A 115,343-nucleotide genomic window follows, 5' to 3' on the forward strand; every position below is an offset into this window, starting at 1 on the left:
AGGTACAGGGTTGGCGATCGATGGGAAAGAGCACGCGATCAGAGAGAATGATTTCCGGTCGGTTGTGGGGGTTTTCCTGGTCCCAAAGAGGGGGGTGGGGCGGCACCTCGGGAGGGGCCCCCCCCCCGCCTGCGGGGTACTACGCGGTGACGGCGAGCTAGCGGCCGGCCGTCTCGGAGCCCTTGCCCAGGGCCTGCTGGCGCAGCAGCCCGATCACCGCCAGCACCGCTCCGAAGCCGCCGGTGAACAGCAGCTGGATGCGCTGGTTCTCATCGCGCAGCATCAGCAGCAGCACCGCGACGATGCCCGCCAGCGCCACCCACGTCAGCACCGGGAAGGCCCACATCTTCACCACGAGCTTCTCCGGCGCCTCGCGCTCCAGCTGCCGCCGCATCCGCAGCTGGGCGACCGCGATGAAGCCCCACACCACCAGGACCGCCGCGCCGACCATGTTCAGCAGCCACTGGAAGACCGTGGTCGGCCACCAGAAGCTGAAGAGCACCGCGAGGAAGCCGAAGGCGGAGCACAGCAGCACGGTGCGGCGCGGGACGCCGCCGCTGACCTTGCCCAGGAACGCCGGGCCCTGGCCGCGGGAGATCAGCGAGTACGCCATCCGCGAGGAGCCGTAGATGTTGGCGTTCACCGCGGAGAGCAGGGCGATCAGGATGACGACGTTCATGACCTGGCCGGCCGCGGGGATCTTGAGGTAGTCCAGGACCGCCACGTACGGGCCGCTCTTGGCGATCGAGGGGGCGCTCCAGGGGATGACCGTGACGATGACCGCCATCGAACCGACGTAGAACAGGGCGATCCGCCACATCGCGGTGCGCACCGCGCGCGCGACACCGCGCACCGGGTCCTTGGACTCGGCGGCCGCGATGGTCACCGTCTCCAGGCCGCCGTAGGCGAACACCGACGCCAGCAGACCCACCATCAGTCCGTCGACGCCCTTGGGCAGGAAGCCGCCGTCACCGGTGAGGTGCGTGGCGCCCGGCGCCTGGGTGCCGGGGAGCACACCGCATATCGCGAGCACGCCCAGGATGAGGAACGCGGCGATCGCGGCGACCTTCAGCGCGGCGAACCAGAACTCGAACTCGCCGAAGTTGGAGACCGCGGCCAGGTTCGTACCGGTGAAGATCACCATGAACAGCAGGACCCACATCCAGGGTTCGGTGCTCGGGAACCACTGGTGCATCACATCCGCGGCGCCCAGCGCCTCGGCGGCCACCGCCACACACAGCAGCGCGGTGAACATCCAGCCCACCGCGAAGCCGGCCCAGGAGCCGATGGAGCGCTCGGCGTGCACGGAGAAGGAGCCGGAGGCCGGATTGGCCGCGGCCATCTCGCCGAGCATCCGCATGACCAGCATGACCAGGGCGCCGGAGACCGCGTAGGCCAGCACGATCGAGGGGCCGGCCGCCGCGATGCCCTCGCGGGAGCCGACGAACAGGCCCGCGCCGATCACGCCGCCCAGGGCGATCATCGACAGATGGCGCTGCTTGAGGCCGTTGGACAGCGCGGAGCCACTATCGGGGCCGGCGCCCTCCAGCGCGCTGGACTGCGCGGGGGTGGCGGACGAGGGTGTCCGATTCATGTCGTACCTGTCCCAGTAGGTGAGAGCGGAGCAAGGCGAACCGCGGTCTCCCGAAGCCGCGACCGGTGCGACGGTGCCGCCGGGGCAACGGGTCGCGCAAGGCTGCCGACGGCGCAACTCCGGGATCCTCGGCAAAGCGGGCTCAGTCTGAGTGCCGGTGTCCGCTCAGGGCAACAGTCGTGCAGCGAATGTTCGGTATTCAGACGCGATCGTCACCGTGCGTGCCTGACAGGTCGTCGATTACCACGCCCTGTGAGGTCCGTCGCGGGGCGGCGCGCCCCCGCCCGGCGCGATTCAGCGCCCCGCGCGACGCTCCCGCAGCTCCCGTACGCCCGCCACCAGCAGCACCGCGGCGCTCGCCCCGGCCGACCACAGCAGCTGCGGACGGGCCGAGTCGTCGGTCAGCATCAGCACGATCACACCGGCCATCGCCACCAGCGCCGCCCACGTCAGATACGGGAACGCCCACATCCGCAGGGTCAGCTTCTGGGGCGCCTCCCGTTCGATACGCGGACGCAGCCGCAGCTGGGAGACGGCGATCAGACCCCAGACGAACAGCAGCACCGCGCCGACCGCGTTGAGCATGTAGAGGAAGACCGAGTCCGGCCACTTCAGGTTCAGCAGCACCGAGACGAACCCGAAGGCCACCGAGGCCAGCACGGCCCGGCGCGGCACTCCTCCGCCCGACACCTTCAGCAGCGCCCGCGGCGCCTCGCCCCGCTCGGCCAGCGAGAACACCATCCGCGACGAGCCGTAGAGATTGGCGTTCAGCGCCGAGAGCAGCGCCACGAACACCACGATGTTCATGATCTGGCCCGCGCCCGGCACCCCGACGCGCTCCAGCACCGCGACGTACGGGCTCTGGCCCGGCAGGATCGACGACCACGGCAGCAGGGCCACGATGACCAGCATCGAGCCGACGTAGAAGAACAGGATCCGCCACACCGCGCTGCGCACCGCCCGGCCCACCGCCCGCGCCGGATCGTCCGACTCGGCCGCCGCGATGGTGACGACCTCCAGCCCGCCGAAGGCGAACACCACGGCCAGCACCCCGGAGACCACCCCGGCCCAGCCATGGGGCAGGAACCCGCCGTGCCCGGTGAGGTTCGCCGTCCCGACCGGCTCGGTGTCCGGCAGCACTCCGAAGACCGCCAGCAGCCCCAGCACCAGGAACAGCACGATCGCGGTGACCTTGAGCGTCGCGAACCAGAACTCGAACTCCCCGAAGTTCTTCACCGCCGCCAGGTTGGCCACCGTGAAGACCACCATGAAGACCAGCACCCAGCCCCACTGCGGCACCGCCGGCGCCCAGCCATGGGCGATCCGCGCCGCGCCGGTGGCCTCCACGGCCAGCACCACCACCAGCAGGAACCAGTACAGCCAGCCGACGCTGAAGCCGGCCCAGCGGCCCAGCGCCCGCTCGGCGTGCACGGAGAACGCGCCGGAGGCCGGCATCGCCGCCGACATCTCGCCGAGCATCCGCATGACCAGCATCGCCAGCGCGCCCGCGATCAGGTACGACAGCACGATCCCCGGCCCGGCCACCGCGATCCCCGCGCCGGAGCCCACGAACAGGCCCGCTCCGATCACTCCGCCCAGGCCCAGCATCGTCAGATGGCGCTGCTTGAGCCCCGTGGACAGCGGCTCCTTCTCGCCGGCGCCCTCGACGAGCGGGGACTGCCCGGCGGTGGTCGGTGTGTCGTGCATCGGCTCGTCACTCTCACAGGAGGCGGGGCGGCGGGGCCGCCGGAGGTTTGGGGGAACTCCACAGGTCACCGCGGGGCGGGCCCCAGTCTCCCCGCACCTCGCGCGCTACCACAAAACCGGCGTCCCGCGGCGGCCGGCATCGTGATGAGCATCACGTGACCTGCAAAGACGCCACACGCCCGGGCAGAGCCGGGCATTGTGGCGGTTGATCGGAACTCTCCAAGCGGGCCGGTACGGCTTTGTCACCGCCACACGATGATCGCCACCGGCCGCCTGGACTAACGTCATCGCGTCCCGTCCCGTCCCGACCCCTCACACCCCGCGGAGCCCCGATGAGCACTGCCGCCCTCGTTCGCCCTGGCACGGTCCTCGCCGACCTGCTGCCGGCCGCCACCGCCTCCCGCGCCCGCGTCCGCGACGCCGCGCTGGTGGTCGGCGGTGCCGCGCTCACCGGCATCGCGGCGCAGATCGCCGTCCCGGTCCCCGGCTCCCCGGTCCCGGTCACCGGCCAGACCTTCGCCGCCCTCCTGGTCGGCGCCTCGCTCGGCGCGGGCCGCGGTCTGCTCTCGCTCGCGCTCTACGCCCTGGCGGGCATCGCGGGCCTGCCGTGGTTCGCCGGCGGTGCCTCCGGCGTCGGCGGCGCCACCTTCGGCTACATCGTCGGCATGCTGCTGGCCGCCGGCCTCGTGGGCGCGCTGGCCCGCCGCGGCGGCGACCGCGGGGTGCTGCGCACCGCCGCCACCATGGCCGCCGGCACCGCCGTGATCTACGCCGTCGGCGTCCCCTACCTCGCGATCAGCACCGGCATGTCCCTCGGCCAGGCCGCCGCGGCCGGCCTGGTGCCGTTCCTGATCGGCGACGCCCTCAAGGCGGCGCTGGCGATGGGCGCGCTGCCGACCGCCTGGAAGCTGGCTGGCCGCCGCGGCTGAGCGCCGCACACCGCACCAACGGGCCGGGCCCCGCACTCACCGAACGGTGACTGCGGGGCCCGGCCCGTTCGCGTCGCCTACTTCCCGGCGGGAGTCCGCGGCCGCCTGCGCTCCAGCACCAGCCCAATCGCCAGCACCACCACCGCCGCGACCACCGACAGCACCATCTGCTCCCGGCCGTCCGGGTCGTAGAACATGTAGCCGACGACGAAGACGATCAGCGCGATCGTGGCGTACGTCAGCCACGGGTACAGCCACATCCGCACCGTCAGCCGCTCCGGCGTCTCCCGCTCGATGATCCGGCGCATCCGCAGCTGCGAGAGGCAGATGACCAGCCACACGAAGAGCGCCACCGCGCCCGAGGAGTTCAGCAGGAACTGGAAGACGGTGTCCTTCGACGTGTAGCTGAAGATCGTCGCGATGAAGCCGAAGGCGACCGACGCCCAGATCGCGACCGCCGGCACCCCGCCCTTGTTGACCTTCTTGAACGACTTCGGCGCGTCGCCGCGCTCACCGAGCGAGAACGCCATCCGGGAGGCCGTGTAGAGCCCGGAGTTCAGGCAGGACAGCACCGCGGTGAGCACCACGATGTCCATCACCGTGCCCGCGTACGGAATGTCCAGCGACTTCAGCACCGCCACATACGGGCTCTTGAGCACCGCCGGGTCGTTCCACGGCAGCAGCGTCACGATCACCGTGATCGAGCCGATGTAGAAGAGCGCGATCCGCCAGATGACGCTGTTGACGGCCTTGCGGACGGCCAGCACCGGGTTCGGCGACTCGCTGGCCGCCAGCGTGACGATCTCGCTGCCCATGAAGGAGAAGACCACCAGCAGCATGCCGGAGAGGATCGCGCCGGGACCGTTCGGCAGGAAGCCGCCGTGCCCGGTCAGATTCGACATGCCCACCGCGTGGTCGCCCGGCGGCAGCCCGAATATCGCCAGCGCGCCGACCACGATGAAGACCACGATCGCGACGACCTTGATCCCGGCGAACCAGAACTCGAACTCGCCGAACGAGCCCACCGAGATCAGATTGGTGCCGGTCAGCACGACCATCACGATCAGCGCCCAGGCCCATTGCGGGACGGCCGGGACCCATCCGGTGAGGATCGCGGCGGCGGCGGTCGCCTCGACGGCCAGCACCACCGACCAGAAGAACCAGTAGAGCCAGCCGATCGTGAAGCCGGCCCAGCGGCCCAGCGCCCGGTCCGCGTAGGCGGAGAACGACCCGGATGTGGGGGAGGCCGCGGCCATCTCGCCCAGCATCCGCATCACCAGCACGACCAGCAGCCCGGTCAGCGCGTACGACAGCAGGATGCCCGGGCCGGCGGCGGCGATGCCCGCGCCGGAGCCCACGAACAGCCCGGCGCCGATGACCCCGCCGATCGCGATCATCGACAGATGGCGGTTCTTGAGCCCTGCCTGCAGCCCGTCCTGCGATCCCCCGGCCGGTCCGCTGCCGGGTTCGCCGGCGGTGGGGACTCCTGCGGTGGGGGTACGAGGGTGCGCGCCCATGTGCACCGTCCTTGTGTGGTTCACGGATTGGAACCACTGCATTAGATCTTCGCTAACCGTGGATTGGAAGGCCTGGCGCGGGATCGTTGCATGAAACACTGGAGGGTTGCGTGCAATGCATACGTACACAAGGTCCACTGGCGATTCCGTCCGGCCCGCCGCACAAAGACCCGGCGGCGCCTACCCGTCGAGCCCCGTGTCACACTCATGCCATGCGCGTGTATCTCGGCTCCGACCATGCAGGTTTTGAACTCAAGAACCACCTCGTCGAGTGGCTCAAGGCCCACGGCCACGAGCCCGTCGACTGCGGTCCCCACATCTACGACGCCCAGGACGACTACCCGCCGTTCTGCCTCCGCGCCGCGGAGAAGACCGCCGCCGACGAGGACAGCCTCGGCATCGTGATCGGCGGCTCCGGCAATGGCGAGCAGATCGCCGCCAACAAGGTCAAGGGCGTACGGGCCGCACTGGCCTGGAGCGAGGAGACCGCCAGGCTCGGCCGCGAGCACAACAACGCCAACGTCATCTCCGTGGGCGGCCGGATGCACACCGAGGAAGAGGCGACCAAGTTCATCGAGGTCTTCCTGAGCACCCCCTACTCGGGTGAGGAGCGGCACACCCGCCGCATCGACATGCTCTCGGCCTACGAGACCACCGGCGAGCTCCCCGCCATCCCGGCCCACCACCCGCAGGGCTGACCACCGCACACCGCCGTCGCCCGCCCACCCCGAGTGCCGGGGCGGGCGGGCGCGCCCACTGGAGACCACGCATGCCCGAGGGCCACACCATCCACCGCCTGGCAGCGGACTACGCCGAGCGCTTCATGGGGCGGACGGTCCGGGCGACCAGCCCGCAGGGCAAGTTCGCAGGTGGCGCGGCTCTCGTCGACAACCAGGTGCTGGAGCGCACCGAGGCCCACGGCAAGCACCTCTTCCTCGGTTTCGGCCCCGACCGCTGGATCCACGTCCACCTCGGCCTGTTCGGCAAACTCGGCTTCGGCGGCACCCCCGCCCCGCCGCCCACCGACACCGTGCGACTGCGCCTGGCGAACCCCACCGCACACGCGGACCTGCGCGGCCCCACGACCTGCGCACTGATCACCGACGCCGAGAAGCAGGCGATACACGACCGCCTCGGCCCCGACCCGCTGCGCCCCGGCGACGACGGCACCCGCGCCTGGCAGCGGATCTCCCGCAGTCGTACGACCATCGCGGCGCTGCTGCTCGACCAGAAGATCATCGCGGGGGTCGGCAACGTCTACCGCGCCGAGGTCCTCTTCCGGCACGGCATCGACCCCTACCTCCCGGGCCGCGGCCTCAGCCGCACCGCATGGGACACCATCTGGGCCGACCTGGTGTTCCTGATGGCCGAGGGCGTCCGCCACAACCGGATCGACACCGTGCGCCCCGAGCACCTGCCCGAGGCCATGGGCCGCCCGCCACGGGTCGACGACCACGGCGGCGAGGTCTACGTCTACCGCCGCGCCAACCAGGACTGCCACATCTGCGGCACCGAGATCCGCACCGCCGACCTCGCCGCCCGCAACCTCTTCTGGTGCCCGGGGTGCCAGCCGGGCCGAGGCGGCGACTGACGCCGGGCCGGGGCGGGTGCCGACGCCGGGCCGGGGCGGGTGTCCCCCCGGAATACCGTCCCCCACCACCGCGTTGTGGCCCCGCAGGGGGCCCTTGTATCCCCTACGGGATCTGTTCGCCCTCCCCCCAAGGGCCGCCCCCGACCCACCCCCTAGGGAAGCCCCCGGCAGACCCTAGAACGTGTACGGCAACCAGGGCGCCACATCCGACCCGAACGCCACCGAGGCCGCAGCCAGTGCACCCGGCCGCAGCTCGCGCACCCGCCCCGCAGCGGCCAGCGACGAGAGCGTGAACCCGCCCAGATAGGCGGAGCCCAGCTCCCGCACGGACAGTGCCAGATCGGCCGCGTCCGCCGTCCGCGCACAACTCGCGCCCTTCTCGTCGCCGGACAGCCGCCACCGCCCCTCGTTCCACGGGCAGAACGGGTCCGCGACCTCCAGCACCACGTCCACCGGCGTCCGGTACGTCCGCGCCGCCAGCGCCGCGCCCACCTCCACCGGCCGGACGAACAGCGACTCGCGCAGCCCGATCCCGCAGCGTCGCTGGTCAGGCACCAGATGCAGCAGCGCGTCGTCCACCGGACGGGTGGCCACCCGCACCGACGACGACAGATCGATCCCGAACAGATGGCGCCACAGCGCCGCGTACACCACCGGGTCCAGCGCCTCGACGTGCCGCACGAGCACTGTCCCAGACGGTCCCGCGTCGTCCCACTGCGGCTTGAGGGCATAGCGCGTATAGCCCCGCACCTCGCCGTCCACCTCGGCCAGCACACACTGCTGCGCCCCGGCTCCCGGCTGCTTGCCGGGCACGTCGAGCACGGTGGTCTTCTCCCAGCCCGGCGGGCGGGTCAGCATCCCGGGGCGGGTCGGCACCAGTTCGGCGTAGACCCGCTCGCAGTCGACCAGCGCGGCCACCGGGTCCACCAGCCGCAGCCGGACGCCGTCCACCCCGGGCAGCTCGGGCGCCGGCAGCCGTACCGTGTCGACCGCCAGCCGCATGTCCTGGGCCGCCGCGCCGTAGCCGAAGCGCCCGTAGATCGCCGGCTCCGAGGCGGTCAGCACCGCCAGCGGCTCACCGCGCTCGCGGACGTCCGCCAGCTGCCGGCGCATCATCGAGCGCAGCACCCCGCGCCGGCGGTGCGTCGGCTGCACACTGACCATCGTGACCCCGGCCGCCGGCACCACGGCCCCGCCCGGCACCGTGAGCCCGAACGAGATCGCCCCGGCCGTGCCGACGCACCGCTGCCCGTCCCAGACGCCGAGCGCGCGCCCGACCTCGGTCAGTTCGCGCCGCAGGGCGAGCTCCTCCGGTGCCGGCCGCTCACCGAACGCCGCGTTCAGCGCGTCGGACCAGACGTCCCACTCGGCATTCCGCAGTACCCGTAGATCCGTCGTCATGCACCATCACTAGCAGGACGCTCTCCGGTCGCGCGACCGCATTTCGAACGCCGTTTCCCTGCAATTGGCCGGGGTGACGTGCGGCGAATCGACGCGCCGCCGAACGGGTGGATAAGGTCCCAGAGCGATGACAAGCGGCCCGGGAACGGAAACCCTGACGGCCCGGGTGCACAAAGGCCTGCACCGGGCCCGCGTCGGCGTACGCAAAGCCGGGGTCGACTACTTCCGCGGCGAGGGCTCCGACCGGTTCGCTCTGGTCGCCCTGCTGATCGCCATCCCCGCCATCGCCGCGGGCACGCTCTGGCACCCCGAATGGATCGCCCCGACCGCCCTGGTCCTGCCGGTGATCGCCGGCGGTCTGCTGCTGCGGCCGGCCAACCTCCTCGTCCTGTACGGCGCCTCCGCGGCCGCCCTGGTCGTCGAGTCCGCGCTGTTCGGCCCGTATGACGACGGGCCGGACCGGATCACCCCGGGCACGGTCCTGGTCGTCGCCGCGGTCGGGTTCTTCGGACTGCTGATCGCGCAGTTCCGCAGCCGGGTCGGGGTGCCCTGGCGGCGCGGCGGCACCATGCTCTTCGACCTGCGTGAACGCATCCGCGTGCAGAGCAAGCTCCCCCGGCTGCCCAAGGGCTGGCACCACGAAATGGCGCTGCGCCCGGCCGGCGGCCAGTCCTTCTCCGGGGACTTCGTCGTCGCCTCCCGTACGCACGGCGGCAGCATCCTCGAAGTGGTGCTCACCGATGTCTCCGGCAAGGGCATGGACGCCGCCTCCCGCGCCCTGCTGCTGTCCGGCGCCTTCGGCGGCCTGCTGGGCTCCCTCCCGCCGCACGGCTTCCTGCCCGCCGCCAACGGCTACCTGCTGCGCCAGGACTGGGACGAGGGCTTCGCCACCTCCATCCACCTCGTCCTCGACCTGGAGTCCGGCGACTACGAACTCCTCTCCGCGGGCCATCTGCCGGCCCTCCAGCTCAGCGCGGGCAGCGGCCGCTGGGAGGAGAAGCCCGGCGAGGGGCCACTGCTCGGTGTCTACGACGGCGCCCAGTTCGACCCGGTCAAGGGGACGCTGCGGCCCGGCGATGTACTGATGCTGTTCACCGACGGCCTGGTGGAGGCCGCCGACCGCGATATCGCCGAGGGCATCGACCGCCTGACCGGCGAGGCCGACCGCTACGTGGCCAGCGGCTTCGCGGGCGCCGCCTGGCATCTGATCGAGGCCGTCGCCAAGGACGTCAACGACGACCGGGCGCTGCTGCTGATCTGCCGGGACGCGTAGGCGAACGGCGCCTGCGGCCGGAGGGGCGGGCGGGCGAACAGGCCCGGGCCGGGCGGTCCAACCGGCCAACTGGCCGAGGGGCAGGGCTGGCCGGGGTGGGGTTTTCCCCCGTCTTTTTGTGCGGTAGTCCTCATGGTCGCGGCGGGGTCCGGATCCGTACGTTGAAGGAGCAGAGACCGGCCGCGACGAGGCCGGGCCGGACGAGACGGGGGGCGCGGGACATGGCGTTGCGCGGCGGACGACAAGCGGCACGGGGTGCCGGGGCGGCGGGCGGGCACGCCGTCGAACTGCGGGGGGTGCGCCGCCAGTACGGCCGAGGATCCGGTGCCGTCCAGGCCCTGCGCGGTATCGATCTGTCGCTTCCGGACGGGTCCTTCACCGCCGTCATGGGGCCCTCGGGCTCCGGAAAGTCGACCCTCCTGCAGTGCGCGGCGGGCCTCGATCGCCCCACCGCCGGCTCCGTTCGGCTCGCGGGCACAGAGATCAGCCGTATGAGTGAGAACCGCCTCACGGCCTTGCGCCGCAGCCGTCTGGGCTTCGTCTTCCAGTCGTTCAATCTGCTGCCGGCCCTGACCGTCGAGCAGAACGTCCTGCTGCCCATGCGGCTGGCCGGCCGGCGCCCGGACCGCAAGCGGGCGGCGGAGGTGCTGGCCGGCGTCGGACTGGGCGAGCATGCGCGCCGCCGCCCCGGCCAGCTCTCCGGAGGCCAGCAGCAGCGGGTCGCGATAGCCCGCGCCCTGGTCACGAACCCGGATGTGATCTTCGCCGACGAGCCGACCGGCGCCCTGGACACCGGCACCGCCGCCGAGGTGCTCGCCCTGCTGCGGCATGCCGTCGACGCGCTCGGTACGACGGTGGTGATGGTCACCCACGACCCGGTCGCCGCATCCTGGGCCGATGACGTCCTGATCCTCGCCTCGGGCACCCTCGCCGATCGGCTGCGGGGCGCCGCCCCCGAGGACATAGCCGCCCGCATGGCCGGCCTGACGGCCGGCGGCCGCCGCCAGCCGCGGCCCCGCCAGGGTGAGCCGCCGGCTCCGGCCGTGCCGCCCGCTCCGGCCGTGCCGCCGGTCCCGGCCGCCCCGCCGGGCTCGGCGGCGGCCATGGCGGACGCCCTCAGGCGCTGACGCGTTCCCGGGCCCGGGCCGTGTCCGCCGGGTCCTTGCGGAACGCCCAGGCCATCGTCGGCTCCATCGCGAAGCGGAAGACCCTGCGGACGGGGGGTGTGCACAGTGCCGTGACGATGGCCGCCGCGATCAGCGTGACCGCGATCTCGCCGGGCGGCGTGTGCAGCCAGGCGTAGTCGTCGAACCAGCCCCAGAAGCGCGAGCCCTTGGCCAGGAAGCCGTGCAGCAGATAGCCGTACAGCGTGCCGGCGCCCAGCACCGTGAACCACGTCCGGCGCGTCGGCACCCAGGAGAAGAAGCAGGCCGTGAGCACGATCGAGCAGCCGAAGAGAGCGAGTGTCATCACCGCGCCGATCCACCAGGTGGTGCCCAGTTCCTGTGCGCTGTCGCGGTGGTAGAACCACGCCGAGGACATCCTGGGCGCCGCCCAGTAGGCCATCACCAGCGCGGCGGCGAAGATCGGCACGGACGCGATCCGCACCGCCCGCCGCTGCACCAGCGCGAAGTGCTCGGCCCGCAGCGACAGCCCCAGGACGAAGAAGGGGAGGAACTGCAGCACCCGCTGGAGGTCCAGATCATCACCGATGTCGGGCGACACGGACGCGAGTACGGCGATGGCCACCGCCAGCGGGATCGGCCAGCGCACGATCTTCCACAGCGGAGTGGTCAGCCGCCAGACGAACAGCGCCACCAGGAACCACGTCAGAAACCACGGGTCGAGCAGGCTGATGGGGTGCCCCGGATCGTCGTCCGCCCAGCGCTTGAAGAAGGCGTAGGCGGTCTCGAAGAGGACGTAGGGCACGGCCACCCCGGTGACCAGGCGCTGCAGCCGGTCCTTGCGCATATCGAAGCTGCGCGAGAAGTAGCCGGAGATGATGATGAAGGCGGGCATGTGGAAGGTGTAGACGGTCATATAGAGCGCCTCGGCGGCCCGGCTGCCGTCGGTCAGCGGTTCCCACGCATGGCCCATCGCCACCAGCACGATGGCCAGGTACTTGGCGTTGTCGAAGAACGCGGTGCGGCCACCGCTCTTCGGCACGGACGCCGCTGTGTCCTCCGGCACACCGGGTGCCTGTGACGAGGGCTCCGTACGGTCCGTACCCGACGCCTCGCGGGCAGCGGGCAGTTCGCGTCGAGGTGTCGGGGCAGCGGGAAACATTTGAGGCACGATAGCGGCGCCCGGCGAATGCGTAAAACCGCATGCGAGCCATTCCTTAATTGCACTGGGTGCCATGACGGATAGCGCGGGGATAAATCCAGCAATCCAAGGGGTGAAGTCTCCGGTTTTTCGACCGATTTGCCGCGCTTCATACCCCCAAAAGGGGTGATATCCCCTGCGAACGACGCAGAAGGAATGTCCGCTTCTATGCCGCTATGTTCCCGTGGTGTCGGTCACTCACTTCCGTGTCCCCCTGTGGCCGTGACGGACGCCACGAATAAGTGAATTAGCCGGTCCGGGCGCGAAGAAAACGATCAGAATGGGGTGGGTGAATTAGCGTGGCGGTCTCGTGCGGGCGAATTCCGGGAGTCCTCCACCGCGCCGCGGCCGGCGTCCGTCGGCCACGCCGCCGCCACCCGCCGGACACCCACTCGCCGCCGCGCGGCCACCGGTGGCAGGAACCGGGCAAAGCGTTGGCCGATGATTCGTCACCGGCCTGCAGTGGGCATGGAGTTGGTGGCACGATGGGTGCCGGGGGGTGTGCGCGGCATGCTCCCGGGCGGGTGAGGCGTTCCGACCAAGGGTGTGATCAGTTGTGGCTCTTTCGCTGTCAGTTGTGCTGCTGTTGGGGATCATCCTGATCGTGCTGATCAGAGGAAAGTCGATCAAGGCGGGTCCGGCGATCGTCGCCGTGCTCTTCGGCTTCTTCCTCGCCTCCACCGGCATGGCGCCGTCCATCAACCGGTTCTTCAACTCCCTGGCGGACACCATCAACCACATCACGTTCTAGGTCCGGGACACGTTCCCGGGTCCGGACCGATCCGGGTGCCCGCCGGCCCCTGAGCCGGCCGCCGCACGAGGCCCGGCTCCGCACACCGCGTCAGGCCGAGCCGTACGGGGCTATGCGTCGCCGGTCCGCGCCACCACTTCGCGTACGGCCTCCTCGGTGCGTCCGACGAGCGCCGAGCCGTCGTCCGCCGTGATGATCGGCCGCTGGATCAGCCGGGGATGCGCCGCCAGAGCCGCGATCCACCGCTCCCGCGCGGCGTCGGTGCGCTCCCAGTCCTTGAGCCCCAGCTCCTTCGCCTCGGCCTCCTGGATCCGGGTGATGTCCCAGGGCTCCAGGCCCAGCCGCGCCAGCACCGCGCGCAGCTCGCCCGCGTCCGGCGGGTCCTCCAGGTACTTGCGCACGGTGTACTGAGCGCCCTCGTCGTCCAGGATCTGCACGGCGGAACGGCACTTGGAACACGCGGGATTGAGCCAGATCTCCATGCCCGCCACTCTATTGATCCGCGCGCCGCCAGCGAAGAGGGGCGCACGCGGGCGGGGAAGCGGGACGGGAAGGCGCGGGCTGGGAAGTCCGCCGCGCGACATGCAACGCGGCGGAGAAGGCGAGCGCGGAGCCCCGAGCGCGCAGAGCGCCGAACGGGAGGAGCCGGCCTGCCGGAAAGCGGAAAACCCCGAACCGTCCGGCCCGGGGTTTTCCCTTACGAGAGCGGGCGACGGGAATCGAACCCGCGTAGCTAGTTTGGAAGACTAGGGCTCTACCATTGAGCTACGCCCGCATGCGCCGTCGGTCACAAGACCTCGGCACGCAGTGCATCCTAGCGGGTCGCGGCGGTGCGCCGCACACCCTCCCCGCATGCCCCGCCCGCGTGTACGCCGCCCCACCGGTCACGGCGATAACTGTGCAGCCGTTCTGTCCGCGGCCATGTACCCTACGTGTCGCACCGACGGGGTGTGGCGCAGCTTGGTAGCGCGTCCGCTTTGGGAGCGGAAGGTCGTCGGTTCGAATCCGGCCACCCCGACCAGCAGGTCAGCCCGGCAGCAGCGGCCGGGCACAGCCCCGGGCCCACCGGGGCACCCGCGAGATCGGCGGGGCGTGCAAGATCACGTTGTGGGCGTCATCCTCCTAGCGGTTACTATGCAAGCTGCGTGCCCGTGTGTCTGTGTACCGGGCGTGATCGGCCGGGCCCGGGCAGCCGGTATCCGGTAGATCTCAAGCAGAACCCCAGAAGTCAGCCCCAAGGAGACCGAACCGTGAAGAGCGCCGTGGAGACCCTGAACCCGACTCGGGTTCGGCTCACTGTCGAGGTGCCCTTCGAGGAGCTCAAGCCCAGCCTCGACGCGGCGTACAAGAAGATCAACCAGCAGGTCACGGTGAAGGGCTTCCGCCAGGGCAAGATCCCGGCCCGCGTCATCGACCAGCGGTTCGGTCGTGGCGCCGTGCTGGAGGAGGCCGTCAACGACGCGCTCCCGAAGTTCTACACCGAGGCGGTCAACGAGGGTGAGCTGAACGTCCTCGGCCAGCCCGAGGTCGACATCACCGAGCTGAAGGACGGCGAGCTGCTGGCCTTCACCGCCGAGGTCGACATCCGCCCGGCCCTGGAGATCCCGGACTACTCCGGTATCGAGGTCGAGGTCGACGCCGTCGAGGTGTCGGACGAGGACGTCGACAAGTCCGTCGAGCAGCTGCGTGAGCGCTTCGCCACGACCGCCCCGGTCGAGCGTGCCGCCCAGGACGGCGACGTGCTGACGGTCAACCTGGAGGCCAAGGTCGACGGCGAGGTCCTGGAGGACGGTGTCGCCGAGGGCGTCACGTACACCGTCGGCTCCGGTGAGCTGCTCGACGGCATCGACGACGCGGTCACCGGCGTGGAGGCCGGCGGCAGCGCCACCTTCACCTCCGAGCTCAAGGGCGGCTCCGCCCAGGGCAAGGAGGCCGAGGTCAAGGTCGAGGTCACCGAGGTCAAGTCCCGCGAACTGCCCGAGCTGGACGACGACTTCGCGCAGCTGGCCAGCGAGTTCGACACCCTTGAGGACCTCAAGGCGGACAGCCGCAAGCGCCTTGAGCAGATGAAGAAGTACGACCAGGCCACCCAGGCCCAGGAGAAGGTGCTCGACGAGCTCCTGAAGCTGGTCGAGGTCCCGATGCCCGAGAAGCTTCTCGAGGACGAGATCAACACCCGCAAGCACAACCTGGTCAACCACCAGCTCGCCCAGATGGGCCTCGACCTCGCGAAGTACCTGGAGATCCAGGGCAAGACCGAGGAGGAGTTCGACGCCGAGACCAAGGAGCAGGCGGAGAAGGGCATCAAGACCCAGTTCATCCTCGACGAGCTGGTCAACAAGGAGAAGCTGAACGTCAGCCAGGAGGAGCTCACCGAGCACCTCATGCGCCGCGCGCAGTCCTCCGGCATGTCCCCCGACCAGTTCGCCCAGGCCGTCGTCGAGGGCGGCCAGGTGCCGATGCTCGTCGGTGAGGTCGCCCGCGGCAAGGCCCTCGCGGTCGTCGTCGAGGCCGCCACGGTCAAGGACACCAACGGTGAGGTCATCGACCTGGAGGACGAGGACGAGGCCGAGGTCGCCGAGGCCGTCGTCGCCGAGGCCGAGGGCACCGACGAGAAGTCCGAGGTCTGAGCCCCGGCCGCCTCGCGGCTTGGTTGAACGACTGAAATGTACGGGCCCGAACACGCACGTCCGCGTGTTCGGGCCCGTACGTCATACCGGCCGGTCAGCCTGCGCTCACAGCGAACAGTTATCGATGCGGGATGGCGTTGTCCGACCTGCGCGTTAGGGTCCGTAGATACGAGGGCAGGGGAGTCTCCGAAACAGCGCCGGGGGCACACACGGCGCCGATCCCCGCGCCCCAGAAGACGACGCTGTGACGGCCTCGGCCGTCCGACAACGAGCAGGTGGACACGTGACGATCCCGATGCCTTCCGCCGCCGCTGAGCCGACCTTCGGTGGCCTCGGCGACCAGGTCTACAACCGGCTGCTCGGCGAGCGGATCATCTTCCTCGGCCAGCCGGTCGACGACGACATCGCCAACAAGATCACCGCGCAGCTGCTTCTCCTCGCCGCGGACCCGGAAAAGGACATCTTCCTCTACATCAACTCCCCGGGCGGCTCGATCTCGGCCGGCTTGGCCATCTACGACACCATGCAGTACATCAAGAACGACGTGGTGACGATCGCGATGGGCCTTGCTGCTTCCATGGGGCAGTTCCTGCTGAGCGCCGGCACCCCGGGCAAGCGCTTCGCGCTGCCGAACGCCGAGATCCTCATCCACCAGCCCTCCGCCGGTCTGGCCGGCTCCGCGTCGGACATCAAGATCCACGCCGAGCGGCTGCTGCACACCAAGAAGCGGATGGCGGAGCTGACGGCCTTCCACACGGGCCAGACCGTCGAGCGGATCACCCAGGACTCGGACCGCGACCGCTGGTTCTCCGCCGACGAGGCCAAGGAGTACGGCCTGATCGACGATGTGATGACCTCCGCCGCCGGCGTTCCGGGCGGGGGCGGCACCGGGGCCTGAGCCCCGAAGCACTCGCCCCAGCCACCCCAGCCCACTTGATCGCCACCAGGATGGTGAACACCACGATGAACAACTTCCCCGGCAGCGGCCTCTACCAGCGCCCGGAGGCCGAGTTCTCCGGCCCGACGGCCGAGGCTCGCTACATCGTCCCGCGCTTCGTCGAGCGCACGTCGCAGGGCGTGCGCGAGTACGACCCGTACGCCAAGCTGTTCGAGGAGCGCGTGATCTTCCTCGGCGTGCAGATCGACGACGCCTCGGCCAACGACGTCATGGCGCAGCTGCTGTGCCTGGAGTCGATGGACCCCGACCGCGACATCTCGATCTACATCAACAGCCCCGGCGGCTCCTTCACGGCGCTCACGGCCATCTACGACACGATGCAGTTCGTGAAGCCGGACATCCAGACGGTCTGCATGGGCCAGGCGGCCTCCGCCGCGGCCGTGCTGCTCGCGGCCGGCACCCCCGGCAAGCGGATGGCGCTGCCGAACGCCCGGGTGCTGATCCACCAGCCCTACAGCGAGACCGGCCGCGGTCAGGTCTCCGACCTGGAGATCGCCGCCAACGAGATCCTGCGGATGCGCTCGCAGCTGGAGGACCTGCTCGCCAAGCACTCCTCCACGCCGATCGAGAAGATCCGTGATGACATCGAGCGTGACAAGATTCTGACCGCCGAGGAGTCCCTGGCGTACGGTCTGGTCGACCAGATCGTCTCGACGCGCAAGTCGTCGGTCTCGATCGGTTAGGGATCTGCTCGCGATCTTCGCGAAGTGAGCCGGAGCGTTGCCCCCTTGGACCGGTACGGGATCGAGTGAACCGAGTCGGTCCAAGGGGGGCCCGTACGGGGGGCCCGGCAAGGTACCGTCGATAGGCAAGCACCCGGGTCCGTGGAGCAATGCGGATCCCAGGCGAAGGGGAAGCACCTCGTGGCACGCATCGGTGACGGCGGCGACCTGCTCAAGTGCTCATTCTGTGGAAAGAGCCAGAAGCAGGTGAAGAAGCTCATCGCGGGACCTGGTGTGTACATCTGCGACGAGTGCATCGACCTCTGCAACGAAATCATCGAGGAGGAGCTCGCCGAGACCTCCGAGGTGCGGTGGGAGGAGCTCCCCAAGCCCCGGGAGATCTACGAGTTCCTGAACGGCTACGTCGTCGGCCAGGAGCCCGCGAAGAAGGCGCTCTCGGTCGCCGTCTACAACCACTACAAGCGGGTGCAGGCGGGCGAGAACGGCCCCGGCCGCGGCGACGAGGGCATCGAGCTGGCCAAGTCCAACATCCTGCTGCTCGGCCCGACCGGCTCCGGCAAGACCCTGCTCGCGCAGACCCTCGCCCGGATGCTGAACGTCCCCTTCGCGTTCGCCGACGCCACGGCCCTGACGGAGGCCGGCTACGTCGGTGAGGACGTCGAGAACATCCTCCTCAAGCTGATCCAGGCCGCGGACTTCGACATCAAGAAGGCCGAGACCGGCATCATCTACATCGACGAGATCGACAAGGTCGCCCGGAAGAGCGAAAACCCGTCGATCACGCGGGACGTCTCCGGCGAGGGCGTCCAGCAGGCGCTGCTGAAGATCCTGGAGGGCACCACCGCCTCCGTTCCGCCCCAGGGCGGCCGCAAGCACCCCCACCAGGAATTCATCCAGATCGACACCACGAACGTCCTCTTCATCGTCGGCGGTGCCTTCGCCGGCCTGGAGAAGATCATCGAGGCCCGGTCCGGCGCCAAGGGCATCGGCTTCGGGGCCACGATCCGCTCCAAGCGCGAGATCGAGTCCAAGGACCAGCTCCAGGACGTCATGCCGGAGGACCTGGTGAAGTTCGGGATGATCCCGGAGTTCATCGGCCGCCTCCCCGTCCTGACCTCGGTGCACAACCTGGACCGCGAGGCCCTGCTCCAGATCCTCGTCGAGCCGCGCAACGCGCTGGTCAAGCAGTACAAGCGCCTCTTCGAACTCGACGGCGTCGAGCTCGACTTCGACCGCCCGGCGCTGGAGGCGATCGCCGACCAGGCGATCCTCCGCGGCACCGGCGCCCGCGGCCTGCGCGCCATCATGGAGGAGGTCCTCCAGGCGGTGATGTACGAGATCCCGTCCCGCAAGGATGTCGCCCGCGTCGTCATCACCGAGGACGTCGTTCACTCGAACGTGAACCCGACCCTGGTCCCGCGTACCCGCGGCGACTCGGGCGAGCCCCAGGAGAAGAGCGCGTAGCGCGCGCCCGGTAGACGTACGAAAGCCGCCCGGCAGCTGGAGAAGCTGCCGGGCGGCTCTGTTGTCTCGGGGGAATCGCCCGCCGCGCCCGTGTCGCCGCCCCCACAACGGCGCACGAGGCGGCACGGCTACTTCTCCTTGCGGACCTCGTTGCGGATCTTGGCGGTCTTGTCGGCCAGGTCCTCAAGGCCGGGGGCGTGCGCGGTGACCTGTCCGTCGGGGCTGATGGAGTCGGCCATCGTGACCGTGCCGATCGCACTGTTGTCGCCCCAGACGCACATGTTGGCGTTGAAGGACACGGTCATGTTGCTCTGGGAGAAGGAGAACTTCAGCGACTTGCACTTCATCACGGCACCGTCGAAGTCGTCCGGTGAGTAGTTCTCCGGCCCCTCGACGGTTTCGACCTTGCCCCCTTCGGACTTCATGTTCTTCTTGAACATCTCGTCCTGCTTGGCGAACGCCGCGTCGATGGCGCCCTCCGGGTCGGCGACCTTTCCGTAGGTCGCCCTCAGGGACATGGGAATTTTGCTGGTATTGACGTAATCACCGTTGACGATCTTGGCCTCGGTGATCCCCATGGCCTTGGCGTCCTTGTCGTTGGACACGTCCTTGGGAGCGGTCGCGCCACCGGCACCGGGGATGTTGCCGGTCTTCTTGCTGAACTCCCCGTTCAGCAGCTTCTCCGGCATCGAGATCGTGTAGGGCTTCACATCCCCGCCCGAGCCGAAGACGAAGTACGCGCCCACGCCGATCGCGGCGACGACCGCGACCGCGCCGGCGATCAGGGCGATCTTCTTGCCGTTGCCGCCGCCGGACTCCTCGGGGCCCTGGGGGATCAGGCCGTAAGGGGTCTGCTGGCCGCCGTACGGGGCCTGCTGGCCGTAGCCGGGGGCGGGCTGCTGGGGGTAGCCGTAGCCCTGTTGCGGGGGCACCTGGCCGCCTTGCTGGGGGTAGCCGTAGCCCTGTTGCGGGGGCACCTGGCCGCCTTGCTGGGGGTAACCGTAGCCCTGCTGCGGGGGCACCTGGCCGCCCTGCTGCGGGTAGCCGTAACCGGGCTGCGGGACCGGCGGCTGCTGCGGCTGGCCGTACGGGCCGGGCTGCTGGGGCTGCTGCCCGTACGGACCGGGAGGCGGCTGGTTGTAGCTCATGGAGCGTTCCCCTCGTGACAACTGAAGGCAGTTGAGTTCTGCGTGTGAAGTCCTGCGATGTTTATGCGCTGCCGACATCCTGTACGACGCCGCTGACAAGCGTTGCCCCGGGGGCGAAACCGATTCGAAGCTGCTACATCCGCGCCCGTACACTGTCGGTCGTGACCGAGAACACTCAGCAGAGCAACCACAGCGCCCCCGAACTGCCGACTCAGTACACGCCGGCCGATGTAGAGGGGCCGCTGTACGAGCGCTGGGTAGAGCGGGGTTACTTCGAGGCGGACGAGAAGAGCGACAAGCCCCCGTACACCATCGTCATTCCGCCCCCGAACGTCACCGGCAGCCTCCACCTGGGGCACGCCTTCGAGCACACGCTCATCGACGCCCTCACGCGCCGCAAGCGGATGCAGGGGTACGAGACGCTCTGGCAGCCGGGCATGGACCACGCCGGTATCGCTACCCAGAACGTCGTCGAGCGGGAACTCGCCAAGGAGGGCGTGTCGCGGCACGACCTGGGGCGCGAGGCGTTCGTCGAGCGCGTCTGGCAGTGGAAGAACGAGTCCGGTGGCCAGATCTCGGGCCAGATGCGGCGCCTGGGCGACGGCGTCGCCTGGTCGCGCGAGCGGTTCACGATGGACGAGGGCCTGTCCAAGGCCGTCCAGACGATCTTCAAGCGCCTCTACGAGGACGAGCTGATCTACCGCGCCGAGCGGATCATCAACTGGTGCCCGCGCTGTCTGACCGCCATCTCGGACATCGAGGTGGAGTACCAGGACGACGACGGCGAGCTGGTGTCGATCCGCTACGGCGAGGGCGACGCCTCGATCGTCGTCGCCACGACGCGGGCCGAGACGATGCTGGGCGACACCGCCGTCGCCGTCCACCCGGAGGACGAGCGGTACGCCCATCTCGTCGGTACCGAGATCGAGTTGCCGCTGACCGGCCGCCGGATCCCGGTCGTCGCCGACGAGCACGTCGACCCGGAGTTCGGCACGGGCGCGGTCAAGGTCACACCGGCGCACGACCCCAACGACTTCGAGATCGGCCAGCGGCACGGCCTGCCGAGCCTGGCCGTCATGGACGAGCACGCGGTCATCACCGCGCACGGCCCGTTCCAGGGCCTGGACCGCCTGGAGGCCCGCAGCACCATCGTCGGCGCGCTGCGCGCCGAGGGCCGGATCGTCGCCGAGAAGCGTCCCTACACGCACTCCGTCGGGCACTGCTCGCGCTGCAAGACCACCATCGAGCCGCGGCTGTCGATGCAGTGGTGGGTCAAGGTCGGCCCGCTGGCCAAGGCCGCGGGCGACGCGGTGCGGGACGGCAAGGTCGCGATCCACCCCAAGGAGATGGAGTCGCGCTACTTCGGCTGGGTGGACAACCTCCACGACTGGTGCATCTCGCGTCAGCTGTGGTGGGGCCACCGGATCCCGGTCTGGTACGGGCCGCAGGGCGAGGTCGTCTGCGTCGGACCGGACGAGGAGCCGCCGAGCGGTGAGGGGTGGCATCAGGACACCGACGTCCTGGACACCTGGTTCTCGTCGGGCCTGTGGCCGTTCTCCACGCTGGGCTGGCCCGAGCAGACCCCGAGCGTCGAGAAGTTCTACCCGAACTCCGTGCTGGTCACCGGCTACGACATCCTGTTCTTCTGGGTCGCGCGAATGATGATGTTCGGGCTGTACGCGATGGACGGCACCCCGCCCTTCCACACCATCGCGCTGCACGGCATGGTCCGCGACCAGTTCGGCAAGAAGATGTCCAAGTCCTTCGGGAACGCGGTCAACCCCCTGGACTGGATGGACAAGTACGGGTCGGACGCCGTCCGGTTCACGCTCGCCCGCGGGGCCAACCCCGGTGTCGACGTGCCGATCGGCGAGGACTGGGTCCAGGGCTCCCGCAACTTCGCCAACAAGATCTGGAACGCCACGCGCTTCGCGCTGATGAACGGCGCGACGGTCGAGGGCGAACTGCCGCCCGCCGAGCAGCTGTCGGCGACCGACCGGTGGATCCTGTCCCGGCTGAACGAGGTCATCGCCGAGGTCGACGCCTACTACGAGGACTACCAGTTCGCGAAGCTGTCGGACGCCCTCTTCCACTTCGCGTGGGACGAGGTCTTCGACTGGTACGTCGAGCTGTCCAAGACCACGTTCATGGCGGGCGGACCGGCCGCCGACGCCTCGCGCCGGGTCCTGGGCGAGGTCCTGGACGTCACGCTGCGCCTGCTGCACCCGATCGTCCCGTTCGTCACCGAGACCCTGTGGACGACGCTGACCGGCCGGGAGTCGGTCGTCATCGCCGAGTGGCCGGCGGACTCCGGCTTCCGGGACGCGGCCGCCGAGCGGGAGATCGGGCTGGTCCAGCAGGTCGTGACCGAGGTCCGGCGGTTCCGCTCCGACCAGGGCCTGCAGCCCGGTCAGAAGGTCCCCGCGCAGCTGGACCTGTCCGGTACGGCGCTGGCGGCGCACGAGGCCGCGATGCGCTCGCTGCTGCGGCTGCAGCCGGCCGGTGCGGACTTCAGCGCCACCGCCTCGCTGCCGGTCGCGGGCGCGACGGTCGCGCTGGACCTGTCCGGTGCCATCGACGTCGAGGCCGAGCGCAAGCGGCTGACGAAGGACCTGGCCGCCGCCGAGAAGGAGAAGGCGCAGGCCACCGGCAAGCTCGGCAACGAGGCGTTCCTCGCCAAGGCGCCGGAGAAGGTCGTGGACAAGATCCGCGGCCGGCTGGAGGCCGCGGAGGCGGACATCGTCCGGATCACCGCCCAGCTGGCGGCTCTGCCGAAGGCGTAGCGCCGGTCCCCAGGCTCGTCGCAGGCCCCTCGTCCCCACGGGCGGGGGGCCTGCGCCGTCCCCGCCCCCGGCGCCCGCGCTCGCGTACCGGCCACAGCAGCACATACGCCGTCGAGACGGCCACGAACGCCAGCCGGATCAGCCCGCGGGCGGAGTCGTCGGGCACGGCGAAGACGCTGCCGTAGAGGGTGAGCAGGCCCAGCCAGCTCCACCAGGGGACCAGGCGGCGCTGGCCGATGACGTCCCAGAGCAGGGTGCCCAGCAGCACGGACGCGGTGTAGTACGTGTAGACGCTGGGATCGAGGACGATGCGGGCGTTGGCGCCCAGCAGGACCACCGCCGCCCAGCGGCCGCGCCAGACCGCGATCGCGCCCAGCGCCAGGCCCAGGGCGGCCTGGGCGGGGCGGTCCCAGCCGGGGGTCTCGGGGTCGCCGACCCCCAGCCAGCGCAGGGCGGACGCCGGATGGTTGGGGATGGCGAACTTCGCCGCGGCGAACGACTGCGGATCGCCGACGAAGAACGGCAGCCAGGCCAGGGCGACCAGCCCGGCGCACCACAGGCCGGCCCGCAGCCACTGGTGCCTGGGCAGGGCGAGCAGGAGCGGGAGGAAGGCCAGCGCGGTGGGCTTGGAGTCCATCGCCAGGGCCAGGAAGGCGCCGGTCAGGGCGGGGCTGCCGCGGGTGACGGCGCGTACGGCGAGGGCGGTGAAGAACAGCGCGAGCACGTCGTCGAGGTGCCCGAAGCGGACCGCGACCTCGATCCACATGGGGATGAAGGCCAGCCCGGCTATCAGTACGCGCTGCCGCAGCCGCTGGTGGTTGGTGCCGGTGCCCAGGAAGTGGTGGGCGGCGCTGCGGCCCGCCAGCACCACGATCACCAGGCCGAGCAGCGACATCAGGGCCGCGGCGAGGAACTGGCCGGTGGCCTCGGGGAAGGGGTTGAACAGCCCGGCGGTCAGAAAGCTGAGCGGGCCCATCTGGAGCTCGGGGTGGTGCGCGTAGAGGTTGAGCCCGCCGGTGCCGTCGCCCGCGGTGCCCTGGTAGATCAGTTCACCGCCGGTGCGCAGGTAGTGCCAGGAGAATCCGCCGTGCGGCTCGACGACGGCGAACCAGAGCACCGTCCAGGCGCCGAGCAGCACCAGATGCATCCGCTGACTGATTGCCGGCACTCGAATCTCAGCTCCCGCTTTCCCGTCCGCCGTCTGCTGCTGGCCACCAAGGACGCGCCGGCCGGTGCGCACCGGTGGCCGCAGCCCGCCGTGGAAGAGGGGCAAACGCGGCGGAAAGTTGTCCCGCCGGCTGATCCGGAACGGGTGCGGTGGCTCTCATGGGGCTCTCATGGCGCTCTCATGAAGCCGGGGCACGGTGGACCGAGCGGCCCGGGGTCCGGGCCGCACCGCACGTCCAGCACGAGGAGCCGCGCCCCATGAACAAGCCCCTGCGACGGGTCTCGGTCTTCTGCCTCGCCCTGATACTCGCGCTGATGGGCTGGGCCACCTGGATACAGGGCGCGAAGGCCAGCGACTACAAGGACGACCCGCACAATCCGCGGATGGCGATCGGCAAGTACGCGGCGCCGCTGGGCAACATCCTCGTCGGCGGGGAACCGGTCACCGGCTCCGCCGCCACCTCCTCCACGCTGAAGTACAAGCGGACCTACAAGGACGGCCCGCTGTACGCCCCGGTCACCGGCTTCACCTCGCAGATCTTCGGCAGCAACCAGCTGGAGAGCCTCTACGGCGACCTCCTCGACGGCTCCGACAGCCGGCTGCAGAGCCCCGCCGACGCGCTGACGCGCACGCGGGCCAAGGGCGGCGACGTGGCCACCACCATCGACGCCGAGGTGCAGAAGGCCGGCTACCGGGCGCTGGGCGACAAGAAGGGCGCCGCCGTCGCCCTGGACCCGGCCACGGGGCGGATCCTGGGCATGGTCTCCACCCCGTCCTACGACCCGGGGAAGTTCGCCGGGTCCTCCGCCGCCGACCAGAGGGCCTGGCAGCGCATGTCGGCCGACACCGACGACCCCGAGGTCAACCGGGCGCTGCGGCAGGCGCTGCCGCCCGGCTCCACCTTCAAGCTGGTGGTCGCCGCGGCCGCGCTGGAGAACGGCCTGTACTCCTCGGTGGACGTGCCCACCGACAGCCCCGACCCGTACACGCTCCCGCACACCCGCACCACGCTGAAGAACGAGAGCGCCTCGGCGCCCTGCAAGAACGCCACCATCCGCACCGCGCTCCAGTACTCCTGCAACACCGTCTTCGCGAAGATGGCCGTCGACCTGGGCAAGGACAAGGTGAAGGCGCAGGCCGAGAAGTTCGGCTTCAACGACGGCAAGGTGGACACCCCGGTGCGAGCCGGCAAGAGCAGCTACCCCTCGGACATGGACGAGGCGCAGACCGCGCTGTCCGGCATCGGCCAGTTCGACGACCAGGCGACCCCGCTGCAGATGGCGATGGTCGTCTCGGCCCTCGCCAACGGCGGCGAGCTGAAGACCCCGCAGCTGGTCGACGAGCTGACCGACGGCGGCGGCAACACCCTCCAGCGCAGCGTCCCGAAGACGTACGGCACGGCCACCTCGGCGCGGACGGCCGCGCAGCTGCGGTCGGCGATGCAGACGGTCGTGGACGAGGGCACCGGGTCGAACGCGAAGATCGGCGGACTGACCGTCGGCGGCAAGACCGGCACCGCCCAGCACGGCGTCGACAACAGCGGTACGCCCTACGCCTGGTTCGTCTCGTACGCCCAGGACGCGCGCGGGCGCCAGGTCGCGGTCGCCGTGATGGTCGAGGACGGCCACGCCGCCCGCAACGAGGTCTCCGGCAACGGGCTGGCGGCCCCGATCGCGCGGGCGATGATGAAGGCGGCGCTGGCGTAGCGGGGCGCACGGGGGCGGCGGCCGGGGCCCGGATGCGGCGCGGGGGCGCTCGCCCGGCAGCGCAGCGCACCACTGTCAGCGGTGCCTCGTAGACTTGTCGTCGTGAGCGAGCGCCCCCAGAACGACGACCCCGACCCGACCGACCCCTTCGACGAGCTGGTCGAAGCCGAGACGGACCGTGACCCCGACCTCGCGGTGATCGAGGCCGGCAGCCGGACCCTGCGCGCCCAGGCAGGACCGCCGCAGGGGGACCCGATTCCCGCCCGGCCGGCCGACCCCGAGGTCGACCGCGCGCTGCGCGCCGTGGAGGACGAGCTGGCCGGCCGCTGGGGCGAGACCAAGCTCGACCCGTCGGTGCAGCGCATCGTGGCGCTGCTGGACATCCTCGGCTCCCCGCAGCGGGCCTACCCCTCCATCCACATCACGGGCACGAACGGCAAGACCAGCACCGCCCGCATGATCGAGGCCCTGCTGTCCGCCTTCGACCTGCGCACCGGCCGCTATACGAGCCCGCACGTCCAGTCCGTCACCGAGCGGATCAGCCTGGACGGCGCTCCGATCTCCGCCGAGCGCTTCATCGAGACCTACCGGGACATCGCCCCGTATGTGGAGATGGTCGACGCCCAGCAGGAGTACCGCCTGTCGTTCTTCGAGGTGCTGACGGCGATGGCGTTCGCCGCCTTCGCGGACACCCCGGTGGACGTGGCGGTCGTCGAGGTCGGCATGGGCGGCACCTGGGACGCGACGAACGTCATCGACGCGAACGTTGCCGTGATCACCCCGATCTCGCTGGATCACACCGATCGGCTGGGGGAGACGCACGAGCAGATCGCCGTCGAGAAGTCCGGGATCATCAAGAAGGCCGCTACGACAGCGGCCGGCGCCGCGGGCACGGTCGTGATCATGGCCCAGCAGCCGGTGGACGCGGCGTCGGTGATGCTCAAGCGCGCGGTCGAGGTGGATGCCACGGTCGCCCGTGAGGGCATGGAGTTCGGGGTCATCTCCCGTGAGGTGGCGGTCGGCGGCCAGATGCTGACGCTGCGCGGTCTGGGCGGCGAGTACCCCGAGATCTTCCTCCCGCTCTACGGCGCCCACCAGGCGCACAACGCCGCGGTGGCGCTCGCCGCGGTCGAGGCGTTCTTCGGCGTCGGCTCGGACCACGCCCGCACGCTCGACATCGACACCATCCGCTCCGCGTTCGCCGCGGTCTCCTCGCCCGGCCGGATGGAGGTCGTCCGCCGCAGCCCCACGGTGGTGCTGGACGCCGCGCACAATCCCGCGGGCGGGCGGGCCGCGGCCGAGGCGGTCACCGAGGCGTTCGGGTTCAGCCGGCTGGTGGGCGTCGTCGGCACCAGCGACGACAAGGACGTCCGGGGTCTGCTGGAGGCGTTCGAGCCGATCTTCGCCGAGATCGTGGTGACGCGTAATTCCAGCCATCGTGCGATGGATCCGGATGAGCTGGCGGCGATCGCGGTCGAGGTCTTCGGCGCCGAGCGGGTCCAGGTCGAGCCGCGGCTCGACGACGCCCTGGAGGCGGCGATCACGCTCGCGGAGGAAGAGGGCGAGTTCTCCGGAGCGGGTGTGCTGGTGACCGGCTCGGTGATCACGGTCGGCGAGGCCCGGCTGCTGCTGGGAAGGAGCTGACCATGCGCACGCTGTGTGCCAGCACCCTGATAGGCGAGTTCTTCGTGATCGGCTTCGCCGGCCTGGTCGCGATGCAGCTGACCGATCTGCCGACGGCCACGATCTGGACGGTCAGCGGGGTCGCGATGGGCTTGAGCCTCCTGCTGTGCGGGATGCTGACCCGCCCCGGCGGCGTCCAGCTCGGCTGGGTGCTGCAGATCGCCCTGATCGCCAGCGGCTTCGTCGTCCCGACGATGTTCTTCCTCGGCGCGGTCTTCGCGGCCCTGTGGTGGGCGTCGGTCCACTTCGGCCGCAAGATCGACGAGGCGAAGGCCCGTTGGGCCGCCCAGGCCGAGGCCGCGGGCGACTCGGCGGGGGAGCCGGTGGGCGGGGCGGCCTGACCAGGCCGGGCGGGTGTCCCGGCGCCGGCCGGGGACAGCCCCTCGGCGCCTCGTCAGGGGCCGGGGGCTGGGCCGCGAAGCGCCATGTCACCCATGTAGCCTCAAGTCACCCGCTGACCGCCGTTCACATCCAGGGAGTCCTTTCGTGAGCCAGCGCACCCTCGTCCTCCTCAAGCCCGACGCCGTCAAGCGCGGTCTGATCGGCGAGATCATCGGCCGGATCGAGAAGAAGGCCGGCTGGACGATCAGCGCGCTGGAGCTGCGCAGCCTGGACCGCGAGCTGCTGGAGCAGCACTACGCCGAGCACGTCGGCAAGCCGTTCTACGAGCCCCTCGTCGCCTTCATGTCCTCGGGACCGGTCGTCTCGCTGGTCGTCGAGGGCGAGCGGGTGATCGAAGGCGTACGGGCGCTGGCCGGTCCGACTGACCCGATTGCCGCGCCGAGTGGGTCCATTCGTGGGGACTTCGGAACGATCACCCGAGAGAATCTGATCCATGCGTCGGATTCCGAAGAGTCCGCCGAGCGCGAGATCAAGATTTTCTTCCCCGGGATTTCCTGACGCTTCATCAGCTGTAAACCCCCCGTGACCAGGGGCGACCGACAAAATCATCGGTCGCCCTTTGGTGTATGAGACTCGATCGGGGGAACGCATCACCCCGACACGACGTCACCATTAAGGGGGGCGGGTGCGTGTACGGCTGACAATGGCGGAACAGCCTCCCGACGTGTTCGAGTGGGCGCACTACGAACTACGATGGAGGCTTCCGCGCCTCAACAGCGCATCACCTCCTGCCGACCTCCAGTAAGCATTCGCTCCAGTTGGGAAGGCCAGACGTATCCTCATGGGGAACAACATGTCGTTCATCGGCCGTGACATGGCTGTCGACCTCGGGACCGCCAACACGCTGGTGTACGTCAGGGGCCGTGGAATCGTCCTCAACGAGCCGTCGGTCGTGGCCATCAACACCAACACCGGCGGCATCCTCGCGGTGGGTGCCGAGGCCAAGAAGATGATCGGGCGCACACCCGGCAACATCGTCGCCGTACGGCCCCTGAAGGACGGCGTGATCGCCGACTTCGAGATCACCGAGCGGATGCTCCGCTACTTCATCCTCAAGATCCACAAGCGCCGCTATCTGGCGCGGCCCCGGGTCGTGGTGTGCGTTCCCTCCGGCATCACGGGAGTTGAGCGCCGCGCGGTCATCGAGGCGTCGACCCAGGCCGGCGCCCGCCAGGTGCACATCATCGAGGAGCCGATGGCCGCCGCGATCGGCTCCGGCCTGCCGGTCCACGAGGCCACCGGCAACATGGTGGTGGACATCGGCGGCGGCACGACCGAGGTCGCGGTCATCTCGCTCGGCGGCATCGTCACCGCCCAGTCCATCCGGGTGGCCGGCGACGAGCTCGACAACGCGATCATCCAGCACATCAAGAAGGAGTACAGCCTTCTGCTGGGCGAGCGCACCGCCGAGAGCATCAAGATCACCATCGGTTCGGCCTACGACCTGGAACAGGACGAGCACACCGAGATCCGCGGCCGCGACCTGGTCTCCGGGCTGCCCAAGACCGTCGTCATCTCGGCCGCCGAGGTCCGCAAGGCCATCGAGGAGCCGGTCAACTCCATCGTCGACGCGGTCAAGACGACCCTCGACAAGTGCCCGCCGGAGCTGTCCGGCGACGTGATGGACCGCGGCATCGTGCTCACCGGAGGCGGCGCCCTGCTCCGCGGCCTCGACGAGCGGCTGCGCCGCGAGACCGGCATGCCCATCCACATCGCCGAGGACCCGCTCGACTCCGTCGCGCTCGGTTCCGGCAAGTGCGTCGAGGAGTTCGAGGCCCTCCAGCAGGTCCTCGACTCCCAGCCCCGCAGGTAGAAGAGCGCGCGGCCCGACCGCGCGGCGAGCGCCCTGCGGCGTCCGCGGCGGTCGGGCGGCATGGCGAGAGCAGCCGGTTCGCCCGGTGGAGCGCGGTCACCCGCCGCCGGTGCGGAACGTCGATACGAATCGGTGCTGCGAATCGTTGATATACAGGCACAACATCTCGACAGACACGGTGTGCTGACGCTCCACCCATCGCCACCGTCACATCAAGGCACAACGCTCAACTCCCGAACGAGACCGGCGGGGCCCGCAGCCGGCCGGTCCTACGAGGAAGGACACGGCCGCCGCACGTGAGGGACACACGAGAGAGCCGGCTGCTGCTGGTGCTGTTGGTCGCGATCGCGTTCGCGCTGATCACGGTCGATATCCGCGGCGGCGAACAGTCCCCGCTCGATGGCGCCCGGCAAGCCGCGGCCTCCGCCTTCGGCCCCGTCGAGAGCGGTGTGGCCCGCGTCGTCGACCCGGTCGGCAACGCCGTCGGCGCCGTACGGGACTCCGGCACCCGGCACAACCGGATCACCAAGCTGGAGCACGAGAACGAGGCGCTGAAGGCCAAGCTCGGCTCCTCCGACCGCAACCGCAGCCGCGCCGCCGAGCTCGACAAGATCCTCAAGACCGCGGGCACCGGCCAGTACGCCATCAAGGGCGCCCAGGTCATCGCCATCGGCTCGGCCCAGGGCTTCTCCTGGACCATCACCATCGACGCCGGCAGCCGCGACGGCATCGCCCGCGATATGACCGTGCTCAACGGCGACGGCCTGGTCGGCCGGGTCACCACGGTCGGCGCCGACACCTCCACGGTGCTGCTGGCCGCCGACCCCGACTTCACCGTCGGCACCCGCATGGAGAAGACCAACGAGATCGGCTTCGCCAACGGGCAGGGCGTCCGCTCGCTGCGCGTCCAGCTCCTCAACGGCAAGGCCACGGTCCGCAAGGGCGACCGGCTGGTCACCTTCGGCTCCAGCCGGGACAAGCCGTTCGTGCCCGGTGTGCCCGTGGGCCGGGTCGTCAAGGTCGAGCCGTCCAACGGCGATCTGACCCGCACCCTCCAGGTCCGGCCGTTCGTCTCCTTCTCCCAGCTCGACATCGTCGGCATCGTCGTCCAGCCGCCCCGCCAGGACCCGCGCGACACCGTTCTGCCGCCTCGGCCTGCGAAGCCCAAGCCGGCCCCGACGGTCACCGTCACGGCCACCCCCTCCGCGAGCGCCTCTCCCAGGAGCTGAACCGATGCGCCTCAACCGGATCCTGCTCTCGGCCCCGCTGGTGGTCGTCGCCCTCGTCATCCAGGTCACCATCCTCGCCCGGCTCCAACTGCCGGGGGCCGTACCGGACCTGATGCTGCTCGTCGTCCTCGGGCTCGCGCTGGTCTACGGCCATGTCGGCGGCTCGCTCGTCGGCTTCTTCGCCGGACTGCTGGCCGACCTCGCCCCGCCCTCCGACCACGCCATCGGCCGCTATGCGCTGGTGCTCTGCATCATCGGCTATGTCGCGGGGCTGACCAGACCGGACAACGGCCAGCACCGCTCGGCGACGCTGCCGCTGGTGGTCGTGATCGGCGCCGCCATCGGCTCGACGCTGATGTACGCCGCCGTCGGCTCGCTCGTCGGCGACACCGCCGCCCGGCACGTCGGCATCCTCGGACTGCTGCTCAGTGCCACGCTCTACGACCTGCTGCTGGCGCCCTTCATCGTGCCGCTGGTGATGGCGCTGGCCCGCAGGACGGAGCCCGAACCGCTGGTCGGCGACGGCTCCGGCAGCCCGAACGGCACGGCGGGCGGCCGCGACTCCGGATACGGCTGGCTCACCACCGGCACCGGGCTCAAGGCCAGCCGCGGCGCCATGAAGTCCATCAAGTCCGTGCGCACGGGGGCACGCATCGGCAGCCAGCGCGGCGGACTGCTCGGCAAGTCGGCCCGCGACAAGGTGGGCCGCATCAAGGGGGTCAAGCGTCTGTGACAAACCTTCCAGAGAGCCGGACCTCCCGTATCACGGTCCGGCTCATCGCCCTCCAGATCCTGGTCTTCTCCCTGCTGCTGACCCTCGGCGGCCGGCTGTGGTACCTGCAGATCCGCAACGGCGAGGAGTACGCCAACGAGGCCCGCAGCAACCACGTCCAGCAGGTCGTCGATCCCGCCACCCGCGGCTCCATCCTCGACGCCCGCGGGGTGCCGCTGGCCGACAACCAGACCCGTCTGGTCGTCTCCGCCAGCCGTACCGACCTGCTGAAGATGAAGGACGACGGCAAGGCCGTGCTCGGCCGGCTCGCCAAGGTGCTCGGCATGACCGAGCAGGAGATCCGCAACAAGGTCCGGCTGTGCGACTCCAAGACGCCGCAGCCCTGCTGGAACGGCTCGCCGTACCAGCCGATCCCGATCACCGACGAGGCCACCACCCAGCAGGCCCTGCAGATCCGTGAGCGCTCCGAGGAGTTCCCCGGCATCATCGCCGAGCCCACCGCGGTCCGCCGCTACGCCGCCCCCGGCGACGCCAACACCGCCCAGGTCCTCGGCTACCTCTCCCCGGTGACCGACGAGGAGATCAACAAGGCCAAGAACACCAGCTCGCCGTTCCTGCGCTCGGACCAGATCGGCCGTTCCGGCCTGGAGCGGCAGTACGACGACTACCTGCGCGGCAAGGCCGCCGTCACCCGCTACGAGGTCGACAACCTCGGCCGGGTCATCGGCCAGGCCAAGAGCGACAAGGGCCAGGCCGGTTCGAGCGTCGTCACCAGCATCGACGCCCGTGTGCAGGCCATAGCGGAGAAGCAGCTGGACCAGGCCATGAAGGACGCCCGCCAGCAGGTGGACCGCAACACCGGCACCAACTACAAGGCCGACTCGGGCGCCGTGGTCGTGATGGAGGCCAAGACCGGCCGGGTGGTGGCGATGGCCTCCAACCCCACCTACGACCCCAACGCCTGGGTCGGCGGGATCTCCGGCAAGGACTACGCCCGCCTGACCGGCAAGAAGTCCAACTACCCGCTGCTCAACCGCGCCATCCAGGGCCAGGCCGCGCCCGGCTCGATCTTCAAGGTCATCTCGACCGCGGCCTCGGTCAACGCCGGCTACGACTTCAACGGCCACTACCCCTGCACCAGCTCGTACAGCATCGGCGGCCAGGTCTTCAAGAACTTCGAGTCGCAGAGCCACGGCGACATCAGCCTCGGCCGGGCCCTGGAGGTCTCCTGCGACACCGTCTTCTACAAGCTCTCGCACGACGAGTGGAAGAAGGACGGCGGGGACAAGCCGAAGAAGGACGCCAAGAACTGGTTCTACAAGACCGCCCACCAGTTCGGCCTCGGCAAGGAGACCGGCATCGACCTCCCCAACGAGGTCACCGGCCGGGTCCCCGACCGCAAGTGGAAGCACGACTTCTGGATGGCCAACAAGGCCGGTTGGTGCGAGCAGGCCAAGGCATGGCCGAAGAAGAAGGACTTCGGCACCAAGCTCGCCCGTGAGGGCTGCCTCGAAGGCATGAAGCTGCACGCCTACGACTCGATCAACTACGCCATCGGACAGGGCGACACCCTGGTCACCCCGATCCAGATGGCGACCATCTACGCGGCGATCAGCAACGGCGGCACGCTGCACGACCCGACCGTCGGCAAGGCCATCATCAGCCCCGACGGCAAGCACATCCAGCGGGTCCGCCCCCGGTCGCACGGCACGCTGCCGGTGACCCGCAAGACGCTGGCGCAGATGGACGGCGCCCTCGCCGGCGTCGCCACCCGCGGTACCGCCGCCTGGCGGTTCGGCGGCTGGCCGCAGGACAAGATCCCGATGCACGCCAAGACCGGTACGGCCGAGGTCTACGGCAAGCAGACGACCTCGTGGTTCGCGACGTACACCAAGGACTACGCGATCGTGATGACGATCTCCCAGGGCGGTACGGGTTCCGGCGCCTCCGGCCCGGCCGTGCGCAACATCTACAACGCCCTGTACGGGGTCGACGAGAAGGGCGGCATCAACTCCAAGGCCGCCCTGCTGCCGAAGCCGCAGGGCTCGCTGCCCAAGATCGAGAGCGATGGCACGATCGAGGCCCCGCCGATCAAGCCGTACGTCCTGCCGTCGCCGTCACCCTCGGGGAGCCCACAGTGACGACCAGCCACACCTCCCGGGCGTTCTCCATCCGGCGCTACACCCCCGAGCTCGGCACCTGGGGCAAGCTGACGGCGCGCGACTCGGTGCTGCGCAAGCTGGACTGGATACTGCTGCTGTCCTGTCTGGCGCTGTCGCTCATCGGCTCGCTGCTGGTCTACTCCGCCACCCGCAACCGCACCGAGCTCAACAAGGGCGACGAGTACTACTTCTTCCTGCACCACCTGCTCAACCTGGGCATCGGCCTGGCGCTGGCCGCCGGCACGATCTGGCTGGGCCATCGCACCCTGCGCGGCGCGGTCCCGGTGCTCTACGCCCTGTCGGTCGTCCTGGCGCTGCTGGTGCTGACCCCGCTGGGCGCCACCATCAACGGCTCGCGTTCCTGGCTGGCGATCCCCGGCGGCTTCTCGCTCCAGCCCGCCGAGTTCGCCAAGATCACCATCTCGCTCGGTATGGCGATGATCCTGGCGTCCCGGGTCGACGCCGGCGACCGCCCGCACCCCGACCACCGGACCGTCGTCCAGGCCCTGCTCATGGCCGCCGTCCCCGTCGTCGTCATCATGCTGATGCCCGACCTCGGCTCGGTCATGGTGCTCGGCGCCGTCATCCTCGGCGTGCTGCTCGCCTCCGGCGCCTCCAACCGCTGGATCCTGGGGCTGGTGGGCACGGGCGTCGTCGGCTGTGTCGCCATCTGGCAGCTCGGTCTGCTCGACGCCTACCAGATCGCCCGGTTCGCCGCGTTCGCCAACCCGAGCCTGGACCCGGCCGGCGTCGGCTACAACACCAACCAGGCCCGGATCGCGATCGGCGGCGGCGGGCTGACCGGCTCCGGCCTCTTCCACGGCAGCCAGACCACCGGCCAGTTCGTCCCCGAGCAGCAGACGGACTTCATCTTCACCGTCGCCGGCGAGGAGCTGGGCTTCCTGGGCGCGGGCCTGATCATCCTGCTGCTGGGCATCGTCATGTGGCGCGCCTGCCGGATCGCCCGCGAGTCCACCGAGCTCTACGGCACGGTCGTGGCCGCCGGCATCATCGCGTGGTTCGCCTTCCAGTCCTTCGAGAACATCGGCATGACGCTCGGCATCATGCCCGTGACGGGGCTGCCGCTGCCGTTCGTCTCCTACGGCGGCACTTCGATGTTCGCGGTCTGGATCGCCATAGGGCTGCTGCAGTCGATCCGGGTCGGGCGGCCCCTGTCGGCGTCCCGGTGACGCTGCGTCATCGCCGCCCGTAGAGCTCGAACCACAGGGAGGTGGACCGCGGCACCCCCGCATACGGCGTGGTGCCCCAGTCGTCGGCGAGGTGGCCGGTGAGCAGCAGACCGAGATCGGCCTGCGGCTCACCGGCCACCGCCGGCGCGGCGGCTTCCGGCGCGATGGCCTGCGCCGGAAGCCGGAGCGGTGCCTCGTCGTGGACGCTGATCCGTAGCCCGTGCTCGGCCGCCAGCACCCGCACCAGGATCTCCGCCGACCGGGGTGTGCGCAGGTGGGAGCTGGTGACCGCCTCCGAGGTGAGGAGTACGGCGGTGTCGAGCAGCGGCGCGAGCGGGGTGCTGCGCAGCACCGCCCGGACGAAGCCGCGGGCGAGCCCCGGGGCGGTGGGTCTGCTCGGCGCCGCCAGCAGGAACGGGCGGGCGCCCGCCGCGACGCGGATGGGTGTCCGGGCGGCGGCTGCGGTGTGGGGGTGCACGGGTGTCTCCCTCCCCGGAGGGCCGAGTGAGCGCCGATTGCCACGCTGTGTGGGAATTCCGTGACACACCGTAAGTCACTGCCCGCGGCGTGTGCCACCCGCATTTGCGGATCCTTGACATCCCGGCGGCGGGCCCCGGGCACGGTGGGTGGTCCTCGATGGGGCCGGTGACTAGATTCGATGCATGGCGGACACCGTGCGGGAGATCGAGCGGAAGTACGAGGCCGACGACGACATCCAGCTGCCCGACCTGACCGGCGTCGACCAGGTCGCGGGCGTGGCGGAACAGGGCACCGAGGCCCTGGACGCCCTCTACTACGACACCGCCGACCAGCGCCTGGCCGCGGACGGCATCACCCTGCGGCGGCGCACCGGCGGCCGGGACGCGGGCTGGCATCTGAAGCTGCCGGTCGCGCCAGGGGTGCGGGACGAGGTGCGGGCGCCGCTGTCCGACGCACCGCCCGCGGAGCTGACCGCGCTCGTACGGTCGCGGGTGCTGGAGCGCGAGCTGGTCCCCGTCGTACGGCTGCGGACCCGGCGCACGGTCCTGGTGCTGCACGACGCCGCGGGCGCGCCGCTCGCCGAGGTGGCCCAGGACGAGGTGCGGGCGCACCGGGCGGACGAGGCCGCGGCGGCGGGCCAGGAGCCCGCGGAGGCGCGCTGGCGGGAGATCGAGGTGGAGCTGACCGGGGGCGGTGGCGAGGACGCCGGGCTGCTGGACGAGATCGGCCGGGCGCTGGCCGCGGCCGGTGTGCGCCCCGCCTCGTCGGCGTCGAAGCTGGCCAGGGCGCTGGCCGAGACGGGGCCGCGGCCCGCCCGGCCCTCGAAGAACGGCGCCAAGGGCTCCGGCGGGAAGGCCGAGAAGGGCGGGAAGGGCAAGAGGGGCGGGAGGGGCAAGAGGGGCGGGAAGGGCAAGAAGGCCGAGCAGGGCGGCACCGCCGGGGACGTCGTGCTGCGCTATGTCCGCGCGCAGGTGCGGGCGATGGTCGAGCTCGATCCGGCGGTACGGCGCGACCTGCCCGACGCGGTGCACCAGATGCGGGTCGCCACCCGCCGGCTGCGCAGCGCCTTCCGCTCGTACACCAAGGTCCTCGACCGCGCCGTCACGCAGCCGATCGGCGTCGAACTCAAGTGGCTGGCCGCGGAGTTGGGCGTGGACCGGGACCGCGAGGTGCTGACCGAGCGGCTGTACGGCGCGCTGGCCGAGGTGCCCCGCACGCTGCGGCTCGGCCCGGTCGCGGCCCGGCTGCGCATCTGGTCGCAGCGGCGCCGGGCCGGCTCCCGCAAGCAGCTGCTCGCCGTATTGGACGGGGGCCGCTACCTCGCGCTCCTGAAGACCCTCGACGCCCTCCTGGAGGCGCCGCCCCTGCTCCGGGCCGGTGCCGACCCCGCGCCCGAAGTGGTGGCCCGGGCCGTGCTGAAGGACTACCGGCGGCTGTCGCGCCGGATGGAGGCCGCGCTGGCCGCTCCCGCCGGGCAGGAGCGGGACGAGGCGCTGCACGGTGCCCGCAAGGCGGCGAAGCGGACCCGTTACGCGGCCGAGGCGGCCCGCCCGGCGCTCGGCCGCCCGGCGAAGAAGTTCGCCAAGCGCACCAAGCGCCTGCAGCAGCTCCTGGGCGACCACCAGGACAGCGTGGTGGCCCGCGGTGCGCTGCGCGAGCTGGCGACCCAGGCGCAGCGCGCCGGCGAGGGCGGCTTCACCTTCGGCCTGCTCCACGGCCGCGAGGAGGCCCTGGCCGCGGACCGGGAGCGGGAGCTGCCGGCGGTGTGGGCGAAGGTCTCGCGGCCCAGGCACCGGGCCGCGCTCCGGCCGTGACGCCGCCCTCACGGGGTGCGTACGGGGCGGTCTGACCTGCGGGAAGCGACGCGTCAAGGGTTGGCCGCCGAGCACGTTAGGCTTGAGGGTCACCCCTGCCCGCTGATGAAAGATCACCACGATGCCTGTCGAGTCGGTCTTCCCGCGCCTGGAGGCCCTCCTCCCGCACGTGCAGAAGCCCATCCAGTACGTCGGCGGCGAGCTGAACTCCACCGTCAAGGACTGGGACTCCTGTGACGTCCGCTGGTCGCTCATGTACCCGGACGCGTACGAGGTCGGCCTGCCCAACCAGGGCGTCATGATCCTCTACGAGGTCCTCAACGAGCGGGAGGGCGTGCTGGCCGAGCGCACGTACAGCGTCTGGCCGGACCTCGAAGCGCTGATGCGCGAGCACGACGTCCCGCAGTTCACCGTCGATGCCCACCGCCCGGTGAGCGCCTTCGACGTGCTCGGCGTCTCCTTCTCCACCGAGCTGGGCTACACCAACCTGCTCACCGCGCTGGACCTGGCCGGCATCCCCCTGGAGGCCAAGGACCGCACGGAGGACCACCCGCTGATCCTCGCCGGCGGCCACGCCGCCTTCAACCCCGAGCCGATCGCGGACTTCCTGGACTGCGCGGTGGTCGGCGACGGCGAGCAGGCCGTGCTGGAGATCACCGAGATCATCCGCGCCTGGAAGGCCGAGGGCCGCCCGGGCGGGCGCGACGAGCTGCTCTTCCGCCTCGCGAAGACCGGCAGCGTCTACGTCCCCAAGTTCTACGACGTCGAGTACCTCGCCGACGGCCGCATCTCCCGTGTCGTGCCGAACCGCTCCGGCGTCCCGTGGCGGGTGTCCAAGCACACCGTCATGGACCTGGACGAGTGGCCCTACCCCAAGCAGCCCCTCGTCCCCCTGGCCGAGACCGTCCACGAGCGGATGTCGGTCGAGATCTTCCGTGGCTGCACCCGCGGCTGCCGCTTCTGCCAGGCCGGCATGATCACGCGCCCCGTACGGGAGCGAAGCATCACCGGCATCGGCGAGATGGTGGACAAGGGCCTGAAGGCCACGGGATTCGAGGAGGTCGGCCTGCTGTCGCTGTCCTCCGCGGACCACACCGAGATCGGCGATATCGCGAAGGGGCTCGCCGACCGGTACGAGGAAGACAAGATCGGTCTGTCGCTGCCGTCGACCCGCGTCGACGCCTTCAACATCGATCTTGCCAACGAGCTGACGCGCAACGGCCGTCGCTCGGGTCTGACCTTCGCGCCGGAGGGCGGCAGCGAGCGGATCCGCAAGGTCATCAACAAGATGGTCTCGGAAGAGGACCTGATCCGGACCGTCTCCACCGCCTACGGCAACGGCTGGCGGCAGGTGAAGCTGTACTTCATGTGCGGTCTGCCGACCGAGACCGACGAGGACGTGCTCCAGATCGGCGACATGGCCGTGAACGTCATCGCCGAGGGCCGCAAGGTCTCCGGTCAGAACGACATCCGCTGCACGGTCTCCATCGGCGGCTTCGTCCCCAAGCCGCACACGCCGTTCCAGTGGGCGCCGCAGCTGTCGGCGGAGGAGACGGACGCCCGTCTCGAAAAGCTCCGCGACAAGATCCGCGGCGACAAGAAGTACGGCCGCTCCATCGGCTTCCGCTACCACGACGGCAAGCCCGGCATCGTCGAGGGCCTGCTCTCGCGCGGTGACCGCCGCGTCGGCGCGGTCATCCGCGCCGTCTACGAGGGCGGCGGCCGCTTCGACGGCTGGCGCGAGCACTTCTCCTACGACCGCTGGATGAAGGCCGCGGAGGAGACGCTGCCCGCGTTCGGCGTGGACGTCGCCTGGTACACGACCCGCGAGCGCACGTACGAGGAGGTCCTGCCCTGGGACCACCTGGACTCCGGTCTGGACAAGGACTGGCTCTGGGAGGACTGGCAGGACGCCCTGGACGAGACCGAGGTCGACGACTGCCGCTGGACCCCGTGCTTCGACTGCGGCGTCTGCCCCCAGATGGACACCTCCATCCAGATCGGTCCCACGGGCAAGAAGCTGCTGCCCCTGTCGGTCGTCAAGTAGCGCCGCGCGCAAGCGCCTTCGGCCCGGCCCCGCACCCGCGGTGGCCGGGCCGTTGCGTGTTCGCGGACAATGCGGGGTGGGAACGGCACCGCAGGGAAGCGAACGAGGGGGAAGGCCGCATGGGGGCCATCGACGGGGGACGGCGCGACGATCTCGACGCCGTGTCGCTGGACAAGGACCGGCGCGCGCCCGACCGGTACGAGCCGGGGGAGGGGTGCCTGACCACGGTGGTGCGCATCCCGGTGCGGATCGTGATGCTGGTGCTCGTGGTGCCGGTGCGACTGGTGTGGGACGCCCTGGTCGTCTGCGCCAAGGCCGTCGACCGCGCGCTGCTGCGCCCTTGCGGCCGCGGCCTGGCATGGCTGTGGTGCACCCTCGTCATCACCCCGCTGGCCTGGACGGGACGCACCCTCATCGCCGCCCCGCTGGCCTGGCTGTGGCGGTGCGTGATCGCGCCCCTGGGGCTGGGCACCACGGCCGCGGTGGCGTGGCTGGTGCGGTATCTGCTCGTGGTGCCGGTCCAGTGGCTGTACACGTCCGTGCTGGCGCCGGTGGGGCGGGGCATCGCGGCGGCGGTGGCGTGGCTGGTGCGGTATCTGCTCGTGGTGCCCGCCCAGTGGCTGCACACCTACGTCCTCACCCCCGTCGGGCAGGGAATCGCCTGGCTGGTGCGGGCGTTGGGCGCGGGATCGCGCTGGCTGGGCAAGGCGTTGTTCGTCTGGCCGTGGGCGGCGTTGTGGCGGTATGCGGTGGCGCCGGTGGGGCGGGGGATCGCGGCGGCGGTGGCGTGGCTGGTGCGGTACCTGGTCGTGGTGCCCGCCCAGTGGCTCCACGCGTACGTCCTCACCCCCGTCGGGCACGGGATCGCCTGGCTGGTCCGGGGCATCGGTACGGCCCTCGCCGCGCTCGTTCGATGGATCCTGGTGGTGCCCGCCGTCGCCCTTTGGCGGTATGTGCTGCAGCCGGTCGGCCGGGCGCTGGCGGCCGCGGTGACCGTGGTCTGCCGGGAGATCGGCGACGGGCTCGGGCACTGCTGGCGGGCCGCCGGATTCGTCTCCCGCGCCGTCGGCCGGTTCCTCGGCCGGCTGCTGCGCTGGATCTTCGTCGAACCGTTCCGCTGGACCTACCGCACGGTGCTGACGCCGCTCGGGCACGGCATCCGCGACGGCGTCTGGCGACCGGTCCGGCGGGCCCTGCGCGACGCCGGGCGGGCCACCCGCCAGGCGATCGGCGCCGCCCGGGAGTCCGTGCGGCAGACCCGCAAGGAGATCAGGCGGGCCCTGTTCGGCGGGTCCGCGCAGCCGCGGCGGGCCGAGGCCGTGCCGCCCCTCCGGGAACCAGGAGCGCCCGGGACACGTACTCTTGGTAGCAGTACGACCGCACTCACGAAGGACTGAGCGACACTGGGCAAGCGACAGCCCGAAGGCCCGCCGCCCGCACCGGCGGTGCAGCGCATCCGACTGCGCTACACCAAGCGCGGCCGCCTCCGGTTCACCAGCCACCGCGACTTCCAGCGCGCTTTCGAGCGGGCGCTGCGCCGCGCCGAGGTCCCGATGGCCTACTCGGCGGGCTTCACCCCGCACCCCAAGGTGTCGTACGCCAACGCCGCCCCCACCGGCACGGGCAGCGAGGCCGAGTATCTGGAGATCCAGCTCGCCGAGCGGCGCGATCCGCATCAGCTCCGCGAACTGCTCGACGAGTCGCTGCCGACCGGCCTCGACGTGATCGACTCGGTCGAGGCGCACACCAGCGGCCTGGCCGACCGGCTCCAGGCCTCGGTGTGGGAGATCCGGCTCGACGGGGTCGAGGTCGAGGAGGCCCGGCGCGCCGCCGAGGCGTTCCTCGCCGCCGACGAGGTGCTCGTCGAGCGCCGCACGAAGAACGGCATGCGGACGTTCGACGCACGGGCCGCGGTGGCACGGCTGGAAGCGACCGGTCACGAGGGCGATAGGCCCGACGGCAATGCCTGTGCGATACTGCGGCTGGTTGTTCGGCATGTGACACCCGCCGTTCGACCCGACGACGTCCTGTCCGGCCTCCGAGCTACGGCCGACCTGGCGCCGCCGGTCCCCGCTGCGGTGACCAGGCTGGCGCAGGGGCTGCTCGATGAGGAGGCCGGCGCGGTGACTGACCCGCTAGCGCCCGACCGCGACGCTGCCACGGCCGCCCCTGACACGGCCGCCGCGCAGAGTGCCGCGAAGGCGCCGAGTGGGGCCTCCCCGGGAGCCGGGGAAGGTACTGCGTAGGACCGCCGTCGTCGCGTCGCCGATCAGCCAGGGAGCCACCCCGGTCCGGCAGACGCACTGACCAGGAGACTTTCGCCGGTCCCTGCCTACGGGGCCCGGCGAGCGAGACGACAGCTCCCGTGCGGCGCCCACGCCCCGGACTGCGGGACCGCGCTCATTACGCGGACCGCTACCGGAATCAGGCGCGGCGCCCGGGAGCGTGACGGGAGAACCGCCCGCATGCTCGAGCCCATTGAGCCCACCGAATCCACGCCGTCCCAGGACCGTGGAGTCGAGGACAACCACTCACCCAGCGACACGCTGCCGCCGCGCCGCAGGCGCCGTGCGGCCTCCCGGCCGGCCGGTCCGCCGACGTCCGGCGGCGCCGCCGAGAGCGCGGTGCTGAGCACCGAGACCGCCGCCGCGGCCGCCGATCCGGCTCCCGCCGAGGAGCCCGCCGCGACCGCGGTCACCACCGGCGACGCGGCCAAGCCGGCCCGTACGCGCCGCCGCGCGACCCGCAAGGCCACCGCCCCGGCCGGGGCCCCGCAGCCGGCCGCCGCCGAGGAGACCGAGACCCCGGCCCCCGTAGAGGAGCCCGCGGCCGCCGAGGCGCCCGCCGAGGCCCCGCAGACCGAGGACGCCGCACCGCGCCGTACGCGCCGCCGTGCCACCCGTAAGGCCACCGCGCCCGCCGGTGCGCCGCAGGTCGAGGCCGCCGTGGAGCCGGTGGTGGCCGAGGCGCCCGCGCCTGCTGCCCCGGTTGCCGAGGAGGAGGCCCCGGCGGTTGCCGCCGAGGAGACCAAGCCGGCCCGTACGCGCCGCCGTGCCACCCGTAAGGCCACCGCGCCCGCCGGCGCGCCCCAGGTGACCGAGGAAGCCGAGGCCGAGGAGGCACCGGTGGCCGAGGCCCCGGCCCCCGTCGCCGAGCCCGCCGAGGCCCCCCGCCGCCGTACCCGCCGCCGCGCCGCCGAGCCGGCCGCCGAGGCGCCCCGTGCGGAGGAGGAGCCTGTCCAGGAGGGGCCGGTGCGCGGCCGCCGCCGGGCGCAGCGGCCGCCGACGGCCGTCTTCCAGGCACCGGTCTTCGCCGAGCCGATGTTCCAGACCCCGGAGAGCGCGGCCGTCGCCCATGCCGCGGCCCGCCAGGAGGAGCCCGTCGCCGAGGAGGTGCCGGAGGAGCAGCCCGCCGCCGGCGCGCGCCGGCGCCGCCGCCGTGGCGCCCCGGCCGAGCCCGAGCAGGTCGCCGTCGCCCCGGCCGAGGAGCCGGAGGCCGAGGAAGAGGCCGAGCCGGAGACCGAGCCGGGCGAGTTCGCCCACGACGAGGACGAGTCGGCCGAGCGTCCCTCGCGCCGTCGCCGCCGCGGTGGCCGTCGCCGCCGCCGTGGTGAGACCGCCGAGGGCGCCGAGGAGCAGCCCGCCGAGGGCGCCGAAGCCGAGACCGAGGCCGAGGAGGCCGAGGAGCACGCCGAGCTTCCGGAGGAGGAGGCCGAGGAGCAGTCGGCCGGCGGCTCCAGCAGCAGCCGTCGCCGCCGCCGTCGCCGCCGTCGCAGCGGTGACGCCGCCGAGGCCGAGGCCGGCCACGCCGACGACCCGGAGCGCACGGTCGTCAAGGTCCGCGAGCCCCGCAAGAAGGAGGAGGGCACCGGCGCCGACGAGGTGCAGTCGATCAAGGGGTCGACGCGCCTGGAGGCCAAGAAGCAGCGCCGCCGCGAGGGCCGCGAGCAGGGCCGCCGCCGGGTGCCGATCATCACCGAGGCGGAGTTCCTCGCCCGCCGCGAGGCCGTCGAGCGGGTGATGGTCGTCCGCCAGAGCGGCGAGCGCACCCAGATCGGCGTCCTTGAGGACAACGTGCTCGTGGAGCACTTCGTCAACAAGGAGCAGGCGACCTCGTACGTCGGCAACGTCTACCTCGGCAAGGTGCAGAACGTGCTGCCGTCGATGGAGGCCGCCTTCGTCGACATCGGCAAGGGCCGCAACGCCGTGCTGTACGCCGGCGAGGTCAACTTCGAGGCGCTGGGCATGGCCAACGGCCCCCGCCGGATCGAGTCCGCGCTGAAGTCCGGCCAGTCGGTGCTGGTGCAGGTCACCAAGGACCCGATCGGCCACAAGGGCGCGCGGCTGACCAGCCAGGTCTCGCTGCCCGGCCGCTACCTGGTCTACGTGCCCGAGGGCTCGATGACCGGCATCAGCCGCAAGCTCCCCGACACCGAGCGGGCGCGTCTGAAGCAGATCCTCAAGAAGATCGTCCCCGAGGACGCGGGCGTCATCGTCCGTACGGCCGCCGAGGGCGCGAGCGAGGACGAGCTGGCGCGCGACGTCCAGCGGCTGCAGGCGCAGTGGGAGGAGATCCAGAAGAAGGCCAAGACCTCCTCGACCAGCTCCCCCTCGCTGCTCTACGGCGAGCCGGACATGACCGTCCGGGTCGTCCGCGACATCTTCAACGAGGACTTCTCCAAGGTCATCGTCAGCGGTGACGACGCCTGGCAGACCATCCACGGCTATGTCTCGCACGTCGCCCCCGACCTCGTCGACCGGCTGCAGAAGTGGACCTCGGACGTCGACGTCTTCGCGACGTACCGCATCGACGAGCAGCTGATGAAGGCGCTGGACCGCAAGGTCTGGCTGCCCAGCGGCGGTTCGCTGGTGATCGACCGGACCGAGGCGATGGTCGTGGTCGACGTCAACACCGGCAAGTTCACCGGCCAGGGCGGCAACCTGGAGGAGACGGTCACCAGGAACAACCTGGAGGCGGCCGAGGAGATCGTGCGCCAGCTGCGGCTGCGCGACCTCGGCGGCATCATCGTGATCGACTTCATCGACATGGTGCTGGAGTCCAACCGGGACCTGGTGCTGCGGCGCCTGCTGGAGTGCCTGGGCCGGGACCGGACGAAGCACCAGGTGGCCGAGGTCACCTCGCTGGGTCTGGTGCAGATGACCCGCAAGCGGGTCGGCCAGGGCCTGCTGGAGTCCTTCTCCGAGTCGTGTGTGCACTGCAACGGCCGCGGCGTGATCGTCCACATGGACCAGCCGACGACGGCCGGCGGTGGCGGCAAGCGCAAGAAGAAGGGCAAGGCCGCGCAGGTCGAGCCGCATGTCCACGAGGTCGAGGCGGCCGAGCCGACGCCGGACGGCGGCGCCCCGGAGCTGGAGCCCGCCGCCGTGACGGAGGCCGAGCTGCAGCCCGCGGTGGCCGACGCCGAGGAGTGGTTCAGCAGCCCGGCCGAGGCCGAGGCGGCCGCCGGACGCGGCCGTGGCCGCCGCCGGGTGAGCCGGAAGGTGTCCGCTCCGGCGGGCGCCCCCAAGGCCGCCGAGGAGGCCGCCGCGATCGTGCTGCCGGCCGAGCCGGTGGCGGAGCCGGTGACGGAGCCCGAGGCGGCTGCGGAGCCGGTCGCCGAGGCACCGGCCGCGGAGCCCGCGCCGGCCCGTCCGCGCCGTCGGGTGACCCGTAAGGTGACCGCCCCGGCGGGCTCGCCGGAGGTGTCCGGCGACTCCGCGGCGACCGTCGTGATCACGGCGCCGGCCGCCGAGGAGCCGGCCGTGGCAGCGGAGCCCGCCGAGGCCGAGCCGGAGGCGGCGCCCGCGGCCAAGAAGACCGCGAAGAAGGCGGCGGCGAAGAAGACCACCACCGCCAAGAAGACCGCGGCGAAGAAGACCACGGCCAAGAAGGCGACGGCGAAGAAGACCACCACCGCCAAGAAGGCCACGGCCAAGAAGACCGCCACCAAGAAGGCGACGACGAAGAAGGCGGCGGCCAAGAAGACCGCGGCCGCCGAGCAGTCCTCCGTGGCGTAAGCGGAGGGCTGAGCAAGCCGGACCGCGCCCCGGGTCGTCAGCGGCCCGGGGCCGGTTTGACCCTCTGGTCAAGGCCCCGTAATCTTGACCGTCGGTGTCTGTGACACCAAACCCCTGAGCAAACACCTCTCGGTCCGCCGAGGGAGGCCGCTCGTCCACTCGGATTCCACGGGCCGTCCCGAGCCCGTGTGAGCGGCTGGCATCAGAGGATCCGTTCCTAGCGAAAGAGAGTTCCGCGTGTACGCGATCGTGCGCACCGGCGGACGCCAGCAGAAGGTTGCTGTTGGCGACGTCATCGAGGTTGACCGCATTTCCACCAGCAAGGTCGGCGACACCGTCGAGCTCTCCACGCTGCTGGTCGTCGACGGTGACTCGGTCACCAGCGACCCGTGGGTCCTGGCCGGCGTGAAGGTCCAGGGCGAGGTCGTGGACCACCACAAGGGCAACAAGATCCGGATCCAGAAGTACAAGAACAAGACCGGTTACAAGAAGCGGATCGGCCACCGCCAGCTCCACACGGCGCTGAAGATCACCGGCATCGACGCTCCGGCGAAGTAAGGGACTGAGGAGACATGGCACACAAGAAGGGCGCATCGTCCACTCGGAACGGTCGCGATTCCAATGCTCAGCGGCTCGGCGTGAAGCGCTTCGGCGGTCAGGCCGTCCTCGCCGGTGAGATCCTGGTCCGCCAGCGTGGCACCCACTTCCACCCGGGCGCGGGCGTCGGCCGCGGTGGCGACGACACGCTGTTCGCCCTGCAGTCCGGTGCGGTGCAGTTCGGCACCCACCGCGGCCGCAAGGTCGTGAACATCGTCCCGGTCGCCGAGTAATCTCGGCCCGGACGTCAGCGCACGTCAGAGCATCACTCCGAGGGCGGACCGCCTTTTCCCGCAGGAGCGGGAAGGCCGGTCCGCCCTTGGCGTGTTACCACAGAGACATCCGCGGAGTACCGCGACAGCTATCCCGCTTTTCCCGCAGTTATCTGGAGGCACCCACCCATGACCACCTTCGTGGACCGCGTCGAGCTGCACGTCGCCGCGGGTAACGGAGGCCACGGCTGCGCCTCCGTACACCGGGAGAAGTTCAAGCCGCTCGGCGGCCCGGACGGCGGCAACGGCGGCCGTGGCGGCGATGTGATCCTGGTCGTCGACCAGGACGTCACGACCCTCCTCGACTACCACCACCACCCGCACCGCAAGGCCACCAACGGCCAGCCCGGCGCGGGCGACAACCGCGAGGGCAAGAACGGCCAGGACCTGGTCCTGCCGGTGCCGGACGGCACGGTCGTGCTCGACAAGAACGGCGAGGTCCTCGCCGACCTGGTCGGCCAGGGCACCACCTTCGTCGCGGGCCAGGGCGGCCGCGGCGGCCTGGGCAACGCCGCGCTCGCCTCCGCCCGCCGCAAGGCCCCCGGCTTCGCGCTGCTGGGCGAGCCGGGCGAGGCCCGCGACATCGTGCTGGAGCTGAAGACCGTCGCCGACGTCGCGCTGGTCGGCTACCCGAGCGCGGGCAAGTCGTCGCTGATCTCGGTGCTCTCCGCCGCCAAGCCGAAGATCGCCGACTACCCCTTCACCACCCTGGTGCCCAACCTCGGCGTGGTGACGGCCGGCTCGACGGTCTACACGATCGCGGACGTCCCGGGCCTGATCCCGGGCGCCAGCCAGGGCAAGGGCCTGGGCCTGGAGTTCCTGCGCCATGTCGAGCGCTGCGAGGTGCTGGTGCACGTCCTGGACACCGCGACCCTGGAGTCGCACCGCGACCCGCTCTCCGACCTCGACGTCATCGAGGAGGAGCTGGCCCAGTACGGCGGTCTGGAGAACCGGCCGCGGGTGGTCGTCCTCAACAAGGTGGACATCCCCGACGGCAAGGACCTGGCCGACATGATCCGGCCCGACCTGGAGGAGCGCGGCTACCGCGTCTTCGAGGTCTCGGCCGTCGCCCACCAGGGCCTCAAGGAACTGTCCTACGCCCTCGCCGGCATCGTCGCCAAGGCCCGCGCCGCCAAGCCGGTGCAGGAGGCCACCCGTATCGTCATCCGGCCGAAGGCCGTGGACGACGCGGGCTTCACGATCACGCAGGAGGGCGAGGGCTTCTTCCGCGTGCGCGGCGAGAAGCCCGAGCGCTGGGTGCGCCAGACCGACTTCAACAACGACGAGGCGGTCGGCTATCTGGCCGACCGGCTCAACCGCCTCGGCGTCGAGGCCGCGCTGCTCAAGGCGGGCGCCAAGGCCATGGACGGCGTGGCGATCGGCCCCGAGGACAACGCCGTCGTCTTCGACTGGGAGCCGACCATGGCCGCCGGCGCGGAGATGCTGGGCCGCCGCGGCGAGGACCACCGCTTCGACGCGCCGCGCCCGGCCGCGACCCGCCGCCGCGACCGCGACGCGGAGCGGGACGAGGCCACCGAGGAGTACGAGGGCTTCCGGCCCTTCTAGGCCGCGCGCCTGGACGGCAAAGAGTCGGGCCCCGGGAGGATCTCCTCCCGGGGCCCGACTCTTTGTTCAGGACCGTCGCCCGAGGCCGCAGGCGGCCCGCTGAGGGCTAGACGGCCGCGGCGGCGTCCGAGGCGCCACTGGTCTCGCGTTCGGCCGTCTCGGAGGCGTCCACGTCCTCCTGCGAGCGCTGCCCGGGGATTCCGGACAGCCGGCTCTCCATCCGGATGCGGCGCTCGTCGGCCTTCGCGCACAGCGCCTGCGCGGCCTGGTTGAAGCGGACCGAGGACGGCGGGTCCGACGGGCCCAGCAGATGCTCCTTGAGCTCGGCGCGCTCCGCGGCGAGGGTGTCCAGCTCCGGGTTGCGGACCGCGGCGAGCAGGGCCTGCACCTCGTCCGCCTCGGGGGTGAGGATCGTGGCCGCCCGGACGGTCGGGAAGTTCGCCCGGAAGTCGGCCTCGCTCATGCCCGAGGTGTTGGCGACCGCGTACGGCTTCTCGCTGGTCAGGTAGTCGGAGACGACGCTGGAGACATCGCTGATCAGCACGTCCGCCTGGTTGAAGCAGTCGAAGATGCCGGGGCGGGCGGTGGTGATGATGCGGTGCTCCCACTCGGGGAAGGAGTTCCAGTACGCCTCCACCCAGGCGGCGCCCGCGGCCTCCACGGCGGCCGCGCGGCCCTCCTCGGGGGTGCCCTGCAGCCGCATCCGCTCCAGCTCGTCCGCGCTCTTGCGGAACGCCGAGGTGGTGAGCGCGTTCAGCTCCTCGGTGCGGCGGGCCAGCTCGGCGGCGGCCTCGGGGCCGGGCCGGGCGCCGCTGCGGCGGCCGTTGGCCTCCTCGATCATCGCCTGGATCCGGACGTTGGCGGCGCCCGCGCGCGGGTCCACCGAACCGGTCATCGGGTGCGGCTTGTACAGCAGCCGCACACCGTCGTCGGCGAGCAGCTCGCGGACGATGTTCTCACCGGCCAGGATCACCGAGGTGTTGCCCGGGTTGCCGTCCCAGCCCTCCCAGGTCGGGGCGTACAGCACGGTGGTCAGCCGGCCGGCCGGGGCGCCCGCGTAGGGCCGGATCGGCGCCAGCTGCGGGCGGCCGACCTCGATGACGTCCTTGTCCTCGACGCCGATGTCGGCGAGCTGGTAGCGGTCGCGGGCCGCCGGGCCCGCCACCCACACCTCGTCGTACGCCTTGGCGTACGGGTTGCAGGAGGAGAGCTTGTCGCTCTCGCCGTGGTTGGTGAAGGCGTGCTTGATGGACGGGATGCGCAGGATCTGCGAGGTCTTGCCGGAGTTCGCCGGGTGCAGCAGCATCTTGAGCGTGGAGTGCTCCAGGCGCATCAGGTTGGCGACCTTGGGGATGCACACGATCGGGACGTCCGTGGCGTCGATCTTCTGCACCATGAAGCGCTCGCGGAGCACGATGATCGGGTTGCCGTCCAGGGAGGCCAGCGTGCTCAGCCACATGTTGGCCTGGTAGGCGGAGGAGGAACCGCCGGAGAAGTACATACCGACGGTCGGCTGGTACTCGGCCAGCCAGTTGTCCAGCCACTCCAGCGCCTGCCGCTCACCGGCCACCCGCTTCTTGGGCAGCAGCCAGGTGCCCAGGTAGAGCGTGCCGCCGGCGGACAGCGCCAGCGAGACCGCCAGGCCGATGCCGCCCCAGTAGGCGTCCGTGGTGATGGCGGTGAGCATCATGCCGATCGTGGTGGGCACCGAGAAGCGCAGCAGCCGCCGGCCCGTCTGGCGGGAGAGGATCCGCGGCGGTGCGTCGCACAGGCGCAGCGCGCTCGCGTCGATGTTGCGGGTCACGAACGGCAGGCTGCGGGTCCTGCGGACCAGCACCGCGACCGCTTGGCACACGAAGTGGGTGCCGTAGAAGAGCAGCAGCGTGATGGTGAGCGGCGCCTGCTCCTCCAGGGGGTTGATGCCGTCGATGTGCAGCAGGCCGACCAGTATCAGCATGTCGCGCAGCAACTGGCGCACCGTGACGTCGAACCGGATCCGGCCCAGCACGGCGAGCAGGCCGGGCTGCTTGTGCTGGAGGACCAGGTCCAGACCCAGGTTGACCACGGACGCGACGATGAACAGCGGGACGATGGGCAGCAGCGCACCGACCAGCTGGGCGATGAACGCGACCATCATCACGAAGAGGGCCGCGAGCTGTACGGCTCGGCGGGGAACGATTCCGGCGGAAGGCACGGGGGAGGGCTCCTGGCAGCAAGAGGTCAGGGGGGAGGCCGAGGGGGGCGGCCGGGTCCCGCGCTGCGACGCCGCCGGAGCGGCGAAACGGGACCGATGGACACCCGACCGTATGACCTCGTTGGCCTTGGTGACAATCTGCTGTGGCTCTCATCACCGCGAAAGCGGATCAATCGAACGCAACCTCTTGGCCTCGGCGTCCGTCTTAGGAAAAACACTGTGGGGTGGGGCACACAGGGGGCCGTGCGGCCCCGTGCGCCCCCACAGGAGCCGCGGTGGACTCCGGCCGGCCGTCTCGCGGGACGTCCGCCAGGCGATATCGGGACGCGCCCGCGGGCCGTACTGCCGTAGATTGCGCCCGTAGGGACGTCGCGCGGGCACCGGTCAGGAATACCCGTACGGCGGCGGCATCAGCAAGCACAGGGGTACGCAGGGTGGCAGGCGCGAGCATGGACGAAGGGGCGGCCCGGAAGGCCACGGTCAAGGGGGGCGGTGGCCCGCGCGAAGGCGTGGCGGACGCCCGCCGGATCGTGGTGAAGGTCGGCTCGTCGTCGCTGACCACGGCCGCCGGGGGACTGGACGCGGACCGTGTGGACGCGCTGGTGGACGTCCTGGCCAAGCATCAGGACAAGGAGATCGTGCTGGTCTCCTCCGGCGCCATCGCGGCCGGCCTGGCCCCGCTGGGCCTGGAGAGGCGGCCCCGCGACCTGGCCCGTCAGCAGGCCGCCGCCAGCGTCGGCCAGGGCCTGCTGGTCGCCCGCTACACGGCGTCCTTCGCCCGCTACGGCCGCCGCGTCGGGCAGGTCCTGCTGACCTCGGACGACACCAGCCGCCGGGCCCACTACCGCAACGCCTACCGGACCCTGGACCAGCTGCTGGCCATGGGCGCGGTGCCGATCGTCAACGAGAACGACACGGTCGCCACCGACGAGATCCGCTTCGGCGACAACGACCGGCTGGCCGCGCTGGTCGCCCACCTCGTCCGCGCCGACCTGCTGATCCTGCTCTCCGACGTGGACGGCCTCTACGACGGCGACCCGTCCACCCCCGGTACCTCGCGGATAGCGGAGGTGCGCGGGCCCAAGGACCTGGAGGGCATCTCCATCGGCAGCGCGGGCAAGGCCGGCGTCGGCACCGGCGGGATGGTCACCAAGGTCGAGGCGGCCCGGATCGCGGCCGCGGCCGGCATCCCGGTGGTCCTGACCTCCGCCGTGCACGCCGCGGACGCGCTGGCCGGCGGCGAGACCGGCACCCACTTCCTGCGCACCGGCCGGCGCTCCGCCAACCGGCTGCTGTGGCTCGCGCACGCCTCCACACCGCGCGGTGCCCTCGTCCTCGACGACGGGGCGGTGCGGGCCGTCGTCGAGCGGCACTCCTCGCTGCTGCCGGCCGGAATCGCCTCCGTGGAGGGCGAGTTCTCCGCCGGCGACCCGGTCGAGCTGCGCGACGGCGAGGGCCGCGCGGTGGCTCGCGGGCTCGTCAATTTCGACGCCAGGGAAATCCCCCGTTTGATGGGACGTTCGACCCGCGATCTCGCCCGCGAGCTGGGCCCCGCCTACGAGCGGGAGGTCGTCCACCGCGACGATCTGGTGCTGCTGCACCACTGACGACGCCCGACAGGCCCGGCCGCCGCCGCGAGGGGAGGAACACCGCCCCCAAGCGGAGCGCGGACCGGCCTTTCCACGGAGACCTTGGCGAAAACGCCCCCGCGGCGGCCCGCGGGCTGGTCAACTTTGTTGTGGGGGTGCCGCGGGGGACCGGCGCCCGCAGAGCGCAAGCGCACACGCCGAAGTACGACCGCACCAATCGGCTCCGCACCCCCGAGGGCGGAGCGATTCGCATCACAGGAGGCCGCCGGTGAGACGAGGGCGCCCGGGGGCACTGCCCCGAGGGACGGCGGAGCGGACGCTGACCAGCGTCGAAACCGGCGAGGTCGGCGACCGGTCGGACGACGACGAGCGGGCGGAGCGGAAGCGGACGGCGCGGCCGGCCCCGGAGGGCGAGCGCCGCGAGGCATCCCGCCTGTGGCACATCACCCTCAGCGTCTCGGGCGCCGAGGCCCCGCTCAAGGAGGTCCGGCGGGGCCTGGAACAGCTCGCCCACGATCATCCCTTCCTGCTGACCAGCCGCTACGCCAACGATCACGCCGAGATCCGCTACTGGGAGGAGGCCCGTGATCTGCACGACGCCGCGGCGGTCGCACTGCGCCTGTGGGGCGAGCACCGCTCGACCGCCAAGCTGCCGCCGTGGGAGATCGTCGGCCTGGAGGTCATCGACCGCGAGACCTACCAGCAGCGCATCGCCGAGGGCTACGGCCTGCCGCCGGCCTCACCGGTCGGCGTCCACCCCTTCTGACCATCGGGCGGGCCGTCCCGCGCTGTGAGATACCCCCGGGCGGCGGCCCGGCCGCCCGCTAGGCTTTCGGCCATGACCAGCAGCGCATCGCAGAGCTCCCCCGTCCTTGAGACCGCCCGCCGCGCGCGGGAGGCGGCCGCCGTCCTGGCGCCGCTGCCGCGTACGGCCCGCGATGCCGCCCTGCTCGCCGTCGCCGACGCCCTGGTGGAGCGGACCGACCGGATCGTCGCCGCCAACGCCCAGGACGTCGCCAAGGCCCGGGAGGCCGGCACCGCCGAGTCGATCGTGGACCGGCTCACCCTCACCCCGGAGCGGATCGCGGCCATCGCCGCCGACGTCCGCCAGGTCGTGGCGCTGCCCGACCCGGTGGGCGAGGTGGTGCGCGGCTCGACCCTGCCCAACGGTCTCGACCTGCGCCAGGTCCGGGTCCCGCTCGGCGTGATCGGGATCATCTACGAGGCCCGGCCCAATGTGACGGTCGACGCCGCGGCGCTGTGCCTGAAGTCCGGCAACGCCGTCCTGCTGCGCGGCTCGTCCTCCGCCTACGCCTCCAACAGCGCCCTGGTGGACGTGCTGCGCGACGCCGTGCAGAGCGCCGGCCTGCCGGCCGACGCGGTGCAGCTGGTGCCCGGGGAGAGCCGCGAGTCGGTGCGGGAGCTGATGCGTGCCCGCGGCCTGGTCGACGTGCTGATCCCGCGCGGCGGCGCCTCGCTGATCCGTACGGTCGTCGAGGAGTCCACCGTCCCGGTCATCGAGACCGGCACCGGCAACTGCCATGTCTACGTCGACGAGGCCGCCGACATCGACATGGCCATCGACATCCTGATCAACTCCAAGGCCCAGCGGCCCAGCGTCTGCAACGCCGCGGAGACCGTGCTGGTGCACGCCGGGATCGCCGAGAAGTTCCTGCCGCGTGCCCTGGAGGCGCTGACCGAGGCCGGCGTGATCGTGCACGGCGACGCCGCCTGGCAGCAGGCCGGCCCCGGGCTGGTCGCCCCCGCCACGGACGAGGACTGGGCGACGGAGTACCTCTCGTACGACATCGCGGCCGCCGTGGTGCCCGACCTGGACGCGGCGGTGGCGCACATCCGGCGCTGGACCTCCGGGCACACCGAGGCCATCGTCACCACCTCGCAGGCCGCCGCCCGCCGGTTCACCCAGTTGGTGGATTCCACCACCGTCGCGGTCAACGCCTCCACCCGCTTCACCGACGGCGGCCAGTTCGGCTTCGGCGCGGAGATCGGCATCTCGACCCAGAAGCTGCACGCCCGCGGCCCCATGGGCCTGCCGGAGCTCACGTCCACGAAGTACATCGTCACGGGCGACGGGCACACCCGCTAGCCACCGTTCGTCGTGGTGGACCGGGGCGGAGCCGTTGAAGGGTGCGGCTGGTGGTTCTCCCTGCCGGATCCCTGCCCAAATCGACGGCCCGGGGGCTAACCTGGACGGGTGCCGGACGACGTGGGGGGCAAGCCGTTCCCGGACGGCGAGGAGCCCGACGAGCACCACCACGGGAGCCACGGAAGAGCGGACGAGGAGTTCGCTTCCGTGGTCTTCGACGAGGAATTCGTCCGGTCCGCACAGGTCCACGAGCCCTCCGCGGTCGAGCGCATGCTGGCCGCCGCGGAGGCGCGCGCCGAGGCCGAGGCAGCCCGTTCGGGAGCCGGCTTCGGCCCCGACGGCGACGACCCGGGCGAGACCGCGGCCCGCGGCCGCCGCGGCCCGGGAGCCGACGACTACGACGCGTACGGCGACGAGTACGAGGACGACGGCGGTTACGGCGAGTACCACCCCTACGGCCCCTACGGGGGCTCGCTGCGCCCCTACAGGGGCAGCACCCGCTGGCACCGCCCGGTCGCCTGGGTGCTGGCCGTCGTGATGGGCATCGGGCTCGTCGCACTGGCCTTCAGCGCCGTCTATCGGGGCGCCTCCGGACGGAACCAGAGTCCGGCTCCGGCGCCCACGACCAGCGGGGTGGACCTCCCGGCCACCAGCGGCGCGGACAGTGTCCGTACGGCGCGGCCGGGCCTGCCGTCGCTGCCGTCCGCCGGGTCGGTGCGCCCGTCGTTCTCGGCGGTGCCCAGGCCGCAATGACGGCGGAGCAGCCTGCCCGTGATACGGGTCCGCGAAACGGAATCTTTCGCTGAAGTTGCCCGGCGCCCCGGCGTTTACCTTCGCCCCGGCAGACCTACCCTTGTTGTATGACCGGGCCTGGTGACCCTCCCGAAGGGACGCCCAACGGCGCCTCGGGAGGCGGTGAGGACGAATACCGATCCGTCGTCTTCGACGAATCGTTCGTGCGGGCTGCCCGACTGCAGGAGTTCTCCGCGGACGAGCGGCTGGGTGAGCATCATTCACCGGCCGTGAAGACCCGGCATGCCTGGATGCGACTGGGCGGCTCGCGGCAGGCCATCCTGCTGGTGCTGCTGATCGTGCTCGCCTTCGGCACCGCCGTCTACATGGGCATCCGGCATCCCTACAAGACCCCGGAGCAGTCCGGGGTGCAGCCGCTGCGCTCCTCCGTCGTGCCGCTCGCGCCGAGCGGGGAGGTACCGGGCGCGACACCCGAGGACCTCTTCGCGCACAGCCCCGCGGCCGACTACAAGATCGGCGCCGCGGGCGTGAACCTTCCCCCCGTCGCCCGCACCGAGCACTTCTCCGACGGCCAGATCATCTCGGCCCTGACCATCGCCAAGGACTACATCGTCCAGTCGTCGCTGGAGCCGGCCACCCTCACCGGCAACTCCGTGCGTCCGGTGCGGCTGCTGCTCGACACCGGGCAACTCGACCAGTTCGACCGGAGCCTGGCGCACCCCGACGACAACGGCCGCGATGCGGCGACCGGTTGGCTGGTCCGCTTCGACCCCGCCCTCACCCGGCTCGCCGACCGGGACATCCGGGTCAACGGCACGCTCTCCGCCTCGGAGTTGAGCCCGGACGCGCTCGTCGTCACCGCCGACTACACCTTCGTCTACGCCGTACGCCCCGCCCCCGGCGCACCGCAGAAGCCGGGCGGGGCGCAGGCCGGCAAGGCCACCCCGGGCGCCGCCTCGCTGGTCACCGTGCGGCGGGAGATGCACTTCCGGGTCGGGCGCGAGGACCTGGCCGACCACCGCCTGGAGCTGCTGCAGAGCAGTCTGCAGGCCGGGCCGCTGGCCTGCTCCTCGCGGCCGGCCGACGCACTGCGCCCGCTGTTCGCGGGACAGCACGCCGGCCATGACCGGCCCGCGGGCACCGACCCCTATGCCAGGGACCGGGCCAACCCCTCGCTCTGCGGTGAGCTGGCACCCTCCGCCCAGCCGAAGCCGAGCCGTCCGATCCGCTAGCCGACCCGCTGGGCCGTGTGGCGTCCGGTCCGTCGGCAAGGCCGCCGGCTCGGGTGCCGGCGGTCCTTCAGGAGTCCTCCGAGCCGCCCGCGCCACCGGAGCCGTTGGCGCCGCCCGAGGTGCCGGGGCGCTGGCCGCCGCGGAAGACCGTGTCCCGCAGCTTGCCGCCCAAATCGCCCGCACCGCCCGCGATATCGCGGACCAGGCCCATCAGCGGGTCCTTGCTGTTGCGCACCGAATCGGCGTAGTGCGCCGCGGAGTCCCGGAAGGAGTCGGAGACGGAGGTGTCCTTGTCCTCGTCCCGACGGGGGTAGTGGCCGTCCATGATCCGCTGGTAGTCGCGGCTGGCCGCCCACTTCTTGAGCTCGGCCGCCCGCACGGTCGTGAACGGGTGGCTGCGCGGCAGCAGGTTGAGGATCTTCAGCACGGAGTCGCGCAGATCGCCGCCGGACTCGTACTCGTCGGCCTGCTTGAGGAAGGCGTCCACATTCATCTCGTGCAGATGATTGCCGCCCGCCAGCTTCATCAGGCCGCGCATCGACGCCTGCAGATCCTGTCCGACCAGCAGACCGGCGCGGTCCGCGGACAGCTCCGACTTGCGGAACCACTCGCGCAGCGCCGTCACGATCGCCATGATCGCGACGTTGCCCAGCGGGATCCAGGCGACCTTCATCGCCAGATTCGTCAGGAACAGCAGGATCGTGCGGTAGACGGCGTGCCCGGACAGCGCATGGCCGACCTCGTGGCCGATGACCGCCCGCATCTCCTCCTCGTCGAGCAGCTCGACCAGGCCAGTGGTCACCACGATGATCGGCTCGTCGAGGCCGATGCACATGGCGTTGGGCTGCGGGTCCTGATTGACGTACATCGGCGGGACCTTCTCCAGGTCCAGGATGTAGCAGGCGTCGCGCAGCATGTCGTTGAGGTGCGTGAACTGCTGGTCGCTGACCCGGACCGAGTCCGACAGGAACAGCAGCCGGAGGCTGCGCTCCGGCAGCAGGCCGCTGAGCGTCTTGAAGACGGTGTCGAACCCGCTCAGCTTGCGCAGCGCGACCAGCGCCGAACGGTCCGCCGGGTGCTCGTACGACCGGGAGGAGATTCCGGGGAATCGCCGCCGGTCCCGGCTCGGTACGTTTTCGCTGCCGCCTGGGCTCTCCGTCATTGGGGCCTCCCCCTGTTCGACTGCGTGTGTTTCAGACTAGAGGACGCCACTGACAACCGATTGGATGCTCGGGCGTACGCTGACGATCGCACCACTGACCGCACAGGCCCGGACAAACAACCCACGGGCCGGTACCCGAGGGAGCGCATCGTCATGCCGCATCCGAGCGTGCTGCTCGCCGCCGCCCAGGAGACCGCCCACGACGTCGGCCCCGGGTGGATCCTGCGCACCGTGATCATCGCCGGCGTGATCGGCGCCGTCCTGCTCGCCTGGTTCCTGCTGCGCGGCTACGGCCAGGACTGACCCCGCCGGTCCTCCCGGGCCCCTTCGGGAGGTGTCCGGGCGGAGTCGCCGTGAGCCCGCGGTGAGCCGCCGCTTACGATGTGGTGGAAGTCTCTGCCCGACCCCCAGCCCGGATTGGTCCTGCCGACGATGAGCCTGCACACCACCGCACAGTCCCTGGTCTCCCTCGCCGAAGGCGAGCACGCGGGTGGCGGCCACGCCAGCCTCAGCCCGTATCTGACCGGCGGCGGCGCCCTGTTTATCCTGCTCCTCCTGCTCTGGATCACCACCCGCTTCAACCGGGACCGCTAGAGTCGACGGCACCCGGCCCCCGGCATCGCGCGCCGCCCAGTAGGGTCTGCACGCATGGGAGAGCACACAGGGCCCGTGAAGCGGCGACTCGGAGTGATGGGCGGCACGTTCGACCCGATCCATCACGGACACCTGGTCGCCGCCAGCGAGGTGGCCAGCCAGTTCCACCTCGACGAGGTCGTCTTCGTGCCCACGGGGCAGCCGTGGCAGAAGAGCCACAAGAAGGTCTCCCCGGCCGAGGACCGCTATCTGATGACGGTCATCGCGACCGCCTCGAACCCGCAGTTCTCCGTCAGCCGTATCGACATCGACCGCGGCGGCAAGACGTACACGATAGACACGCTGCGTGATCTGCGTGCCGAGCACCGCGACGCGGATCTGTTCTTCATCACCGGCGCCGACGCGCTCAGCCAGATCCTCACCTGGCACGATGCCGCGGAGCTGGTCTCACTCGCCCACTTCATCGGGGTGACCAGGCCCGGCCACGTCCTCGCGGACCCCGGGCTGCCCGAGGGAGCGGTGTCCCTGGTCGAGGTGCCCGCTCTGGCCATCTCCTCGACCGACTGCCGGGCGCGCGTAGCCCAGGGGGATCCGGTCTGGTACCTGGTGCCGGACGGTGTGGTGCGCTACATCGACAAAAAACAGCTGTACCGCAACGACCGCTGACGGGGCTGACGGAAAGGGGCACCGGTGAGCGACCGACCAGATCCGTACGGGCCGCAGGACCCGTATGCCCATGACCCGTATGCCCGCGACCAGCAGGGGCAGCCGGGCTACACCTACGACGCCTACGGGCAGCCGGTCTACCGCGACGCCGCACAGCCGTCGTACGAGCAGACCTACGACCCGTACGGGCAGCAGCAGTCCGCGCCGCCGGCCTACGAGGGCTATGACCCCTACGGTGTGCAACAGGGGCACCAGGGCCAGCAGCCCTACCAGGAGCAGAGGGGCCATACGGCCCAGCCGGAGTACGGCTACGACCCGTACGGCGGCCGGCAGGTGCAGGCCCAGCCCGGCTACCCCCAGCAGTACGACCCCTACGGCCAGCCGCAGCAACAGCAGCAACAGCAGCAGGAGTGGATCCCGCAGCAGACGCCGCCCTCGCCCTACGAGCAGCTCTCCCAGGACGAGCCGCAGCGGCCGCCGGCCCAGCGCCGCGCCCCGTCGCAGGGCCGCGAGGAGCCGGACGTTGCGGGCGGCTCCCCGGGGCCGTCCTCGGCCGGCCCGGATTACCGCACCGAGCAGTTCGACTTCATCGAGGAGCCGGACGAGGACTCCGAAGACGTCATCGACTGGCTGAAGTTCACCGAGAGCCGCACCGAGCGGCGCGAGGAGGCCAAGCGGCGCGGACGCAGCCGGCTGGTCGCGCTGTCCGTCGTGGTGGCCCTGCTGCTCGCCGGCGGCGCCGGCTACCTGTGGTGGGCGGGCAAGCTGCCGGGCCTCTCCGGGCCGGACACCGGCAAGGCGGCCGAGGCCGGCGGCCAGAAGCGCGACGTGCTCGTGGTGCACCTGCGGGACACCCAGTCCGGCCGGAGCTCCACGGCCCTGCTCGTCGACAACGAGACCACCCACAAGGGCACCACCGTCCTGCTGCCCAACACCCTCGTCGTCCCCAAGGACGACGGCAGCGCCACGACGCTCGGCAAGTCCGTCAAGGACGACGGCTCCGAGCCGACCCGGGACTCCCTCAACAGCCTCCTGGGCGCCGACCTGAAGGCCACCTGGCGGCTGGACACCCCGTACCTGGAGAACCTCGTCGAGACGGTCGGCGGGATCACCCTCGACGCCGACGCCACCGTTCCCGGTGCCAAGAAGGGCGCCTCCCCGGTGGTCAAGCAGGGCGGCGGCCGGGACCTCAATGGCCAGGCGGCCGTGGCCTATGCCACCTACCAGGCGCCGGGCGAGACCCAGATCAAGCAGCTCCAGCGGTTCGGGCAGGTCATGCAGGCGACCCTGAAGAAGGTCTCCAGCGACGCCGACGGCGCCACCGCCACCGTCAAGGCGCTGCTGCAGGTGCTCGACCCGCCGCTCACCGAGGCCCAGCTGGGCAGCTCGCTGGCGCAGCGGGCGGAGCTGGCGAAGACCGGCGCGTACCGCACGACCCTGCTGCCCGTTCAGGCGAACGGCACGCTCAGCCCCGCCACGGCGGCCAGTGTGGTCAAGGACGTGCTCGGCGGCACGGTCAAGAAGACCGCCCCCGACGCGACCGCCCGGGTGGGGGTCCGCAACGCCACCGGCGACAAGGCCGCCACCGGCAAGGCGCAGGTCGCACTGCTCAACGGCGGCTACGGCTTCGTCGACGACGGCACCGACGGGGTGGCCAGGACCGCCTCCCAGGTCACCTACGGGGACGCCGCCCAGAAGGCGAAGGCCGCCGAGGTCGCCAAGACGCTGGGGCTGCCGGCGAGCGCGGTCAGGCAGGGCAAGGTCGCCTCGAACGTCGACATCGCCGTGGTGCTGGGGCGGGACTACAAGGGCTGACGAGCGGGACGCCCGGCCCCCACTGTGGGGCCGGGCGTCCCCCGTCGCGGCCCTGACCAGCCAGAACGGCGGATCCGGCCGGGGCGTTCGAAAACTCTGGCGGGGGTGTCGGCGGTCCGTGAGACCCTTGAGGGGTACCTGACCGCCGATCCGGTTGCCATGGGGACCGCGGCCCGCGCCGTGGCTCGGCCGAGCGCCCCGCTCCCCGCCCCGCCGGAGACGCCGCCCTCGACCCGGAAAGCCGCTTGTGACCGCCACGGACCGTTCCATCGAGCTCATCAACGCCGCCGCCCAGGCCGCCGCCGACAAGCTCGCGCACGACATCATCGCCTACGACGTCAGTGACGTCCTCTCGATCACCGACGCCTTCCTGCTGGCCTCGGCGCCCAGCGACCGCCAGGTCAAGTCGATCGTCGACGAGATCGAGGAGCGCCTGAGCAAGGAACTCGGCGCCAAGCCGGTCCGCCGCGAGGGCGACCGCGAGGCCCGTTGGGTGCTGCTCGACTACGTCGACATCGTCGTGCACATCCAGCACAGCGAGGAGCGCGTGTTCTACGCGCTTGAGCGGCTGTGGAAGGACTGCCCCGAGATCGACCTCCCCGAGGAGGCCAAGGCCACCCGGGGGAAGGCCGCGGCGCACGCCGAGGCCACGGCCGGGCAGCAGGACGGAGAGCTGCTCTGAACGGCACGAAGAGGGCGCCCGGCCGCCGTATCGTCCTGTGGCGCCACGGCCAGACGGCCTGGAATCTGGAGCGCCGCTTCCAGGGCTCGACGGACATCGAGCTGACCGAGGCGGGCCGTGCCCAGGCGCGGCGCGCCGCCCGGCTGCTCGCCGCGCTCAGGCCGGACGCCATCATCGCCTCCGACCTCCAGCGGGCCGCGGCCACGGCGAACGAACTGGCCGCCCTGACCCGCCTTGAGGTGACGCATGACGCCGCCCTGCGGGAAACCTACGCCGGCGCCTGGCAGGGGCTCACACACGACGAGATCCTCGCGCAGTACGGCGAGCAGTACTCCGCCTGGAAGCGCGGTGAGCCGGTGCGGCGCGGCGGCGGCGAACTGGAGACCGAGGTCGCCGACCGGGCCGCCCCCGTCGTGCTCAACCACGCCGGGAAGCTGCCCGAGAACGGCACCCTGGTCGTCGTCAGCCACGGCGGCACGATCCGTACGACCATCGGGCGCCTGCTCGGCCTGGACGCCCACCACTGGGAGGGCCTGGGCGGTCTGTCGAACTGCTGCTGGTCCGTGCTGGGCGAGGGCGCGCGCGGCTGGCGGCTGTTGGAGCACAACGCCGGCACCCTGCCGGAACCGGTGCTCGGCGACGACGACTGAGCCCCGCGGAGCGGCCCCGGCCGACCGGATTTCACATCTGGGCAGGTCGCAGGCTAAAGTTCATCTTGTTCGCGGCGCCGCCGGGGAAACCCGGAGGAGCGGAACAAGACCCGGGGCTATAGCTCAGTTGGTAGAGCGCCTGCATGGCATGCAGGAGGTCAGGAGTTCAATTCTCCTTAGCTCCACAATCCGGATGATCCCGTCTCCCTCAGGAGGCGGGATCTTCGCTTTGTACGGGCCGCCACCCGCGCCGGCGTGACGTGAAGTCGGGCCTGACCCGGTCGGCGGTCCGTGGCAGAATCGGACGGCGCCGGCAGGGGAGGAGAGATCGCGATGCCCACGAGCATCCTTGAGGAGGTCAACGACCTGCTCGAAGTGGCCGAGGCGCAGGGCTATGACTGGCTGCCGGAATACGCGCTCCGCTTCACCTGCCCCGTTGACGGTCCGGCGTCGGTGTGCGGCGCCAGAGCCGCTTCCGCCCTGCAGTGCCCGTCGTGCGGCTCGTCCCATGTGGCGCAGGTACTGGGTGACAACGGAGGCATTTCCTTCGTCTGTACGGCCTGCGGCCACAGTTGGAGCTGATGGATGGGCGCCCACAGCAGGAAATGTGACTGGTGCGGCAGCGGTACGCCGATCGTCCGCGACATGGAACCCGTCAACACCGACTACCAGTACTGGTGCGAGGAATGCGCCCGTGCCCTGGTCATAAAGGGCGATCCGATCGAGACCTACCGGGAGCTCGACGGGGAGCCGATCTACGGGCGGCTGCTGGACGAGCACTGCACGCTGAAGCGGTTCTATTCGTTCGCGACGGCCTGAGCGCGGCCGCGCGCCCGCCGACCGCGACCGGCCCGGCTCAATTCCGTGGCACCACGGAGCGGTTCGGGCGGGAACGAGCGGCTCAGCCGCCGCCGGCGACCTCGGCCGGTTCGGCCCCGCCGCGGTGCCGCGTCCGTCCGCCGGACCGCCACAGCCGCGCACCGGCCAGGGCCAGTACGGCCAGTCCGGCGATCGGATAGACACCGGAGAGCAGCATCTGGACGCCGTTCTGGTGCAGTTCCTGGTGGTGGTTCCAGCGGTGTGGCACCCACCACAGGGCGAACGAGCTGAACAGCACGCCCAGCCCGATCGCGGCCGTCCACCAGCGGCGGGCGGCGGCGCCCGTACGGTGCAGCGCCTCGGAGCCGCACAGGATCAGCACCGGTACGCACCACACCCAGTGGTGGGACCAGGAGATCGGACTGACCAGGAGGGCGGTCGCCGCGCAGGCCGCGGCCGCCCAGGCGCGCTCCCCGCGCAGCAGCGAACCGGCCGCCAGCGCCAGGCCCAGGAGCGCGGTCAGGCCCGCGAGAACGATCCAGGAAGCGCCGGGTTCGTGGGTGTGCAGCAGCCGGGCGAGGGCGCCGCGCAGCGACTGGTTCGCGGTGATCTCCACCTCGCCGACCCGGTCGGCGGCGAAGACGATCTCGGTCCAGAAGCGGTGTGCGTCGCGCGGCAGCGCCAGGGCCGACACAACGGCGGTGGCGAGGAACGTGGCGGTGGCCACGGCGGCCTGCCGCAGCCAGGGGTTCCAGGCGGCGCGCGCCCCCGCCCCGGAGCGGAGCAGCTGGGCGGCCCGCAGGGCGCCGGCCAGTGCGAGGGACACCGCGAACAGCGCCGGTGTCAGCTTGATGCCGGCCGCGATACCGATGCCGACGCCCGCGAGCCGGTTGGTGTCCTTGCGGGTGAGGTCCCACAGGACCAGCGCGGCGAGCAGGAGGTTGATCTGCCCGTAGCGCAGCGTCGTCCACACCGGCTCGCACCACACCAGCAGCGCGGAGACGGCCAGGGTCGCGGCGGGCCGGGGGAGGCGCCGGGGCCGGTCGGCCAGGCGCAGCGAGAGGTGGACGACGGCGACGAGCAGCAGGAGGTTGCCGGCGGTGGCGAGGGTGCGCATCTCGGGGACGCCGAGGAGCGTGAGCGGGGTGAACAGCAGCGCCGCGAAGGGCGGGTAGGTGTTGGGCAGCCGCGCCGAGGTCGCCACCATGTCGTAGAGGGACCCGCCGGCGCGGACGGTGTCCCCCTCGGCCCGGTAGACCATCAGGTCGATCATCGTCACGTGCGCGAGGCGCTGCGCGATCCAGAAGGCGGTGAACGAGACCAGGCAGGCGAGGGCCGCCGCGAGGGTCGGGTACCGGCGTATGGCGCCTCTGCCGGTGGCCGGGCCGCCGACATCGGTGGACTGTTCCAGCTCCAGCGCGGTCACGGCGTACGGCTCCCCCAGGACGAATCGGGCACGTATTGCCGACAGTACCGCGCGTCCCGCCGAAGGGCCCCCGAGGGCGCTACGGCCCGAAGGGACTCGTCCAGGGGCGGTGGCCGGGTGACGGGTGAGCGATTTGGCAGAAGGCGGGGAGGTCCGTGTAATGTAGGCGATGCCGCAGCGGGGAACCGGGCGGAGACAAGACCTGGGGCTATAGCTCAGTTGGTAGAGCGCCTGCATGGCATGCAGGAGGTCAGGAGTTCAATTCTCCTTAGCTCCACAAATACAGAGCAGGCCGTCCATTGCGGACGGCCTGCTCTGTTGTGCGTAGGGCGGTCTCTTGGATGGGCGGTGCCGGGGCCCGCAAAAGCGGGGGCCCGATAGGGCGTCGCTGATATCCGGTCACCGCCCCGCCTCCCGGGCCCAGTTGAGCGCCTGCCTCATGCCCCTCCTCGTGACCGGCCCTTGTCGTTCCTTGGGCTCTTCTTGGTGATCGCATGCCCCTGACATGAACGGTTCACCGAAAGAGTGGCGAACCGCGTGAGCACCACATCCCGCGCATTCACCGCTCGTGAGGTGCCGCACCGCCGCACCGGCGCAGCCACCCCACGGCGCACCGCATCGGCACACAGGGGGTTACATGAGATCAACCCGCACCAGATCACCGCGTGCCCGCGCCCGTCTGGCCTGGGCGGCGACGCTGCCGCTGGTCGCCGGCGCGCTCGCGCTCGGCGCGCCCGCCGCCGGCGCCGCGGGCCACGACGACGGCCGGCACGCGCTGCAGGGCACCAAGCCCCTGTGGGCCACCCGGCAGGCCGACCAGGGCGCCACCGCCGCCGCCACGGCCGTCAGCGCCCGCGTCTACCTGGCCGGCCGCGACGCCAAGGGCCTCGCGGACTACGCCAGGGCCGTGTCCGACCCGCACTCCGCCGCGTACGGGAAGTATCTGAGCCCCGCCCAGGTGCGCGCCCACTACGGCGCGACGCACGACCAGATAGCCAAGGTGACCGACTGGCTGGAAGAGTCCGGCCTGAAGGTCACCGGCACCACCAACCGCTACCTCGCGGTCAAGGGCGACGCGGCCGCCGCCGAGCGCGCCTTCGCCACCGACCTGCACAACTACCGCAAGGCCGGGCACACTTACCACGCGCCGTCCACCACGGCCTCCGCGCCCGCCTCGCTGGCCGGCGCGGTGCTGACCGTCACCGGCCTGGACAACGCGCCCAAGCTCGCCAAGCACCACTCCGGTGAACTGCCCCCGCCGGAGGGCGTCTTCCGCAACTCGGGGCCGTTCTCCTCGTACTACGGCTCGAAGACCGCCAAGGAGCTGCCGCCCGCCTACGGGAGCAGGGCGCCGTACGCGATCAAGGGCTACACCGGCCGGCAGCTGCGCGCCGCCTACGGGGCGAAGAAGTGGACCGGCAAGGGCGTCACCGTCGCGATCACCGACGCCTACGCCTCGCCGACGATCGCCCCGGACGCGGCCCGGTACGCCGCCCGCAACGGCGACCCCGGTTACCGCAGCGGCCAGCTCTCCCAGGTGCTGCCCAAGGACTACACGCACATCGAGGAGTGCGGCGCGGCCGGCTGGTACGGCGAGGAGACCCTCGACGTCGAGGCCGTGCACGCCGTCGCCCCCGACTCCGACATCGTCTACGTCGGCGGCGCCTCCTGCATGGACGACGATCTGCTCGACTCGCTCGGCAAGATCGTCGACGGGCACCTCGCCGACATCGTCTCCAACTCCTGGGGCGACATCGAGGCGAACGAGACCCCGGACGTGGCCGCCGCCTACGACCAGATCTTCCAGCAGGGCGCCGTACAGGGCATCGGCTTCTACTTCTCCTCCGGTGACAACGGCGACGAGGTCGCCAAAACCGGCACCAAACAGGTCGACACCCCCGCGAACTCGGCATGGGTGACCGCGGTCGGCGGCACCTCTCTGGCCGTCGGCAAGCACGACGCCTACCAGTGGGAGACCGGCTGGGGCACCCAGAAGGCGGTCCTTTCCAAGGACGGCAGTAGTTGGGCCGGCTTCCCCGGCACCTTCAACGGAGGCGCCGGGGGCGGCACCAGCAAGACCGTCCCGCAGCCCTTCTACCAGCGCGGAGTCGTCCCGGACGGGCTCTCCGGCGGCGGCCTGAAGGGCGCCATGCGCACCGTCCCGGACATCGCGGCGGTCGCCGACCCCAACACCGGGTTCCTGGTCGGCCAGACCCAGACCCTGCCGGACGGTTCGCTCGGCTACGACGAGTACCGCATCGGCGGCACCTCCCTGGCCGCGCCGGTGATCGCGGGCGTCCAGGCGCTGGCGCAGCAGGCCCGGCACGGCGTCGCCATCGGCTTCGCCAACCCCGCCATCTACCAGCGCTACGGCACCGCCGCCTACCACGACGTCACCGACCACCCGCTGGGCGCCGGCCGGGACCTGGCCGTCGTCCGGGTGGACTACGTCAACGGCACCGACGACGCCAAGGGCACCACGACCTCGCTGCGCAGCCTGGGCAAGGACAGCTCCCTGCATGCGGGCGTCGGCTACGACGACGTCACCGGCGTGGGCACTCCGGGCGCCGGATATGTGAGCTCCTACCGCCCCTGACGGCCGCCGGGGCACGGCACCGCCTCCCCGCACCGCCCGTGCCCCGGTGGAGCGGCGGCAGGAGCCAGGGGTAACGGGGGACGGGGCCCGTCTGGGGGTAATCCTCAGCGCGGGCCCCGTACGCCCTGCGGTACCCTGACGCCATGCGTGCCGTACGCCTTCTGCTTAGCGGGCCGCGCTGATCAGTACCGACGGATGACCGACCCCGTCGGAATCGGCGCGGCTTCCCCTCCTGTGCGAGGGGTCTTTTTGTTTCCGGCGGACGCCGGGGACGAGGCGCGTTTCCGCAGGCAGAGACGATCGATGGAGCTTTGAGGACGATGAGCGAGACGACCAACGCTGCCGAGGTGGCAGCGCCGCACCGCTATACGGCCGCGCTGGCCGCCGACATCGAGGCACGCTGGCAGGACTTCTGGGAGGCGGAGGGGACCTACGAGGCCCCCAACCCGAAGGGCGACCTGGCCGGGGACCCCACCGCGGTGGCCCGCCCCAAGAAGTTCATCATGGACATGTTTCCCTACCCGTCGGGCGCCGGCCTGCACGTAGGCCACCCCCTGGGCTTCATCGCCACCGACGTGTACGCCCGCTACCAGCGGATGACGGGCCACAACGTCCTGCACACCCTGGGGTTCGACGCCTTCGGCCTGCCCGCCGAGCAGTACGCCGTCCAGACCGGCACCCACCCGCGGGTCTCCACCGAGGCCAACATCGTGAACATGCGGCGCCAGCTGCGCCAGCTGGGCCTGGGCCACGACCCGCGCCGCTCGATCGAGACGATCGACCCGGCGTACTACAAGTGGACCCAGTGGATCTTCCTGCAGATCTTCAACTCCTGGTACGACCCGGAGGCGGACGCGGCCCGCCCGATCGACACCCTGGTCGCCCAGTTCGAGGCCGGCACCCGCCCGACCCCCGACGGCCGCCCCTGGGCCGAGCTGAGCCCCATCGAGCGCGCCAACATCCTGGGCGAGTACCGCCTGGCGTACGCCTCGGACGCGCCGGTCAACTGGTGCCCCGGTCTGGGCACGGTGCTGGCCAACGAGGAGGTCACCGCCGACGGCCGCTCCGAGCGCGGCAACTACCCCGTCTTCAAGGCCAAGCTGCGCCAGTGGAACATGCGCATCACCGCCTACGCCGACCGGCTGCTGACGGACCTGGACCAGCTGGACTGGCCGGAGGCCATCAAGCTGCAGCAGCGCAACTGGATCGGCCGCTCCGAGGGCGCCCGCGTCGACTTCCCGGTGGGCGACGAGAAGATCACCGTCTTCACCACCCGTCAGGACACCCTGTTCGGCGCGACGTACATGGTGCTGGCCCCCGAGCACCCGCTGATCGCGGGCGCCGACAACGGCACCGGCTCGATCGTCCCGGACGCCTGGCCCGAGGGCACCCACGACGTGTGGACCGGCGGCCACGCCACCCCGGCCGAGGCCGTCGCCGCGTACCGCAAGCAGGCCGCGTCCAAGTCGGACGTGGAGCGGCAGGCCGAGGCCAAGGACAAGACGGGCGTCTTCACCGGCGTCTACGCCACCAACCCGGTCAGCGGCGAGCAGGTCCCGGTCTTCATCGCCGACTACGTCCTGATGGGCTACGGCACCGGCGCGATCATGGCCGTCCCCGCGCACGACACCCGCGACTTCGCCTTCGCCCGCGCCTTCGAGCTGCCGATGCGCTGTGTCGTCGAGCCGTCGGACGGCCGCGGCACCGACCCGTCCACCTGGGACGACGCCTTCGCCTCGTACGACGCGAAGATCATCAACTCGTCCGGCGGCACGATCTCGCTGGACGGCCTGGGCGTCACCGAGGCCAAGGCGAAGATCACCGAGTGGCTGGCCGCCCAGGGCATCGGCGAGGGCACCGTCAACTTCCGGCTGCGCGACTGGCTGTTCAGCCGACAGCGCTACTGGGGCGAGCCGTTCCCGATCGTCTACGACGAGGACGGCGTGGCGCACGCGCTGCCCGAGTCGATGCTGCCGCTGGAGCTGCCCGAGGTCGAGGACTACTCGCCCCGCACCTTCGACGCCGACGCCGCCGACACCCAGCCGGAGACCCCGCTGTCCCGCAACGAGGACTGGGTCAACGTCGAGCTGGACCTGGGCGACGGCGTCAAGCGCTACCGCCGCGAGACCAACACCATGCCCAACTGGGCGGGTTCGTGCTGGTACGAGATGCGCTACCTGGACCCGGGCAACCCCGACAAGCTGGTCGACCCGGACGTCGAGCAGTACTGGATGGGACCGCGCGAGGGTCAGCCGCACGGCGGCGTCGACCTGTACGTGGGCGGCGCCGAGCACGCCGTACTGCACCTGCTGTACGCCCGCTTCTGGTCCAAGGTGCTGTTCGACCTGGGGCACGTCTCGTCCGCCGAGCCGTTCCACAAGCTGTACAACCAGGGCATGATCCAGGCATACGTCTACCGGGACGCGCGAGGCATCGCCGTCCCCGCGGCGGAGGTCGAGGAGCACGAGGGCGGCGTCTTCTACTACGAGGGCGGCAAGGTCTCCCGGCTGCTGGGCAAGATGGGCAAGTCCCTGAAGAACGCCGTCACCCCGGACGAGATCTGCGCCGAGTACGGCGCGGACACCCTGCGCCTGTACGAGATGGCGATGGGCCCGCTGGACGTCTCGCGCCCGTGGGACACCCGCGCCGTCGTCGGCCAGTACCGCCTGCTGCAGCGCCTGTGGCGCAACGTCGTGGACGAGGCCAGTGGCGAGGTGACCGTCGTCGACACCGAGCCCGACGAGGCCACCCTGCGCGCCCTGCACAAGGCCATCGACGGCGTCACCCAGGACATGGCGAACCTGCGCTTCAACACCGCCATCGCCAAGGTGACCGAGCTGAACAACCACCTGACCAAGACGGGCGGCCCGATCCCCCGCTCCGTCGCGGAGCAGCTGGTCCTGCTGATCGCCCCGCTGGCCCCGCACATCGCCGAGGAGCTGTGGCGCAAGCTGGGCCACACCGGCACCGTCGTGCACGCGGACTTCCCGGTCGCCGACCCGGCGTACGTCGTGGACGAGACCGTGACCTGCGTCGTCCAGATCAAGGGCAAGGTCAAGGCCCGTCTGGAGGTCGCTCCCTCGATCTCCGAGGCGGACCTGGAGGCGACGGCGCTGGCCGAGCCTGCGGTGGTCGCGGCGCTGAACGGCGCGGGAATCCGGAAGGTGATCGTCCGGGCGCCCAAGCTGGTGAACATCGTCCCTGCGTAGTCGCCGGTCGCCGCGGGTGCCCGGTCCGGAGCGGTTCCGGGCACCTGGGGCGGCGGGGCTGGTGGCCGTGGCCGGGGCGTGTCGGGCGGTAGCGCCGTGGTCGGGGCGTGTCGGGCGGTAGCGCCGGTGGTGGCCGGGCCGGGCTGCGTCGGGCGGCTTGAGCTGGGCACTCCGGCGGGTGCTCCGGTCGGCACTCCGGGCGGCAGCGCCGGGTCCGGTGCAGGCTTCAGGCAGGCCATAGGTGGTTTCCCCTACGGGCAGGTTGGGGGTTCGTCAGGAACCCGCAACCTGCCCCGGCCGTTTACGGTGGAGATACAGGGCGCGGGTGAGAACCGGCGCCGCCGACCGTGCCTGGGGAGAGCCCATGGAAGCCGCTGCCGCCATCCTCGGACTGCTCTTCTTGCTGTTCGTGCTGGCCGGGGTGTGGGTGACCGTGAAGGCGGTCAAGGCGGCCAAGCGCGGCGTGGACCGCACCGTCGCCCAGGCCCGCCGGAGCGTCGAGGACACCGCCCTCCGGGCCCGCCAGCTCGCCCAGCCCGGCGTCGTCGGCGAGCTGGCGCAGCTGCGGATCTCCCTGCGTACGTCCATGCGCGCCACCCAGGACGTGCTCTACGGCGGCGCCCCGGAAGACGCCTCCCTCAGCGAGGCGATCGGCCTCTTCGAGCGGCTGAGCGCCCATGGCCATGAGCTGGACGCCGAGCTCAAGCGCCTGGAGCGGGAGCCCGACCGGGCCACCATCACCGCCCGCCTCCCGGAGCTGCGGGAGCGTACGGAGCGGATCACCCACTCCGCGGAGTCGCTGCGCTGGGCGGCCCGCGACCGCGCCCGCAAGTTCGCCGACGACGACCTCGCCGCGCTGAGCGACCAGATCGACGTGGAGTCGGGCGCGCTGCGGCACTGGACCGAGGACGAGCCGACCACGGATCCCCTGCGGGAGCCGGTGCAGGAGCGACGAGGACAGCAGCACGGCCCCGGCGCCGCGAGCCGGCCGGGGGCGGACGGTCCCGCCCGCCCGGCGGCGCACACCGCAGGCGGCGCGTCGGACGCCGGCACCCGGCGGGGCCCGGCCTCGGACACGACCGACGCCGACTACTCCTGGGGCCCGTCCCCCGAGACCCCGCAGGCGATCACCGCCCGCGACCCGCGCACCCAGCAGACCTACCCCTGGCAGAAGGCCCCGCGAACGGAGGGCACGACGACATGAACGCGTAGCGGGAGGAGACGGGGGTGGGTGGGGGCGGGGCGGGGCCCCGGGGAAGGCGATGACGAAGGCAAGCGCCGGCACCCCCCCAGAGCACGGCCGAGCGCAACGGCGACGCCGACGGCGATGACGAGCGCCGAGGGGGATGACAAAGTCACCCGGGGGGCACTTGGCAGAGCCTTGGCGAAACCTGGAAGATCTTCGGGAGGGGGCCGCACTGTGCGGCGTCTGCATCCCCGGATAACCTCCCAGTCATGTCCCGCCATGTCGCGATCGTCACCGATTCCACGGCCTACTTGCCGCGGACGGCTGTCGAACGCCACCGCATCACGGCCGTTCCGCTGACCGTCGTCCTGGGGGACCAGGCCCTGGAAGAGGGCACCGAGATCTCCGCGAGATCCCTCGCCCAGGCGCTCCAGAAGCGCCACCCCGTGACGACTTCCCGCCCCAGCCCCGCGGTGTTCGCGGACACCTACCGGAAGGTGGCGGCGGCCGGCGCGAGCGCCATCGTCTCGCTGCACCTCTCCTCGGAGTTCTCCGGCACCTACGACGCGGCGGTGATGGCGGCCCAGGACGCGCCGGTCCCCGTACACGTCGTGGACACCGGAATGGTCGCGATGGCTCTCGGGTTCTGCGCCCTCGCCGCGGCGGAGACCGCGGAGGCCGGCGGTGACGTGGACGAGGCCGTGGCCGCCGCGGAGAAGCGCGCAGCGGGTACGTCCGCCTACTTCTACGTCGACACCCTGGACTATCTGCGCCGCGGCGGCCGCATCGGTGCCGCCCAGGCCCTGCTCGGCTCCGCACTCGCCGTCAAACCGCTGCTTCAACTGGCCGACGGGCGGATCGAGCTGCTGGAGAAGGTCCGTACGGCCTCCAAGGCCATCGCACGGCTTGAGGAGATCGCGGCGGAGCGCGCGGGCGAGGACCAGGTCGATATCGCGGTGCACCATCTCGCCGCGGCGGAGCGCGCGGAGGCGCTGGCCCTGAGGCTCCGGGAGCGGGTCCCGGGTCTGAACGAACTGCATGTGAGCGAGGTCGGTGCGGTGATCGGCGCGCACACGGGGCCGGGGCTGCTGGGAGCCGTGATCTCACCGCGTTGAGAGAGGCTGCCGGGTGCCCTTGTGGGTGACGCGGTTATCCACAACTCGGGTGTTGTCCACCGATTCTGAGGCGCCTCGGCGAGATCTGCGCGAGGTGCTTAGCGTCGGTCGGTATGAACTCGCTTCGGTCCGCTCAGTCGGCTTCCTCGCCCTCGTCCGCCTCCTCGGCTCCTCCCTTCTCCCCGGGAGCTTCCTCCTCTCCCACGTCAGGTCCCTTCTCCGCCCCGGCAGCCTCATCGGTGGCCGCAGGGGCGTACGACCCGTCGGGCCCATCCGTAGTGACGGGGTCGCGGGAGTGGGAGCGGGAGCGCGTACGGGCCCGTGTCGCGGCGGTCTTCGGCGAGGCAGGTGCGGCTGAGCCGGCCGGACCGCCGCCTCCCGGGCACGATCCACCCGCCCGGCGCCGCCGGGAGCGAGCCTGGCTCGCGGTGCGTGAACGGCTGCCCCTGTGGGTGCAGTTACGGTGCGGCACCGACCCGAAGGCGCTCGCCGCGCTGGTGCTGGTGCTCGTGGTCGCGGTGGGCTTCGCCGTCCAGCATTTCTGGGCCGGGCGCCCGGAGCCGGTACGCGCCCCGGCGGTCGAGGGGGCGCCTGGCGTGCCCGGCCCGGGGGCCGGCACGCGATCGTCCTCCCTGCCGTCACCGCCGTCCGCATCGTCTTCCGGCGCGATGGCGAATGGTCCGCCGGGCGGTGGTGGACGGCAGTTGGTCGTCGACGTCACCGGCAAGGTCCGGCATCCCGGAATCCACCGGATGCCGCCGGGTTCCCGGGTGATCGACGCGTTGTCGGCAGCGGGCGGTGTGCTGCGCGGGGCGAACACCCGCGGGCTGAACCGGGCGCGGTTGCTGACCGACGGTGAACAGATCGTCGTCGGTGTGCCCGGGGCCGGGGCCGGGGCCGGGATCGGTGGTGATAGTCCTGGCACGGCGGGGGCCGGCGGGGTACCAGGCGCCGGGTCCGGGCTCAGCGGGCCGAGCGGGCCGGTCAGCCTCAGTGCGGCGACCGAGCAGCAGCTCGACGCGCTGCCGGGGGTGGGGCCCGTCCTGGCCCGCCACATCATCGAGTTCCGCACCCAGCACGGCGGGTTCACCGCGGTGGAGCAGCTCCGCCAGGTGACCGGTATCGGAGAGCGCCGCTTCGCCGACCTTCGCCCACTGGTGGAGCCATGACCGGCCCGCGGCCCCCGGTCCACGCCATGGCGGCCTCCGCGCGCGGCGCCTCGGACCCTCATCAGGACGGCCCGGCCGATCTGCGCCTGGTCGCGCCCGCACTGGCGGCCTGGGCGGCCGCGGCGATCGCCCTGGGGATGCCCGGTGGTGCGGTGGCCGTGGCCTGCGGTGCGGCCGTGGTTCTCGCAGCGCTCGCGTTACGGGTGGCCGTGGTCCGGCGCCGGACGGAACGTGGGCCCGGGGCCGGTGGCCTGCCGGAGGCCGCGGCTGGGGAGCTGGGTACGCCTGATCCGGAGGCACCAGTCCCCGAAGCAGCATCCCTTGAGCCATCAGATCCTGTGCTATCAGGCCCAGTTGTGTCAGATCCCGAGGCACCACGGGGCCAGCCGGGGCGGGGCGAACCGCCGTGTGACGGGTCACGGCCCGACACCGGCCCGCGCGGAACGCAGCCGCCCCGCCCCCGTCCTCCCCAGCCTCGTCCGCCCCGACCCCGTCCTCCCCGTATGTGGTCCGCGGGTGCCTTTGTGGCGCTGGCCGCGGTGCTGCTGTGTGCCGCCGCGGGTGCGGCGTCCGCGGCGCTGCATGCAGCGGATGTCCGGCGTGGGCCGCTGCCTGCCCTGGCGGGGAAGTACGCCCAGGTCACCGCGGAGCTGGAGGTGACCGGCGACCCGCGGCTGACCAGGCCCAGGGTGCGCGGATCCCAACGCACGCCCCCGGCACTGGTGTTCACGGCCGACGCCGTCCGCGTCACCGCGCCCAGCGGCGCGATCACGGCCGTCCGCACACCGACCCTGGTGGTCGTGCAGCCCCGCCGCGGCGACAGTGAGGGCACCGTGCGCGACGGGGAGCCCCCGAGTGGCGCCGCAGTGCCGAACTCCGCCGACGCCCGGCCGCCCGCCTCCGCGGCCGCGGGCGGGCCGGAAGCGGCGCAGCGTACCCAGCCGCGCCAGGGGCTGTCCCCGGAATGGCACGGGTTGCTGCCGTCGACCCGTATCCGGGTCGTGGCCCGTGCCGTACCGCCGCTGTCGTCGGGCGACCGTCTGGCCGCCGTCCTGCGGGTCGCCGCGCACGCGGCGCCGGTCGAGGTCCAGGCTCCCAGCAGCCTTCAGCGGCTGGCCGGAAGCCTGCGCGCGGGGCTCCGGGACGCCACCGACGGTCTGCGTCCCGATGCCCGCGCGCTGTTGCCCGGTCTCGTGGTGGGCGACACCTCGCGCGTGCCGCCGGACCTGGACGACGCCTTCCGCGCCACCGACCTGACACACCTGCTGGCCGTCTCCGGCAGCAATCTGACGATCGTGCTCGCTCTGCTGATCGGCCCGCCGCATCTGGCCATGCGTGCCGAGCGGCGTGGGCTGGCGCCGCTCCTCGGACTGTCGCTCCGCGGGACGGCCGTCATCGGCGGGGCCCTCGCGCTCGCCTTCGTCGTCGTGTGCCGCCCGGACCCGAGCGTGCTGCGGGCGGCCGCCTGCGGCTTGATCACGCTGCTGGCGATCGGCACCGGCCGGCGTCGCTCGCTGCTGCCCGCACTCGCCGCGGCGGTGCTGCTGCTGGTCCTCTACGACCCCTGGCTCGCCCGAAGTTACGGCTTTCTGCTCTCCGTCCTGGCCACCGGTGCGCTGCTGCTGCTCGCGCCACGCTGGAGCGCGGCTCTGCAGCGGCGCCGGGTACCGCCCCGGCTGGCCGAGGTGATCGCCGCCGCGGCCGCCGCCCAGGCCGTCTGTGCCCCCGTCGTCGCCGTGCTCGCGGCCCGGGTCGGCCTGGTCGCCGTGCCCTGCAATCTGCTGGCCGAGCTGGCCGTGGCCCCCGCCACGGTCCTCGGCTTCGCCGCCCTCGCCGCCGCCCCCGTTGCGCCGCCGGTCGCCCAGGCGCTGGCCTGGTGCGCGGGCTGGCCGGCCCAGTGGATCGCCGGCGTGGCCCGCACGGGGGCGGCGCTGCCGGGAGCCGAGTTCGGCTGGTCCGGCGGCTGGACGGGCGGACTGGCGCTGGCGGCCGTCATCGCGGTTCTGGTGGCGGTCGGCCGCCGGACGCTGCGCCGTCCCTGGCTGTGTGCGCTGTGCGCGCTGGCCGTGATCCTGGCGGTCTGCCGGCCCGCCCCGTTGACCCGCGTCATCACGGGCTGGCCGCCACCCGGGTGGCGTGCCGTGGTCTGCGACGTCGGGCAGGGCGACGGGCTGGTGCTGGCGGCGGGGGAGGGCACGGCACTGGTGGTGGACGCCGGTCCCGAGCCGGGCGCCATCGACCGTTGCCTCACCGACCTGGGCATCCGCCGCATCCCGCTCCTCATCCTCACCCACTACCACGCCGACCACGTGGACGGGCTCCCCGGAGCGATCCGCGGCCGCTCGGTCGGAGCCATCGAGACCACGACGCTTCAGCAGCCGCCCGGACAGGCCCGGTTCGTACGCGGTACGGCCGCGGCCTCCGGTATCCCGGTGGTCCCCGCCGCACCGGGGGAGCGGCGTCACCTGGGCCCCCTGACCTGGGAAGTCCTCTGGCCTCCCGCTCCACCGGGCGTACCCGGACCCGGCGGCTCCCTTGCCGTCGGCAGCCGAGACGGCGCCGCCGGCGCCGACAGCCCCAACGACTCCAGCGTCACCCTCCTCGTCCGTACGGCGGGGATGACCCTCCTCCTGCTCGGCGATCTCGAACCGCCCGCTCAGCAGGCGCTGCTGGCGACCCACCCCGAGCTGGGCGCCGTCGATGTCCTGAAGGTGGCGCACCACGGCTCCGCCTATCAGGACCCACCGCTGATACACCGGCTGGCGCCGCGCCTGGCGCTGATCTCCTGCGGGGCCGGCAATCCGTACGGGCATCCGGCGTCCCGGACCATCGCGGCGCTGCGCGCCCAGGGCGCCAGGGTGCTGCGCACGGACACCGACGGTGCGATCGCGGTCCTGGGCGGTCGGGCCGGGCTCTCGGCGGCGGTCGCCGGGCGCGGGCCTCCCACCGGCCCTCCTCTCACGGCCGGCATACGGCGACCGGCAGGCTCTGCCGGTCGGCGCAGGGCACGTGCTTGTACATCCGCATGATGTTCTTCGCCGTGTCGGAGTCCATGAAGGCCAGGAACTTCGCGGTCAGCGAGCCGTTTTCGGGCCGCCCGTAGGTGTAGAGGTACTCCACCGTCCAGAAGGGGTAATCGCGTTGCCGTCCCCACTCGATGTCCGGTTCGTTCCCGTTCAGCCGCACGCTGACCACGTGCCGCCGTTGCGCCGCCGCATAGACCTCCGCGTAACCGATCGCCCCCGGCACCCGGTCGACCGCGTCCAGCAGGCTCTTGGTGCTGTTCACCTCGCAGCGCGTCAGGCGCGCGCGTTCGTCGCGGTCCTTGTCGCCGCAGTCGTAGGACGACACCACGCCCGGCTCCGAGCTGTGCAGAACGGACGTCTCGAAGGCCCGGCGGGTGCCCGACCCGGCGTCCCGGCTGACGAGGCGGATCGGCAGGTCGTGCCCGTTCAGCTGCTTCCAGTTGGTGTACGTCCCGTCGTATATCTTCCGGATCTGGTCGGAGGTGAGACCGTCGACGCCAGCCTTTTCGTTGGCCACGAGGCTGAGCACGATGACGCCCACCGGGTCGCCCTCCAGCCGTCGGTAGAGGGACGGCGCCGGTACATCCGACACGGCGATGAAACCGGGGCCCTCGGCGGATGCGGGCCCGGCCTCCCGGCTGAGGTTGCCCAGGCCGGACAGGCTGCCGCTCTCCAGGACCGTGATCTCGGCGTCCGCACACCGGGCCCGGTACTGGCGGGCGATCTCCCGCATCGGCGGGGCGAACGCGGTGGACCCGTCGATGGTCAGCCGCCCGGCGGCGCATTCGCCGGGCACCGGCGACACCCGGCCGCTGAGCAGCAGCCCGCCGAGCAGCCCCAGCAGGACGATGAAGGTGCCCCCCAGCACGAGGCTGAGCTTGCGCGGCCCCCAGCGCTGGGCGTTGCGCCGGATCCGTCCGCCGCTGATGAACCCGCCGACGGCCACGGTCCCGGCCGCTCCGCCGGCACGGCCGCCCTCGGGGCCCTGGTCCGTATCGGAGCCCGTGAGGAGCACCAGCACCTTGAAGTGGTTCCGCTTGTTCAGCGGCACCTTGGGGATGAACAGCCGGCCGCCCTCGTGCCGCAGCCCCCCGCCGTTGCGGGTCAGCATCCGCACCAGGTCCGTCGGGTTGGCGTCCGGCACCTCGGCGCCGATGACGGTGCGTCCGGCGAACTCGACGGTCAGCGGCTCCTGATAGTCCTGCCGGACGATGTCCTTGCCGCCGTCGTTCTCGAACCGCAGCAGCGCCAGCGTCGCGTCCCTGATCTCCTGGTCCTGCCGCAGCAGCCTCAACTGCACGAGACTGTGCGCGTCTTGGGGGTTCATGCCGATCGCGGTGTCCATCTGGACCCGATAGCCGATCCGCTTACGGCCCGGCAGAAACCGCTCCACGGCCCACACCACGGCCGTCGCCACGAGCCCGGCCGCGGTGAGGATCGTCTCGGTGTCCGGCAGAGCCACGGCAACCTCGCACAGGTGATCGGACGACGGAACGTCAAAACCTTAAGGACCTCCACCGCACCCCGAGCCCCCTTCGGCAGCCCGTCATCAGAGGTTCATCCGCTGTCTTTTCGCCTCCGTGAAGGAGCCTTTTCGGAGGAGTTCCCTCCGGGAACGGCCCCTGTCCGTCGCCCTCCAGGACCGGATCCTGTCGCTCCCCCTTCCGGACCGGCCCCCGCTCGTCGTCCGGGCTCACCAGGTGATTCCGTAGGGCCCGAGTGCCGAATAAATCGGGGAGCTCGGCGGAAACAGGATATGTAGACTCCAGATTATGAGGATGAGTGAAGGCGTCGAGTGGGGCCTGCACTGCTGTGTGACGCTGGCCTGGCTGGAGGGGGAAGGGCCGGTCTCCACGGCCCGGCTGGCGGCCTCGTTCGGGTTGCCGGCGGCTTATTTGAACAAGCGGCTGCAGGCCCTGGTGCGGGCCGGGATCCTGACGTCCACGCCTGGGGCCCGGGGCGGCTTCCAGTTGGCGCGGGCGCCGGAGCGGATCACGCTCATGGACGTGGTCGCGGCGATCGAGGGCACCGAAGACGCTTTCCGCTGTCAGGAGATCCGCCGGCAGGGAGCCGGTGCCGAGCATCCCGTCCGGGAGTTCGGCCGGCCGTGCGGAATCTCCACGGCGATGCGCAAGGCCGAACTGGCCTGGCGGCGTGAGCTGGCGGCGCAGACCATCGCCGATATCGCTGCGGGGACCCCCGCTTCCGCGGTGGAGCAGACCCGCCGCTGGTTCGCTTCGGAGAGGACGCACACCTGATGGACACCACCGCCGTCGACGCCTACCTGGACCGCATCGGGGCCGCAAGACCCGCGGCTCCCGACGCCGACGCGCTGCGCGCGCTGCACCTCGGCCATCTGCGCGCCGTCCCCTTCGAGAACCTCGCCATCCACCTCGGCGAGGAGATCGTGCTCGCGGAGAAGCCGCTGCTGGACAAGATCGTCGGCGCCCGGCGCGGAGGCTTCTGCTACGAGCTCAACGGCGCCTTCGCGATGCTGCTGCGGGCCCTCGGCTACGAGGTCGAACTGCTCGCGGGCCGCGTCTTCGGTCCCGACGGGCCCGGAATCCCGTACGACCATCTCGCGCTGCGCGTCCAGACACCCAGCGGGCCCTGGCTCGCGGATGTCGGCTTCGGCCGGAACAGCCACCTCCCGCTGCGCTGGGACAGCCGTGCCGAACAGAGCGATCCGGCCGGGGTGTTCCGGATCGAGGAGACCGCCGAGGGGGACCTCGATGTGCTGCGGGACGGCACGCCCCAGTACCGGCTTGAGCAGCGTCCGCGTGCGTATGCGGACTTCGAGGTCGGCTGCTGGTGGCACCAGACCTCGCCGAAGTCGCACTTCACGCAGTCCCTGGTGTGCTCACGGCTGACCGAGACCGGTCGGGTGACGCTCTCCGGCCGTACGCTCGTGATCACCGGGGCGGACGGTGCGCGGGAGGAGCGCCAGGTGGAGGAGGGCGAGGTCCTCGCCGCCTATCGGGAGCACTTCGGGATCGTTCTGGAGCGGGAGCCCGTGGTGGCGAAGGGGCGGGTGCCCGGGGCGGGCGCCCGGCCGCAGGCAGGCACGTAAGCGAGGGCGCGGGCCCGAGGTCGTCGGGGCCCGGCCCCGCCCGTCGGTGCTACTCGGCCTCCAGCCAGCCCTCGTACTCCGCCGCGAGGCCGTCCAGCTGCGCCGGGTCGTGGACGGCGTCCGGGTCTTCGACCACCACCAGCCACTGGGCGTCCTCGGCATCGTCCTCGCCGGCCAGCGCGTCCCGTAGGAGCTGCGGTTCTTCGGTGACGCCGAAGCGTTCGGCCAGGGCCTCGGCCACCTCCTCCGCGGCGTCGCGGTCGGGCAGGACGATGACATGGCGTGCGGGGCGGGCGTTGTCGTTCACCCGGCCATTGTCCGGGAGGAGACCGGTGGCTCCGGCGGGCGGGGCGGCGGGGGGCCGGGGGAGCCGCACGGGCGGCGTTGTCAGTGGGGCGTGGGATGCTGGATCGCGATGGCCAGGAAGACAGCTCACGATGACCCCCTCGCTCCCGTCACGATCGCGGTGGGCCAGGAAGACCTGCTGCTGGACCGCGCCGTGCAGCAGGTGGTGGCGGCCGCCCGGGCGGCCGACGCGGACACCGACGTACGCGACCTCACCCCCGACCAGCTGCAGCCCGGCACCCTCGCCGAGCTGACCAGCCCCTCGCTCTTCGCCGAGCGCAAGGTCGTGGCGGTGCGGGCCGCCCAGGACCTGTCCGCGGACACCATCAAGGACGTCAAGGCGTACCTCACCTCGCCCGCCGAGGAGATCACACTCGTTCTGCTCCATGCCGGCGGCGCCAAGGGCAAGGGCCTGCTGGACGCCGCTCGTAAGGCCGGGGCGCGCGAGGTGGCCTGCCCCAAGATGACCAAGCCGGCCGACCGGCTGGCGTTCGTACGGAGCGAGTTCCGCACGGCCGGGCGATCGGCGACGCCGGAGGCATGTCAGTCGCTGGTCGATGCGATCGGCAGCGATCTGCGGGAGCTGGCGTCGGCCTGTTCGCAGCTGGCGGCCGATGTCGAGGGCACGATCGACGAGGCCGTCGTCGGGCGTTACTACACGGGCCGGGCCGAGGCCTCCAGCTTCACCGTCGCGGACCGTGCCGTCGAGGGGCGGGCGGCGGAGGCGCTGGAGGCGCTGCGCTGGTCGCTCGCGACCGGCGTCGCCCCCGTCATGATCACCAGCGCGCTCGCCCAGGGCGTCCGGGCCATCGGCAAGCTGGCCTCCGCCCCGCGCGGCGCGCGCCCCGGTGACCTCGCCCGTGACCTGGGCATGCCGCCGTGGAAGATCGACCGGGTACGGCAGCAGATGCGCGGCTGGTCGGCGGACGGCGTGGCCACGGCGCTGCGGGCGGTGGCGGCGGCCGACGCGGGGGTCAAGGGCGGCGGGGACGACCCGGCGTACGCCCTGGAGAAGGCCATCGTGGCGGTCGCCCGGGCGGCGCGGTCGCGCTGAGGCCCTGTCTCGGCGATGCGCGGGGCCGGTGACGTACGCGCCGGGGGTGTGGTGACGTACAGGGGCGCCGCCCCGGCGATGCGCGGGGCCCGGTGACGTACAGGGGCGGGAGCGGTGCGACGTACGCCCGCTGCCGCCTACGCGGTCTGTAGCCGTAGCCGTAGCCGTAGCCGTGCCCGTGCCCGTGGCCATGGCCGTAACCGTGAGGGCTACCGCGACCCCGAGTTCTGCAGTCGCTTGAGGGTCTCCGTCGCGCTGGTCTTGAGCATGGTCGCGACCTCGGAGGCGGTGGGCGGTTTGGTGGAGCTGCTGCTCGACGCGTAGCTCGACCACGTCGACTGGTAGGTCATCCAGCCGTCGCGGACGCCGAGGATGACATAGGAGGAGCTGTTGCTGCCGCCCTCGTCGTTCCGGGTCACCAGATACGCCTCGTCGCCGAGGCCCGCGACGGACTCGACCTTGTAGCCGACCGAGGTGTCCTGCTTCTCGTACGAGCGGTAGTTGTCGGCGAACTCCGGCGCCGGGTCGGTCTTCTTGTGCAGGGTGGCGGTGCTGTAGAGCCAGGTCGAGGAGTAGTCGGAGCTGCCGGCGTTCTCCCGCTGCAGCGAGACGTTGCACCACATGGTGTCCAGCGACTTCTGCTGCGCGCCGCTGTGCTGAGGGTTGGCGTCCTTGGAGGTCGAGCCGGTGCTCTTCTTGGGCTCGTAGTCGGCGTTCTCGAACGGCGTCATCGAGGTCGACGCGCACAGATCGCTGGTGTAGCCGTAGCCCGCGAGGTCGGGACTGGGCTCGGAGGAGAAGCCGCCCGTGGCGAACAGCAGCGAGGCCCCTATCGCGGAGGCGGCGACCGCACCGCCGACCGCCCAGAGCCAACCGGAGGCGCCGCGGCCGGATCCGCCCGAAGCGCCGGGCGTCCCCGCGGGGGCGGCGGGCACGCCGGCGGCCGGATAGCCGTAGCCGACGCCGGGGGGCTGCGCCGGCGGGGCCTGCTGGGTGTAGGGGTTCTGCTGGGGAGGCACCGGATTCTGCGGCGCCGGCACCTGGCCGTAGGGGTTGGGCTGCGGCTGGGCGTAGGGATGGTTCGGATCCCCCGAGATGGACATGGCCGCAGCGTAGCGGACCCCACTGACAGCTGAACCGAATATACGACCGCATCTACGTCCCTCACCGGGGCGGCCGGAGCGCCCGGGAAAGGGCAGGTGCGCGCGGGAAAGGAGAGGCGCGAAGGCCGCGGGCACGGCGCGCGAAGGGCAGCTGCCGAGGCAGGCGCGAAGGGCGCGGGCAGACGAAAGGCCCCGCCCACCCCGGGGAAGGGGAGTGGCGGGGCCTTCGCGTCAAGCGACTGCGGCTTCGTCGGCGGCGGAGGCCGCCGGGCGAGCCGGGTGCGCCGCACCCGCGTGGCGAACGCAGGCCGTGTGCGGCGCGGTGGTGCACCGACCAGGGAGCGGAGAGAGGGGCCGCTGGGTCCCTGTCGGCAGAGGTGTTACGGGCAGCTGATGCTGCGGGTGGAGGAAGATCAGGGCCTTTGACGGGCCGGCGACCTTCTTCCGGGGGAAGGTCAGGCCTTGAGGGCCGCGACCTTCTTCGCCAGCGCCGACTTCTTGTTGGCGGCGGCGTTCTTGTGGATGACACCCTTGCTGACGGCCTTGTCGAGCTTCTTGGCAGCCTCGGCCTGGGCGGTGGTGGCCTTCTGCAGGTCACCGGCCTCGATGGCCTCACGGGTGCGACGGATCGAGGTCTTCAGAGCGGACTTGACAGCCTTGTTGCGCTGACGAGCCTTCTCGTTGGTCTTGATCCGCTTCATCTGGGACTTGATGTTCGCCACGAAAGAGCCTTTTCAGGTTCGTTGGAGTTTCGAGTTGCGCCACGCACGAGAGAGGGCACGAAGCGCAGTGGACCAGGCTACCAGCAGGGTCCATGGCCTCCCAAACCGGGCCCGTGGTGGTCGGAACCCCTTGCGGGGAGCGGCCGAGGCCCCCGTCCGCAGCGGCCCGGCCCACGCTCCGTAACGCCCTTCGCGGCGGCCGAGGCGCCCGCCCGAGGCGCGGCCCGCCCCTCGCACGAGGCCGCCGTGAACCCCTCCGCGCAAGCCCCGCGGCCGCCCCGGTGCGACCGGCACCCCGCCCACACCCGACCGACCCCGCCGCTCATGGGACCATGGGGGAGACGTCACATACCCGAGTCCCGCCTACCCGCGTTCACTGAATGGATCCTGCGTGCCCGCGACCCCTACGAACGTGCCGGAGCCGAGCCGTACCGATCCGGCTCTCCTCCGTAACTTCTGCATCATCGCGCACATCGACCACGGCAAGTCGACGCTCGCCGACCGGATGCTCCAGCTCACCGGTGTCGTCGACCAGCGGCAGATGCGCGCGCAGTACCTCGACCGCATGGACATCGAGCGCGAGCGCGGCATCACGATCAAGTCCCAGGCGGTCCGGCTGCCCTGGAGCCCCTCCGAGGGCGAAGAGGGAAGTGGTACGACCCACATCCTCAACATGATCGACACCCCGGGCCACGTCGACTTCACCTACGAGGTCTCCCGCTCGCTCGCCGCGTGCGAGGGCTGCATCCTCCTCGTCGACGCCGCCCAGGGAATCGAGGCCCAGACCCTCGCCAACCTCTACCTGGCGATGGAGAACGACCTCACGATCATCCCCGTCCTCAACAAGATCGACCTGCCGGCCGCGCAGCCCGAGAAGTTCGCTGCCGAGCTGGCCAATCTGGTGGGCTGCGACCCCGAGGACGTGCTGAAGGTCTCCGCCAAGACCGGCGTCGGCGTGCCCGAGCTGCTGGACAAGGTCGTCCGCGAGGTGCCGGCCCCGGTCGGCGTCAAGGACGCCCCGGCCCGCGCGATGATCTTCGACTCGGTCTACGACGCGTACCGCGGTGTCGTGACGTACGTGAAGGTCGTCGACGGCACGCTCGGCAGGCGCGAGCGCATCAAGATGATGTCCACCGGCGCCGCGCACGAGCTGCTGGAGATCGGCACCAACTCGCCCGAGATGAAGCCGGCCGACGGCCTGTCCGTGGGCGAGGTGGGCTACCTCATCACCGGAGTGAAGGACGTCCGCCAGTCCAAGGTGGGTGACACGATCACCCAGCTCTCCAAGGGGGCGGAGGAGCCGCTCGGCGGCTACAAGGACCCCAAGCCGATGGTGTTCTCGGGTCTGTATCCGCTGGACGGCTCGGACTACCCCGAGCTGCGCGACGCGCTCGACAAGCTCCAGCTCAACGACGCCGCCCTGGTCTACGAGCCGGAGACCTCCGCGGCCCTCGGCTTCGGCTTCCGCGTCGGCTTCCTGGGGCTGCTGCACCTGGAGGTCATCCGGGAGCGTCTGGAGCGCGAGTTCGGTCTCGACCTGATCGCCACCGCCCCCAACGTGGTCTACCGCGTGGACATGGAGGACGGCGCCGAGCACGAGGTCACGAACCCGAGCGAGTTCCCGACTGGCAAGATCGACAAGGTGCACGAGCCGGTCGTACGGGCCACGATCCTGGCGCCGAGCGAGTTCATCGGCGCGATCATGGAGCTGTGCCAGACCCGCCGTGGTGCGCTGCTCGGCATGGACTACCTCTCCGAGGACCGGGTCGAGATCCGCTACACCCTCCCGCTCGCCGAGGTCGTCTTCGACTTCTTCGACCAGCTCAAGTCCAAGACCCGCGGCTACGCCTCGCTGGACTACGAGCCCACCGGTGAGCAGGCCGCCGATCTGGTCAAGGTCGACATCCTGCTGCACGGCGACAAGGTCGACGCGTTCTCCGCGATCACCCACAAGGACAAGGCGTACGCCTACGGTGTGCGGCTGGTCGCCAAGCTGCGGGAGCTGATCCCGCGGCAGAGCTTCGAGGTGCCGATCCAGGCCGCCATCGGCAGCCGGGTCATCGCCCGTGAGACGGTCCGCGCCATCCGCAAGGACGTCCTCGCCAAGTGCTACGGCGGTGACATCTCCCGTAAGCGGAAGCTGCTGGAGAAGCAGAAGGAAGGCAAGAAGCGGATGAAGATGGTCGGCAGCGTGGAGGTCCCGCAGGAGGCATTCATCGCGGTGCTGTCCTCGGACGACGGCGGCGAGAAGAAGAAGTAGCGCCCCTGGTGGCAGAGGTACGCGGCGAGAGCGCGGACGGACAGGGCGTCGGCCCCCGAACGGGGTCGGCGCCCTGTCCGCCTCCCAGGGGCGCCCCGCCTGCCTCCTTGTCCGCCGGGGGCTCCATTGGGGGGCTCGGTCCCTTCCCCGGGCCGGGCTCCGGGGCGTGCGCGGACCTTCCGGGGTGCGTACGGGTTTCTGAACGCAGACCGGGGTTCTGAACGCAGACCGGGGCGTGCGAGCGCGCACCGGGCGACGGGGCGCGCATCGGGATGAATGCGGAGCGCGCCGATCCGCCGTGGCGTGACGGCTGTCGCCTGCTGTGGTCTCGTGGGCGGTGACCGGCCCGGCCCCGCATATCGGGCGATGAGCGTGCTACGTACACCTATCGCACTGGTCACATCGTGAACGAGTCGGTCTCAGGCCCTTACGCGGCGGCGCGACGCGCTCTAGTCTGATCACGCTCAAGGTTACTCGCGAGTCACCAGCAATGAAGCGGGCCCCGGAGGACGCCGTGACGGACACCTACACGCTGATCGAAAACCGGCCGCCTTCGGTGGCGAACCTCTTCCTGGATCGGGTCGCGGCCACGCCCGATATCGAGGCATATCGCTATCCGGTCCCGCCCGCCTCGGGCCAGGGGCCGGACGACTGGAAGGCGGTCAGCTGGGCCGAGGCCGCCGACCGGGTCTACGCCGTGGCCGCCGGACTGATCGCACTGGGCGTACAGCCCGAGGAGCGGGTGGCGCTGGCCGCCAACACCCGCGTCGAGTGGATCCTCGCCGACCTCGGCGTGCTCTGCTCGGGCGCCGCGACCACCACGGTCTACCCGAGCACCAACGCCGAGGAGACCGGCTACATCCTCGCCGACTCCGGCAGCCGGGTGCTGATCGCGGAGGACGCCGGCCAGCTCGCCAAGGCGCGGGAGCGGCGCGCGGAGCTGCCCGACCTGGCGCATGTCGTCGTCATCGACGACGCGGGCGCCGAACCCGCGGCCGACGACCCAGAGGGCTGGGTGCTCAGCCTCGCCGAGCTGGAGAAGCGCGGCGCCGCCTATCTGGAGAAGCACCCGGAGTGCGTCAAGGAGCGGGTCGCCGCGCTGCGCGCCGACCAGCTGGCGACTCTGATCTACACCTCCGGCACCACCGGCCGCCCCAAGGGCGTACGGCTGCCGCACGACTGCTGGTCGTACATGGCCCGCGCGATCCAGTCGACCGGGCTGGTCACCGAGGAGGACGTGCAGTACCTCTGGCTGCCGCTGGCGCATGTCTTCGGCAAGGTGCTGACCGCCGGGCAGATCGCGCTCGGGCATGTGATCGCCGTGGACGGACGGGTCGACAAGATCATCGAGAATCTGCCGGTGGTGCGGCCGACGTACATGGCCGCCGTACCGCGGATCTTCGAGAAGGTCTACAACGGTGTCGCGGCCAAGGCCCGGGAGGGCGGCGGCGCCAAGTACAAGATCTTCCAGTGGGCCGCGGGGGTGGCCCGCGAGTACGCCAAGGCATCGCAGGACAACTTCCAGCGCACCGGCAACGCCTCGGTGCCGTTCGCGCTCGGCGCCAAGCACAAAATCGCCGACGCCCTCGTCTTCGCCAAGCTGCGCGACGCCTTCGGCGGGCGGCTGCGCGCCGCGGTCTCCGGCTCCGCCGCGCTCTCCCCGGAGATCGGCTACTTCTTCGCCGGCGCCGGCATCCACATCCTGGAGGGCTACGGCCTGACGGAGTCCAGCGCCGCCAGCTTCGTCAACCCCGGCGAGGCATACCGCACCGGCACGGTCGGCAAGCCGCTGCCCGGCACCGAGGTCCGGATCGCCGAGGACGGCGAGATCCTGCTGCGCGGCCCCGGCATCATGCAGGGCTACCACGGGCTGCCGGACAAGACCGCCGAGGTCCTGGAGGAGGACGGCTGGTTCCACACCGGCGACATCGGCGAGCTGTCGGCCGACGGCTATCTGCGGATCACCGACCGCAAGAAGGACCTCATCAAGACCTCGGGCGGCAAGTACATCGCACCGGCCGAGGTGGAGGGCCAGTTCAAGGCGGTCTGCCCGTTCGTCTCCAACGTGCTGGTGCACGGCGCCAACCGGAACTTCTGCACCGCGCTGATCGCCCTCGACGAGCCGACGATCATGGGCTGGGCCAAGGAACACGGCCTGGCCGGCGCGTCGTACGCCGAGGTCGTCGCCACCGACCAGGTCCGCGAGCTGGTCGACGGCTACGTCGAGCGGGTCAACGAAGGGCTCCAGCGCTGGCAGCAGATCCGCAAGTTCCGGCTGCTGCCGCGCGACCTGGACATCGAGCACGGCGAGGTGACCCCCAGCCTCAAGGTCAAGCGGCCGGTGGTGGAGCGGACGTTCAAGGACCTGCTGGAGGAGATGTACGCGGGGGCGCGGGAGGCGTAGCGGCTCCTGGGCGGCGTGGGGGAGGGCAGGGGGAGGGCCCGCCCCCATGCCCCGTTCCCCGCGCCGCCCCGTGCCGTTCCCGTACCGTCCCCACCCCGCCGCTTCCCGTACGGGACGGGACCCGCCGCCGAAGTCGTCCGCGCAAGTCCCCGGGGCGCATTTGGCGCGTCGGCCAACTCCCCCGGCGCGTCAGCCGAATTGACCGCTGTGACCACCCACTTCCGTGACTCAGTGCTTATGTGTGCGCTCGTTCTGTCACTCTGTCGGTGGCGCATCCGGCGCTGTAGCGGAGCTGCTCGGGAGTTGCTCAATGCGGACGACCACATCGTCTCCACGGGACGACGACGTCATGGCGACGCGCACGACGGCGGAAGGAGCCGATGCCCCACCCGCGGCCGGACCCGCCGCCCGCTCCCTGCGGGCCTGCCTGCCGGGGGATCCGCAGGCCGCTGCCGCCGCCCGGCAGTTCGTCCGGGCCGCCTTCGTCGACTGGGCCGCCCAGCGGCTGCCCGGCGTGGAGGGGCTCACCGACCGGCTCGCGGACGAAGCGGTGCTGCTGGTCAGCGAGTTGGTGACGAACGCGGTGGTGCACGCGGGCACCACCGTCGAGCTGTGCTGCCGGCTTCAGGCGGCGGGCGAGCGGAACGACGAGGCCGATCCGGCTCCCGTACCCGGCGTCGTCATCGAGGTCTCCGACCGCCATCCGGCACAGCCGATCCGCGCCCGCGCGCGGCGCACCGCGTCCGGCGGCCCCGTATCCGACGGCTCCCTGTCCGACAGCGCCACCGCCGACGGCGACAGCTCCGAGAGCGGCGGCCACGGACTGCAGCTGATCAGCGCGGTCGCCGAATCCTGGGGCATCACCTACCGCCGGGCGATGAAGACCGTGTGGTTCCGCCTGCCGGTGGACGCGCCGGACGCCGGCGCACGGCCCGAGCCGGAGATCGCCTACGCCGATCAGCTGCTCCAGCGCGAACTGCGGGCCGCCGAGCTCCTCGCCCCCGCACCGCGCCGGGCCGCCCGCCGGGAGCTGGACGCCGACCGGGTCGAGACCGGCGCCCTGTCGTTCCTCGCCGAGGCATCCGACCTGCTCTCCGGCCAGCTCGACGCCGACCAGGTCGCCGCGCTCGCCGCCCAGCTGATCGTGCCGCGGCTCGCCGACTGGTGTGCCGTCTGGCTCTACGACGGCGACGGCGGCGCGCCCGGCCGGGGCATCGCGGCGAGCGTCGAGGAGCAGCGGCTCGCCCGCGTCTGGCACAGCAGGGAGAGCCGGATCGATGCGCTGCGCACGGCACTGGAGAAACAGCCGCCGGAAGTGCCCGGCACCGCCGCGCCGGGCCGCGCGCCCACCGCGGTCCCCTGGCCCTGGCCGGACGAACCGGGTACGGAGGAGCCGGGCGGCGCGGCGCTGGCCTGCCCCCTGGTCGCCGGCGGCCGCCGGTTCGGCACGCTGCTGCTCGGCCGGGGCGGGCTGCCGCGCATCCCCGACGAGGTCGTCGTCCTGATCGAGGACCTGGGGCGGCGGGTCGCCCGTGCGGTGGCCACGGCACGCGCGTACAGCCGCCAGGAGCGCATCAGCCAGGTGCTGCAGCGCCGGCTGCTGCCCCGGGGGCGGGCGGAGGTGCCCGGAGTGGAGTCGGCGGTGGTCTACGAGCCGCGCGAGGGCGCCTGGGCGGGCGGCGACTTCTGGGACCTCTTCGACGCCGGTGACGGCCGCTGGTGCTTCGCGCTCGGCGATGTCTGCGGCAGCGGGCCCGAGGCGGCCGCGGTGACCGGGCTCGCCCGGCCGGTGCTGCGGCTGCTGGCCCGCGACGGGTTCGGCGTGGCGGAGGTGCTCGACCGGCTCAACAAGACCATGGCCAGGGAGGCGGCGGACTCGGTCGCGGCGGTGGCGGCGGCGGTGGCGGCGGCCGGCGCCGGGGCGGAGGCGCCGGTGGAGATCCGCGAGGAGGGCGAACAGGCCCGCTTCCTGTCCCTGCTCTACGGCGAGATCGTCCCGTACCCCGGCGACTCGGGAGGCGCCCGCTGCACCCTCGCCAGCGCCGGCCACCCGCTGCCGCTGGTGCTGGGCGCGGACGGCGCGGTCCGGGTGGTCGCGGCACCGCAGATGCTGCTCGGGGTGGTCGAGGACGCCGCGTACGTCAGCGAATCGTTTGACCTCTGCCCCGGCGAGACGCTGCTGTGCGTCACCGACGGGGTCACCGAGCGCCGCTCCGGGCGCCGGCTCTTCGACGACGAGGACGGCCTGGCCACGGCCCTCGCCGCCGGGGCCGGCCTCGGCGCCACCGCCCTGGCCGAGCACATCCGCAACACGGTGCACGCCTTCGACCCGACCCCGCCCGACGACGACCTGGCCCTCCTGGTCCTCCAGGCGTCGGGCGGTCCGCCGTAGGGCGGGGCGAGGTGGGGTGGTCGTGGGGCGGGGCGGTCCGGCGTGGGGCTGCGGCATCCCGTGGCGGCATCCCGTGGCGGCGCCCCGTGGCGTCATCCCGCAGGGGGTGGCGCTTACCTTAGGGCGGGTGGGAACAGATCCCGTAGGGGGTGGCTGGGCCCCCTCGGGGCCACAACGGGAGGGGCGGGGAGGGTATTCCCGTCAGCATCCCGGCACGCCCCACCGGCCACGCCCCACCCGGCACCCCCCACCAGGCACGCCCCACCCGGCATTCCTCACCAGGCATTCCTCACCAGGCATTCCCAGCCGTTCCGGTGGGTGAAGCGTGCTCCGTGCCGCATGACGGACAATGGTTCCCATGCCTTCCGCACTGCCTGATGGTGAGCCGATGCCCGAGCACGGGGCGCTGCCCCGTCATGCCCTGGCAGGGGCGGCCGGGCGGCCCCTCGGCTTCTATCTGCACGTGCCGTACTGCGCGACCCGCTGCGGCTACTGCGACTTCAACACCTACACCGCGAGCGAGCTGCGCGGCTCCGGCGGCGCCCTGGCCTCCCGCGACAACTACGCCGACACCGTCGTGGCGGAGATCCGCCAGGCCCGCGAGGTGCTGGGCGACGATCCGCGCCCGGTCGAGACGGTCTTCGTGGGCGGCGGCACTCCCACCCTCCTGCCCGCCGCCGACCTCGCCCGCATGCTGGCGGCCATCCGCGACGAATTCGGCCTGGCGCCGGACGCCGAGATCACCACCGAGGCCAACCCCGAGTCCGTCGACCCCCGCTACCTCTCCGAGCTGCGCGCGGGCGGCTTCAACCGCGTCTCCTTCGGCATGCAGAGCGCCCGGCAGCACGTCCTGAAGATCCTCGACCGCACGCACACCCCCGGCCGCCCCGAAGCCTGCGTCGCCGAGGCCCGCGCGGCCGGCTTCGCGCACGTCAACCTCGATCTGATCTACGGCACCCCCGGTGAGACCGACGACGACTGGCGGGCGTCCCTCGACGCCGCCCTGGGCGCCGGCCCCGACCACATCTCCGCCTATGCCCTGATCGTCGAGGAGGGCACCCAACTGGCCCGCCGGATCCGCCGCGGCGAGGTCCCGATGACCGACGACGACGTCCACGCCGACCGCTACCTGATCGCCGAGGAGCGGCTCTCCGCCGCCGGCTTCACCTGGTACGAGGTATCCAACTGGGCCACCACCGAAGCCGCCCGCTGCCGCCACAACGAGCTGTACTGGACCGGCGCCGACTGGTGGGGCGCCGGCCCCGGCGCCCACAGCCACGTCGGCGGCGTCCGCTGGTGGAACGTCAAGCATCCGGGCGCCTACGCCCAGGCCCTGGCCGAGGGCCGCTCCCCGGGCGCGGGGCGCGAGGTGCTCGCCGACGAGGACCGCCGCGTCGAACGCATCCTGCTGGAACTGCGGCTGTCGGACGGCTGCCCGCTCGGCATCCTCGCCCCGGCGGGAGCGCGCGCGGCGGCACGGGCGCTGGCCGACGGGCTGCTGGAGCCGGCGCCGTACGAGGCGGGGCGGGCCGTGCTGACCCTCCGGGGGCGGTTGCTGGCCGACGCCGTCGTGCGGGACCTGGTGGACTGATCATCCGGCCGGGCGACCCCACCCCGTCGCCCGGCCCGGCCCGTCCCCGCCGCGTCACCCGCCTCCGCCGTCGCCGAGCCCCGCCGCGTCATCCGCCCCCGCGCCTCCCCGCGGCGTCACCCCTCCCCGCCGACCGTGACGAAATCGATCAACTCCTCGACCCGCCCGAGGAGTTGCGGCTCCAGGTCCTTGTAGGACCGTACGCAGGACAGGATCCGCTGCCACGCCGCCCCGGTGTTCTCCGGCCAGCCCAGCGCCCGGCACACCCCCGTCTTCCAGTCCTGGCCGCGCGGAACGGCGGGCCAGGCCGCGATCCCCACCGACGACGGCTTCACGGCCTCCCATACGTCGATGTACGGGTGGCCCACGACCAGGGCGTGCTCGCCGGTGACCTCGGCGGCGATGCGGGACTCCTTGGAGCCGGGCACCAGGTGGTCCACCAGCACCCCCAGCCGGGCGTCCGGTCCGGGGGAGAAGCCGCGGACGATCGCCGGGAGGTCGTCGACGCCCTCCAGGTACTCCACGACGACGCCCTCGATGCGCAGGTCGTCGCCCCAGACCCGCTCGACCAGCTCGGCGTCGTGCCGGCCCTCCACGTAGATGCGCCCGGCGCGTGCGACCCGGGCGCGGGCGCCGGGGACGGCGAGTGATCCAGAGGCCGTACGGGCGGGGCCGCCGGGCGCCGGACGGTGCTGCGGCCGCACGAGGGTGACGATCTTGCCCTCCAGAAGGAAGCCGCGCGGGGCCATGGGGAAGACGCGGTGCTTGCCGAAGCGGTCCTCCAGGGTGACCGTGGGCCCCTCGGCGGTCTTCTCACAGCGGATCACGGCGCCGCAGAAGCCCGTGGCGACCTCCTCGACGACCAGATCGGGGTCGGCCGGCACCTCGGGCGCGGGGCGCTGCTTCTTCCAGGACGGGGTCAGGTCGGGGCTGTAGCGCTTGCTCTGCATGGGCCTGTTCTATACGAGATCACGGCGGCGGGCTCCGGAGACAGCGGGCCCCGATGGCAGCGGGGCCTGATCGCTGCGGGCCCCGATGACGCCGGTCGGGCCCCGATCGCGGCGCAGGCCGGCCCTCAGGAGGGCGGGACGCCGAAGAGGGCCGCCAGGGCGTCGCGCTGGGCGCGGACGAAGGCGGCGTCCACCACGGCGCCATGGCCGGGGACGTACCGCGCGTCCTCGCCGCCCAGGGCCAGCAGGCGGTCCAGGGCCGCGGGCCACTGCTGGGGCAGGGCGTCCGGGCCGGCCTGCGGTTCGCCGGACTCCTCGACCAGGTCGCCGCAGAAGACGATCTCGGGTGCGCCGTGCCGGCCGGGCACCAGGACCGCCAGGTCGTGGGCGGTGTGGCCGGGGCCCACGTTGGCCAGCAGCACCTGCCGGTCGCCGAGATCGACGGTCAGCTGGCCGTGCACATGGTGGTGCGGGGCGACCAGCAGATCGGCGGCCTCCGCCGCGGCGTCCCGCTCGACGCCGTGGCGCATCGCGTCGTGCCGCAGCTCGTCCTTGCCGCGCCGGAGCAGCTCGCCCAGACCGGCCGCGCCGAACACCTCGACGCCGGCGAACGCGGCGGTGCCCAGCACATGATCGAAATGCGGATGGGTGAGCGCGACATGCGTCACTTCCCGGCCCAGTACGCCGCGGATGGCCCGGCGCAGATCCGCGCCGTCACGGATGCTCGCACCGGTGTCCACGATCATGACGCCGGTCGACCCGGCGATCACGCCGATCGTCTCGTCCCAGCCCGGCATCCGGCGCCTGGCGACACCGTCACCGAGCTGTTCCCACCCGGCCTCTTCCCAAGCAGTGCCCATACCGAGACGCTAGCTCCATCGCGATAGCGTTGCCCGGCGGATCGGCCGAACACGGTCATCCGGCGGGCGCCGCGGGAGGTCACCCTTGCCGTGGCCGTGCTACCCGGCCGTACACTGGCTCCGGGTCTGGCACTCGGCCCGTGTGAGTGCCAGGAGTAACGAAACGGCGGACGGCCGGACTGGAGGTGCGCGGGATGCTCAGTGAACGCAGGCTCGAAGTGCTGCGCGCCATCGTCCAGGACTATGTCGGGACGGAGGAGCCGGTCGGCTCCAAGGCGCTCACCGAGCGGCATCAGCTGGGGGTCTCCCCGGCGACCGTCCGCAACGACATGGCAGCCCTGGAGGACGAGGGCTTCATCGCCCAGCCGCACACGAGCGCGGGGCGGATCCCGACCGACAAGGGCTACCGCCTCTTCGTCGACAAGCTGGCCGGCGTCAAACCGCTGTCCAGCCCGGAGCGGCGGGCGATCCAGAACTTCCTGGACGGTGCCGTCGACCTCGACGACGTGGTGGGGCGTACGGTGCGGCTGCTGGCGCAGCTGACCCGGCAGGTCGCGGTGGTGCAGTACCCGTCCCTGACGCGCTCCACCGTCCGGCACGTCGAGCTGCTGGCGCTGGCCCCGGCCCGGTTGATGCTCGTACTGATCACGGACACCGGACGGGTCGAGCAGCGGCTGATCGACTGCCAGACGCCGTTCGCCGAGACCTCGCTGGCGGACCTGCGGGCGCGGCTCAACAGCCGGGTCGTGGGGCGCCGGTTCGCGGATGTGCCGCCGTTGGTGCAGGATCTCCCGGAGTCCTTCGAACAGGACGACCGCAGCACGGTCTCGACAGTGCTGTCGGTGTTGCTGGAGACTTTGGTGGAGGAGACCGAAGAGCGGCTGATGATCGGCGGCACCGCCAATCTCACGCGCTTCGGTCACGATTTCCCCCTGACCATCCGTCCGGTGCTGGAGGCCCTTGAGGAGCATGTGGTGCTGCTCAAGTTGCTCGGCGAGGCCAAGGACTCGGGCATGACCGTACGTATCGGGCATGAGAATGCCCACGAAGGCCTGACGTCCACATCGGTCGTCGCGGTCGGTTACGGTTCGGGCGACGAGGCAGTCGCCAAACTCGGCGTGGTCGGACCGACCCGCATGGACTACCCCGGAACGATGGGAGCGGTACGCGCAGTGGCACGTTACGTCGGACAGATCCTGGCGGAGTCGTAAGTGGCCACGGATTACTACGCGGTCCTGGGCGTACGGCGCGATGCCTCGCAGGACGAGATCAAGAAGGCATTCCGGAGGCTGGCGCGCGAGCTGCACCCGGACGTGAACCCGGACCCCAAGACCCAGGAGCGGTTCAAGGAGATCAACGCCGCTTACGAGGTCCTGTCGGATCCGCAGAAGAAGCAGGTCTACGACCTCGGCGGGGACCCGCTGTCGCAGTCGGGCGGTGCCGGTGGCGGCGCGGGCGGCTTCGGCGCGGGCTTCGGCAACTTCTCCGACATCATGGACGCCTTCTTCGGCACGGCCTCGCAGCGCGGACCGCGCTCGCGCACCCGCCGCGGCCAGGACGCCATGATCCGGCTCGATATCGAGCTGAACGAGGCGGCCTTCGGTACGACCAAGGACATCCAGGTCGACACCGCCGTGGTCTGCACGACGTGCACGGGTGAGGGCGCGGCGCCGGGGACCTCGGCGCAGACCTGCGACATGTGCCGCGGCCGCGGTGAGGTCTCGCAGGTCACCCGGTCCTTCCTCGGCCAGGTCATGACATCGCGGCCGTGCCCGCAGTGCCAGGGCTTCGGCACGGTCGTGCCGACCCCGTGCCCCGAGTGCGCGGGCGACGGGCGGATCCGCTCCCGTCGTACGCTGACGGTCAAGATCCCGGCCGGTGTCGACAACGGCACCCGGATCCAGCTGGCGGGCGAGGGCGAGGTCGGCCCCGGCGGCGGCCCCGCCGGCGACCTCTACGTCGAGATCCACGAGCTGCCGCACCCGGTCTTCCAGCGGCGCGGCGACGATCTGCACTGCACGGTCACCATCCCGATGACGGCGGCGGCGCTGGGCACGAAGTGCCCGCTGGAGACGCTGGACGGGGTGGAGGAGATCGATGTGCGGCCCGGCACCCAGTCCGGGCAGTCGATTCCGCTGCACCAGCGCGGAGTGACGCATCTGCGGGGCAACGGCCGCGGCGATCTCATCGTCCATGTCGAGGTGCAGACCCCGACCAAGCTCGATCCCGAGCAGGAGGAGCTGCTGCGGCGGCTCGCCAAGCTGCGCGGCGAGGAGCGGCCCACGGGCCAGTTCCAGCCGGGGCAGCAGGGGCTGTTCTCCCGGCTGAAGGACGCCTTCAACGGGCGGTAGACCACGGCGCTTTTGGGGTCCGGGCTACGGGAGCCGGTAGCTTCGGACCACGGCCGATCCGGCGCGCCCCAGGCGCGTATCGACGCCGAGCCCCTGATGCGGGGGCTCGGCGTTTCCCGTGACACGATGTGCTCATGTCCACCGCACTGACCGATCTCTGCCGCTATCCGATCGTGCAGGCGCCGATGGCGGGAGGCGGCTCCGGTCCCGAGCTGGCCGCCGCCGTCTGCGGCGCCGGCGGTCTCGGCTTCCTCGCCGCCGGCTACAAGACCGCCGACGGTATGTACCAGGAGATCAAACAGCTGCGGTCGCTGACCGACCGGCCCTTCGGCGTCAATCTCTTCATGCCGCAGCCCTCGCTGGCCGACACCGCCGCCGTCGAGGTCTACCGCGAGCAGCTCGCGGGCGAGGTCGCCTGGTACGAGACCGGGCTCGGCGACACCGACGAGCCCAGCGACGACGGCTACGAGGCCAAGCTCGCGATACTGCGGGAGGACCCGGTCCCGCTGGTGTCCTTCACCTTCGGCTGCCCCTCGCGCGCCGTCCTCGACGCCTTCGCCAAGGTCGGTACGTACACCGTCGTGACGGCCACCACGGCGGCCGAGGCGCAGGCCGCGCAGTGGTCGGGCGCGGACGCGGTGTGTGTGCAGGGCGTGGAGGCCGGCGGCCACCAGGGCACCCACCGGGACGATCCGCACGCGGACGGGACCGGCGCGGGGCTGGGGCTGCTGGCGCTGCTCGGCCAGGTCCGCGAGGCCGTGCAGATCCCGGTGATCGCCGCCGGCGGGCTGATGCGCGGGGCGCAGATCGCCGCCGTACTGGCCGCCGGGGCGACGATGGCGCAGCTGGGGACGGCCTTCCTCGCCACCCCCGAGTCCGGCGCCCACCCGCTGCACAAGCAGGCGCTGACCAACCCCCTGTTCACGCATACCGAGTTGACCCGGGCCTTCTCCGGGCGCCCGGCCCGCGGGCTGGTGAACCGCTTCCTGCGCGAACACGGCCCGTACGCCCCGGCCGCCTACCCCGCCGTCCACTACCTCACCTCCACCGTCCGCAAGGCCGCGGCCAAGGCGGGCGACGCGCAGGCCATGAGCCTGTGGGCGGGGCAGGGGCACCGGCTGGCCAGGGAACTGCCCGCGGCGCAGCTCGTCGAGGTCCTGGCGGCCGAAATCGACGCGGCACGGGCCGCATTGGCCCGCCCCGGCGACGGCGGCGCGTCATGACCGCGCCGGTCTTCCTCGTCGACTCGCTCGCGCAGGCACGGGCCGGCGGCACGCTGACCCTGGACGGCCCCGAGGGCCGGCACGCGGTGTCGGTGCGGCGGCTGCGGGCCGGCGAGGAGGTCGTGCTGACGGACGGCCATGGGACCGGCGCCTACGGCACGGTCGCCTCCGTCGAGGGCAAGGACACCCTCACCGTCGCCGTCGCGGAGCTGCGCACCGACGATCCGCCGGACCCGGTCATCACCGTCGTCCAGGCGCTCCCCAAGGGCGACCGCGGCGAGCTGGCCGTCGAGACGATGACCGAGACCGGTGTGGACGCCATCGTGCCCTGGCCGGCGGCGCGTTGCGTCACCCAGTGGAAGGGCGAGCGGGCCGCCAAGTCGCTGGGCAAATGGCGCGCCACGGCCCGCGAGGCGGGCAAGCAGTCCCGCCGGCTGACCTTTCCGGAGGTCGCCGACCCGCTGACGACGAAGCAGGTCGCCGCCCTGCTGGCCGACGCCGACTTCGCGGCCGTCCTCCACGAGGAGGGCAGCACTCCGCTGGCCACCGCCGAACTCCCCGCCACCGGCCGTATCGTGCTCGTCGTCGGCCCCGAGGGGGGCGTCTCCCCGGAGGAGCTCGCCGTCTTCGCCGAGGCCGGCGCCAAGCCGTACCGCCTGGGCACGACCGTCCTGCGCACCTCCACCGCGGGCACCGCCGCGACGGCCCTGCTGCTGGGGCGCACGGGGCGCTGGAGCTAGGGCCCGTCCGATGGGTCCTGGCCGGGCCCGCGACGCCTGGCACGGCACCTCGCGGCGTTGCCGAATCATCCCGATAGCTCCGCTATCGAGACGCTCCGGCGCCTTGCGATGCACCGCACCAGACGCCGCGGCCTTTCCGACCCCGACCCATCGGACAGGCCCTAGGGCCCGTCCGATGGGTCCTGGCCGGGCGGGACACCCCCGGCGGGCTTCCCGGGGCCGTCGCCGAACCCATCGTCGCACGGCCCACCGACAACGCGGCGGTGCGCCGACCGGCCCCAAGGGCCCGTCGACGCACCGCCGTTCACGCAAGGGGCGACCGGACCGGTCGCCGCGTCAGCCCAGGAGTTCGGCGTTCAGCGTGATGTTCTTGACGCCCGCCAGCGCCTGGCTCACCGGGCAGTTCTTCTTGGCGTCCTCGGCCGCCGCCTGGAAGTCCGCCTCGGACAGGCCGGGGACGCTGGCCTTGACGGTCAGGACGATGCCGGTGATGCCCTCACCGGGCTGGAAGGTGACATCGGCCTTGGTGTCCAGGGCCGCCACGGTGTAGCCCTTGCCCGCCAGGCCGTGCGAGAAGGCCATCGAGTAGCAGGAGGAGTGGGCCGCCGCGATCAGCTCCTCGGGGCTGGTGCGGCCGTTCGGCTGCTCCGCGCGGGAGGGCCAGTTCACGTCGAACGAGCCGATGTTGGAGGACGTCAGGGCGACGGTGCCCTTCCCCTCCAGGAGGTTGCCTTCCCAGTGGGTCTGGGCGGTGCGCGTGGTTGCCATGGTGCATAACTCCCGGTTGTGGGCGAAAGCGATCACCGGTCAGCTTAGTGATCCCCGGGGCGCGTGTGGCGCCGACGGGTGGGGCGCGCCCGTTCCGCCGCCCCGCCGGGCGCCCGGTAGCATCCCAAGCCGTGCGTACCGTGCGCATGACGGACGACCCGGGAGGAGCCACCGGTGGCGGGAGAACCGCAGGCCGACTGCCTGTTCTGCAAGATCGTGGCGGGGGAGGTGCCGGCGACCATCGTCCGGGAGACCGAGACCACCGTCGCGTTCCGCGACATCAACCCCCAGGCCCCGACGCACGTCCTGGTGATCCCCAAGGTGCACTACCCGGACGCCGCCGCCCTCGCCGCCGCCGAACCGCAGGTCATCGCCGACATACTGCGCGAGTCCCGCGAGGTCGCCGCCGAGGACAAGGTCGAGGACCGGGGCTACCGGGTCGTCTTCAACACCGGCGCCGGCGCCGGCCAGACCGTCTTCCACGCACATCTGCACGTCCTGGGAGGCCGCGGCCTCCAATGGCCCCCCGGATAGCCGACCGTGTCCGTACGTGAACTGGTCGTCCTCGGCACCGCGAGTCAGGTCCCCACGCGGCACCGCAACCACAACGGCTACCTCCTGCGCTGGGACGGCCAGGGGCTGCTCTTCGACCCCGGTGAGGGCACCCAGCGCCAGATGCTGCGCGCCGGGGTCGCCGCCCACGACCTCAACCGGATCTGCGTCACCCACTTCCACGGCGACCACTCGCTCGGCCTGGCCGGGGTGATCCAGCGGATCAACCTGGATCGGGTGCCGCACCCGATCACCGCCCACTACCCGGCCAGCGGGGAGCGCTTCTTCGACCGGCTGCGCTATGCCACCGCCTATCGGGAGACCGTCCGGCTGGTCCAGCGGCCGGTCGCCGAGGACGGTGAGCTGGACCGCTCGAAGTCGTATCTGCTGGAGGCGCGCAGGCTCTCGCACCCCGTGGAGTCCTTCGGCTACCGCCTGGTGGAGCCGGACTCCCGGCGGATGCTGCCCGAGCGGCTGGCGGAGCACGGCATCGCCGGGCCGGACGTCGGGCGTCTGCAGCGGCTGGGCGAGCTGAACGGCGTCACCGTCGAGGAGGTCAGCGAACTCCGTCCCGGCCAGCGGTTCGCGTTCGTGATGGACACCCGGCTGTGCCCGGGCGTCCATGCGCTCGCCGAGGGCGTGGACATGCTCGTCATCGAGTCGACGTTCCTGGACGAGGACGTGCAACTGGCCGTGGACCACGGTCATCTGACCGCCGGGCAGGCCGCCGAGGTGGCCGCCCGGGCGGGCGTACGGCATCTGGTCCTGACGCACTTCTCGCAGCGGTACGACGACCCCGCGGAGTTCGAGCGGCAGGCCCGCGCGGCCGGCTATACGGGCGAACTGACCATCGCCAGGGACCTGATGCGGGTGCCGCTGCCCAAGCGGCGCTGAGCGCCCGGTGGCCGCCACCCGTCGTGCGGCGGGCCACCGGGCGCGCCGCCTTACGGCAGGTAGTACATCGGGTTCGGCATCTTGAACGTGCGGTCGCCGGCGCCGCCGCTCAGGTCGCTGTACTGGTCCCCGAAGTTGGCGACGATGTTGTAGCCGAGGGACTCGATGTGCTTGCGGGTGCCGGACTTGTACTCGATGGTGGTGCAGCCGGCGCCGCAGGGCAGGTAGGGCGGCGGGTTCTCCTTGTTCTTCAGGTAGACGTGCGTGCGGTCCAGCGCCACGTCGTAGCCGACGTTCTTGAGGTTGCGCACGCTCCAGTCGCGCTGCGACTCCTTGCGGCCGGTGATGAAGAAGACCTCGGCGCCCTTGTCGTGGGCCCAGTTCACCAGCCGGTCCATGCCGAAGACCGGGTCCATGTCGGTGGTCTCCAGGTACTTGTCCTGGCTCTCCGGGGTGAAGTGGAAGCCGACCTGGAGCTCGTAGTTGTACGTCAGCAGGGTGGTGTCGTCCATGTCCAGGACGATGGCGGGCTTGGCGCGCCCGTCGCCCTTGGAGTGCTTGGCGAGGGCCTTGGCCAGGTAGGTGCGGGCCTTGGCCTCGATGCCGCGGACCTGGCGGGCGTAGTTGCTCTTGGGGGAGGCGTAGTGCTCGCCGTCGGCCGTCACCGTGTCGCCGTAGTACGCCTTGATCTTGTCCTGGACCTGCGTGAGGTTCGGGATCTCCTTGTCGGTGTGCGGCACGGAGTGTTCGGCGGTGGCCTGGCCTATGCCGAAGACCGCGGTGCCGGTGACGAGGGCGGCGACCGTCGCGGCGCCGAGGCGGGCGCGACGGGAGAGGGCGGGGCGGAAGCGATCGGGACGGCGCATGCGCGGCTCCTTCAGGGGGGTGAGTGGTCACCGGTAGGTCTAACAGAGCCTTAAATGCCTATCTACGCGCGAAGATTCAATGATTGGCAAAGGCTCGGCCGGGAGAGGGCATGCCCAACGGGGCGCGCGGCCCGGGGTGTTGACGGCCGGGAGGTCGGATCCCTAGCTTCTGAATTCATCCATGGATATCCTTCATATATGAGAACGGCGTGGGCGTTGGTCGCGACGTCCCGGCCCGTAGGAGCCCCCGGATGACCGACGCCAAGGACGCCCTCACCATCGCCGAGGTCCGCCTCACCCCGATCCTGGTGGCCGATCCGCCGCTGCTGAACACCCAGGGCGTCCACCAGCCCTACACCCCCCGGCTGATCATCGAGCTGATCACGGAAGGCGGCGCGACCGGCCTCGGCGAGACCTACGGCGACACCAAGTACCTCGACCTGGCACAGCCGTTGGCGACCGCGCTGATCGGACGATCGGTCACGGACCTGAACGGCCTGCCGGCACTCGCCGCCGAGGCGTGCGGGGACTCTTCCCCAAGCTCTCCACTGCGTTCGAGCAGGGGAGACCCCAACGCCGCGACCGGCGCCGACGCGGTCGACGCCGGCGGGCTGCGCGGCGTCCAGACCGCCGGCAAGCTGCGGCTCTCGGTCCTCTCCGGCTTCGAGGTCGCCTGCCTCGACGCCTGGGGCAGGACCGCCGGCCTGCCCGTCCACGCCCTGCTCGGCGGCAAGGTCCGCGACCGCGTCGAGTACGGCGCCTACCTCTTCTACCGGTGGGCGGAGCACCCGGACGGCCGCGGGGAGCGCGACGACTGGGGCGCGGCGCTCGACCCGGCCGGCGTCGTCGCACAGGCCCGCCGATTCGCCGACACCTACGGCTTCACCTCCTTCAAGCTCAAGGGCGGGGTCTTCCCGCCCGCCCGGGAGGTGGCGGCGATCCGGGCGCTGGCGGCCGCGTTCCCCGGGCGGCCGCTGCGGCTGGACCCCAATGGCGCCTGGAGCGTGGCGACGTCGCTGCGGGTCGCGGACGCGCTCCAGGACGTCCTGGAGTACCTGGAGGACCCCGCGAGCGGCACCGACCGCATGGCGCGGGTGGCGGCCGGACTGCGCCGAGCGGGGCGGGGCACCGGCGGCCCGGACGGGGGCCCGCGGCGGGCGGGACTCCCGCTGGCCACGAACATGTGCGTGACGACCTTCGACGAGATCGCCGGGGCATTCACCCGCGACGCCGTCCAGATCGTGCTCTGCGACCACCACTACTGGGGCGGGCTGCGCAGCACCCGCGAACTCGCCGCCGTCTGCCGCGCCTTCGGCGTCGGTGTGTCCATGCACTCCAACACCCACCTGGGCATCAGCCTCGCCGCGATGACCCAGGTCGCGGCGACCGTGCCGGACCTCGTCCACGCCTGCGACACCCACTACCCCTGGCAGACCGAGGACGTCCTCACCGAGCGGCTCGCCTTCCGCGACGGCCGGGTGGACGTCGGCGACGCCCCCGGCCTCGGCGTCGAGCTCGACCGCGACCGGCTCACCGCGCTGCACCGCCGCTGGCTCGCCGACGACGGCGGTCTGCGCGACCGCGACGACGCCGCCGCCATGCGGCGCGCCGACCCCGGCTGGACCGCCCCCGCCGTCCCGCGCTGGTGACCCCGGGGAGCGCGCCCCGGGCCGGAGATCACGGACCCGGCCGTGGTCCTGCGCACGGTAGCCCCGCACGCGTACGGTGAGGCACGGCTCAGTGGCAGTGTGCGCCACAGTGGTCCCGTATGTGATCTTTGAAAGGGGCTGTTCCGATGGCACAGGAAGTGCGCGGCGTGATTGCGCCGGGGAAGAACGAACCGGTCCGGCTGGAGACGATCCTGGTGCCGGATCCGGGGCCCGGCGAGGCCGTGGTGAAGGTCCAGGCGTGCGGGGTGTGCCACACCGATCTGCACTACAAGCAGGGCGGCATCAACGACGAGTTCCCGTTTCTGCTCGGGCACGAGGCCGCCGGTGTGGTGGAGTCGGTCGGCCCGGGGGTCACCGACGTCGCGCCGGGCGACTTCGTCGTCCTCAACTGGCGCGCGGTGTGCGGAGCGTGCCGGGCCTGTCTGCGCGGCCGCCCCCAGTACTGCTTCGACACCCACAACGCCCGGCAGAAGATGACGCTGAAGGACGGGACCGAGCTGACCCCTGCCCTCGGCATCGGGGCCTTCGCCGACAAGACGCTGGTCGCCGCCGGGCAGTGCACCAAGGTCGACCCGGAGGTCTCGCCCGCGGTGGCCGGCCTGCTGGGCTGCGGGGTGATGGCGGGCATCGGCGCCGCCCTCAACACCGGCGGGGTCGGGCGCGGCGACTCGGTCGCGGTCATCGGCTGCGGCGGGGTGGGCGACGCGGCCGTGGTGGGCGCGCGGCTGGCCGGAGCGGCCCGGATCATCGCGGTGGACATCGACGACCGCAAGCTGGCGACCGCGCGCACCATGGGCGCCACACACACCGTCAACTCCCGCACCACCGACCCCGTCGAGGCGATCCGCGAGCTGACCGGCGGCTTCGGCGCGGACGTCGTCATCGAAGCGGTCGGCCGGCCGGAGACCTACCGGCAGGCGTTCTACGCCCGCGACCTGGCCGGGACCGTCGTCCTGGTGGGCGTCCCCACCCCGGAGATGACCCTGGAACTGCCCCTGCTGGACGTCTTCGGCCGCGGTGGCGCCCTGAAGTCCTCCTGGTACGGCGACTGCCTGCCCTCCCGCGACTTCCCGATGCTGATCGACCTGCACCAGCAGGGCCGGATCGACCTCTCCGCCTTCGTCACCGAGACCATCGGCATCGACGAGGTCGAGCGGGCCTTCGAGCGGATGCACGCCGGCGACGTGCTGCGTTCGGTGGTGGTGCTCTGATGGCGGCCCGCGTCGACCACCTGGTCACCTCCGGAACCTTCTCGCTCGACGGCGGCACCTGGGACGTCGACAACAACGTGTGGATCGTCGGCGACGACGACGAGGCGATCGTCATCGACGCCGCCCATGACGCCGAGGCCATCCTGGCGGCGCTCGGCGGCCGGACGCTGCGCGCGATCATCTGCACCCACGCGCACAACGACCACATCGACGCCGCCCCCGCGCTGGCGAACCGCACCGGCGCCCGGATCCATCTGCACCCCGCCGACCTGCCGCTGTGGCAGCAGACCCACCCGGACACCGCGCCGGACACGGAGTTGGCGGACGGCCAGGTCCTGACCATCGCCGGTACGGATCTGCACGTGCTGCACACCCCGGGCCACGCACCCGGCGCGGTCTGCCTCTACGCGCCCGACCTGCGGACGGTCTTCACCGGCGACACCCTCTTCCAGGGCGGTCCCGGTGCCACCGGCCGGTCCTTCTCGGACTTCCCGACGATCGTCGACTCGATCCGGGAGCGGCTGCTGACGCTGCCGCCGCAGACGCAGGTCCGTACCGGGCACGGCGACCCGACGACCATCGGGGACGAGGCGCCGCACCTGGAGGAGTGGATCAAACGGGGCCACTAGCGGACCGAACGGGGCCACTGGCGGGCCGAGCGGGGCCACTGGCGGGCCGAGCGGGGCGACTGGTGGATCGAGCGAGGCCACTAGGGGCCGGGCGAACACTTCCCGTAGGGGGTGCGAGCGCCCCCTGCGGGGCCTGAACGTGGTGGGGGCGGGGTGGTATTCCCGGGGCGGGGGAGTGCCCCGGGGCCGGACGGTGCCCCGAGGCGGGGTGGTGCCCCGAAGCGGGGTGGTGCCCCGAGGCGGGGTGGTTCCCGGTCCTGGCCGACGAGCCCCGATCTGGTCGGCAATCACGGTGGTCACGCCCATGGTCACGTCCCGGTGGTCGCCCGCCGTAGAATGCGGGCGGCCACCGCCGGGGAGTCCACCAGCGGGTGCAGCGCCAGCGCCCGCAGCGCCGCGCCCCGGTCCTTGCCCACCGCCGCCTGGACCGTCGCCCGCTCCACCGCCTTGACCTGAAGCATCAGCCCCAACTGGTCCTCCCTCAGCGGCGCGCAGGGCAGCGGGCGGGCGCCGCGGGCGGTCACCTCGCACACCGTCTCCACGATCGTGTCCGGCGCCAGCTGCGGCACCGTCGTGCCGTTGCGGACATTGAGGATCAGCCGGGTCCCGCTGTCGCCCACGATGGCGTGCATCAGGGCCAGCGCCACCCGGTCGTAGCCACCGCCCTCCAGGTCGTGGCTGTCGCGCTGCCAGCCGCCGCTGGCCTCCCGGCTGTGCGCCATGTACGTCTCCTCGCGCTCCAGCCGCGTCCGCTCCCACAGCGCGTACACCGCCTCCGGACCGCCCGCCGCGGCGGCCCGCTCGAAGAAGCCGCCCTGCTGCTGGTCGAGGAACTCACCGCGGGTCTCGGCGGTGTCCCGCACCGAGGCGAGGGTCTCGCGGCGGAAGTAGTAGTAGTGCAGATACTCGTTGGGGAGCGCGCCCAGGGTGCGCAGCCAGTCCGGGCCGAAGAGCCGGCCCTCCTCGAAGGAGCCCAGCGCCGCGTCGTCGGCGAGCAGCCCCGGCAGCAGCTCCCTGCCCTCCAGCGTCAACGACCGCAGCCAGCCGAGGTGGTTGAGCCCCACGTAGTCGTAGCCGACGTCGCCGTGCTCGAAGGCCGCCGGGTCCGCGCCGGCCGCCCGCGCTGCCCGGCGCACCAGCCCCACGGGTGAATCGCAGATCCCGATGACGCGGTCGCCCAGCACCTGCGACATCGCCTCGGTGACCATGCCCGCGGGGTTGGTGAAGTTGATGACCCAGGCGTCCGGGGCGAGCGCGGCGACCCGCTCGGCGACGTGCAGCGCCACCGGGATCGTCCGCAGGCCGTACAGGACGCCGCCCGCGCCGACCGTCTCCTGGCCCAGCACCCCCTCGGACAGCGGGATCCGCTCGTCGCGGATCCGGCCGGCGGTACCGCCCACCCGTATCGCGGAGAAGACGAAGTCGGCGCCGGCCAGCGCGTCGTCCAGCCCCGTCGCGACCCGTACGGGCACCGGCGCCCGGTGCCCCCGCGCCAGCCGCGTCAACACCTCGGCGATCACCGCCACCCGGCGGGCGTCGGTGTCGTACAGCACCACTTCGGAGACGGATCCCGTCGCGTCGTCCAGCAGCGCGCGGTAGACCAGCGGCACCCGGAAACCGCCGCCGCCGAGAATCGTGAGCCTCATGAGGCGGAACGTACCGCAGCATCAGGCACACTGGCGGCACGTGCTGATAGCAGAAGGGGCGTGCACGGTGAGCAGCCGACGCGATGTCCATCCGCCCGCGGGCCCGGCCGAAGTGCCACCGGCCCTCGATCCGCTGGCCGAGGTGCGCGCCGAGGGCGATCCGCACACCGACGTCTACCTCACCGGCACGGTCTTCCTGGACATCGTCTTCACCGGCCTGGACTCCGCGCCGGTGCGCGGCACCGAGTCCTGGGCCCGCGGGATGGGCTCCAGCCCCGGCGGCGTCGCCAACATGGCCACCGCGCTGGCCCGGCTGGGGCTGCGCACGTCCCTCGCCGCGGCCTTCGGCGACGACAAGTACGGCGAGTACTGCTGGGAGGCGCTCGAACAGGGCGAGGGCATCGACCTGGCGCTGTCGCGCACGGTCCCCGGCTGGCACTCCCCGGTGACCGTCTCCATGGCGTACGAGGGCGAGCGCACGATGGTCTCGCACGGCCACGAGGCGCCGCCGCCGGACTTCGCCTTCGACGGCAAGCACGCGCCGGGCTGCCCGCCGCCGTCCCGCGCCTGCGTCGCCTCGCTCGTGCCGGGCCGCCGGGAGGGCTGGCTGGGCTGCGCGGCGGGCCGCGGCAGCCGCATCTTCGCGGACGTGGGCTGGGACGACAGCGGCCGCTGGGACCCGGCCGACCTCGCCGACCTCGAACACTGCGAGGCGTTCCTGCCCAACGCGGAGGAGGCGATGCGCTACACCCGCACGGACTGCCCGCGCGCGGCCGCCCGCAAGCTCGCCGACCTGGTGCCGCTCGCGGTCGTCACGCTGGGGTCGAAGGGGGCGTACGCGGTGGACGGGCGGACCGGCGAGAGCGCCGAGGTGCCCGCCATCGCCGTGGAGGCGCTGGACCCCACCGGCGCCGGCGACGTCTTCGTCGCGGGCTTCGTCACCGGCACCCTGGCCGACTGGCCGCTCGCCGACCGGCTGGCCTTCGCGGGGCTGAGCGCGGCGCTGTCGGTGCAGGAGTTCGGCGGTTCGCTCTCCGCGCCGGGCTGGGCGGAGATCGCGGCCTGGTGGCGGCGGGTGCGGGCCTACGAGACCGGCGACGGGGGCGCGGCGGGCGCGCTGCGCCGGCAGTACGCCTTCCTCGACGAGGTGCTGCCCGCGGCCTACCGGCCCGCTCCGCTGGCCCGGGCCGTCCCCACGATCGGCTTCCGCCGCCCGGCCTGAGCTGCGCCGACGGCGGGCGGCCCGCTCCGCCGGCCCGGGCGGCGGGGAAAAGCCCTCGGGCTTGTCGGTGCCCCGTCGTACTCTTGTAGCGCAAGGAGTCAGTGCAGGCAGGCACCTCTGAGGGCTCCTCCGATGAGCAAAGGATGGGGGTTGAGCAGGCCTCGCGCCGCCCTATGACCCAGACACCCACGCAACCGCAGGCGTCCGCCCAGTTCACCGTCCCGGCCAAGCACCCGATGGTCACGGTCCTGGGATCCGGAGACTCGCTACTGCGCGTGATCGAGAAGTCCTTCCCGGCGACCGATATCCACGTCCGCGGCAACGAAGTCAGCGCGGTCGGCGACGCCCGGGAAGTCGCTCTCATCCAGCGCCTTTTCGACGAGATGATGCTGGTGCTCCGCACCGGACAACCGATGACGGAGGACGCGGTGGAACGCTCGATCGCCATGCTGCGCGCGGCGGAGGACGGCGAGGGCGCGGTGAGCGAGACGCCCGCCGAGGTGCTCACCCAGAACATCCTCTCCAACCGCGGGCGCACGATCCGGCCCAAGACCCTCAACCAGAAGCGCTATGTCGACGCCATCGACAAGCACACCGTCGTCTTCGGCATCGGCCCCGCCGGCACCGGCAAGACGTATCTGGCCATGGCCAAGGCCGTCCAGGCGCTGCAGGCCAAGCAGGTCAACCGCATCATCCTGACCCGCCCCGCGGTCGAGGCCGGCGAGCGGCTGGGCTTCCTGCCCGGCACCCTCTACGAGAAGATCGACCCGTATCTGCGGCCGCTCTACGACGCGCTGCACGACATGCTCGACCCCGACTCCATCCCGCGCCTGATGGCCGCGGGCACGATCGAGGTCGCGCCGCTGGCGTATATGCGCGGCCGGACGCTCAACGACGCGTTCATCATCCTCGACGAGGCGCAGAACACGAATCCCGAGCAGATGAAGATGTTCCTCACCCGCCTCGGATTCGACTCCAAGATCGTCATCACCGGCGATGTCACCCAGGTCGACCTTCCGGGCGGCACGAAGAGCGGTCTGCGCCAGGTCCGGGAGATCCTGGACGGCGTCGACGATGTGCACTTCTCCCTGCTCACCAGCAAGGATGTGGTCCGGCACAAGCTGGTCGGCCGTATCGTCGACGCCTACGAGAAGTACGACAGCCGCAACGGCCAGTGAGCCGGACGCACCGAGCGAACGAGAAGTGAGAAGCAACGCCCCCATGTCCATCGACGTCAACAACGAGTCCGGTACGGACATCGACGAGCAGGCCATCCTGGACGTCGCGCGCTACGCCGTCGCCCGGATGCGCATCCACCCGCTGTCCGAGCTGTCCGTCATCGTGGTGGACGCCGAGGCCATGGAGCAGCTCCACATTCAGTGGATGGACCTGCCGGGCCCGACCGATGTCATGTCCTTCCCGATGGACGAGCTGCGTCCGCCGGCCAAGGACGACGAGGAGCCCCCGCAGGGGCTCCTCGGTGACATCGTGCTGTGCCCGGAGGTCGCCAAGAAGCAGGGGGGGGAGGCGCCGACCGGGCACAGCATGGACGAGGAGCTCCAGCTGCTGACCGTCCACGGCGTGCTCCATCTCCTCGGCTACGACCACGAGGAGCCGGACGAGAAGGCCGAGATGTTCGGTCTGCAGGCGGCGATCATCGATGGCTGGCGCGCCGAGCGGGGCCTGACCGGCCCCTCTCCCGCCCCCACCGTCACCTGACGGTGCCCGCGATGACCACCCAGCTGATCGCGGTCGCGGTCCTGCTCGTCGTGATCGCCTGGCTCGCCGCCTGCGCGGAGGCGGGCCTGGCCCGTACCACCAGCTTCCGCGCCGAGGAGGCGGTCCGCTCCGGGCGCCGCGGCAGCACCAAGCTCGCCCAGGTGGCCGCCGATCCCACCCGCTACCTCAATGTGGCGCTGCTGGTGCGGGTCGGCTGCGAGATGGCCGCCGGCGTCCTGGTCACCTACGCCTGCCTGCGCTCCTTCGAGGAGACCTGGCAGGCGCTGACCGTCGCCATCGGCGTGATGGTGCTGGTCTCCTATGTCGCCGTCGGCGTCTCGCCGCGGACGATCGGCCGCCAGCATCCGCTGAACACCGCCACGGCCGCCGCGTACGTCCTGCTGCCGCTGGCCCGCATCATGGGCCCCATCCCGCAGCTGCTGATCCTCATCGGCAACGCCCTGACCCCCGGCAAGGGCTTCCGCAAGGGCCCGTTCGCCTCGGAGGCGGAGCTGCGCTCCCTGGTCGACCTCGCCGAGAAGGAGTCGCTGATCGAGGACGAGGAGCGCCGGATGGTGCACTCCGTCTTCCAGCTCGGCGACACCCTCGTCCGCGAGGTGATGGTGCCGCGTACGGACCTGGTCGCCGTCGAGCGCTTCAAGACCATCCGCCAGGCGCTGACCCTCGCCCTGCGCTCGGGCTTCTCCCGGATCCCGGTGACCGGCGAGAACGAGGACGACATCGTCGGCGTGGTCTACCTCAAGGACCTCGCCCGCAAGGTCCACATCAGCCGCGACGCCGAGACCGAGCTGGTCTCCACGGCCATGCGGCCCGCCGTCTTCGTCCCCGACACCAAGAACGCCGGTGATCTGCTGCGCGAAATGCAGCAGGACCGCAATCATGTCGCGGTGGTCATCGACGAATACGGCGGCACCGCCGGGATCGTGACCATCGAGGACATCCTTGAGGAGATCGTCGGCGAGATCACCGATGAATACGACCGGGAATTGCCGCCGGTCGAGGATCTCGGCGACGGCCGCTATCGCGTCACCGCCCGCCTGGACATCGGCGACCTCGGCGAGCTCTACGGCCTGCCCGAGCTGGACGACGAGGACGTGGAGACCGTCGGCGGCCTGCTCGCCAAGCTCCTCGGCCGGGTCCCGATCGCCGGCGCCACCGCTGAGGTGGACCTCTCCGGTGCCGACGCCGATGCCGGGCTGACCGCGCTCCGGCTGACCGCCGAGTCGCCGGCCGGCCGCCGCAACAAGATCATCACGGTGGTCTGCGAGCCGGTCCGCGCCAAGGTCGCGGGCGAGGCCGGGGAACTCTCCGGCTAATCCCCGGAGAATTCGGGAGTGTTCTCCGCCGTCGATGTGCAGAAAATTGCACACGGCGCTCAGGTGCAGAAAATTGCACATGGGCACTTATCTCCAGTGCACCAGAAATGTTCTGTAAGTCATCTCCGATGGGGCTGGATTCTTCCCGGCCTGCCATGGAAGGATCTTCGAGCGGCCGCAGGAATGCGGCCGCCGTGCGTGAGAGAAATCGTCAGAGAAATCTTGCAGCGCAGGTTGCCCCGGCTACGGGGGTACCGGGGCAACCACCTTCTTCCTCCTCGGCCGCGCCGCGGCGTCCGCGAAGCCGCCGGAGGGGTGTCGGCTATCGGCATACGACGAGCCTGCGGGCCCGGAACACGCCGTGGGAGCGGGAACTTATCGTGGTGCCCGCACCACCAGCCACGCCGACAGGGGGAGAAACGTGGCCCCGAACACCGCCGCCCACGACACCTCGCGCCGACGCCAGGACCTGCGCGACTTCCTGATGAGCCGGCGCGCCCGGGTCACCCCGGCCGAGGCGGGCCTGCCCGACGGCGGCCGCCGCCGTACGCCGGGACTGCGCCGCGAGGAGGTCGCCGTCCTCGCCGGGGTCGGTGCGTCCTGGTACCAGTGGCTGGAGCAGGGCCGCGACATCACCGTCTCCCCGCAGGTGCTGGACGCGGTCGCCCGGGTGCTGCGGCTCAGCGGCGCCGAGCGGCGGCATCTGTACGTACTGGCCGGGCTGAACCCGCCGCTGCGGCAGGACGCCGAGGAGCTGGGCATGACGGATGTCTGCGCGGGCCTGCAGCGGCTGATCGACGCCTGGATGCCGTTCCCGGCGCACATCATGGACCCGTACTGGAACACCATCGCCTACAACGAGGCGGCGCACCTGGTCATGGGCCACGGCCGCCCCGGCGTCTCCCGCAACTGCCTGATCGCGTTCTTCACCGACCCGGTGTACCGCGCGCGGGCCGCCAGCTGGGAGGCGAACGCGCCGCAGATCGTCGCCCAGTACCGCGCCGCGTGCTCGGCGCGCCCCGACGACGAGGGCTTCGACGAGATCGTCCGCGAAACCTCCGCGCTCAGCGCGGAGTTCCGCGAGCTGTGGGCGCGCGGCGATGTGCAGGACGGCGGCCAGCTGCACAAGGAGATGGACCATCCGCTGGTCGGCGCCCTGCTGTTCGAGACCACCCAGCTGCGCATCCCGGTCCGGCCGGACCTGAACATCGTGCTGCACAACGCGCGCCCGGAGACGGACACCGCGGCGAAGCTGGAGTGGCTCACCCCGCCGGAGGGCAGACGGGGCTCCCCCCGCGCGCGCCTGGTCGAGCGTGGGGGAGGCGGGAGGTACCCGGTGGCGGGGTGATCCCCGTACGGCCGCCGGGGCGGCGGCGCATATGCTCGCCCGTATGACCGAAGCCGCACCGCTGGACCCCGAAGACCGCAAGATCATCACGCTCGCGCGCTCGGCACGGGCGCGCAACGGAGTGCCCGAGGGCGCCGCCGTACGCGACGAGACCGGCCGCACCTACGTCGCCGGCACCGTCGCCCTGGACTCGCTCAAGCTCAGCGCGCTGCAGACGGCCGTCGCGATGGCCGTCGCCAGCGGGGCGACGTCCCTGGAGGCCGCGGCCGTGGTCACCGACGCCGAGGGCGCCGCCGACGCGGACCGTGCGGCCGTACGGGACCTCGGCGGCCCCGGGACGCCGGTCCTGGTCGCCGGCCCCGACGGCACCCTGCGCCTCGCGGTCCCGGCGGGCGAGTAGGACCCATCGGACAGGCCCTAGCCCGGCCCCGGCCGCGGGACGCGCGGGGCGGGCCCGTCCAGCAGAGCCCGCCCGCATCCGCCGCGTGCCGCGGCCCCGCGCCGCACTGATCATCGCCCGGCGTGGTCGGAGCGGCGCCGTGGATCGGGGAGAATGGGCGCCATGAGCGTTCGTACAGACTCCTCCGCCGCGCACCGCGCCGGCTTCGCCTGCTTCGTCGGCCGCCCCAACGCGGGCAAGTCCACCCTCACGAACGCTCTCGTCGGGACGAAGGTGGCGATCACCTCCAACCGCCCGCAGACCACCCGCCACACGGTGCGCGGCATCGTGCACCGCCCCGACGCCCAGCTGGTCCTCGTCGACACACCGGGTCTGCACAAGCCGCGCACGCTGCTCGGCGAGCGCCTCAACGACATCGTCCGCACCACCTGGTCCGAGGTCGACGTGATCGGCTTCTGTCTGCCCGCCGACCAGAAGATCGGCCCCGGCGACCGCTATATCGCCGGTGAGCTGGCCGACATCAAGAAGACCCCCAAGGTCGCCATCGTCACCAAGACCGACCTGGTCGACTCCAAGGCGCTGGCCGCCCAGCTGATCGCGATCGACCAGCTCGGCAAGGAGCTGGGCATCGAGTGGGCCGAGATCATCCCGGTCTCGGCGGTGGGCGACACCCAGGTCTCCCTGCTGGCCGACCTTCTCGTCCCGCTGCTCCCCGAGAGCCCCGCGCTCTACCCGGAGGGCGACCTCACCGACGAGCCCGAGCAGGTCATGGTCGCCGAGCTGATCCGCGAGGCCGCCCTGGAGGGCGTACGCGACGAGCTGCCGCACTCGATCGCGGTGGTCGTCGAGGAGATGCTGCCGCGCGCGGACCGCCCCGCCGACAAGCCCCTGCTCGACATCCACGCCAACGTCTACATCGAGCGCCCCAGCCAGAAGGGCATCATCATCGGCCCCAAGGGCAAGCGCCTGAAGGAGGTCGGCACCAAGTCCCGCAAGCACATCGAGGCGCTGCTGGGCACGCCGGTCTTCCTCGATCTGCACGTCAAGGTGGCCAAGGACTGGCAGCGCGACCCCAAGCAGCTGCGCAAGCTGGGCTTCTGACGGCCCGGCCCCGCAGGGCCTCCCGGACCCCCTACGCCACGCCCCGGATCCGCCGCACCAGCAGCGCCCCCACCAGCCCGATCGCCGCCGCGACGCCGTACAGCGCCCGGTAGCCGCCGAGGTGGCCGACGATCGGCGCGGCCAGCGCCGGGGCGGCCACCTGCGGAAGCGAGTTGGCGATGTTGATGATGCCGAGGTCCTTGCCGCGGTGCGCCGCGGCCGGCAGCACCTCGGTCATCAGCGCGAGGTCGACGGACGTGAAGACGCCGAACCCCAGGCCCAGCAGCGCCGCCGCGCACACCGCGCCCGGCCAGGTCTGCCATACGGCCAGCAGCCCGGTGGCCACCGCCATGATCACCCCGGCCCACAGCACGAACGGCTGCCGCCGCCCCGCCCGGTCCGACCAGATCCCGCCCACCACGACCGTGGCCAGCAGGGTGACGCCGTTGACGGCGGTCAGCACCAGCACCCCGCCACCCGGGTCCGGCCGCCGCAGCACATCCCGCAGGTAGTACAGCAGGTACAGCAGCGCCAGCGCGTTGCCGAGGTTGACCAGGAACCGGGTCAACCAGGCCCAGCCCAGGTCGGGATGGCGGCGCGGGCTGATCCAGAACCCGCCGAGGAACCCCCGCCAGGTCAGCGCCGGCCGCCGCGCCGCCGGCAGCACCGGATCCCGGTGCAGCAGCACATACGGCAGCGTCCCCAGCACCGCGAACCCGGCGCAGGCCAGATACCCGCCGACCACCCCGCCGCCGGCCGTCGCCAGCCCCGTTCCGGCCACCACGCCCAGAATCTGCGCGGCCCCCAGCCAGCCGCCCACCGCGCCCCGCTGCCGGTGCGGCACCCGGTCGGGCACCGCGGCGGTGATCGCCGCGAACGCCGCGTTCAAGGTGAGCTGCACCAGGCACCACCCCACCGCCATCGCCGGCACGCTGCGGGCCCCCGCCAGCAGCACCAGGGCCGCTGCCCCGCCCGCGACCCCGGCGACGATCCACGGCGTGCGCCGCCCGAACCGCGACGTCGTACGGTCCGACAGCGCCCCGAACAGCGGATTGGCGGCCAACGAGACCGCGGCCCCGGCCCCCGTCACCCACGCCAGCACCGACTCCTTGGCCGTGCCCGCCGGCGCCAGCTCGGCCGCCTGCCAGGCGAGCAGGATCTGCAGCGGCCCGTACCATCCGACCCAGATGGCCCCGTTCGCCAGCGACAGCGACGCGGACCAGCCGCGCCCCACCGGCTGCGACGGCTCCGCGAGCGCCCCCGAAGCCGCCGCCTCGCTCATCCCCGGTCCTGCCGGGCCTGCTCCCGCAGCACCTCCCGCAACCAGTGGTACGACGCCTTCGGCGTGCGGGTCAGCGTCTCGTAGTCGACATGCACCAGCCCGAAGCGCCGCGCGTACCCCTCCGCCCACTCGAAGTTGTCCAGCAGCGACCACACGAAGTACCCCCGCACGTCCACCCCGGCCGCCATGGCCGCGTGCAGCGCCCGCAGATGCCCGTCCAGGAAGGCGATCCGCTCGCCGTCCTCGATCCCCTCGTACGAGCAGCCGTTCTCGGTGATGACCACGGGCGGCAGCCGGTCCCCGTACCGCTCCCGGAAGGACACCAGCAGCTCGGTCAGCGCCGCCGGCACCACCGGCCAGCCGAAGTCGGTCCGCGGGTAGCCCTCGATCTCCCGGGGCGCGAAGGGGAGTTCGGCCGGTATCTCGATCCCGGCGAACTCGGCCGGCCCGCCGCCGCCCGCCTCCCGCGGGGCGCCCACCGACGTCGGCTGGTAGTAGTTGATCCCGTACCAGTCCAGCGGCTGCGCGATGATCTTCAGGTCCTCGGCGACCGGACCCGGCAGCATCCCCGCCAGATCCCCCTCCGCACCCGGATACCGCCCCAGCAGCAGGGGCTCCGCGAAGAGCCGGTTGAGCAGCAGGTCGTAGAGCTCCGCGGCCGAGGTGTCCGCCTCGTCCTCCGAGGCCGCCCAGGTCGGACCGTGAGAGTTGGCGATGCCGATGCCGCCCGCTCCCCGGGCCCGCAGCGCCTGTACGGCCAGACCGTGCCCCAGCAGCTGATGGTGCGCCGCCGGCAGCGCCTCGAACAGCAGCCGCCGCCCCGGCGCGTGCTGGCCCAGCCCGTAGCCCAGCAGCGTCAGTTCGGCGGGCTCGTTGAGCGTGATCCACCGCTCCACCCGGTCCCCGAGCCGCGCCGCCACCGCGTCCGCGTACGCCGCGAAGCGCCCGGCCGTCTCCCGTACGAGCCAGCCGCCGCGCTCCTCCAGGGCCTGCGGCGTGTCCCAGTGGAACAGCGTCGGCACCGGGGCGACGCCCGCCGCCAGCAGCTCGTCCACCAGCCGGTCGTAGAAGTCCAGCCCGGCCGCGTTGACCGCGCCGACGCCGTCCGGCACCACCCGCGGCCAGGCCACCGAGAACCGGTACGCGCCGACTCCGAGGCCGCGCAGCAGCGCCACGTCCTCGCGGTAGCGGTGGTAGTGGTCGGTGGCCACCCGGGCGTCCGACCCGTCCTTGATCCGCCCGGCCTGCGCCGCGAACACGTCCCAGGACGAGCGGCCCCGCCCCGCTTCGGCCACCGCGCCCTCGATCTGCGCGGCGGAGGTCGACACCCCCCACACGAAGTCCCGGGGAAAGCGCGGCAGCGAGGCGGAGGAGACCGGCACCGTAGTCATGGCCGGATCCTCCTTACCGCCGGTAACGGTGTCAAGGGGCGGGCGGGGGAGGGGAGTTGGCGCGGGTGGTCCCCGGGGGCGGCGGTCCCTAGGGGGCGGCCGAACAGATGCCGTAGGGGATGCGAGCGCCCCCTTCGGGGCCAGAACGCGGTGGGGTGGGAGGGCATTCCCAGGGGTGGGAGGGCAATCCCGCGGGGGCGCCACGGCCGACGAGGCGCCGCCCACGGCGACGCTCCCTACGACCCTTCCTTCATCACCCGCGTGATCAGCGTCCGCTGCTCGTCCGTGAGGCGGGGATCGGAGCAGTAGACGGTGTTGCCGTCGACGGTGATCTGGTAGCTGAAGCCGTCGGGGACGCCGATGGGGGGTTCGGTGTGGGCGGTGGCCACGGCCTGCTCGGCGAGGGTGTGCCAGTCGGCCGCGTCGGGGCGGTCCGCGGTGTCGACCTCGGCGCGGCGGTCCACGCCCGCGAAGCCGCCGGTGCGGTGGATATGAATGCGCATAACGGAATCCTCCGACGTCGTCGGACGCCTTGCGAGGGGCTCCTACCCCCTGGGGCCACGGTAATCGCGGGCGGGGCGGGAGCGCCTGTCGGACGCCCCCGCCCGTCCGGATGCCG

General features: G+C 71.8%; 94 protein-coding genes and 4 tRNA genes. 73 read left to right on the forward strand and 25 right to left on the reverse strand.

The window, feature by feature from the left end; translation table 11 throughout:
* Positions 1-157: 157 nt before the first annotated feature.
* A complete protein-coding gene (locus ACZ4NB_RS24230; protein ID WP_467664637.1) occupies positions 158-1,594 on the reverse strand; it encodes an amino acid permease in 1,437 nt (478 codons plus the stop codon).
* Between the two features lie 294 nt (positions 1,595-1,888).
* Positions 1,889-3,301, reverse strand: a complete 1,413-nt coding sequence (locus ACZ4NB_RS24235) for an amino acid permease (protein WP_467664639.1) — start codon at positions 3,299-3,301, stop codon at positions 1,889-1,891.
* Between the two features lie 332 nt (positions 3,302-3,633).
* On the opposite strand from ACZ4NB_RS24235, the gene ACZ4NB_RS24240 reads away from it, so the two are divergent.
* The gene (locus ACZ4NB_RS24240; protein ID WP_467664641.1) at positions 3,634-4,230 is read left to right on the forward strand and encodes a biotin transporter BioY; all 597 of its coding nucleotides are present in this window, start codon (positions 3,634-3,636) and stop codon (positions 4,228-4,230) included.
* A 77-nt stretch (positions 4,231-4,307) separates the two neighbouring features.
* Here ACZ4NB_RS24240 and ACZ4NB_RS24245 read toward each other — a convergent pair whose 3' ends face one another.
* The gene (locus ACZ4NB_RS24245; RefSeq protein ID WP_467664643.1) at positions 4,308-5,747 is read right to left on the reverse strand and encodes an amino acid permease; all 1,440 of its coding nucleotides are present in this window, start codon (positions 5,745-5,747) and stop codon (positions 4,308-4,310) included.
* Positions 5,748-5,959: 212 nt separating this feature from the next.
* Here ACZ4NB_RS24245 and ACZ4NB_RS24250 point away from each other — a divergent pair, with 212 nt between their 5' ends.
* Both ACZ4NB_RS24250 and ACZ4NB_RS24255 read left to right on the forward strand, forming a co-directional pair.
* Complete coding sequence (locus ACZ4NB_RS24250) at positions 5,960-6,445, forward strand: ribose-5-phosphate isomerase (protein WP_467664645.1); 486 nt, start codon at positions 5,960-5,962, stop codon at positions 6,443-6,445.
* Between the two features lie 71 nt (positions 6,446-6,516).
* Entirely contained in the window at positions 6,517-7,338 is an 822-nt protein-coding gene (locus ACZ4NB_RS24255; protein WP_467664647.1) for an Fpg/Nei family DNA glycosylase, read from the forward strand.
* Between the two features lie 174 nt (positions 7,339-7,512).
* Here the strand turns inward: ACZ4NB_RS24255 and ACZ4NB_RS24260 are convergent, their stop codons facing one another.
* Entirely contained in the window at positions 7,513-8,739 is a 1,227-nt protein-coding gene (locus tag ACZ4NB_RS24260) for a GNAT family N-acetyltransferase (protein WP_467664649.1), read from the reverse strand.
* 127 nt (positions 8,740-8,866) lie between these two features.
* On the opposite strand from ACZ4NB_RS24260, the gene ACZ4NB_RS24265 reads away from it, so the two are divergent.
* Both ACZ4NB_RS24265 and ACZ4NB_RS24270 read left to right on the forward strand, forming a co-directional pair.
* Entirely contained in the window at positions 8,867-10,012 is a 1,146-nt protein-coding gene (locus ACZ4NB_RS24265; protein WP_467664651.1) for a SpoIIE family protein phosphatase, read from the forward strand.
* Positions 10,013-10,233: 221 nt separating this feature from the next.
* The gene (locus tag ACZ4NB_RS24270; protein WP_467664653.1) at positions 10,234-11,139 is read left to right on the forward strand and encodes an ABC transporter ATP-binding protein; all 906 of its coding nucleotides are present in this window, start codon (positions 10,234-10,236) and stop codon (positions 11,137-11,139) included.
* Here ACZ4NB_RS24270 and ACZ4NB_RS24275 read toward each other — a convergent pair.
* Positions 11,129-12,298 carry an acyltransferase family protein gene (locus ACZ4NB_RS24275; protein ID WP_467664655.1) on the reverse strand — a complete coding sequence of 390 codons (1,170 nt, stop codon included), beginning with the start codon at positions 12,296-12,298 and terminating at the stop codon, positions 11,129-11,131. The genes ACZ4NB_RS24270 and ACZ4NB_RS24275 overlap by 11 nt on opposite strands.
* Positions 12,299-12,893: 595 nt before the next feature.
* Between ACZ4NB_RS24275 and ACZ4NB_RS24280 the strand changes: the two genes are divergently transcribed.
* Positions 12,894-13,088 (forward strand): hypothetical protein, encoded by a 195-nt coding sequence (locus ACZ4NB_RS24280; protein WP_384440576.1) that lies wholly within the window; start codon positions 12,894-12,896, stop codon positions 13,086-13,088.
* Between the two features lie 110 nt (positions 13,089-13,198).
* On the opposite strand, the gene ACZ4NB_RS24285 is transcribed toward ACZ4NB_RS24280, so the two are convergent.
* Complete coding sequence (locus tag ACZ4NB_RS24285; protein ID WP_467664657.1) at positions 13,199-13,570, reverse strand: arsenate reductase family protein; 372 nt, start codon at positions 13,568-13,570, stop codon at positions 13,199-13,201.
* Positions 13,571-13,792: 222 nt separating this feature from the next.
* Positions 13,793-13,863 (reverse strand) — tRNA-Gly (locus tag ACZ4NB_RS24290).
* A 169-nt stretch (positions 13,864-14,032) separates the two neighbouring features.
* On the opposite strand from ACZ4NB_RS24290, the gene ACZ4NB_RS24295 reads away from it, so the two are divergent.
* The 5 genes from ACZ4NB_RS24295 to clpX all read left to right on the forward strand — a co-directional run bounded on the left by ACZ4NB_RS24295 (position 14,033) and on the right by clpX (position 18,823).
* Positions 14,033-14,109 (forward strand) — tRNA-Pro (locus tag ACZ4NB_RS24295).
* 229 nt (positions 14,110-14,338) lie between these two features.
* Positions 14,339-15,718, forward strand: a complete 1,380-nt coding sequence (gene tig / locus ACZ4NB_RS24300) for a trigger factor (protein WP_467664659.1) — start codon at positions 14,339-14,341, stop codon at positions 15,716-15,718.
* A 295-nt stretch (positions 15,719-16,013) separates the two neighbouring features.
* On the forward strand, positions 16,014-16,616 hold the full coding sequence (locus tag ACZ4NB_RS24305) for an ATP-dependent Clp protease proteolytic subunit (RefSeq protein ID WP_174857796.1): 603 nt from the start codon (positions 16,014-16,016) through the stop codon (positions 16,614-16,616).
* Positions 16,617-16,681: 65 nt separating this feature from the next.
* A complete protein-coding gene (locus tag ACZ4NB_RS24310; RefSeq protein WP_393487277.1) occupies positions 16,682-17,359 on the forward strand; it encodes an ATP-dependent Clp protease proteolytic subunit in 678 nt (225 codons plus the stop codon).
* Positions 17,360-17,539: 180 nt separating this feature from the next.
* Entirely contained in the window at positions 17,540-18,823 is a 1,284-nt protein-coding gene (gene clpX / locus ACZ4NB_RS24315) for an ATP-dependent Clp protease ATP-binding subunit ClpX (protein ID WP_360942010.1), read from the forward strand.
* Between the two features lie 128 nt (positions 18,824-18,951).
* On the opposite strand, the gene ACZ4NB_RS24320 is transcribed toward clpX, so the two are convergent.
* Positions 18,952-19,971 carry a hypothetical protein gene (locus ACZ4NB_RS24320; RefSeq protein WP_467664661.1) on the reverse strand — a complete coding sequence of 340 codons (1,020 nt, stop codon included), beginning with the start codon at positions 19,969-19,971 and terminating at the stop codon, positions 18,952-18,954.
* Between the two features lie 161 nt (positions 19,972-20,132).
* Here ACZ4NB_RS24320 and ACZ4NB_RS24325 point away from each other — a divergent pair, with 161 nt between their 5' ends.
* Entirely contained in the window at positions 20,133-22,754 is a 2,622-nt protein-coding gene (locus ACZ4NB_RS24325; RefSeq protein WP_467664663.1) for a valine--tRNA ligase, read from the forward strand.
* Here ACZ4NB_RS24325 and ACZ4NB_RS24330 read toward each other — a convergent pair.
* Positions 22,720-23,901, reverse strand: coding sequence for a hypothetical protein (locus ACZ4NB_RS24330; RefSeq protein ID WP_467664883.1), 1,182 nt, complete (start codon positions 23,899-23,901; stop codon positions 22,720-22,722). The two genes, ACZ4NB_RS24325 and ACZ4NB_RS24330, sit on opposite strands and share 35 nt — an antisense overlap.
* Positions 23,902-24,179: 278 nt before the next feature.
* On the opposite strand from ACZ4NB_RS24330, the gene ACZ4NB_RS24335 reads away from it, so the two are divergent.
* The 9 genes from ACZ4NB_RS24335 to rodA all read left to right on the forward strand — a co-directional run bounded on the left by ACZ4NB_RS24335 (position 24,180) and on the right by rodA (position 34,840).
* A complete protein-coding gene (locus tag ACZ4NB_RS24335) occupies positions 24,180-25,628 on the forward strand; it encodes a peptidoglycan D,D-transpeptidase FtsI family protein (RefSeq protein WP_467664665.1) in 1,449 nt (482 codons plus the stop codon).
* Positions 25,629-25,730: 102 nt separating this feature from the next.
* Positions 25,731-27,272, forward strand: coding sequence for a bifunctional tetrahydrofolate synthase/dihydrofolate synthase (folC, locus tag ACZ4NB_RS24340; RefSeq protein ID WP_467664667.1), 1,542 nt, complete (start codon positions 25,731-25,733; stop codon positions 27,270-27,272).
* Between the two features lie 2 nt (positions 27,273-27,274).
* Positions 27,275-27,652, forward strand: a complete 378-nt coding sequence (locus ACZ4NB_RS24345; protein WP_467664669.1) for a DUF4233 domain-containing protein — start codon at positions 27,275-27,277, stop codon at positions 27,650-27,652.
* Positions 27,653-27,797: 145 nt separating this feature from the next.
* Complete coding sequence (ndk, locus tag ACZ4NB_RS24350) at positions 27,798-28,211, forward strand: nucleoside-diphosphate kinase (RefSeq protein WP_384440547.1); 414 nt, start codon at positions 27,798-27,800, stop codon at positions 28,209-28,211.
* Positions 28,212-28,506: 295 nt separating this feature from the next.
* Positions 28,507-29,526: a rod shape-determining protein gene (locus ACZ4NB_RS24355; RefSeq protein ID WP_003985182.1), complete on the forward strand. Its 1,020-nt coding sequence runs from the start codon at positions 28,507-28,509 to the stop codon at positions 29,524-29,526.
* A gap of 296 nt (positions 29,527-29,822) precedes the next feature.
* Positions 29,823-30,755: a rod shape-determining protein MreC gene (gene mreC, locus ACZ4NB_RS24360; protein WP_467664671.1), complete on the forward strand. Its 933-nt coding sequence runs from the start codon at positions 29,823-29,825 to the stop codon at positions 30,753-30,755.
* A gap of 4 nt (positions 30,756-30,759) precedes the next feature.
* On the forward strand, positions 30,760-31,488 hold the full coding sequence (mreD, locus tag ACZ4NB_RS24365) for a rod shape-determining protein MreD (RefSeq protein WP_393486881.1): 729 nt from the start codon (positions 30,760-30,762) through the stop codon (positions 31,486-31,488).
* Positions 31,485-33,629, forward strand: a complete 2,145-nt coding sequence (mrdA, locus tag ACZ4NB_RS24370; RefSeq protein WP_467664673.1) for a penicillin-binding protein 2 — start codon at positions 31,485-31,487, stop codon at positions 33,627-33,629. Before mreD ends, mrdA begins: the two co-directional genes overlap by 4 nt.
* On the forward strand, positions 33,626-34,840 hold the full coding sequence (gene rodA, locus ACZ4NB_RS24375) for a rod shape-determining protein RodA (protein ID WP_467664675.1): 1,215 nt from the start codon (positions 33,626-33,628) through the stop codon (positions 34,838-34,840). The genes mrdA and rodA overlap by 4 nt, the downstream gene beginning before the upstream one ends.
* 7 nt (positions 34,841-34,847) lie before the next feature.
* On the opposite strand, the gene ACZ4NB_RS24380 is transcribed toward rodA, so the two are convergent.
* Positions 34,848-35,318, reverse strand: coding sequence for an ATP-binding protein (locus ACZ4NB_RS24380; RefSeq protein ID WP_467664677.1), 471 nt, complete (start codon positions 35,316-35,318; stop codon positions 34,848-34,850).
* A gap of 184 nt (positions 35,319-35,502) precedes the next feature.
* Here ACZ4NB_RS24380 and ACZ4NB_RS24385 point away from each other — a divergent pair, with 184 nt between their 5' ends.
* From ACZ4NB_RS24385 to obgE, 8 genes are all read left to right on the forward strand, one after another.
* Complete coding sequence (locus ACZ4NB_RS24385) at positions 35,503-37,134, forward strand: CYTH and CHAD domain-containing protein (protein ID WP_467664679.1); 1,632 nt, start codon at positions 35,503-35,505, stop codon at positions 37,132-37,134.
* A 121-nt stretch (positions 37,135-37,255) separates the two neighbouring features.
* On the forward strand, positions 37,256-39,181 hold the full coding sequence (locus ACZ4NB_RS24390; protein WP_467664681.1) for a TIGR03960 family B12-binding radical SAM protein: 1,926 nt from the start codon (positions 37,256-37,258) through the stop codon (positions 39,179-39,181).
* Positions 39,182-39,300: 119 nt separating this feature from the next.
* Positions 39,301-40,578, forward strand: coding sequence for a hypothetical protein (locus ACZ4NB_RS24395; RefSeq protein ID WP_467664683.1), 1,278 nt, complete (start codon positions 39,301-39,303; stop codon positions 40,576-40,578).
* A gap of 48 nt (positions 40,579-40,626) precedes the next feature.
* Positions 40,627-41,427 carry a TIGR03936 family radical SAM-associated protein gene (locus ACZ4NB_RS24400; RefSeq protein ID WP_467664685.1) on the forward strand — a complete coding sequence of 267 codons (801 nt, stop codon included), beginning with the start codon at positions 40,627-40,629 and terminating at the stop codon, positions 41,425-41,427.
* A 219-nt stretch (positions 41,428-41,646) separates the two neighbouring features.
* Positions 41,647-45,198, forward strand: coding sequence for an Rne/Rng family ribonuclease (locus ACZ4NB_RS24405; protein WP_467664687.1), 3,552 nt, complete (start codon positions 41,647-41,649; stop codon positions 45,196-45,198).
* 237 nt (positions 45,199-45,435) lie between these two features.
* Complete coding sequence (rplU, locus tag ACZ4NB_RS24410) at positions 45,436-45,756, forward strand: 50S ribosomal protein L21 (protein ID WP_384440515.1); 321 nt, start codon at positions 45,436-45,438, stop codon at positions 45,754-45,756.
* Positions 45,757-45,770: 14 nt separating this feature from the next.
* Entirely contained in the window at positions 45,771-46,028 is a 258-nt protein-coding gene (gene rpmA / locus ACZ4NB_RS24415) for a 50S ribosomal protein L27 (RefSeq protein ID WP_384440512.1), read from the forward strand.
* 168 nt (positions 46,029-46,196) lie between these two features.
* Positions 46,197-47,633 carry a GTPase ObgE gene (gene obgE, locus ACZ4NB_RS24420; protein ID WP_467664689.1) on the forward strand — a complete coding sequence of 479 codons (1,437 nt, stop codon included), beginning with the start codon at positions 46,197-46,199 and terminating at the stop codon, positions 47,631-47,633.
* A 106-nt stretch (positions 47,634-47,739) separates the two neighbouring features.
* On the opposite strand, the gene ACZ4NB_RS24425 is transcribed toward obgE, so the two are convergent.
* Positions 47,740-49,827 carry a hypothetical protein gene (locus ACZ4NB_RS24425; protein ID WP_467664691.1) on the reverse strand — a complete coding sequence of 696 codons (2,088 nt, stop codon included), beginning with the start codon at positions 49,825-49,827 and terminating at the stop codon, positions 47,740-47,742.
* Positions 49,828-50,276: 449 nt separating this feature from the next.
* Here ACZ4NB_RS24425 and proB point away from each other — a divergent pair, with 449 nt between their 5' ends.
* From proB to ACZ4NB_RS24450, 5 genes are all read left to right on the forward strand, one after another.
* A complete protein-coding gene (gene proB / locus ACZ4NB_RS24430; RefSeq protein WP_467664885.1) occupies positions 50,277-51,434 on the forward strand; it encodes a glutamate 5-kinase in 1,158 nt (385 codons plus the stop codon).
* A gap of 250 nt (positions 51,435-51,684) precedes the next feature.
* Positions 51,685-52,182, forward strand: coding sequence for a hypothetical protein (locus ACZ4NB_RS24435; RefSeq protein WP_467664693.1), 498 nt, complete (start codon positions 51,685-51,687; stop codon positions 52,180-52,182).
* A 72-nt stretch (positions 52,183-52,254) separates the two neighbouring features.
* Positions 52,255-53,523 carry a glutamate-5-semialdehyde dehydrogenase gene (locus tag ACZ4NB_RS24440; RefSeq protein ID WP_467664695.1) on the forward strand — a complete coding sequence of 423 codons (1,269 nt, stop codon included), beginning with the start codon at positions 52,255-52,257 and terminating at the stop codon, positions 53,521-53,523.
* A gap of 108 nt (positions 53,524-53,631) precedes the next feature.
* Complete coding sequence (locus ACZ4NB_RS24445; protein ID WP_467664697.1) at positions 53,632-54,276, forward strand: SCO2584 family spore wall biosynthesis protein; 645 nt, start codon at positions 53,632-53,634, stop codon at positions 54,274-54,276.
* 107 nt (positions 54,277-54,383) lie between these two features.
* On the forward strand, positions 54,384-55,508 hold the full coding sequence (locus ACZ4NB_RS24450) for an SCO2583 family membrane protein (protein ID WP_467664699.1): 1,125 nt from the start codon (positions 54,384-54,386) through the stop codon (positions 55,506-55,508).
* Positions 55,509-55,575: 67 nt separating this feature from the next.
* On the opposite strand, the gene ACZ4NB_RS24455 is transcribed toward ACZ4NB_RS24450, so the two are convergent.
* On the reverse strand, positions 55,576-56,670 hold the full coding sequence (locus ACZ4NB_RS24455; RefSeq protein ID WP_467664701.1) for a M48 family metallopeptidase: 1,095 nt from the start codon (positions 56,668-56,670) through the stop codon (positions 55,576-55,578).
* Between the two features lie 153 nt (positions 56,671-56,823).
* Between ACZ4NB_RS24455 and ACZ4NB_RS24460 the strand changes: the two genes are divergently transcribed.
* From ACZ4NB_RS24460 to ACZ4NB_RS24500, 9 genes are all read left to right on the forward strand, one after another.
* Entirely contained in the window at positions 56,824-56,973 is a 150-nt protein-coding gene (locus ACZ4NB_RS24460; protein ID WP_393486909.1) for a hypothetical protein, read from the forward strand.
* A gap of 129 nt (positions 56,974-57,102) precedes the next feature.
* Positions 57,103-57,264: a hypothetical protein gene (locus ACZ4NB_RS24465; RefSeq protein ID WP_384426823.1), complete on the forward strand. Its 162-nt coding sequence runs from the start codon at positions 57,103-57,105 to the stop codon at positions 57,262-57,264.
* A 54-nt stretch (positions 57,265-57,318) separates the two neighbouring features.
* Positions 57,319-57,930 carry a nicotinate-nucleotide adenylyltransferase gene (gene nadD, locus ACZ4NB_RS24470; protein ID WP_467664703.1) on the forward strand — a complete coding sequence of 204 codons (612 nt, stop codon included), beginning with the start codon at positions 57,319-57,321 and terminating at the stop codon, positions 57,928-57,930.
* 24 nt (positions 57,931-57,954) lie between these two features.
* The gene (locus tag ACZ4NB_RS24475) at positions 57,955-59,745 is read left to right on the forward strand and encodes an LCP family protein (protein ID WP_467664705.1); all 1,791 of its coding nucleotides are present in this window, start codon (positions 57,955-57,957) and stop codon (positions 59,743-59,745) included.
* A 247-nt stretch (positions 59,746-59,992) separates the two neighbouring features.
* Positions 59,993-60,427, forward strand: a complete 435-nt coding sequence (rsfS, locus tag ACZ4NB_RS24480; protein WP_384489552.1) for a ribosome silencing factor — start codon at positions 59,993-59,995, stop codon at positions 60,425-60,427.
* Positions 60,424-61,077 (forward strand): histidine phosphatase family protein, encoded by a 654-nt coding sequence (locus tag ACZ4NB_RS24485; protein ID WP_467664887.1) that lies wholly within the window; start codon positions 60,424-60,426, stop codon positions 61,075-61,077. The genes rsfS and ACZ4NB_RS24485 overlap by 4 nt, the downstream gene beginning before the upstream one ends.
* A gap of 112 nt (positions 61,078-61,189) precedes the next feature.
* Positions 61,190-61,262, forward strand: a tRNA-Ala gene (locus ACZ4NB_RS24490).
* Positions 61,263-61,410: 148 nt separating this feature from the next.
* A complete protein-coding gene (locus ACZ4NB_RS24495; protein WP_467664707.1) occupies positions 61,411-61,659 on the forward strand; it encodes a hypothetical protein in 249 nt (82 codons plus the stop codon).
* A gap of 3 nt (positions 61,660-61,662) precedes the next feature.
* Positions 61,663-61,896: a hypothetical protein gene (locus tag ACZ4NB_RS24500; protein WP_030413843.1), complete on the forward strand. Its 234-nt coding sequence runs from the start codon at positions 61,663-61,665 to the stop codon at positions 61,894-61,896.
* 82 nt (positions 61,897-61,978) lie between these two features.
* Here the strand turns inward: ACZ4NB_RS24500 and ACZ4NB_RS24505 are convergent, their stop codons facing one another.
* Positions 61,979-63,322 (reverse strand): glycosyltransferase 87 family protein, encoded by a 1,344-nt coding sequence (locus ACZ4NB_RS24505; protein WP_467664709.1) that lies wholly within the window; start codon positions 63,320-63,322, stop codon positions 61,979-61,981.
* A 204-nt stretch (positions 63,323-63,526) separates the two neighbouring features.
* Here ACZ4NB_RS24505 and ACZ4NB_RS24510 point away from each other — a divergent pair.
* From ACZ4NB_RS24510 to ACZ4NB_RS24540, 7 genes are all read left to right on the forward strand, one after another.
* Positions 63,527-63,599: transfer RNA gene (locus tag ACZ4NB_RS24510), tRNA-Ala, on the forward strand.
* Between the two features lie 360 nt (positions 63,600-63,959).
* Positions 63,960-65,918, forward strand: coding sequence for a S53 family peptidase (locus ACZ4NB_RS24515; protein WP_467664711.1), 1,959 nt, complete (start codon positions 63,960-63,962; stop codon positions 65,916-65,918).
* A gap of 320 nt (positions 65,919-66,238) precedes the next feature.
* Entirely contained in the window at positions 66,239-69,127 is a 2,889-nt protein-coding gene (locus ACZ4NB_RS24520) for a leucine--tRNA ligase (RefSeq protein WP_467664713.1), read from the forward strand.
* Between the two features lie 364 nt (positions 69,128-69,491).
* On the forward strand, positions 69,492-70,331 hold the full coding sequence (locus ACZ4NB_RS24525) for a hypothetical protein (RefSeq protein WP_467664715.1): 840 nt from the start codon (positions 69,492-69,494) through the stop codon (positions 70,329-70,331).
* 251 nt (positions 70,332-70,582) lie between these two features.
* The gene (locus ACZ4NB_RS24530) at positions 70,583-71,428 is read left to right on the forward strand and encodes a DegV family protein (protein ID WP_467664717.1); all 846 of its coding nucleotides are present in this window, start codon (positions 70,583-70,585) and stop codon (positions 71,426-71,428) included.
* Positions 71,429-71,706: 278 nt separating this feature from the next.
* Complete coding sequence (locus tag ACZ4NB_RS24535; protein ID WP_467664719.1) at positions 71,707-72,597, forward strand: ComEA family DNA-binding protein; 891 nt, start codon at positions 71,707-71,709, stop codon at positions 72,595-72,597.
* Positions 72,598-73,100: 503 nt separating this feature from the next.
* Positions 73,101-75,626 carry a ComEC/Rec2 family competence protein gene (locus ACZ4NB_RS24540; RefSeq protein WP_467664721.1) on the forward strand — a complete coding sequence of 842 codons (2,526 nt, stop codon included), beginning with the start codon at positions 73,101-73,103 and terminating at the stop codon, positions 75,624-75,626.
* Here the strand turns inward: ACZ4NB_RS24540 and ACZ4NB_RS24545 are convergent.
* The gene (locus tag ACZ4NB_RS24545; protein ID WP_467664723.1) at positions 75,556-77,085 is read right to left on the reverse strand and encodes a PstS family phosphate ABC transporter substrate-binding protein; all 1,530 of its coding nucleotides are present in this window, start codon (positions 77,083-77,085) and stop codon (positions 75,556-75,558) included. The two genes, ACZ4NB_RS24540 and ACZ4NB_RS24545, sit on opposite strands and share 71 nt — an antisense overlap.
* Before the next feature lie 310 nt (positions 77,086-77,395).
* Between ACZ4NB_RS24545 and ACZ4NB_RS24550 the strand changes: the two genes are divergently transcribed.
* Both ACZ4NB_RS24550 and ACZ4NB_RS24555 read left to right on the forward strand, forming a co-directional pair.
* A complete protein-coding gene (locus ACZ4NB_RS24550) occupies positions 77,396-77,881 on the forward strand; it encodes an RrF2 family transcriptional regulator (protein ID WP_467664725.1) in 486 nt (161 codons plus the stop codon).
* Positions 77,881-78,693, forward strand: coding sequence for an arylamine N-acetyltransferase family protein (locus ACZ4NB_RS24555; protein WP_467664727.1), 813 nt, complete (start codon positions 77,881-77,883; stop codon positions 78,691-78,693). Before ACZ4NB_RS24550 ends, ACZ4NB_RS24555 begins: the two co-directional genes overlap by 1 nt.
* Before the next feature lie 49 nt (positions 78,694-78,742).
* Here the strand turns inward: ACZ4NB_RS24555 and ACZ4NB_RS24560 are convergent, their stop codons facing one another.
* A complete protein-coding gene (locus ACZ4NB_RS24560; RefSeq protein ID WP_467664729.1) occupies positions 78,743-79,000 on the reverse strand; it encodes a hypothetical protein in 258 nt (85 codons plus the stop codon).
* A gap of 108 nt (positions 79,001-79,108) precedes the next feature.
* On the opposite strand from ACZ4NB_RS24560, the gene holA reads away from it, so the two are divergent.
* Positions 79,109-80,092 carry a DNA polymerase III subunit delta gene (gene holA / locus ACZ4NB_RS24565; RefSeq protein ID WP_467664730.1) on the forward strand — a complete coding sequence of 328 codons (984 nt, stop codon included), beginning with the start codon at positions 79,109-79,111 and terminating at the stop codon, positions 80,090-80,092.
* 209 nt (positions 80,093-80,301) lie between these two features.
* Here holA and ACZ4NB_RS24570 read toward each other — a convergent pair whose 3' ends face one another.
* Together ACZ4NB_RS24570 and rpsT are read right to left on the reverse strand one after the other, a co-directional pair.
* Entirely contained in the window at positions 80,302-81,195 is an 894-nt protein-coding gene (locus ACZ4NB_RS24570) for a hypothetical protein (RefSeq protein WP_467664732.1), read from the reverse strand.
* A 455-nt stretch (positions 81,196-81,650) separates the two neighbouring features.
* Positions 81,651-81,917, reverse strand: coding sequence for a 30S ribosomal protein S20 (gene rpsT / locus ACZ4NB_RS24575; protein ID WP_393486936.1), 267 nt, complete (start codon positions 81,915-81,917; stop codon positions 81,651-81,653).
* Between the two features lie 391 nt (positions 81,918-82,308).
* On the opposite strand from rpsT, the gene lepA reads away from it, so the two are divergent.
* From lepA to hemW, 4 genes are all read left to right on the forward strand, one after another.
* Entirely contained in the window at positions 82,309-84,177 is a 1,869-nt protein-coding gene (lepA, locus tag ACZ4NB_RS24580) for a translation elongation factor 4 (protein ID WP_467664734.1), read from the forward strand.
* Positions 84,178-84,691: 514 nt separating this feature from the next.
* On the forward strand, positions 84,692-86,581 hold the full coding sequence (locus tag ACZ4NB_RS24585) for an AMP-dependent synthetase/ligase (RefSeq protein ID WP_467664736.1): 1,890 nt from the start codon (positions 84,692-84,694) through the stop codon (positions 86,579-86,581).
* Positions 86,582-86,891: 310 nt separating this feature from the next.
* Entirely contained in the window at positions 86,892-88,973 is a 2,082-nt protein-coding gene (locus ACZ4NB_RS24590) for a SpoIIE family protein phosphatase (RefSeq protein ID WP_467664738.1), read from the forward strand.
* A gap of 358 nt (positions 88,974-89,331) precedes the next feature.
* Positions 89,332-90,564: a radical SAM family heme chaperone HemW gene (gene hemW / locus ACZ4NB_RS24595; RefSeq protein ID WP_467664740.1), complete on the forward strand. Its 1,233-nt coding sequence runs from the start codon at positions 89,332-89,334 to the stop codon at positions 90,562-90,564.
* Positions 90,565-90,680: 116 nt separating this feature from the next.
* Here hemW and ACZ4NB_RS24600 read toward each other — a convergent pair whose 3' ends face one another.
* A complete protein-coding gene (locus ACZ4NB_RS24600) occupies positions 90,681-91,514 on the reverse strand; it encodes a DUF3097 domain-containing protein (RefSeq protein ID WP_467664742.1) in 834 nt (277 codons plus the stop codon).
* 125 nt (positions 91,515-91,639) lie between these two features.
* A complete protein-coding gene (locus ACZ4NB_RS24605) occupies positions 91,640-92,374 on the reverse strand; it encodes an MBL fold metallo-hydrolase (protein ID WP_467664744.1) in 735 nt (244 codons plus the stop codon).
* 194 nt (positions 92,375-92,568) lie between these two features.
* Here ACZ4NB_RS24605 and hrcA point away from each other — a divergent pair, with 194 nt between their 5' ends.
* The 4 genes from hrcA to ACZ4NB_RS24625 all read left to right on the forward strand — a co-directional run bounded on the left by hrcA (position 92,569) and on the right by ACZ4NB_RS24625 (position 96,688).
* Positions 92,569-93,585, forward strand: coding sequence for a heat-inducible transcriptional repressor HrcA (hrcA, locus tag ACZ4NB_RS24610; protein ID WP_393486946.1), 1,017 nt, complete (start codon positions 92,569-92,571; stop codon positions 93,583-93,585).
* Positions 93,586-94,725 (forward strand): molecular chaperone DnaJ, encoded by a 1,140-nt coding sequence (gene dnaJ / locus ACZ4NB_RS24615; protein WP_467664746.1) that lies wholly within the window; start codon positions 93,586-93,588, stop codon positions 94,723-94,725.
* A 134-nt stretch (positions 94,726-94,859) separates the two neighbouring features.
* Positions 94,860-95,948 carry a nitronate monooxygenase gene (locus ACZ4NB_RS24620; RefSeq protein ID WP_467664748.1) on the forward strand — a complete coding sequence of 363 codons (1,089 nt, stop codon included), beginning with the start codon at positions 94,860-94,862 and terminating at the stop codon, positions 95,946-95,948.
* Positions 95,945-96,688, forward strand: coding sequence for a 16S rRNA (uracil(1498)-N(3))-methyltransferase (locus tag ACZ4NB_RS24625; RefSeq protein ID WP_467664750.1), 744 nt, complete (start codon positions 95,945-95,947; stop codon positions 96,686-96,688). Before ACZ4NB_RS24620 ends, ACZ4NB_RS24625 begins: the two co-directional genes overlap by 4 nt.
* 336 nt (positions 96,689-97,024) lie before the next feature.
* On the opposite strand, the gene ACZ4NB_RS24630 is transcribed toward ACZ4NB_RS24625, so the two are convergent.
* Positions 97,025-97,456 carry an OsmC family protein gene (locus ACZ4NB_RS24630; protein WP_467664752.1) on the reverse strand — a complete coding sequence of 144 codons (432 nt, stop codon included), beginning with the start codon at positions 97,454-97,456 and terminating at the stop codon, positions 97,025-97,027.
* 174 nt (positions 97,457-97,630) lie between these two features.
* On the opposite strand from ACZ4NB_RS24630, the gene ACZ4NB_RS24635 reads away from it, so the two are divergent.
* Together ACZ4NB_RS24635 and ACZ4NB_RS24640 are read left to right on the forward strand one after the other, a co-directional pair.
* Positions 97,631-97,990 carry a histidine triad nucleotide-binding protein gene (locus ACZ4NB_RS24635; RefSeq protein WP_363153684.1) on the forward strand — a complete coding sequence of 120 codons (360 nt, stop codon included), beginning with the start codon at positions 97,631-97,633 and terminating at the stop codon, positions 97,988-97,990.
* A gap of 6 nt (positions 97,991-97,996) precedes the next feature.
* Positions 97,997-98,902, forward strand: a complete 906-nt coding sequence (locus ACZ4NB_RS24640; RefSeq protein WP_467664754.1) for a ribonuclease Z — start codon at positions 97,997-97,999, stop codon at positions 98,900-98,902.
* Between the two features lie 50 nt (positions 98,903-98,952).
* Here ACZ4NB_RS24640 and ACZ4NB_RS24645 read toward each other — a convergent pair whose 3' ends face one another.
* A complete protein-coding gene (locus ACZ4NB_RS24645) occupies positions 98,953-99,768 on the reverse strand; it encodes an HAD family acid phosphatase (protein ID WP_467664756.1) in 816 nt (271 codons plus the stop codon).
* A 251-nt stretch (positions 99,769-100,019) separates the two neighbouring features.
* Here ACZ4NB_RS24645 and ACZ4NB_RS24650 point away from each other — a divergent pair, with 251 nt between their 5' ends.
* The 3 genes from ACZ4NB_RS24650 to ACZ4NB_RS24660 all read left to right on the forward strand — a co-directional run bounded on the left by ACZ4NB_RS24650 (position 100,020) and on the right by ACZ4NB_RS24660 (position 103,278).
* A complete protein-coding gene (locus ACZ4NB_RS24650; protein ID WP_467664758.1) occupies positions 100,020-101,417 on the forward strand; it encodes an enolase C-terminal domain-like protein in 1,398 nt (465 codons plus the stop codon).
* Between the two features lie 146 nt (positions 101,418-101,563).
* Positions 101,564-102,649 (forward strand): S-(hydroxymethyl)mycothiol dehydrogenase, encoded by a 1,086-nt coding sequence (locus ACZ4NB_RS24655; RefSeq protein ID WP_467664760.1) that lies wholly within the window; start codon positions 101,564-101,566, stop codon positions 102,647-102,649.
* Entirely contained in the window at positions 102,649-103,278 is a 630-nt protein-coding gene (locus ACZ4NB_RS24660; RefSeq protein ID WP_467664762.1) for an MBL fold metallo-hydrolase, read from the forward strand. Before ACZ4NB_RS24655 ends, ACZ4NB_RS24660 begins: the two co-directional genes overlap by 1 nt.
* Before the next feature lie 308 nt (positions 103,279-103,586).
* Here the strand turns inward: ACZ4NB_RS24660 and ACZ4NB_RS24665 are convergent, their stop codons facing one another.
* Positions 103,587-104,924, reverse strand: coding sequence for a 6-phospho-beta-glucosidase (locus ACZ4NB_RS24665; protein WP_467664764.1), 1,338 nt, complete (start codon positions 104,922-104,924; stop codon positions 103,587-103,589).
* Between the two features lie 67 nt (positions 104,925-104,991).
* Here ACZ4NB_RS24665 and ACZ4NB_RS24670 point away from each other — a divergent pair, with 67 nt between their 5' ends.
* The 7 genes from ACZ4NB_RS24670 to era all read left to right on the forward strand — a co-directional run bounded on the left by ACZ4NB_RS24670 (position 104,992) and on the right by era (position 112,051).
* Entirely contained in the window at positions 104,992-106,146 is a 1,155-nt protein-coding gene (locus ACZ4NB_RS24670) for a carbohydrate kinase family protein (RefSeq protein ID WP_467664766.1), read from the forward strand.
* Positions 106,147-106,319: 173 nt separating this feature from the next.
* The gene (locus tag ACZ4NB_RS24675; RefSeq protein WP_393486968.1) at positions 106,320-107,324 is read left to right on the forward strand and encodes a PhoH family protein; all 1,005 of its coding nucleotides are present in this window, start codon (positions 106,320-106,322) and stop codon (positions 107,322-107,324) included.
* 43 nt (positions 107,325-107,367) lie between these two features.
* Positions 107,368-107,865, forward strand: a complete 498-nt coding sequence (gene ybeY, locus ACZ4NB_RS24680; protein ID WP_467664768.1) for an rRNA maturation RNase YbeY — start codon at positions 107,368-107,370, stop codon at positions 107,863-107,865.
* An 11-nt stretch (positions 107,866-107,876) separates the two neighbouring features.
* Positions 107,877-109,202 carry a hemolysin family protein gene (locus ACZ4NB_RS24685; RefSeq protein WP_467664770.1) on the forward strand — a complete coding sequence of 442 codons (1,326 nt, stop codon included), beginning with the start codon at positions 107,877-107,879 and terminating at the stop codon, positions 109,200-109,202.
* 484 nt (positions 109,203-109,686) lie between these two features.
* Complete coding sequence (locus ACZ4NB_RS24690) at positions 109,687-110,550, forward strand: helix-turn-helix transcriptional regulator (RefSeq protein ID WP_467664889.1); 864 nt, start codon at positions 109,687-109,689, stop codon at positions 110,548-110,550.
* Positions 110,551-110,593: 43 nt separating this feature from the next.
* The gene (locus ACZ4NB_RS24695) at positions 110,594-110,950 is read left to right on the forward strand and encodes a cytidine deaminase (protein ID WP_467664772.1); all 357 of its coding nucleotides are present in this window, start codon (positions 110,594-110,596) and stop codon (positions 110,948-110,950) included.
* A 162-nt stretch (positions 110,951-111,112) separates the two neighbouring features.
* The gene (gene era / locus ACZ4NB_RS24700) at positions 111,113-112,051 is read left to right on the forward strand and encodes a GTPase Era (protein ID WP_467664774.1); all 939 of its coding nucleotides are present in this window, start codon (positions 111,113-111,115) and stop codon (positions 112,049-112,051) included.
* 31 nt (positions 112,052-112,082) lie between these two features.
* Here the strand turns inward: era and ACZ4NB_RS24705 are convergent, their stop codons facing one another.
* From ACZ4NB_RS24705 to ACZ4NB_RS24715, 3 genes are all read right to left on the reverse strand, one after another.
* Positions 112,083-113,333 carry an MFS transporter gene (locus tag ACZ4NB_RS24705; protein WP_467664776.1) on the reverse strand — a complete coding sequence of 417 codons (1,251 nt, stop codon included), beginning with the start codon at positions 113,331-113,333 and terminating at the stop codon, positions 112,083-112,085.
* The gene (locus ACZ4NB_RS24710; RefSeq protein WP_467664778.1) at positions 113,330-114,724 is read right to left on the reverse strand and encodes a GH1 family beta-glucosidase; all 1,395 of its coding nucleotides are present in this window, start codon (positions 114,722-114,724) and stop codon (positions 113,330-113,332) included. The genes ACZ4NB_RS24705 and ACZ4NB_RS24710 overlap by 4 nt, the downstream gene beginning before the upstream one ends.
* A 236-nt stretch (positions 114,725-114,960) precedes the next feature.
* On the reverse strand, positions 114,961-115,227 hold the full coding sequence (locus tag ACZ4NB_RS24715) for a protealysin inhibitor emfourin (RefSeq protein WP_467664780.1): 267 nt from the start codon (positions 115,225-115,227) through the stop codon (positions 114,961-114,963).
* Between the last annotated feature and the right edge of the window lie 116 nt (positions 115,228-115,343).

The sequence above is a fragment of the Streptomyces sp. NPDC026575 genome (genome assembly GCF_055567415.1).

Excerpts from the sequence above, each read along its gene's own strand:
- ACZ4NB_RS24590 (WP_467664738.1), top strand. The coding sequence starts at position 86,892 with ATGCGGACGACCACATCGTCTCCACGGGACGACGACGTCATGGCGACG.
- ACZ4NB_RS24710 (WP_467664778.1), bottom strand. The coding sequence starts at position 114,724 with ATGACTACGGTGCCGGTCTCCTCCGCCTCGCTGCCGCGCTTTCCCCGG.
- ACZ4NB_RS24665 (WP_467664764.1), bottom strand. The coding sequence starts at position 104,924 with ATGAGGCTCACGATTCTCGGCGGCGGCGGTTTCCGGGTGCCGCTGGTC.
- ACZ4NB_RS24250 (WP_467664645.1), top strand. The coding sequence starts at position 5,960 with ATGCGCGTGTATCTCGGCTCCGACCATGCAGGTTTTGAACTCAAGAAC.
- ACZ4NB_RS24625 (WP_467664750.1), top strand. The coding sequence starts at position 95,945 with ATGACCGCGCCGGTCTTCCTCGTCGACTCGCTCGCGCAGGCACGGGCC.
- ACZ4NB_RS24525 (WP_467664715.1), top strand. The coding sequence starts at position 69,492 with ATGGAAGCCGCTGCCGCCATCCTCGGACTGCTCTTCTTGCTGTTCGTG.
- era (WP_467664774.1), top strand. The coding sequence starts at position 111,113 with ATGAGCGTTCGTACAGACTCCTCCGCCGCGCACCGCGCCGGCTTCGCC.
- ACZ4NB_RS24275 (WP_467664655.1), bottom strand. The coding sequence starts at position 12,298 with ATGTTTCCCGCTGCCCCGACACCTCGACGCGAACTGCCCGCTGCCCGC.
- ACZ4NB_RS24650 (WP_467664758.1), top strand. The coding sequence starts at position 100,020 with ATGACCGACGCCAAGGACGCCCTCACCATCGCCGAGGTCCGCCTCACC.
- ACZ4NB_RS24465 (WP_384426823.1), top strand. The coding sequence starts at position 57,103 with ATGAGCCTGCACACCACCGCACAGTCCCTGGTCTCCCTCGCCGAAGGC.
- ACZ4NB_RS24460 (WP_393486909.1), top strand. The coding sequence starts at position 56,824 with ATGCCGCATCCGAGCGTGCTGCTCGCCGCCGCCCAGGAGACCGCCCAC.
- ACZ4NB_RS24455 (WP_467664701.1), bottom strand. The coding sequence starts at position 56,670 with ATGACGGAGAGCCCAGGCGGCAGCGAAAACGTACCGAGCCGGGACCGG.
- ACZ4NB_RS24675 (WP_393486968.1), top strand. The coding sequence starts at position 106,320 with ATGACCCAGACACCCACGCAACCGCAGGCGTCCGCCCAGTTCACCGTC.
- rpmA (WP_384440512.1), top strand. The coding sequence starts at position 45,771 with ATGGCACACAAGAAGGGCGCATCGTCCACTCGGAACGGTCGCGATTCC.
- holA (WP_467664730.1), top strand. The coding sequence starts at position 79,109 with ATGGCCAGGAAGACAGCTCACGATGACCCCCTCGCTCCCGTCACGATC.
- ACZ4NB_RS24310 (WP_393487277.1), top strand. The coding sequence starts at position 16,682 with ATGAACAACTTCCCCGGCAGCGGCCTCTACCAGCGCCCGGAGGCCGAG.
- mreD (WP_393486881.1), top strand. The coding sequence starts at position 30,760 with ATGCGCCTCAACCGGATCCTGCTCTCGGCCCCGCTGGTGGTCGTCGCC.
- ACZ4NB_RS24495 (WP_467664707.1), top strand. The coding sequence starts at position 61,411 with ATGCCCACGAGCATCCTTGAGGAGGTCAACGACCTGCTCGAAGTGGCC.
- ACZ4NB_RS24390 (WP_467664681.1), top strand. The coding sequence starts at position 37,256 with ATGCCTGTCGAGTCGGTCTTCCCGCGCCTGGAGGCCCTCCTCCCGCAC.
- ACZ4NB_RS24320 (WP_467664661.1), bottom strand. The coding sequence starts at position 19,971 with ATGAGCTACAACCAGCCGCCTCCCGGTCCGTACGGGCAGCAGCCCCAG.
- ACZ4NB_RS24540 (WP_467664721.1), top strand. The coding sequence starts at position 73,101 with ATGTGGTCCGCGGGTGCCTTTGTGGCGCTGGCCGCGGTGCTGCTGTGT.
- proB (WP_467664885.1), top strand. The coding sequence starts at position 50,277 with ATGGACGAAGGGGCGGCCCGGAAGGCCACGGTCAAGGGGGGCGGTGGC.
- nadD (WP_467664703.1), top strand. The coding sequence starts at position 57,319 with ATGGGAGAGCACACAGGGCCCGTGAAGCGGCGACTCGGAGTGATGGGC.
- ACZ4NB_RS24265 (WP_467664651.1), top strand. The coding sequence starts at position 8,867 with ATGACAAGCGGCCCGGGAACGGAAACCCTGACGGCCCGGGTGCACAAA.
- ACZ4NB_RS24240 (WP_467664641.1), top strand. The coding sequence starts at position 3,634 with ATGAGCACTGCCGCCCTCGTTCGCCCTGGCACGGTCCTCGCCGACCTG.
- ACZ4NB_RS24570 (WP_467664732.1), bottom strand. The coding sequence starts at position 81,195 with ATGTCCATCTCGGGGGATCCGAACCATCCCTACGCCCAGCCGCAGCCC.
- hrcA (WP_393486946.1), top strand. The coding sequence starts at position 92,569 with ATGCTCAGTGAACGCAGGCTCGAAGTGCTGCGCGCCATCGTCCAGGAC.
- ACZ4NB_RS24685 (WP_467664770.1), top strand. The coding sequence starts at position 107,877 with ATGACCACCCAGCTGATCGCGGTCGCGGTCCTGCTCGTCGTGATCGCC.
- ACZ4NB_RS24305 (WP_174857796.1), top strand. The coding sequence starts at position 16,014 with ATGCCTTCCGCCGCCGCTGAGCCGACCTTCGGTGGCCTCGGCGACCAG.
- ACZ4NB_RS24270 (WP_467664653.1), top strand. The coding sequence starts at position 10,234 with ATGGCGTTGCGCGGCGGACGACAAGCGGCACGGGGTGCCGGGGCGGCG.
- ACZ4NB_RS24260 (WP_467664649.1), bottom strand. The coding sequence starts at position 8,739 with ATGACGACGGATCTACGGGTACTGCGGAATGCCGAGTGGGACGTCTGG.
- ACZ4NB_RS24330 (WP_467664883.1), bottom strand. The coding sequence starts at position 23,901 with ATGCATCTGGTGCTGCTCGGCGCCTGGACGGTGCTCTGGTTCGCCGTC.
- ACZ4NB_RS24285 (WP_467664657.1), bottom strand. The coding sequence starts at position 13,570 with ATGGAGATCTGGCTCAATCCCGCGTGTTCCAAGTGCCGTTCCGCCGTG.
- ACZ4NB_RS24255 (WP_467664647.1), top strand. The coding sequence starts at position 6,517 with ATGCCCGAGGGCCACACCATCCACCGCCTGGCAGCGGACTACGCCGAG.
- hemW (WP_467664740.1), top strand. The coding sequence starts at position 89,332 with ATGCCTTCCGCACTGCCTGATGGTGAGCCGATGCCCGAGCACGGGGCG.
- ACZ4NB_RS24695 (WP_467664772.1), top strand. The coding sequence starts at position 110,594 with ATGACCGAAGCCGCACCGCTGGACCCCGAAGACCGCAAGATCATCACG.
- ACZ4NB_RS24235 (WP_467664639.1), bottom strand. The coding sequence starts at position 3,301 with ATGCACGACACACCGACCACCGCCGGGCAGTCCCCGCTCGTCGAGGGC.
- ACZ4NB_RS24230 (WP_467664637.1), bottom strand. The coding sequence starts at position 1,594 with ATGAATCGGACACCCTCGTCCGCCACCCCCGCGCAGTCCAGCGCGCTG.
- ACZ4NB_RS24405 (WP_467664687.1), top strand. The coding sequence starts at position 41,647 with ATGCTCGAGCCCATTGAGCCCACCGAATCCACGCCGTCCCAGGACCGT.
- ACZ4NB_RS24385 (WP_467664679.1), top strand. The coding sequence starts at position 35,503 with ATGGCGGACACCGTGCGGGAGATCGAGCGGAAGTACGAGGCCGACGAC.
- ACZ4NB_RS24655 (WP_467664760.1), top strand. The coding sequence starts at position 101,564 with ATGGCACAGGAAGTGCGCGGCGTGATTGCGCCGGGGAAGAACGAACCG.
- ACZ4NB_RS24630 (WP_467664752.1), bottom strand. The coding sequence starts at position 97,456 with ATGGCAACCACGCGCACCGCCCAGACCCACTGGGAAGGCAACCTCCTG.
- ACZ4NB_RS24715 (WP_467664780.1), bottom strand. The coding sequence starts at position 115,227 with ATGCGCATTCATATCCACCGCACCGGCGGCTTCGCGGGCGTGGACCGC.
- ACZ4NB_RS24530 (WP_467664717.1), top strand. The coding sequence starts at position 70,583 with ATGTCCCGCCATGTCGCGATCGTCACCGATTCCACGGCCTACTTGCCG.
- ACZ4NB_RS24245 (WP_467664643.1), bottom strand. The coding sequence starts at position 5,747 with ATGGGCGCGCACCCTCGTACCCCCACCGCAGGAGTCCCCACCGCCGGC.
- ACZ4NB_RS24515 (WP_467664711.1), top strand. The coding sequence starts at position 63,960 with ATGAGATCAACCCGCACCAGATCACCGCGTGCCCGCGCCCGTCTGGCC.
- ACZ4NB_RS24620 (WP_467664748.1), top strand. The coding sequence starts at position 94,860 with ATGTCCACCGCACTGACCGATCTCTGCCGCTATCCGATCGTGCAGGCG.
- ACZ4NB_RS24690 (WP_467664889.1), top strand. The coding sequence starts at position 109,687 with ATGAGCCGGCGCGCCCGGGTCACCCCGGCCGAGGCGGGCCTGCCCGAC.
- ACZ4NB_RS24555 (WP_467664727.1), top strand. The coding sequence starts at position 77,881 with ATGGACACCACCGCCGTCGACGCCTACCTGGACCGCATCGGGGCCGCA.
- ACZ4NB_RS24520 (WP_467664713.1), top strand. The coding sequence starts at position 66,239 with ATGAGCGAGACGACCAACGCTGCCGAGGTGGCAGCGCCGCACCGCTAT.
- ACZ4NB_RS24440 (WP_467664695.1), top strand. The coding sequence starts at position 52,255 with ATGACCAGCAGCGCATCGCAGAGCTCCCCCGTCCTTGAGACCGCCCGC.
- ACZ4NB_RS24600 (WP_467664742.1), bottom strand. The coding sequence starts at position 91,514 with ATGCAGAGCAAGCGCTACAGCCCCGACCTGACCCCGTCCTGGAAGAAG.
- ACZ4NB_RS24335 (WP_467664665.1), top strand. The coding sequence starts at position 24,180 with ATGAACAAGCCCCTGCGACGGGTCTCGGTCTTCTGCCTCGCCCTGATA.
- ACZ4NB_RS24645 (WP_467664756.1), bottom strand. The coding sequence starts at position 99,768 with ATGCGCCGTCCCGATCGCTTCCGCCCCGCCCTCTCCCGTCGCGCCCGC.
- ACZ4NB_RS24605 (WP_467664744.1), bottom strand. The coding sequence starts at position 92,374 with ATGGGCACTGCTTGGGAAGAGGCCGGGTGGGAACAGCTCGGTGACGGT.
- ACZ4NB_RS24355 (WP_003985182.1), top strand. The coding sequence starts at position 28,507 with ATGTCGTTCATCGGCCGTGACATGGCTGTCGACCTCGGGACCGCCAAC.
- ACZ4NB_RS24500 (WP_030413843.1), top strand. The coding sequence starts at position 61,663 with ATGGGCGCCCACAGCAGGAAATGTGACTGGTGCGGCAGCGGTACGCCG.
- ACZ4NB_RS24395 (WP_467664683.1), top strand. The coding sequence starts at position 39,301 with ATGGGGGCCATCGACGGGGGACGGCGCGACGATCTCGACGCCGTGTCG.
- ACZ4NB_RS24345 (WP_467664669.1), top strand. The coding sequence starts at position 27,275 with ATGCGCACGCTGTGTGCCAGCACCCTGATAGGCGAGTTCTTCGTGATC.
- ACZ4NB_RS24450 (WP_467664699.1), top strand. The coding sequence starts at position 54,384 with ATGACCGGGCCTGGTGACCCTCCCGAAGGGACGCCCAACGGCGCCTCG.
- obgE (WP_467664689.1), top strand. The coding sequence starts at position 46,197 with ATGACCACCTTCGTGGACCGCGTCGAGCTGCACGTCGCCGCGGGTAAC.
- ybeY (WP_467664768.1), top strand. The coding sequence starts at position 107,368 with ATGTCCATCGACGTCAACAACGAGTCCGGTACGGACATCGACGAGCAG.
- ACZ4NB_RS24660 (WP_467664762.1), top strand. The coding sequence starts at position 102,649 with ATGGCGGCCCGCGTCGACCACCTGGTCACCTCCGGAACCTTCTCGCTC.
- ACZ4NB_RS24705 (WP_467664776.1), bottom strand. The coding sequence starts at position 113,333 with ATGAGCGAGGCGGCGGCTTCGGGGGCGCTCGCGGAGCCGTCGCAGCCG.
- ACZ4NB_RS24550 (WP_467664725.1), top strand. The coding sequence starts at position 77,396 with ATGAGGATGAGTGAAGGCGTCGAGTGGGGCCTGCACTGCTGTGTGACG.